The organism is Rhizobium sp. 768_B6_N1_8 (assembly GCF_051811225.1).
Taxonomy (GTDB): Bacteria; Pseudomonadota; Alphaproteobacteria; order Rhizobiales; family Rhizobiaceae; genus Rhizobium.
The window spans coordinates 1902229-2009982 of the sequence record NZ_JBPWPV010000001.1 but is presented as its reverse complement, the minus strand read 5'-3'; the positions used below and the strand labels follow the sequence as shown (position 1 = coordinate 2009982).

Here is a 107754-nt window from a genome sequence, read left to right as displayed (position 1 = left end):
GCGACATGCGCCACATAGTGGCTCTCGTCGATTGGCGAGAGGCGAACATGCCGAAGCGTCATCTCCTTGGTGCCGATGGAGCGATAGTGCTCATAGCCCTGTGTCATCATCCGCTTGAGCTCTTCATCATTCTTGCCGGAAATGACCCCGGCAGGCGTGGCGGCGATGACATCAGAGGCATAGAGGGAGGCGACCTCATCCATATCGGCTTTGCCTGCGAGAGCCTGCCGGAAAAGGCGTTCATAGCGCTCGAACAGTTTACTTACCGCTGCTTCCATCGGCTGCTTTCCAGAGTAAGGACCGGGCGCCTGGTGCAGTAGTTATGGTGCTGGCTTGAGATGCCAATAGGTCCGAAAGCAACGACCAGCATTTGCCGGATCACCAGAGCTCAATCGGCAATCAGTTGCGACGCTACGGCCGGGTCGGCGTGCCCTGGTGGAAGAGCAGCTGCCATCGCCGTCCATCATGTTTCCAGATGGAGCTGCGCAGCACATGCCGCTCGGAGCCATCCGCCTGCCTGCGCCAGGTACGATAGGTCAGCAGGGCAGCATCGGCCGAAATCGGCGTCAAGGCATAGTCGCCGGAATGCAGTTCGTCGTTATCGGCGCTGTCGTCTTCCCGCAGCAGAAGCCCGATCATGACGTCGCGGCGATAAACCGTTCCCGATGCGCCGAATTCGCCAAAGCCATCTGCCAGCAAGTCTTCCAAGGCTTCGCGGGAGCGACGTATCTCCGGCCGATGCAGGGCTTCTTCAAGCGTGCGGAGATCTTCTATGCGGATCTCGGGTGGGGTCATAGGGGTCTGTGCCTCTCGAAGTTTGCCGGAAAGCTAGAGCAGGCCGGCTCATGGCAACAGCTCTTGTGTGCTGGGATACGTTTTAATCCTGCGGTGTGGAGATACCTCTCTAACGAGTGCGAACGCTCGCGATCAGTCAATCTCCACACGTAAAGCTTTCATTCACCGTTTTTAATTAAATTTGAATCGAGGTTTTCCGATCACAGGCCGCATGCGGAAGCGATAAGTATGGCGTTTCTTTCCCTTCTCCGGCGTACCGCCCTGCCAATCCTGCTTTCCACGGCGTTGACGACCTGTTCGATCAGCGATGGGTTGGTGCCGCCTGAGAATGTCGATAGCAGCACGCGTGTCAGCTCCATTTCGCCGGTGCGGGGCGGGGCGATGCGCATGGCTCCGGTCCAGAGCCAGCAACCCTATCCCGTCGCCAGCGCGCCCGTCGGCAATACGCAGGGGCAGATCGATTATCTCGATACGCCAAACCTTGCCGGAACGGGCCAGCAGATGCGCGCGCCGGCACAGCAATCGGCGCCTATGGCCGTGCCGCAGCGGGGGCAGCGACGCTTGCCTATGATCGATAGCGATGAAGCCTTGGCGCAACAGAGTCAGCAACAGGCATCCAACGGCAACTGGGGCGGCGTGCAGCCGCTCGCCGTTCCCCAGGGCGGCGTCAACATGGATGAGGAGCTCGGCGCAGGGCCGGGCAATCAGCCGGTCGTCGGCCTGGCGCAAGAGCAACAGCAGCAGATCGCCGAGGGCAATGCCACCGAACCTGTTGTCGACGGCATCGGCACGGAAAATCCCACGCAGATCAATCAGCGGAACATGCCGCAACCGGTCGCGGCTGCGCAGATGAGCCGCGCGCCGGTACGTGTCGCTCGGGGCAATGGTGCCCAGACCTGGAGCGACGGCAGCCCAGTTCTGGCGCCGACGCGCGTGCCCGAGGAGGATGAGCCGGAAGAGGTCGCCATGCTGCGGCCGAACAACCCCATGATGAGCGAGCCGGCAGCCCCCATCGATCCCGGCGCCATGCCGGCCTCGGAACTCTCCTGCCGGCGCGAGCTGAAACGCATGGGGGTGATCTTCGAGGATCGCCCGCCGATCTCCAACGGGCCGGCCTGCCAGGTGCCATACCCGGTGTCGCTGAAGGGCCTCTCCGGCAATATCGGCGTCAAGCCGGCGGTGATCCTGAATTGCCAGGTGACGCTCGCCTTCGCCAAATGGGTGAAGAACGAGCTCGCACCATCGGCCCGCTTCCGTTACTGGACCGGCATTCAGACAATCGAGCCGCTCGGCGGCTATTCCTGCCGGCGCATGAACAACAGCCGCCAGAGATACAATCCGATTTCGGAACATGCGAAGGGCAATGCCATCGATGTCGGCAAGTTCGTGCTGAAGAACGGCCACAAGATCGATGTGCGCAAGAAGGGGCTGTTCTCCTTCCGCGAAGGGCGCCTATTGAAGGCCGTGCGCAGCGACAGTTGCAATTATTTCACGACGGTACTTGGCCCGGGCTATAATCCGGAGCACTGGAACCATTTCCATTTTGATCTGATGTCGCGCAGGGGCGGAAGAGCCGTCTGCAAATAGGCGGAGATTACCGGAAGATCTGCGTCACTGCGATGGTCCCGACGATGGCGGCGTTGAAGCTGTCCATCTTTTCGGTCGGTATCCAGTATTCGAAATGCGCCCGGCCGCCGGCTTCCCGATGCCTTATGGCATCTTCGTGGTGGCGGTCGTTTGCGGTCCCCGCGACATCGAAAATTGGCTCGACTGACAACAAGCCCTTCGAAATTGAAGCGCTCGCTCAAGCCCCTTGCAGACGGTGGTGCAAGCGGTCAGATTGCCGGCATAGCTTAAGCAATATTATCGAAGTTGTGCTCTCATGACCGGCATTTTCCTCCTGCTCATCGGCTTTCCCGGTACCGGCAAGCTCACCATCGCCAAGCGGCTGAGCCCGCTCATTTCGGCAAAAATCATCGACAATCACTGGGTCAACAATCCGGTCCTCGGCGTTCTCGATCACGATCTGACAAAGCCGCTGCCAGAGGCTATCTGGGAGCAGACGGGAAGGGTGCGGCAGGCGGTGCTGGATACGATCGTCGCTTTCAGCACACCGTCAGCCAATTTCATCTTCACCCATGCCGGCATTCAGGGCGATGAGCGCAGCCACCGAACCTTCCGGCAGATTGCCGAAGCTGCCGAAGGGCGGGGCGCATTGCTGGTGCCGGTGCGATTGCTTTGCGAGGCGGAGGAGTTGGCGCGGCGGGTGGCGATACCGGAGCGGCGAGAGCGGCTGAAATCGGTCAATGCCGAGGCCTCGCTGGAGCGCAGCCGGACGCTGCAGGTGCTCGATCCCGAGCATGCGAATACGCTCAACCTGGATGTTACCTCGCTCTCAGCAGAGGAGGGTGCGGATGCCATTCATCGGCACGTGCAGGATCTCCTGAGTCTGCTGTGCGGCTGAAAGCGCGGGGCCCGAGGCTTCGGGTCAATGTCAGGTCCGGAAGGCCCGGCTGGAAACCTGGATCGAGTTCTGACACGGGTCTTTTGCATTGGCGTAGACATAGCCGTCCGCCTTGTGGATCGGCCCGAATGTCAGGCCGTTGCCGGCGCATTCGGCACAGAAGGATTCGACGTTCTCGACATCGAAGACCAGCTTGACGATGGACTGGCCGCGGCGCTGCCCCTTGGCGGCCTGATGCAGCATGATATTGGCGCCGCCATCCTGCCCGACCAGCTCGACGATGCGGTCGCCGGGCAGCCGCATGCGCTTGAAGCCGAAATATGTCTCGTAGAATGCGGCGGTTTCCTCGACATCGCCGGCGTAGATCACCAATCGGTTCAGTGGCAAGACAGCCTCCAGTGACGTCATGTTCGATGCGCCTGCACCGGCACTTGCGGTGGAGTTTGCCATGGGCCATCCTGCCGGAACAGACTGCTTTTGTCTGCTCTGCCGCATGCCGGCCAGATATTTGCGCAGAAGACCATTGCCGCGGTGCGCAGGCAGGGTCACTCAGCCTGATGGTTTCGGCCTTCCCATCCGTTCCCCAGCTCCGAATTGGGGAGCCGATTGACTTGCTTCCGCGAAAGATTAAGCTTTGAGACGTAGCAACCACCATCTGCGCACGAATGTGAGCGGAAGGTGTGAGTGGCTGGGCGACCTTGAGGAGGATGAGGTTTGCCGTGGATTACCGTGTTGTTCTGCTGATCGCTGCATCCGTGTTTGCCCTTTCCCCTGGTAAGTCAGGGGCGCAGGAGGGCGATGCCAATGCGGGTGCCGTTGTTTTCAAGAAATGCGCGACCTGTCATATCGTCGATTCCGATACGAACAAGGTCGGTCCGTCACTGAACGGGGTGCTCGGCAGGAAGGCCGGGACGCATCCCGATTTCGCTTATTCAGCTTCGATGAAGGCGGCCGGCGATGGCGGGCTCGTCTGGGACGAGGCGACGCTGCGCGATTATCTGCACAATCCGAGAGTGAAGGTGAAGGGCACGAAAATGGCCTTCGTCGGCCTCAAGGATGATCAGGAAATCACCGATCTCATCGCCTATCTCAAGCAATATTCCAAATGACGGGCAAGATTCCAGATGACGGCAATACTCCGAATGGCGGGTCGCGGACCATGTGGCCCCTGCCTAAATCGCCGTAATTGCCGATATTTTCTATCTGTGCGATAATAAATACGGACTTTTGCGGAATACGGTTTCACGGTCGACTGCTCAGGGAGGAGCGGAAATGGCTGTCGTGCTGATCCTCGTCCTTGTTGTCGTCGGCTCCGTGCTGTTTCATGTGCTGAGCCCGTGGTGGTGGACGCCGATCGCGTCCAACTGGAGCTATATCGACAGCACGCTCGTCATCACCTTCTGGATCACCGGTATCGTCTTCGTGGCGGTGATTTCCTTCATGGCCTATTGCGTGTTCCGCTTCCGGCACAAGCCAGGCAACCGGGCGCATTACGAGCCCGAGAACCGCAGGCTGGAAGTCTTGCTCGCCTCGGGAACGGCGGTCGGCGTCGCCGCCATGCTGGCGCCCGGCCTCATCGTGTGGAAACAGTTCATCACGGTGCCCCCAGATGCCGCATCGGTGGAGGTCGTCAGCCAGCAATGGCTGTGGAGCTTCCGCCTGCCGGGCGCTGACGGAAAGCTCGGCCGCGCCGAGACGCGCGATGTCACCGCCGAAAATTCACTCGGCCTCGACAAGAACGACGCAAGCGGCCTCGACGACGTCATCATCGAGGGCGGCGAGCTGCACCTGCCGATCGACAAGCCGGTGCACATATTGCTGCGCTCCGTCGATGTGCTCCACGATTTCTACGTGCCGGAATTCCGCGCCAAGATGGACATGATCCCCGGCATGGTCACCTATTTCTGGCTTACGCCGACACGGACGGGAACCTTCGAAATTCTCTGTGCCGAACTTTGCGGCGTCGGCCATCCGCAGATGCGCGGGACCGTCGTGGTCGACAACGCCGCAGACTATCAGACCTGGCTCGATCAGCAGCAGACATTCACCCAGCTTACGGCATCATCGGGAGATCCACCGCCGGCAAACTGAGCCGGCGAAGAGGGTTGGATGCCGCCGGCCGGTTAACCGGCGGAAGACGGCCGGAGGCCGCATCGGGAAGGAAAGGGAAGAGAGATCATGGTCGAGATTCCATCCGGCAGCATCCCCTCCGCCGAAGTCGAGGATGTCGAGCTTTATCATCCGCACAGCTGGTGGACCAAATATGTGTTCAGCCAGGATGCGAAGATCATCGCCGTGCAATATTCGATCACCGCCATCTCGATCGGCCTGGTGGCGCTGGTGCTCTCCTGGCTGATGCGGATTCAGCTCGCCTTTCCCGGCGCTCTCTCCTTCATCGATGCCGATCATTATTACCAGTTCATCACCATGCACGGCATGATCATGGTGATCTATCTCCTGACCGCGCTCTTCCTCGGCGGTTTTGGCAACTATCTCATTCCGCTGATGGTCGGCGCGCGCGACATGGTCTTCCCCTACGCGAACATGCTGAGCTACTGGATCTATCTGCTTGCGGTGCTGATCCTGGTCGCGGGCTTTTTCGTCCCCGGCGGCCCGACAGGGGCCGGCTGGACGCTTTATCCGCCGCAGTCGGTTCTGTCAGGCACGCCAGGCGGCAAGGACTGGGGCATCCTCCTGATGCTCAGCTCACTGATCGTCTTCATCATCGGTTTCACCATGGGCGGCCTGAACTATGTGGTGACGGTGCTGCAGGGACGGGCGCGCGGCATGACGCTGATGCGGATGCCACTCACCGTCTGGGGCATCTTCACCGCGACCGTGATGGCGCTGCTCGCCTTTCCAGCGCTCTTCGTCGCCTGCGTCATGATGCTCTTCGACCGCGTGCTTGGCACCAGCTTCTTCATGCCCGCCATCGTCGAGATGGGCACGCAGCTCCAGCATGGCGGCGGTAGCCCGATCCTCTTCCAGCACCTGTTCTGGTTCTTCGGCCATCCCGAGGTCTATATCGTGGCGCTGCCTGCCTTCGGCATCGTTTCGGACCTGATCAGCACGCATGCGCGCAAGAACATTTTCGGCTACCGCATGATGGTGTGGGCGATCGTCATCATCGGCGCGCTGAGTTTCGTCGTCTGGGCCCACCATATGTATGTCAGCGGCATGAACCCGGCCTTCGGCTTCTTCTTCGCCACCACGACGCTGATCATCGCCGTCCCAACGGCGATCAAGGTCTATAACTGGGTGCTGACGCTGTGGCGCGGCGACATCCACCTGACGCTGCCGATGCTCTTTGCGCTCGCCTTCATCGTCACCTTCGTCAATGGCGGGCTCACCGGTCTCTTCCTCGGCAACGTCGTCGTCGACGTGCCGCTGTCGGATACGATGTTCGTCGTCGCGCATTTCCACATGGTCATGGGGGTCGCGCCGATCCTCGTCATCTTCGGGGCGATCTATCACTGGTATCCGAAGGTGACGGGACGCATGCTGGACGAGACGCTCGGCCAGATCCACTTCTGGATCACCTTCCTCGGCACCTATGCCATCTTCTTTCCGATGCATTATCTCGGCCTGCTCGGCGTGCCGCGCCGCTATTTCGAGATGGGGGAGACGGCCTTCGTTCCGCCTTCGGCCCATACGCTGAACATCTTCATCACCGTCATGGCGCTGATCGTCGGGGCGGCACAGATCGTCTTCCTGTTCAATCTGGTCTGGAGCCTTTTCCGCGGCAGTGAGGCAGGCGGCAATCCGTGGCGGGCAACGACGCTCGAATGGCAGACGCCGCAGACGCCGCCTGCGCACGGCAACTGGGGCAAGGATCTGCCTGTCGTCTATCGCTGGGCCTATGACTATAGCGTGCCGGGCGCGGCGGAAGATTTCATCCCGCAGAATGTGCCGGCAAGCGATGGCGTCACCCGCGAGGTTCCGGCATGAACGTCATCCTGCTTTTCCTCGCCGCCATCGCCGCCATCATCATCTGGTGGCTGGCCGGGCAGCGGCTGACCTCGAAGCCGTGGCTCGAAACCGGCTCGGTGCAACTGCCGGATCGTCATGGCGTCGACCGGCCGCCGGTGCCGGCGGTGAAGATCGGCCTCTTCGTGTTTCTCGGCGTCGTCGGCGCGATCTTCAGCCTTGCCGTCAGCGCCTATTTCATGCGCATGGCCTCTGCCGACTGGTGGGGGATGCCGGTTCCCCGCCTGCTCTGGGTAAACACCGCAGCACTCGCCTTGAGCAGTGCCGCGCTGCAATGGGCCAAACGCGAAGCCCGGCACGGCCGCCTGGAAAGCCTGCGGCCGGCGCTTGTGACAGGCCTTGCGCTTGCGGTCTTCTTTCTCGTCGGGCAGATCCAGGCATGGCGGGAGCTTACGGCAGCCGGCTATGTGCTTGCCGACAATCCCGCCAACAGCTTCTTCTACATGCTGACCGGCCTGCACGGCCTGCATATTCTGGGCGGGCTTGCCGTGCTCACGCACACGACGGTCAGGGCATTTTCAGCCGACGTTCAACCGGAAAGGCTGCGGCTCAGCGTCGACCTCTCGGCCATCTATTCGCATTTCATGCTCGCCGTCTGGCTCCTGCTCTTCGCGCTCTTTGCCGGCTGGGCGAATGATTTCGTCGATCTCTGCCGCACATTACTGAACTAGGAGATTTGCAGATGGCACATCCTGTCCAGACACACGGCGAGCCCGGCCTCAGGCCGGCGGGTCTTCGCGGTGTCGCGGCCGATTTCAGTTCGGATCAGCGCGCCTTCAAGACCGCCTCCTGGGGCAAGGCGATGATGTGGATCTTTCTGCTCAGCGACACTTTCGTCTTCGGCTGCTTCCTGATCGCCTATATGACCGCCCGCATGTCGACGCCGGTCCCGTGGCCCAATCCGAGCGAGGTCTTTGCGCTGCATATCGGCGGCCAGGACGTTCCGCTGATCCTGATCGCGATCATGACCTTCGTGCTGATCTCGAGCAGCGGCACCATGGCGATGGCGGTCAATTTCGGCTATCGCCGCGACCGCCGCACGACCGCGATCCTGATGCTGCTGACGGCGGTTCTGGGCGCATGCTTCGTCGGCATGCAGGCCTTCGAATGGACGAAGCTGATCACCGAAGGCGTGCGCCCCTGGGAAAACCCGTGGGGGGCGGCGCAATTCGGCTCGACCTTCTTCATGATCACGGGCTTTCACGGCACGCACGTGACGATCGGCGTCATCTTCCTCCTCATCGTCGCCCGCAAGGTTTGGCGCGGCGATTTCGACGTGGAACGGCGTGGCTTCTTCACCAGCCGCAAAGGCCGCTACGAGGCCGTCGAGATCATGGGCCTCTACTGGCACTTCGTCGACCTTGTCTGGGTCTTCATCTTCGCATTTTTCTATCTGTGGTGAGGTCGTCATGAGCGAGACAACGGCGCATGCACAAGTCCAAACGGCGCATGCACAGGCACATACCGGACAGCAGCACCCGATCCGGCTCTATCTCCTCGTCTGGGGCCTGCTCTTCGTGCTCAGCGCGGCCTCCTACATGGTCGATTATCTCGGCATCCAGGGCTATCTGAGGTGGACGCTGATCCTGGTGTTCATGATGCTGAAGGCCGGCTTGATCGTCGCCGTCTTCATGCACATGGCCTGGGAGCGGCTGGCGCTCGTCTACGCCATCCTGCTGCCGCCGCTGCTGGTGCTGGTTTTCGTGGCGCTCATGGTATCGGAAGCGGACTATACGATCTTCACCCGGCTCGCCTTTTTTGGCGCCGGGCCGTAGAACACGCGGGTCCGAACTGCCGTCCTGACAGCAATGGCGAAATGCATTTGTTTTCCGTTCAAGGCGACGGCAGGGTCGCTTGCAGGCCCTGAAACGGGGCATAATGACAGGCTCCCAGGAAAATTTTTGCGTCCTGTATTTTGTGTGGAACTCTCTGCCTCTCTGCGCGTTTGGCAGCATCTTTATGGAGCGATCAGGAGGAGATCATGCAACCGAAGATCGGGGCGGATGCGCCTGCGGACCGCTGGATTGGTGCTGTGGAGCTTGCGATCGTGCAGAAGGCTTTCGACAAGCTTTGCGCGGAGCGCGGCTGGTCACGCGACTGCGCAGAGGCGCGCGAACTCGCTCGTATAACAATCGACCTTTACCGGCAGGGTGCTGACAGCGAATACAAGCTGCACACCATGCTGTCAGGCTCCGATTTCAAGACACCGGCCCTGTGAGGGGGCCATGAGCAATGTCGTAACATTCCCGCGCCGCAACCTCCGACCGCAGCGGCCATCCTATGTCGGCTCGGCAAGGCAGGTGGAGGGAAGGATCGCCATTCTGGAGACGATCGCGAAGATCACCGTTCGCGACAGCGCCTTCACGCCCTATGAACAGGCTGCCCTGCTGGCGAAGCTGAGAACCGCCATCCGGGCGGAATGCGTTGCGCACAAGCTGTCGCCGGAAGAACAGTTCGAGACGATGCGCTATGCCGAGCGGCTTCTCGACGATATCCTCGAAAGCGTCAACGACTGAACCGGCTGCCTTCACGTCATCTTGTTCCGCCGCACCCTTCCAGGCACCATGCCGCAGTTGCAGAGCGCCATCTCCTCATGCCAACATTCGATCATGCTGATCCGACCTGCCAGAGCGGAAGACCGCAGCGCCATCTGGATTATCCTGGAGCCTGTCATCCGGGCGGGTGAAACCTATACGCTCGACCGCGACATGAGCGAGGCCGATGCGCTCGGCTACTGGCTCGGTTCCGAGAAGGAAACATTCGTCGCCGATGACGGCGGCAGCATCATCGGCACCTATTATATCAAGGCCAATCAGGCAGGCGGCGGCAATCACGTCTGCAATTGCGGCTATATGACCGCGCCGGAGGCCGCGGGCCAGGGTGTGGCGCGCATCATGCACCAGCACTCGCTTGCCCATGCGCGCCAGCGCGGCTTCCGGGCCATGCAGTTCAATTTCGTCGTCAGTTCGAACGAGCGGGCAGTGCGGCTGTGGCAGTCGCTCGATTTTCAGGTGGTCGGCCGGCTTCCGGGTGCGTTTCGCCATCCCACACTTGGGTTTGTCGATGCGCTTGTCATGTACAGGGATCTCTGAGGGCGGGAGCCCTTTGTTACAGCGACGATATCGATCATGGAAGCGTCTGTCCGCCGCGTTGCGACGCATTGCGCCCAATGATCGCGGCGATCACCACGAAGAGCACTGCCGTGCCGAGGTTCCAGCCGAGCACCATCACGGTCGCGTCCAGCGGATGAAACATCGAGAGTGCCGAGGAGGTGATGCCCGAGACGGCGAGGCTGCCGATGAGTGCGACGGAGACCGGCCGCAGGAAGGCGACGTAGCGCAGCATGATCAGCATCAGCAGAGAGAGTGGAATGCTGGTGACGATGAGCGTCAGCAGGCAGCTCGTGGCGGCCTCGACGGTGACGGCGGCCGGCGGTAGCGCCACCCAACCGGCAAAGCACTGATAGCCGATATTGGCCATCCAGATGACGAGCGTGGGAAGCGGAAGCAGCATCCACAGACGGGATTTGTCGGGCAGGCTCATCATGAATGTGGCGATTGCCGCGAGAATGCCGGTCGCGAGCGAGGACAGCATGCCCGTCAGGAAGACGGGATCGGCCATGCGTTCGGCAAATTGCGGGCGCAGGCCATGGATCATCGTCAGGATGCCCATCAGCGCGAAGGCGAGCGCCAGCCAGAGGGCGGCGCGCAGCAGCGGCGGCCGCAGCCGCCTGACGGGTGTGACATTGTCCGCGAGAGACCGGATGAGATCGGAGGTCTCCATCACGGCTCACCATGATCGAGAAGGATCTTGCGAAGGCTTTTCAGCGCCCTATGAGTGGCTACCTTCAGCGACGTGACGGACATCCCGCTCTCTCTGGCAGCCTCCTTTAGCGACATTTCCTTCAGTTTCAGCATGTTGATCGCCTGCTGTTGCGCCGGCGGCAGGTCGCTGATTGCGCCTTCGAGATGAACCCGGTTGGCAGCTTCCTCGATATCGTTACTGGTTGCAACCGCGTCATGTTCGCTCGACAGCGGAAATTCATGGGCGCGCTGGCGTCCCTGCCGGCGCAGCCGGTCGAAGGCGCGCCGGTTTGCAATGCCGACGAGCCAGGGGCCGAAGGGCCGGGTCGGGTCGTAGGTTTCGCGGATCGAATGAATGGTCAGCAGGATATCCTGAACCGTGTCCTCCACGTCTCTCGGGTCGCGGTGATAGCGCACCGCCAGCGAGCGCAAATAGGGCGTGATCTCCTGCAGCAGGCGAAGATACGCGGCAGCATCGCCATCCTGGGCGCGGGCCATCAGGATCGTCCAGTCGAGCTCGCGATGGCGTGCGCGCCTGATGTCAGAGCCCGCCGGCCGGGAGGAGACGAGTTTCAGTCGGTCGCCGCGCTCCTCGCTCATGCGGGCGCGCTCCTTTTCCGCGGGCGGGCAAACAGGCGTGACATGAGATAGTCGAGCGACAGCGGGCCGGGGCCGAGCGCCATGACGGCGAGCGCAAGGGCAGCCCAGTAGAGGTGAAAATTCACCCAGCCGTCTGGAAAGACCAGCTGGATGATGCCGCTCATGATCAGCAGAGCAAGGCCGACAAGGCGCGTGGCAAAGCCTGCCAGCAGCAGGACCGGCAGCGCGATCTCCGCACAGCCGACGAGAAGGGCGACCGTATCGGGGGCGGGGAAACCGTAGAGATTGCCGAATATATGCAGCTTGAACTGGTCTTCGAACAGGAATTGCGTGCCGACCGAGAGCTGCAGGAAGCCGTCCCAGCGGGTCAGCCCCGAGCGCAGGAAGGGCAGCGCAAGCGCAATGCGCACGACCGGCGGGGCGACGGCGAGGCCGATCAGGCTGACGATGTCGAGAAGCCGCAGATAAAGTGCGGCAGGCGTAAAGCGGGTGTCCGTCATTTGCTGCCGCTCCCGAATGCGGTGAAAGCGCGTGCCGTCATCAAGCCAGAGAGGCAGGCAGGCAGGTCGAAACGGGGACTGTCCTCCAGCGCCTGTTTCATCGCGTCGATCATCGTCCGCCCCTTGCCGAGTGCGATGATGAAGGCGGCCGCACCCGGCGGCAGCGCGCGCGCTTCGACATCTGCGCCGGGGCGCAGCAGCAATATGTCTTCGCCGCCGGCGGATATATCCACTTCGGCCGGCTGCCCGTCCGCAAGGTTCATCCGCCAGATTGTCAGCGCCGGGAAGGGCGAGCGCACGATGCGCAGCGAGGGATGCAGCACGACGCTGAGATGCGGCAGGTCATCGGCCTTGATTGCGGCAAAGGCCCCGGACGCGATCGGCTCTGCCTCGGCGGCATGGTAAGCCTCCACCCAGGCCCGTTCGATGCGCGCCACGTCGGCGAGATAGGGAAGGCTTGCCGCGGGTTCGAAAGTCTCGATGAAATCGGCAAAGCCCCGGCCATAATCGAGCATGATCGGGGAGGTGGGCGGATCGAGCGCGACATAGATCCGCCCCATGGCAAGGAAGAACTCGTCGCCAACGATGCGCGCCACGGCCGGAAACGCATCCTTCAACGTCGCCGTCAGTCCGGCGATGACGTTGTTGCGGTAAACGTTGAAGCGCCTCAGGCTGGGCCGGCCATCCGGCCCGACCAGACCTTCGGGCAAGGGTTGCGCGGGGTCCAGAAGGGCTTTGGCGAAATCATGCTGGCGTTTGGCGGTCGAAGGTGCCGTCGGCATCAGCCGATCCCCCGTGTGACGACATTGCGCCAGAACCGGCGCAGACTATCGAGACCGCCGGCGGTCGAACTCCAGAGTGTGGCAACGCTGCCCATCGGGGCGGCAATTTCCCGCGATCGATCCCAGGCATAGTAGATGGCAACTCTGTGGCCGGTCATCTGGGGCTCCTCATTCGGCGGCCGCGCGTGGATGGTGCAAGGCCGCCTCGCGCATCAGCCTTTCGGCGCGCGCCGCTTCCTCGGCCAGAACAGGCCATTCCGGAAGATCGGCATCCCATTCGATCAGCGTCGCCACCGGTCCGGCACGGGAGAGCGCATGGGCGTAGAGATCCCAGACGATGGCATCGACCGGGCGATCATGCGTGTCGATGAGCAGCGGCCGGTCTCCCTCGTCAGCTTCGCCCGCGTGGCCGGCCAGATGGATTTCGCGGACATACTCCAGCGGATAGGCGTCGATATAGGCGACGGCGTCCCAGCGCTGGTTGGTGGAGGCGACGTAGACATTGTTGACATCGAGCAGCAGGCCGCAGTCGGTGCGCTGCACGATCTCGGCGATGAAGTCGATCTCAGACCAAGTGCTTTCGGAGAAGGCCAGATAGGTCGAGGGGTTTTCGAGCAGCATCTGCCGGCAGAGCGCCTGCTGCACCTCGTCTACGTGATCGGCGACGCGAGACAGCGTCTCGTCTGTGTATGGCAGCGGCAGGAGATCGTTGAAGAAACCGGCATCATGCGACGACCAGGCGAGATGTTCGGAAAAGAGTGCGGGCCGGTAGCGCTCGTTCAGCGCCTTCAGCCGGGAAAGATGCTGCCTGTCGAGCGGCCGGTCGGCGCCGATCGACAGGCCGACGCCATGCAGCGACAGCGGATAATGTTCGCGCACGGCGGCGAGATAACGATGCGGCGGGCCGCCTTCGCCCATGTAATTTTCCGCATGCACCTCGAAGAAACCGATATCCGGCAGGGTCTCGATGATGTGGCTGTAATGCTCCGCCTTGAGGCCGACACCGGCGCGGGCCGGCATGTCTTGATCAGTGAAGGCAATGTCTGGATTTTGCATGGGGCACCTGGCATCGGTCGGGTGGGACCGGCCCGCGCAGGAGCGGGCCGGTCTTTTCGGGAGGCAAGTCTTCGGAGGATGTCGGTCCTCGGGGCAGTCTTCCGGCGGGCGGTCATCCGGTTCTGCCCGGAGCAAGCCTCCCGAATCGGCGTCGGATCAGGCCTTGGGAGTGAGGCTGCCGGTGCCCTTTGGCGTGGACATGGTGGTGCAGGTGCCCGTCGGAACGAGCTTGAAGGCATTGCCCTGGTAATCGACGGTGCTCGTGCCTGCGCAGGTCGTGCCGGCGCCGGCATAGCAATCGTTCTGGCCCTTCAGCGCCGTGCCGAAGCAGGGCTCGACCTTGCCGGATTTCACCAGGGCCGTATGTTCCGCCTGGATCTTCTTCTGCGCGTCGGTGAATTCTTCCGCACCGGCCGGCAGGGCCGTGAGGGCACCGATGGCGCTGGCGAAGGCTCCGACGACAAGCGTGGACAAGATGCGATTGGACATTGTTATTCTCCGGTTTTCGATGATGGCCAGAAGACTGTTCAGTCGCCTGGGGCGGTGCGATCCGCCTGTCTTGAAGTTCGCTGCAGCGGTCGAAAGGTTACCTGCTCCTGCTGCCTCTTTTGTTCTGCGCAGGACGCTCACATCCTGCCTTTGCCGGGCGCGGGTTTGCGCGTAACGATCGTTGCGGGATGGATGGAGGGCGGCTCGGCGAGCAGCGGCGGAACACTCCCAAAGATCAGCTTTGCCGCTTCGCCGCTCATATGCGCATTGCGGCTTTCGTGATCGGTGAAGAGATCGATGAGGAAGATCAGGTCGGGATCGGCTTCAGAGCGCAGCACGAGCCAGGTCGTCGTGCCGGCCTCGCTTTCGACGTGCGGCAGCGCGCCTGCAATCAGGCGCGCGACATCCTCTCCGTTTCCGGTCCTGGCGCGGAACGGAATGACGGCGACAAGTTCGTTCATCATAAATTGCCCTCAATGGTCTGTCCGAGCCATTAAGGGTGAAAAATCCGGGCCAGTATTGAAGGGTGTTGCGGCTCTTGGTACCGCCTTGCTACCGCCCGACGTTCAGCTCAGGCGGGAATCCCGTAAACCGGTATTTCGCCGCTGAGCCCCCGCAGGAAGGCCGTGGTGCCGTGCAGGCTGCGGCCGCGCGCGGCAAGCAGCGCACGCGCGTCCTCGTCCTCGACCACTGGTGTCGTTGCAAAGATCATGTCCGGGGTGGCGATCGTCTGCAAGCGCGAGGCGACATTGACCGTCTGGCCGAAATAATCCTGCCGCTCGTTCATCAGCACAGCAAGGCAGGGGCCGCTATGCAGGCCGACCTTCAGGAACAGGTCGTCGCGGCTGTCGCGCCGGTTGAGTTCATCGATCACCTTGCGAATGTCGAGCGCGGCGGCCACGCCCTGCGCCGGGCTCGGAAAGGTTGCCATGATCGCATCGCCGATCGTCTTGACCACTGCGCCGCCATGGGCGGAAACGACCTGATGCATGAGCTGGAAATGCGAGCGCACCAGATCGAAGGCCGCAAGGTCGCCGATCCGCTCGTAGAGTTCGGTCGATCCCTTCAGGTCCGTGAACAGGAAGGTCAGGCTGGTGATCCTGAAGCGCTGATTGATATCGAGAACATTGGTGCGGTAGATATCCCGGAAGGTCTGGTGGGTGAGCAGCCGCTTGGCGGTCAGGACAGGCACGCGCCGCGTAAGGATCGCCTCCAGCGCCTCGCCGGCGATCCAGAGGATCGGTATTATCCTGCGGTTCGTCCGATTTTCCAGATCGAGCGTCAGAAGGCCGGGCGCCACCTGCAACGTTTCGCCGGCCTGGTGCGCGTCATCGATCTCGATCGACAGGCGCTGGCCGTCGGTTGGTTCGCCGGTCACCTCCAGGAAACGCGAGCTGTGCGTCACGGGATCGAAGAGGATGGCCACACCCTCACTCATCTGAACCTGCCGGCCCATGCGCGCACCCGGCGCAATCTCGAACGCGTCGAGAACGACCTCGCCGACGATGGGCGCAAGATGTTCGGGCAGATCGCTGCCGGAAGACCAGAAGATCTGGCGCGTATAATCCCAGAGCGGCAGGCTGTCGGGATCGTGGGCGGCGATGTGCCGAATGCGCGGGTCGACCGTGAAGGTGATCTCTACCGTTTCGTCGAGCGTCGGTTCGCAATCGAGCGAACAGAAAGAGCAATTATAGAGATGCTGGTCGATGCCCTGCAGCGATTCCGCCTGATAGAGCACCCCGCCGCAGCTTTCGCAGACAACGTTCCAGGAGAGTTCGAAAAGGCCGAGCTGGGTGGCATGCAGGAAGGCTGCAATACTCTCCTGTTCGCCGAGCCCGTTCGCCCGCGCAAAGGCCAGCGGATTGACGCGGTTCAGGCGAAAATCCGGCGCGTCTTCAATAAGATGCGCCATCGCGCTGGCAACGGTTTCGTCGACATGCTGGCGCACGGCCATGACGCGGTTGGTTATATCGGGCATCGCTCATCCCATCAGATAGGGCTCAAAAACAGGGCCGAGAGGAACAAAATAGGGCGGTGGCGGCAGGCAGGCGAGCCGTTTATTTTTTCGCCTTAAAGTAACCTTTTGCGTACCGGAGCGAAACAGCTGATCGCTCCGTGCAGGCGGCCGCTTGCTTCGCGCAAAACCTGGCCCTAATTCGGCGGGCGCCGCCGCAGCCGACGTCCGTGCTCGCGTGCAAAAGCGGCGGGTGTGCCACCCGTCAGGCGGTGGAAACGCCGGGTGAAATGGCTCTGGTCCGAATAGCCGGTCGCAAGGGCCACTTCGGCCAGCGACGTATCGGTTTCGGCAATCAGCACCCGGGCGCGCTCGATCCGGCGCTGTTCGACGAAATTGATCGGGCTTACGCCGGCGCTCTGCTTGAAAAGCCGGGCGAAATGAAAGCGGCTGACATTGACGAGGGCGGCGAGTTCCGCAAGCCCGATCATCCGGTCGAGATTGTCCTCGATATAGTCGGTAATGCGCTCGATCTCGGCCTTGCCGAGGCCGGGCAGTGTGCTGCGCTCCGCAACGCCAAAGGCGTTATAGGCCCTCAGCAGATGCGCGGCGAGGGCGGCAGAGACCTGGTCGACGATCAGCGCCTGGGCGGGATGGGCCTGCTGCTCCAGTTCAGCGAGCAGCACGAGCGCCATATTCTCGATCAGCCTGTCGCGGGTTTCGAATATATTCCTGATTTCGATGCTTGCCGCGCGCGACCCAAGCTCTTCGCCGGCGGCTGCCAGCAGCCGGGCCGGAACACGCAGCCGCGCCGATGTCGGCGTGCGGCCCTCCCACGTCGATACGCAGCCCGCCGGCATCAGAAGCGACATGCCGGCCGAAATCGTGCCCTCGTGGACGACCCCGTCGCGCCGTTGGATCAGGCGGGCGCGGCCGGAGGGGCAATAAGAAATCAGGTGGTGATCGAGGGCCGGATAGGTCTGCGAACAATCGAGCCGCGGCCGATAAAGATCGACAGTCACTCCGCTCCATCCCCGATCCCGCGTCGTCGCCATCGGCCGTCGCGGCTTGATGTCGACGATCTCTTCGATGGAGACGAGCTTTTGTCCTGACGGCGAAATGGAGTGCAACTCGTTCATGACAGTTCGGCCAATCCAGGTTGTGCTGATGTCAGGGTAGAGGTTTCTGGCGGCGGGTTGAAGTGTTCCGGTGGTTGAAATGAGGCTGCTGCAGGCAGAATGCTGCACGCTGGAGACCTTGTTTCGTTCTATCGGTTCTCGTCTGCAGGGCAAAAAGAAAGCCGGCACAGGGCCGGCTTAGACGAACGCGGCTGAACAGGGGATACTGGGCCGGTTCCTTGCATTTCGTGACTGACAATAAATTTCACTACAATGCCGAGGTCAGCAGAGAAGGCGTAACGAGATCGCCATGAGGGCGGCTCCGCAAAGGGGTGGGCGGCGGGCGGAGACCGGTGCTGTCCTCAGGTGTGTTTATGAGGGAGGAACATCACCGATTGATGACATCGCAAACAGGGCGGTGATTTTCTTTTCATAGGCCCGATCTGTCCTGTGGATGGACGTCCGAGCCTGACATTTTAGGCGGATACCCGGATCGTGTGAATGCTGTGTTCAGGCCCTTGCGGATGTCAAAGCTTCACAAAGGGGCTATATAGCGGGCGAATTCGATCTGATATCCGCAAAGAGCCCCATGGCACCGATCATTTCCATCCAAAATCTCACCAAGACCTATGCAAATGGCTTCCAGGCGCTGAAGGGCATCAACCTCGAAATCGAACGCGGCGAAATCCTGGCGCTGCTTGGGCCGAACGGGGCGGGCAAGACGACGTTGATCTCGATCATCTGTGGCATCGCCAATCCGAGCGGCGGCGCCGTCATCGTCGACGGGCATGACGTGGTCAAGGATTTCCGCGCCACGCGCACGCTGATCGGCCTCGTGCCGCAGGAGCTGACCACCGACCAGTTCGAGACGGTGTGGAATACGGTAAGCTTTTCGCGCGGCCTGCACGGCAAGAAGGCGAACCCCGCCCATATCGAGAAGGTGCTGCGCGACCTGTCGCTCTGGGACAAGAAGGACAACACGCTGCGCCAGCTCTCCGGCGGCATGAAGCGGCGCGTGCTGATCGCCAAGGCGCTGTCGCACGAGCCCTCGATCCTCTTCCTCGACGAGCCTACGGCGGGCGTGGACGTGACGCTGCGCAAGGACATGTGGCATGTCGTCGAGCGGCTGCGGGCCTCCGGCGTCACCATTATCCTGACGACGCACTACATCGAAGAGGCCGAAGAGATCGCCGACCGCGTCGGCGTCATCAATGGCGGCGAACTGCTGCTCGTCGAAGACAAGCAAGCGCTGATGGCCAAGCTCGGCCGCAAGCAGCTTATCCTCGAACTCAACGAACCGCTGGAGAAGCTTCCGGACTGCTTTGCCGGCAACGGCCTGTCGGTCGAGGCCGAGGGCAACCGCCTCGTCTATGAATTCGATACGCACAACGAGCACGAGAGCGTTGCATCGCTTCTGACGCGGCTTGGCGAAAACAATATCCATTTCCGGGATCTCTCGACGCGCCAGAGCTCGCTGGAAGATATCTTCGTATCGCTGGTAGGAGGCGCAAGATGAACTTCGAAGCGATCAAGTCGATCTATTACTTCGAGATGGCGCGCACCCGGCGAACGCTGCTTCAGAGCGTCATTTCGCCCGTCATTTCCACCTCGCTCTATTTCATCGTCTTCGGGGCGGCCGTCGGCTCGCGCATCCAGCAGGTGGAGGGCGTTTCCTACGGCGCCTTCATCACGCCCGGCCTCATCATGCTGACGCTGCTCGGCCAGTGCATCGGCAACGGCTCCTTCGGCATCTATTTTCCGAAATTCACCGGCACGATCTACGAGATCCTGTCGGCCCCCGTCGCCATGACGGAAATCCTGATCGGCTATGTGGGGGCGGCCGCAACCAAGGGGCTGCTCATCGGCGTCATCATCCTGGTAACGGCCAATATCTTCGTCGATGTTCGGATCGAGCATCCCTTCATGATGGTGCTGTTCTTCCTGCTGACGGCGATCAGCTTCAGCCTGTTCGGCTTCATGATCGGCATCTGGGCGACGAATTTCGAGCAACTGAATCTCATCCCCATGCTGGTCGTGCCGCCGCTGACCTTCCTCGGCGGCAGCTTCTACTCGATCAACATGCTGCCGCCCTTCTGGCAGGCGGTCAGCCATTTCAACCCGGTGCTCTATCTGGTCAGCGGCTTCCGCTGGAGCTTCTACGGGATTGCCGACGTCAACCCGCTGGTCAGCCTCGGGATGATCTCGCTGTTTCTGGTGATTTGCCTCAGCACGCTCGGCTGGATCTTCAAGACGGGGTATCGGCTGCGCAACTGATGAGTGGCCGCCGCCACCGGCAAAATCCGAGTAGGCGGCCACAAAAATCGTTCACATTTTGTTCGCAATTGCTAGTCTGGCCTCGCTGTCATTTGCGGAGGAGGAGAGTCGTGGCGGAGCAACAGGCGAAGTTCGAGCGGTTTAAGGCATTGCATCAGCGGGATGCGGCATTCGTCATACCGAACCCGTGGGATGCCGGCTCGGCCCGGATTTTGACGAGCCTCGGTTTCGAGGCCTTGGCGACCACTAGCGCCGGCTATGCCTTTTCCAAGGGCAAGCGGGATTCCTTTGCGAGCCTGAAGCGCGGCGAGATCCTCGACAATGCCGCCGAGATCGTCGGAGCGACCGATCTTCCCGTATCGGCCGATCTCGAGGACGGGTTTGGTGCGGCGCCCGAGATCTGCGCCGAAACGATCCGGCTGGCCTCTGCGATTGGGCTGGTCGGCGGATCGATCGAAGATGCCACCGGCGATCCGGCAAGGCCGATCTATGATCTCTCGCAGGCCGTCGAGCGCGTACAGGCCGCGGTGGAGGCGGCGCGGAAGCTGCCTTTCCTGCTGACGGCGAGGGCGGAGAATTTTCTCTGGGAGCGGCCCGATCTCGATGACACGATCAAGCGGCTGCAGGCTTTCTCGGCAGCCGGTGCCGATGTGCTCTATGCGCCCGGTCTGCCTGATATCGACGCCATCCGAACCGTCTGCACCACCGTCGACAAGCCCGTCAATGTGGTGATGGGCCTGAAGGGGCCGCGCTATAGCGTTGCCGAACTCTCGGCGGCAGGCGTGCGCCGGGTGAGTGGGGGCGGGTCCTTTGCGCGCGCTGCACTTGGCGCACTGCTGCGGGCGGCCGAGGAGGTAAAATCATCGGGGACCTTCACCTACGCCGCCGATGCAATGCCGGCAGCCACGCTCAGCCAGCTCATGTCGCAGGAGAAACGGGGCGACCGGCAGTAAGGCAGGAAGCCGGTGGGGGGCGGGTTCGATATAGCCTGCGGTCTGTGCTCCTCACTTCCCCGCCGGCTGCGGTTCCGGAAATGTCCAGCTTCCATCGAGGATCGGCTGGCGTGGGCGGTAGAGGCGGACGGTGTAATTCCAGCCCTTCATTACGGGCAAGCAATTGGCGATCTTGCCGTCGCAGCCGCCGAATTGCACCTTGACCGCGCCGTCTGCTTCCTTGTCAGCGGTGATATTGTTTAGCGTATAGGCATTGAGCTTGTTCTTCTCGTAGTAGCCTTTGCCATTGTAGACGCTGACCGACCAGAAGCCGTCGACGGGAACATCCTTGACGGAGAGCCGGTAGACCATCTTGCCGTCGTTCTTCGGTGGTGTCTCGTTCAGGTAGATCGCGTCCTTCTCGGGATTTCCGCCCCAGCCGACGGCGCTGCCGATGAGATGGCGGATCGGGTCGACCTGATCTTTCGCCCCGAAGGCGCCCTTGAAATCCGGAATGGTCGTGCCCAGCACGATCAGCGCGTCACGGACCTTCTTCTGGCTCGCCTTGTCCCAGTCCGGGATCTCGAACGTTCCCGCATTTGCCTGGCTGATGGTGAGAGCGTTCTGGAGATTATGGACCTGCTTGACATCATCGGGGTCGTTGGGATCGACGAGGGTCCTGATGCCGACGAGGATGTAGCGCGTGCCGGCCGCTGCCCGATCATAGGTGTAACTGCCGGCGTCATATTTCACATCGCCGACTACGTAATGGTCTTCGTTGATGATCTGCATCGAGCGGAAGCGTTTGCCGGCGTCCGGAAGCGTGATGGTGACCGGCCCGGCATCGAGATCGATGACAGCGGATGAATAGAGCGTATCGCGGTTGGCCCGGATCACGGACTGATGATCGATGTCCATCGGTTCGCGATGATGGTTGAAGATACCGGTCTTGCCGCCGCCGTCCTTCACGGCATTGCTGAAATAGAGATCGGATTCGGCGCGGGCGAAATTGTCGACGGTGACCGGCTTGGCCGTCTGCGCCCCGGCCTGTGAGGCGAGCGCAAGTGCCAGCGTGGCGATGGCGGCACGGTAGGCAATGCGGACAGGCACTAATGCAGGTGCAGGCTTTGACCACCTCATAGCTCTCTCCCGTTTCGGTCAATTTTCCGAGGAAAAGCCTTTCACAGGCCCGATTTCGGGAGAAGTACGTTACCGTAAACCACGCCGTAAATGGCGGGCAGCAACACCTGCGGCTCAGGCCTTTTTCCTGCGCTGCCGCTTGCCGTGCCGCGGGTGAAAATCGACGAGCAGGGATTTCAATTCGAGTTCGCGCACGCGCCGTGCCGCTTCGTCGGGGCTCACCCAATCCAGCATGCGTTGGCCGGTTTCGCGGAACTGCCCTTGCGTATGCTCCACTTCGATCTGGAAGATATCGACGATGCAGGGCGCGACGTCGCCGTCATCCAGCTCCTTCAGATAGGTGTAGCGGCCGACCGGCTGCTTGCTCACCGTTCCGCGCACGCCGGCTTCCTCCCAGGCCTCGATGGCGGCTGCCTCATGCGGCTTCTTCTTTTTCATCGGCCAGCCCTTGGGAATGATCCAGCGGCCGCTGTCGCGCGTGGTGACGACGAGGACTTCGATTTCGGGGTGATCAGTCTCGGGACCGCCGTTTCGGTAACGGAAGCAGAGCGCGCCATATTGCTGGCGAAAGGCGCCTGAGAAAAGCTTCTCGGGTCTTTCTGCAAGCTGCTTCAGCAGGGGCTTTGAGGGTCCGGCGTAGGATTTTGCGCCTTTTTTGCGGGATTTCATGACATCTAGCATTGTCAAATTTTACTTTTTCGATCAATTGCCTGCGACGCTTTATGACAGATTTATGACAGTCTTCTACGACAGTCCCCGGTTCAGGAAGGATCGCCCGAGATGATGAGCGTGTTTCGCAAGATGATGCCGCGGGAGGACCGCTTCTTCGATATGTTCTGCAGGCATTCGGAAACGGTCGTCGCAGCCGCCCATGCTATGGAAAAGCTGTTGAAGGGCGAGGCGGTTCAGGAGAATTGCGACAAGATCATCGCACTGGAAGACCAGGCTGACGACATCACCCGCGAAGTGCTGGTTGCTGTCCGGCGCAGCTTCATCACGCCCTTTGACCGCGGCGACATCAAGGATCTGATCCAGTCCATGGATGATGCGATCGACATGATGCACAAGACGGTGAAGATCATCCGCCTGTTCGAGCAGACGAGTTTCGACCCGCTGATGCAGGAGATGGGCGGGGAGATCGTCAAGGCGGCGGCCCTGATGGAGGAAGCAATCCCGCTTCTCAACAAGATGGGTGCGAATGCGCAGCGGCTGGCTGTCATCGCCGAAGAGATCACCCGGGTCGAAGGCCGCTCCGACGAACTGCATGACGAGGGGCTCAAGGACCTCTATCGCCGGCATGGCGCCAGCGGCAATGCCATGGCCTATATGATCGGCAGCGAGATCTACTCCAATCTGGAAAAGATCGTCGACCGTTTCGAGGACGTGGCCAACGAAATCAGCGGCGTCGTCATCGAGAACGTCTGATGGAAGCCTCTCTCTCCCTTCCGCTGCTGATCGGGCTGATCGGTGTGGCGCTGTTCTTCGATTTCCTCAACGGGCTGCATGATGCGGCAAACTCGATTGCGACCATCGTTTCCACCCGGGTGCTGAGGCCGCAATATGCCGTCGGCTGGGCGGCTTTCTTCAATTTCATCGCCTTCCTGTTTTTTGGCCTGCACGTCGCCGAAACGCTCGGCACCGGCATCATCGATCCGGCAATCGTCTCGCCGCAGGTGATCTTTGCGGCACTGATGGGGGCGATCGTCTGGAACATCGTCACCTGGCTGTTCGGCATTCCCTCTTCGTCGTCGCATGCGCTGGTCGGCGGGCTCGTCGGCGCCGGCTGGGCGAAGGTTGGCTTCAGTTCCATCGTCTGGGGCGGCTTGTTGAAGACGGTCGGTGCGATCTTTATGTCGCCGGCAATCGGCTTCCTGCTCGCGCTGTTCTTCGTCCTCGTCGTCTCCTGGCTCTTCGTGCGCCAGACGCCCTTTGCCGTCGACCGCACCTTCCGCTTCATGCAGTTCATCTCGGCCTCACTCTATTCGCTCGGCCATGGCGGCAACGACGCGCAGAAGACCATGGGCATCATCGCCGTTCTTCTCTTCAGCCAGGGGCAGCTCGGCCCCAGTTTCCATGTGCCTCTCTGGGTAGTCATCTCCTGCCAGTCGGCCATGGCGCTCGGCACGCTCTTCGGCGGCTGGCGGATCGTTCACACGATGGGCTCGAAAATCACCAGGCTCAACCCGATGCAGGGGTTCTGCGCCGAGACCGGCGGGGCGCTGACGCTGTTTGCCGCGACCTGGCTCGGCATTCCCGTGTCGACGACACACACGATCACCGGAGCGATCATCGGTGTCGGCGCCGCGCGACGCCTGTCGGCCGTGCGCTGGGGTGTTGCGGGCAACATCGTCATCGCCTGGGTGATCACCATGTCGGCTGCCGCTGCCATCGCGGCCGCCTGCTATGGGATTGCAAGCCTGTTTGCCTAAGGGCAGGGGTCCGCTCGATGTATCGAATACCCTAATTTTAGGGGGCACTATTTTCGATCGGATGTTGCGCTCTATTCTCCATGCAAGGAGAAGGAGACAACGAGCGGACCATGCATCTATCCAGGCATTTATCTGAATTGAATGAGGAAACCCCGGCAAAGACAGGCCGCCGCGAGATCGATCAGTACGGCGCCATCTGCTGCCGCGTCGAGCGAGGCGGAAGGCTGAGCGTACTGCTCGTCACCAGCCGCGATACCGGACGATGGGTGATCCCGAAGGGCACTCTCGGAAGAAAGGAAAGGCCATATCGCTGCGCCCAGCGCGAGGCTTTCGAAGAGGCTGGCATCATCGGCAGGGTCAGGAAGAAGCCGCTCGGCTTTTACACCTATCTGAAGGATCACGAGACGCCGCTGACGGTTTCTGTTCATCTGCTGCGGCTGGAGAGCGAGGCCGCGCATTTTCGCGAATATGCCGAGAGGCAGAAGATCTGGATTTCTCCGGCGGAAGCAGCGTTACTTGTCGAAGAGCCGGAGCTGCAGGCACTCTTCCGGTCCATCGATGCGGATAATCCCCTGACATCGCAGGACCGGCTGAAGCCACGCCGGATTGCCGGACGGCGGTCGGTGCATGAGGCGGCGGTATCGCTCGCCACATCGCCGGCATCGCACTGACGACCTTCAGTTGCGCGGAATGGACTTTGAAATGACGAAGGCCCGGTATACGGGCCTTCGCGTTACAGGCTATCGGGGACTGCCGGTCGCCAGGGGCCCCCAGGAGAGCTCGCGATCCGCGATGGTCGCAAGATCGATCACCACTTCGATGCCGGTCCTGATACGCCGCCGCAGGATGTCGGCGCGATCGGAATTCGTCCGGAGCAGACCTTTCTCGTGCAGTGTCTGGAGCCGCGTGCGCGAAAGCTTGAACTCGGACGCCAGCAGACGGTCGAGGCGTGTGCCCGCAGGCAAGGGCACCGCCAGTTCGATCTCCAGCCGCGTCCAGCCGATGGCCTCGCGCAGCACCTGCTTGCCGATCTCGAATTCAGGGAATTCGTCGACGCGCTGCGACTTGCGTTTCAATGCGTCGAGGTTGAAGCTTTCGGCGTGGATCCATTTGACATCGTTGGACTGGAGTGCGTCGAGCGTTGCCGGATCGATGTCGCGGACATTCTTGCGCTCGAAGAGCGGCCGGTTCCAGGTCTTGTCGCAGGCGAGGCATTTATAGATCAGCCAGGCATCCAGCTTGCGGCCATTGGCGTTCAGCCGGATCTTGCCGCTCGATTGAAAGGCTCTCAATCCGCCGCATCCGCCACAGGCAATCCAGGGCTGGGGGGCGGTTTTCGGGGTAATGGTCCATCGGACCCGAAGTGCACAGCACATAGTATCTTGGTCTTCCGTTCGGAAGTCCACCAAGATGGCGCGTGAGAAAACCCATGAGGGCGCGGCGTGGCGATGCTTTCGGGTGGGTGAAGAGCAGAGACAGCGGAGCTGCACTGGCGTTCGGAACAATGCCAAACCGGTCTCTTGCCGCCACCCGATGAACGTGTTCAACCGCCGATAGCCCGCGGCTATCCGGCGATAGGGGTGAAACTGGATTGAGACCGGTACTTACTTAGGCAAAGTCTACCTCGATACGCCTATGCTCTTCGCGGATACGGATAGCAAATGATCGGCGCAAAGGGGAGAGCGACGCCGCAGCCCGATGATATCGGCTGCGGCATTGCGGCATTTATGCAACTTTGTGCTGAAGGTTGCTTCGTCTGCCGTCAGAGTTCCTGCGCCGTCGGCCGGAACAGGATCTCGTTGATATCGACATCGTCAGGCTGGGCGATCGCGAAGGCGACCACCCTTGCGAAGCTCTCGGCCGGGATGGCGTAGCGTTCGTAGAAATCGGCAATGCCGGCCGCGACATCGGCCTCGGTAATGCTCTGCGGCAGTTCGGACTCAACGGCACCGGGCGAGACGATCGTCGTGCGGATATTGTAGGGCTTCACCTCCTGGCGCAGGCCTTCTGAGATGACGCGGACGGCAGTCTTGGTCGCCGCGTAAACGGCGCTGCCGGGCCGGACCTTGTGGCCGGCGACCGAGGAGACGTTGATGATATGGCCGCTCTTCTGTTCCTTCATGTGGGGAAGGGCGGCGGCAATGCCGTAGAGCACGCCTTTGAGGTTCACGTCGATCATCCGGTCCCAGTCGTCGATCTTGCCGCGCTCCAGGGGAGAGTGCGGCATGAGGCCGGCATTGTTGACGATAACGTCGATGCGACCATGCAGGCGGACGGCCTGATCGACGAGGTGCTTGACCTGATCAGCCTGCGTCACGTCGGTTTCGATGGCGGAACCATCAGGCAGACCGAGTTCAGCTGAGAGAGCCTTCAACCTGTCGATCCGGCGGGCGCCAAGCACGACCTTGGCGCCGGCATTGGCAAGATGACGGGCGGTCGCTTCGCCGAGGCCGCTGCTTGCGCCTGTGATGACAACCGTCTTTCCCTTGATATTGTCGGTCATGACAACTCCTTTCTGGGCCGGCAACTTACCGGCCGACGCGGGCCTGCAGGTGCGCCGGATAGCGATCTCCCTGCACGGTGACATCAGATAGGGCGGTCTCGATCTCCCGCAGGTCGTCAGCGGTGAGTTCGATTGCCGCGCCCCCGATATTCTCCTCCAGCCGGTGCAGCTTGGTGGTTCCGGGGATCGGGGCGATCCACGGTTTCTGGGCGAGCAGCCAGGCGAGGGCGATCTGCGCCGCGGTGGCCTGTTTGCTCGCGGCGATCCCGCTCAGCACCGCGACGAGGCCTTGATTGGCCTTACGGTTTTCCTCAGAAAAGCGCGGCACGACATTACGGAAATCCGTCTTGTCGAAACTGGTGCTCTCGGTGATGGCGCCTGTCAGGAACCCCTTGCCGAGTGGGCTGAAGGGCACGAAGCCGATGCCGAGTTCTTCGAGCAGCGGCAGGATTTCCTTCTCGGGCTCGCGCCACCAGAGAGAATATTCGCTCTGCAGGGCGGCAACGGGCTGCACCGCATGCGCCCGGCGGATCGAGCCGGCGCCGGCCTCGGACATGCCGAAGTGCTTGACCTTGCCTGCGGCGATCAGATCCTTCACCGCGCCCGCGACATCCTCCATCGGCACTTCGGTATCGACGCGGTGCTGGTAGAAGAGATCGATGCAATCCGTGCGCAGCCGCTTGAGGGCAGCATCGGCGACCTCACGGATGCGCTCGGGGCGGCTGTCCTGGCCCTTGCTGACATCACCGTCGCGAAAGCCGAATTTGGTGGCGATCACCACCTGATCGCGAAAGGGTTCGAGCGCTTCGCCGAGCAGTTCCTCATTGGCGCCCTGGGCATAGGCCTCCGCCGTATCGAAGAAGGTCACGCCGCGGTCGAAAGCGGTGCGGATGAGGGTGATGGCGGCCTGCTTTTCCGTTGCCGGGCCGTAGCCATAGCTCAGCCCCATGCAGCCGAGGCCGAGGGCCGAGACTTCGGGGCCGTGCGTTCCGAGTTTGCGCTTCTGCATTATCGTGTCTCCATCAGGTGATATTGTTCGTCCGTGACCTTCTCCATCCAGTCGACCGGACTGCCGTTGAGCTTTTCAGCGATGGCGATATGGCTCATGGCCGTGCTTGCCGTGGCGCCGTGCCAGTGTTTTTCGCCGGGTGCGAACCAGACGATGTCGCCCGGCCGGATTTCTTCGATCGGGCCGCCCTCGCGCTGCGCCCAGCCGAGGCCGGAGGTGATGATCAGCGTCTGGCCGAGCGGATGGGTGTGCCAGGCGGTGCGCGCGCCCGGCTCGAACGTCACCGTGGCGCCGCCGACGCGGTCGGGATCATCGCTGTCGAAACGGGAGTCGAGACGCACGGTTCCGGTGAAATAGGCTTCCGGACCGGGAACGGAGGGTGCGAAGCCGCTTCGCTTGATCTGCATGTCTGATGTCCTTGCCTGCGGATAATTTCTGCCGATCTTCATTTAGCGGCTACGCAGTTCTGCGATTAGACGCTAAAACCGGCATGAACCTATTAGGGCAACTTATGAATGAGCCGGACCAACCTTGACGATATTGCCGCCTTCCTGACCGTCGCGCGCGAGGGAAGTTTTACACGGGCTGCCGCCATGCTCGGTGTGTCCCAGTCGGCGCTCAGCCAGACGGTGCGCGGCCTCGAGGAGCGGATGGGGCTGCGTCTGCTCACGCGCACAACACGCAAGGTTTCGCCGACCGATGCCGGCGAGCGTTTGATCCAGTCGGTCGGGCCGCGGCTGGATGAGATCAACGCGGAGATCGCGCAACTATCGGCGCTGCGCGACAAGCCCTCGGGCACAGTGCGCATTTCGGCAGGCGAGCAGGCAGCAGAGCTGATCCTCCTGCCGGCCGTGGAGAGGCTGCTGCCGCAGTATCCCGATATCGCCATCGAAATCCTCGTTGACAACGGCCTGACCGATATCGTCGCCGAACGCCTCGATGCCGGCGTGCGGCTTGGCGAGCAGGTTGCGAAGGACATGGTGGCCGTCCGCATCGGCCCGGATGTCAGGATGGCTGTCGTCGGCTCCCCCGGTTATTTCGTGGGGCGAGATCGCCCGCACACGCCGCATGACCTGACGGAGCATAATTGCATCAATCTGCGGCTGCCGACGGCTGGCGGTTTCTATGCTTGGGAATTCGAGCAGGGTGGCCGAGAGCTGCGCGTGCGGGTGGAGGGTCAGCTCGCGGTCAATACCGGTGCGCTGGCCGTCAAGGCGGCTCTTGCCGGCGCGGGTCTTGCCTTCGTGCTGGAAGACCGCATTGGCGACGATCTCGAGGCGGGCCGGCTGACTCGCGTGCTCTCGGACTGGTGCCCGCCTTTTTCAGGTTTCCATCTCTATTATCCCAGCCGGCGCCAACCGACGCCGGCCTTCGCTGTTGTGGTGGATGCGCTGCGCTATCGCGGCTGAGTTCAGAAGCCCAAGCGCTTGAGATCTTCGGGCAGGAAATTCTGGCCACTGCGGTTCCTGACGGCGGGCAGACCAGCCATGCGTGCCTGCCACTGTGCCAGCGCGTCGAGGCCTGACGGGACGATGCCGGCAACTTCGGCAAAGGCGAGGCCGGCGAGCAACGTGATGTCGGCCATCGAATAGGTCTCGCCTGTCAGGAAGGGCTGCCTGGTGAGGATCTCGTTGAAATAGCGCAGACCCTCCTTTGCCTTCTCGCCCTCGCGCTCGCCCATTTCGGTGCGGCCCGGCCATTGCGGGCTCTTGAAGGCCTGCAATGCCGCGCCGAGGCCGGGTGTGGCGTGATGGAAGTAGATGCCGACGGGATCGAGCACATAGGCCTCGGCGCGGCGCTGCATCATGTGGATGAGCGCCTTTTCCCGCGGAGTGCGGCCGGTGAGCTCCGGCTTGCCATCGAGATTGTCGAGATATTCGGTAATCGCCGTGCTTTCGGAAATCAGCGTGCCGTCATCCAGCTCCAGCACCGGCAGGACGCCCGACGGGTTCTTCGCAAGGAAGGCGGGCTGCTTGTGCTCGGCGGCGATCAGGTCGACCGGCACGAATTCGATTTCGGAATCCAGGCCCTTTTGCGCCAGCACGATGCGGATGCGCATGGGGTTGGGGAAGCCCGGTCTGTCGTAGATTTTCATGGAATTCTCTTTCTTTTGGGCAGGCGTGAAGGCGCGCCTCTTCGATCGAGAGGACACCGAGCCCGAGGGATTGCCGATCAAGGTTTGGAAGGGCGGAGAGCTGTTGGCCGCGCTTCTTGCCAAGATATGGCATGCAGCCTATTGTTTGATAATAATCCCCTATCTGATCACGCTGTAAAGTGAAGCTACACAATGGATCGAGCGGAACTGGATGGCCTTGCGATATTTCTGGCGGTGGCCGAGCAGAACGGGTTTCGCGCAGCCGCACGCCAGCTGGGTCTGACCCCATCGGCAATCAGCCAGGGCATACAGACGCTGGAACGGCGGGTGGGCGCTGCACTGTTTGCGCGAACGACCCGCAGCGTGCGGCTGACGGAAGCGGGCCAGAAGCTGCTTGCGCATGCCAAGCCGGCAGCGGCGATGTTTCAGGCCGGCGTGAACGCCGCCCGCGATCTCGGCGAACAGCCGAGTGGCAATTTACGCATCAATGCGCCGCGCCCGGCGGTTTCGCTGCTGATCAACAGCCTCCTGCCTGACTTCCACGAGGCCTATCCCGGTATCACCCTGGAGCTTGTCGGCGACGACGAGTTCACCAACATCGTCGAGCAAGGGTTCGACGCCGGTATCCGGCTCGGGCATACGATCGAGCTCGACATGGTCTCGACCTGGCTGACGCCGCCGGACAAGTTCGTTGTCGTCGGTGCGCCGAGCCTGCTCAAGAAATATCCACGGCCCGGCCATCCACGAGAGTTGCAGGGGTTGCCCGCTCTCTTGACCCGGAGAGGCGGGCAGGTGTCGCGGACCTGGGAATTCGTCGATGGCGGCGAGAGCCTGAAGGTTGCCGTCGATGGTCCGCTCATTCTCAACGATTACGAGGCCTCGATCCGTGCTGCCCTTCGCGGCGTCGGCTTCCTCTACACGGTCGGCTCTGTTGTCAGGCACTATATCGAGCAGGGAAGCCTCATTCCGGTGCTGGAGGATCACGCCCGCGACGTGCCGGGGCTCTGCCTCTACTACCCGAGCCGCAGCCAGTCGCTGCCCAAGCTCAGGGCCTTCGTCGATTTCGCGACGAAGCGCATGCGGCAGGGAATGACGTCGGACGCGTTCTCGGTGCAGCCGCAGCGGCCGCCAGAAAGCTGAGGGCCGGCGCCCAATCGACACCGGCCCTGGCTTTACGATTTAAGCCACGTGCTGAAGCTGGACTTCCCGATTGTGGAGAAAGCAGGCTTTGCTGAACAGCGTGAGGTCAAGCCGGTTGGGCAGGCGCACATCCGACAGATCCGGCAAGCCCTTGCCATCAGCCTCGAAGGATCGGTCGATCTGCGAGATGAAGGCCAGCACGATACCGGTTTCGCGAGCGAAGGTCTGGAGTGCAGACACTTGCTCCAAAAGGCCGGGCTTGCTGCGCTGCTGATCGAGGATCTGCAGATAGTCGATGACAGCCACCGTTCCGCGCGGAGCGCCCGCGAGATGCCGCATGACATAATCGGCGCTGATCTCGTCCGAGGTTACGATCTCGATCTTCTCGCCAAGCGCTTCACCTTCCGGCAGGGCATGAATACGCTTCATGGTCTGCTGTTCGGTATATTCGAGCGTGAAGAAGGTGGCCTTACGGCTTTCCCTAACGGCATCGAGCAGAAGCTGGAGGCCGAGCAGGGTCTTGCCGTGCCCAGGACGGGCGGCGATCAAAAGCAGATCACCTTCGGCAAGCTGCGACAGCATGGGTGTGGCCGGTAGCAGCGTTTCATGCTGGGAAGCAAGCAGGCTCCAGGCCGTAAAACCTTCTTCCTGCGCGATACGGTCCAATGCCTGGTGAAGCGGGATCGTATCCGTACGCGCCAGCAATTTCGCACGGCGCTTCAGCTGATAGATGGGTGCAGACAGTTTCATTCAAACCTCCATTGCGAGCCGGAAACGCAACCCCTCCTTATGCGGTGCTCGAACAGATGGTTCGATGGTGGATAAACCCCGCATGGACAATGCTTTCCCGGCTGGAGGGAGGAGGCCTGGGTCGGGCCTTGTCCAAGAGGTAGCGGGCGTTGCGATTCGCGACAAGTGGGAAGTTGTGGGGTCGTTCGGATCACGCCAGGCCCGCAACCAACTTAACCTGCTGAACAGGTGCGAGCGTCCGGTAATCCCTTGATGAAGGCGAACTCTTGAAGAGTTGCGGCTGTGTCTTGCTCATTATCTCGCTGTCCTCTTGCCGCCCTAACAGCGTGTAGTGTCGAGCAATAAATAACGGAGGACAGGCATGCTGATCAGACGCTATAATCCGCATAAACTTAGAAATGGGATTTATGAATGAGAAAAGGTGATTTCAGCGAGCTGGCGGCATTTATTATGGTTGTGGAGGAGGGAAGTTTCACGCGCGCGGCCGCGAAGCTTGGCCTCTCCCAGTCTGCACTGAGCTATGCTGTTCGAATGCTCGAGCGACGTCTGGATGTGCGGTTGATTTCACGGACGACGCGCAGCCTTTCGACGACAGAGGCCGGAGAACGGCTGTTTCACAGCCTGCGTCCGGCATTTGATCATATCGACAGTGAAATCGCCGCGCTCACTGCCCTTCGGGATAAGCCCGCAGGCACGATTCGTATCACTACCTTTCGGCACGCCGCACGAATGGTGCTCTGGCCCGCGCTGCTGAAGCTCGTGCCTGATTATCCGGACATCGTCGTTGAGATCAATGTCGACGAAGGGCTTACCGATATCGTCGCCGGCCGATTTGACGCTGGCATACGCCTCGGCGAGCAGGTCGAGAAGGACATGGTAGCAGTGCGGGTGAGCCCTGATGTTCGAATGGCAGTTGTTGGGTCGCCCGCTTACTTTGCCAACCGTAAGCGCCCGGAAACGCCACGTGACCTGCACAACCACGCTTGCGTAAGCTATAGGCAGAGCAGGGGAGGTGGTCTCTATGCCTGGGAGTTCGAACGTGACGGCGTTGAGCTGGAGGCGCGCGTCAGCGGATCGCTCATCCTCAATGATAACGAGATGCTGGAAAACGCAGCCCTCGATGGATTCGGGCTGGTTTATGTCTTCGAAAGCCAGGTTTCCCATCATGTGGCCGAGGGACGGTTGATCCGGGTTCTGGAAGACTGGTGCCCACCATTCCCAGGCTATCACCTCTACTATCCAAGCAGGCGACAACACACACCGGCCTTTTCCCTTCTGGTGGAGGCACTCCGTTACAGGGGACCGTAGCGGTCGATTTGCGTCGTAGATATGCTGGTGCGGACCACTGCCTCAAGTCGATCAGAAGTTCTAAACCTCCATTCACCGCCAGTATTTATCAATCCCATTTCTAACCCCATGCAGAAAATGGTGCCTAATCGCTCATTGCTGCGCTGCTTATCTCCCTCCACGAGGACGGGCATCAAACCATTGTGCCGTCGGAGTGATCCAGCTCGCGTGAGCGCAAGGTGAACTAACACGGATCGTCCTCCTTAAATGAAACGACGGCTTCGCCGCCAAATTTCAGGAGACAAGGCATGGACAAAAACAATCAAAAGGCGCCCCCAAATGCTGCCAAGCACTTCGGCCTTGATCGCCGTGATTTTTTGATTAACGCCGCGCTCGCCGGTGCGGTGTTGCCCGCCGTATCGGTGGCCTGGGCGGCCTCACCGGATCAACCGCAGGGATACCAAAGCGCTCTCCACACAGGACAGGGGCAGATGAAAACGCGAAAACTCGGAACGCTGGAAGTCTCGGAAATAGGAGCTGGGTGCATGAGCATCAGCGCCAACTATGGCCCACCCGCCGATAGAGCCCAGGGTATCAACACTATTCGCACCGCCCACGAAAACGGCGTCACATTCTTTGATACCGCCGAAGTCTATGGGCCGTATACGAGCGAAGATCTCGTTGGAGAAGCGTTGGCACCCATTCGCGACCAGGTGAAAATCGCCACCAAGTTCGGCTTTGCAATTGACGGCACGATAGGCCTAAACAGCCGCCCAGAGCGGATCAAGCAGGTGGCGGAAGCCTCGCTCAAACGTCTGAAGACCGATCGCATCGACCTCTTTTACCAACACCGCGTCGACCCCAAGGTGCCGATCGAAGATGTGGCTGGTGCGGTCAAAGACCTGATCCAGGAAGGCAAGGTTCTGCATTTCGGTCTATCGGAGCCAAGCGCCGGGACAATTCGCAGGGCACATGCTGTCCAGCCTGTAACGGCGGTCCAGACCGAATATTCCGTGATGGAGAGAAGCCCGGAACGCAATGGCGTTCTTGCCGCATGTGAAGAGCTTGGCATCGGCTTCGTCCCTTGGGGTCCCGTAGGAATGGGTTACCTCACAGGGAAAATGGACGCGAGCGCCAGGTTCGACGCGAAAACCGATCTCCGAAGGACATTCGATCGTTTCAGCCCGGACAACCTGGCGGCCAATATGCCGTTCGTCGAGTTGCTGAAGCAGTTCGCCGAAAAGAAGGGTTCAACACCCTCGCAGATCGCCTTGGCGTGGCTGCTGGCGCAGAAGCCGTTCATCGTTCCCATCCCAGGCACGCGCAACATCGATCACCTGAGTGAGAATCTGGGTGCGCTTCGGGTTGAGCTGACGCCTGAGGACCTTCGCGAGCTCGGAACTGCCCTCTCCGCACTGGCCGTGCACGGGGGGCGCATGAATGAAATGCAAATGGGGCTCGTTGACCAGACAGCCTAAGCACCAAAGCGATCGTGGCCGTAGTTCCTTGGCTCTGCAGCCCCGCTGCCAGCTTTGCGCTCGGGTTGCTCTGCTGGTGGATGGTGGTTTTACAGCGCACTGAGGCTTTGCCACGTTCGACATCGGAACGGGGATACTTCGCTCCGATGCCTCACAGAAATTGCGCGAAATCTATGGCTACCCAAAGCTGATCTGAGACCGCTCAAGCACTCTGCTGGCGCTCTTCGATGATTGCCGGATTTAGAAGTCCGCTTTCTAAGCCCATGCAAATACCCCCACCTACTCTGATCGGGTTCGCCAGAATACGGTGATCTCGATTACGTGTGCCAAATCCTGCCCGGCGGGCAAACGAAGGGAATCCTAAATGGCCAAGGCCAGACCCGAAAAGACTAATGTACCATCCGCTTCGATCGTGCGTCTTGTGTTTATCGTGGCCGCTTTCGTCTCTTTCGCCTGCCTGTTCGGCTCTTCGGCAATGGCGCAAGCAACCGGAAATCGGGCCACGTTCCCTAAAAACTTCGACGAGTATGTGCTCTATGCGACCTACGACCGCGGCTCTTCCAAGGAGGAAGCGTTTGCAACCCGCGAAACCCTGGAGATCGCGAAATCTGGCCGACCGCTTCCACCTGGTACGCAATTGGTCCTGGGCATCTGGGCGGACTACAAACTCACTGGCTATTTCGTTATGGAGAAAGGTGTGGACTGGGGTCTCAGCGTCCCTCAGGAGCAGCGCACCGGCGACTGGCATTTTCAGCAGTTCGATACCAACATGCAGGTCAAGCGGACGGCGTTCGCTGAGCGGTGCCAATCGTGCCACGGATCCCAGGCAGACAATGACTTCATGTTCACAACCGACAGAATGCGGGCTTACATCCCTTGAAGCCGCTGTTTTTCTTGCGGTTGATCCTCGATTTCTTGGCGGCCGGCTTCTTGCTGGCCGCCTTGGCTTACGACTGGCTCGGCAATGCGGTGCACGAGATCATCGGCACGGGCATGTTCCTGCTGTTGATCAGCCATAACATTTTCAACCGCCGTTGGTACGGCATGATCACGAAGGGTTGGCGCGAGCCGCGCAGCTTTATCACCAAGATGATCAATCTCCCGCTTCTAGTCACCATGCTGTCTCTGCTGGTGACCAGCGTAATCATCTCGCAGACCGTCTTCAGCTTCCTGCCGTTGACCAGCACCTTCACCGTGCGCCAGATCCACGCTCTGACGGCTTATCTGGCGCTGCTGATAGCAGCCATCCATCTCGGTCTGCACTGGTCGATGATCATGGATGTGGTGCGCGGCAGGTTCGGCATCACGACCAAGAGCAGACTGCGTACCTTTGTCTTACGAACGGCAGCTATCGTGATCGCTGCCTGCGGCGTTCGGAGCCTGTTCGTGGTCAATATCGGGCCAAAGCTGTTCATGCAAACGAGCTTGGAATTCTGGGATTTCCAGAAGGCGACGCTAGCCTTCTTCCTGCATCACACCGCGATCATCGGACTGGGCGTGTTTCTCGCTCACTACGGCTTGAGATTGATCAGAGACCTGAGGCACCGGGCAGCATAGCCCCGGCCGCAAATCCGGCGTCTATTTAGAAATGCGCTTTCTAGCTTCATGCAAATTATGCATTCTAATCAAATAGACTGAGCCAGCCTATCTTCCTGTCTGTCGAAACAGGAAGTTCAGCATGAGCAAGGCTTGGTGCGAGCAGCGGCATCGAAAACTGCCCCAGCGGCATACGAGCCCATAGCGAACTGTCCAGATCGACGGATCGGCTCTCCAATCCATCTCAACTCAAAACCAAAGGACCTCAGACAATGAAGAAATTCATTTTCGGCGCGGCCGCTGTCATGGCGCTGGCTCTCGCCTCAACCGGTCATGCCCAGGATTCCCAGGCTCCCGGCTACATGATCGCCAACTACACGATCAAGGATCAGGCCGGCTATAGCAAATACATGGAAGAGGCCGGTCCGCTCGCGCCGAAATTCGGCGGCAGGATCATCGTATTCAACCTGAATGCCACCGCGGTGGAAGGCGAGCCGAAAAAGGTCATGGCCATAGCCGAGTTCCCAAGCATGGCCGACGCGCAACGCTTCTACAATTCTCCGGAGTACACGGCCGCCCGGAAGTTCCGCGTCGCCTCTACCGAAGGCTCGGTCATCATCACCGAAGGTTTTGTTCCTCCCAAGCAGTGAAGACCGGATGGGGCGAGGCGCGATGATATGTGCGTCTCGCCCCCGAATTCCAGCTGAAATCAACGTCCCAACATCTCCCAAGGAGCCTGACATGGGCAATCAGCATGACACTACCGTTCAGCATGAAGGTGCCGCCTCAAATAGCCGGCGCCAACTTCTGAAAGCCGGCGCGGCACTCGCCGCTCTCCCGATCATGGCGGCCACCTCCGCGAGCGTACAGGCCGCGGACAACCAAACAACAACAGGTGCGATTGTGACCGACGCGAAAACCGAAGAATTCATCAACGGCATGGCCGACCTGATGGCACACTCTACCCGCACGCCTATCTTGCGGTGGCCGAACGAATACGGCATGGAATACGAAGAGATCTTCTTTCCCGCGATGGACGGCGTGACGATCGAGGGCTGGTTCATTCCCGCCGATTCTGACAGGTTGCTCATCTTCAACCACCCCATGCCCTGCAACCGCTATGGTTATCCCGGCCATCTTGATCCTTGGAAGAATTTCGGTGGCTTCGAGGCGAACTTCCTGCCGGAATACAAGATCCTGCATGACGCGGGCTACAACATCATTACCTACGACATGCGCAACCATGGCCGCAGCGGCACCGGCAGCGGTGGCGTCAACGCGCATGGTACGCTGGAATATCGCGACGTCATCGGTTCTTTGCGTTACGCCAAGTCGCGGCCCGACACCAAGGACATGAAGACCGCCCTTTACAGCCGTTGCCTGGGCGCCAACGCCACGATCGTTGGTATGTACAAGCACCCGGCGGAATTCACCCACATCAAGGCGATGATTGCACTGCAGCCCGTGACGCCGGCGGTCTTCGTCCAAACAGCGATGGAAAATCAGAAAATCGCAAATGGCGTCGAATTGTTCGACGCCGCTTACTGGAAGCGGACCGGCTATCACCTCGCGGACGTCTGGCCGATGGAATATGCCAAAGCCGTGACGGTTCCGACACTGGTGGCGCAGGTCCGCAATGATTTCCTGACCAAGCCGTCCAATGTGCAGGAGATCTACGACACCCTTTCCTCAAAGGACAAGAAACTCTTCTGGATCGAAGGCACTGACCAGCGTTTCGAGGGATACAACTACTTCGGACGAAATCCGCAGCTGGTGCTCGACTGGTTCGCCACGCACATCAATGTTGCCTAGCCAAAGAAGTCGCACGCCATAAACACGGACTTGAAGATCCAATCCTCCTGATAAAGGAGGATTGGATCTGGTGCGATTTACACTCAGCGACAGGAAGGTGACGGCCGGCGCATTCATAAATCCCATTTCTAAGTTCATGCAGATAGTATCATCTAATACTGCCCTGGCAGGTGATCTATCTTCGGTTCATCAAGAACAGGAGTTAGACATGAGCAAGGTTTGGTTTATCACAGGTGCAGGCAGCGGTATCGGCGCTGCAAGTGCCAGAGCGGCCCTGAAGGCTGGCGACCGCGTCGTCGCGACCGGCCGCAACCTCGGCAAGGTAACGAAGGCCCTCAGCGATATCGCGAGCGAGAACCTCGCGTTCGTGCAGCTGGATGTCACCAACGAGGCCGAAGCGAAAGCCGCCGCCGCCGAGGCAGCGAAAGCCTTCGGCCGCATCGACGTTCTATTGAACAATGCAGGCTATAGTCTGCTTGGTAACTTCGAGGAGCTGACCACGGCCGAAATCGACGGACTGATTGCCACCAATCTTTACGGCGTGGTCCACGTCATGCGCGCGGTGCTTCCCGTCATGCGCAAGCAACGTTCGGGCCGGATCATCAATATCAGCTCGCTTGCCGGCGTCATTGGTTTCAAGCATTGCAGTGCCTACAGCGCTGCCAAGTTCGCGGTCGAAGGACTGTCACAGGCTGTGGCCCAGGAAGTCGAACAATTCGGGATAAAGGTCACGGCCGTCGCGCCCGGCTTTTTCCGGACGGACCTGCTCGATGCGCAGAACGCCAAATACGCGACCAGCTCGATTGAGGACTATGCCGCCGAAGGCACGGCGGAAGCCATGTGGTCTGGCTATGACGGCAAGCAGCAGGGCGATCCGGCCAAGCTTGGCGATGCTCTCGTCAAGATCGCCGCCGTGGACAATCCCCCAAGACAGTTCCTGGCGGGAAGCGACGCCTTTGAGGCATACAAGCCCGCCCTCGAGGGCCAGCTCGAAGAGCTGCGCGCGTATGAGGCCTTGTCCAGGTCGACAGATGGTGCCTTCTGAAAATCGACCGGGCGACTTCGAGCCATGAGCTGAACGGCGCGCTGCAACAATATGCTGGCGCGACCGATAGGCGGGCTTGCTTCCGGCACGACCGGCTGGGCGGCGCGCTCGGTCGTGCTGGATGTTCCGGCCGACGCGGCCAGCATCCATTACGGTTTCCTGTTGAGGGGACACGGAAAGATACATGCACGGGGCTTCCGGCTCGAGAGGATTGCCGATAGTGTAGGCACGACCGAGGTCGCGCCCGATGTCACCGAACGGAAACATTTGCCGAAGCAGCCGGTCAATCTGGATTTCAGGCCTGTCGTGGGCTGAGGCTACAGGATCGGCCCGAAAATCGGAATCGATTTTCGGAAAGCCTGATGAGTAGAATCAAAAAGTTAAAACGTCTTTTGTGCGTCCGAACGGACGCACGGCTCTCGAACCCCCAGGGAGCCGATGTCGCTGTGTCGGCTCCCAACCCCGGACAAAAGCCATGTTTCACCTCAATCAATGCGCCCCTGACCGTCTTGCTGAATGAACTTGATCAGCATGAGACCAGCGCATTGGCTGAGCAGCCTGTCGCGCTCATCGCCAAGATCGTCTTGGAAGCGCCGACAAAGACGCTCATAGCTCTGATGGAACGGGGAGCCGGACAAGTATTTGGCTTCCATGCGCAAGCACGTTTCCTGCAACTCCCTGAGATCCGGCGATGTGTGCATGGCCGGCATCCTCTGCATGCGTTACTGGAATGAGAAGGACATTCACGATGTCAAATACACCGGTTACATGCGAGGTGCGCTATCGCCTCGATCCGCAAAAGCTCGCGGAATTCGAAGCCTATGCGCAGATCTGGATGGGGCTGATCGAGCGCTGCGGCGGGACGCATCACGGCTATTTCCTGCCGCGCGAAAGGCCCGATGGCACCGGAATGAGCTTTCCCGCTGCCGGGTCGGATGGAGCAGGCGATATTGCGATCGCGCTCTTCACCTTTCCGGATGAGGAGAGCTATCTCAACTACCGCAGCAGCGTCGCCGCCGATCCTGAGGGTATCGCGGCCAATGCGCGCTTCGGGGACAATCCGCCGTTCAAGAGCTATGAACGCCTGTTTCTTCGGCCGCTGCCGCGCGAAGATTAGGCAAACTGAAGCTACCGTCGCCGACAGCAAACAGACAGCTTCGCCGCGCTACCCGATTGTTCGTCGCCCGCAAGGGGCAACAGCAAAAGGGTAAAATCATGAAGCTGAAACTGATCGCCGCTCTCGCAATCCTGTCATTGACGCCGGCTTTGGCGCTTGCAAGTCCAAGCTGCACCGGCGACCCGAAATCCAAATGGCTGCCCGAGGCGGCCATGAAGGCGAAGATCGAAGCCATGGGCTACAAGATCAAGACCTTCGAAATCACCGGCAATTGCTACGAAATCTACGGCCGCGACAAGAACGGCGAACGCGCCGAAGTTTATTTCAATCCGGTCTCCGGCGACATCGTCCAGAAGGGCGATTGAGCGATGGCGGCCATCTCGTCGAAGAAGGAGGGCGCTGCGCCCTCCGATACCGCCCGCCAGACGATCCGGGTCTGGGACCCGGTCGTCAGGCTGTTTCACTGGACCATCGTGACCGCCTGCACGCTCAACCTCTTCTTTCTCGAAGAGGGCAAATACTGGCACCGCTTCACGGGTTATGTCGTTGCTGCGGCAATCGTCATTCGTATTCTCTGGGGTTTCGTCGGTACAAAACACGCTCGCTTTTCCGATTTCCTGCCGACGCCGCGCAGGGTCATGGAGCAGATCCTCGATATGATCGATGGCAATGATAAACGTTACCTTGGTCACAATCCGCTGGCATCGGTTATGATGCTGCTCCTGATGGCATTGCTGGCGGCAACGGCGCTGACCGGCTGGATGACGACGCTCGACGCCTTCTGGGGCGAAAAGTGGCTGGAGAAACTGCACGGCACCATCGCAAACGGCATCATGGTGCTTGCCTTCGTCCATGCCGGTGCGGCCATCGTCGAAAGCTGGAGGCACAGGGAAAATCTCGTCTGGTCGATGGTCACGGGTCGAAAGAAGGCATGAGGATACTGCTGATCGAGGATAGTCCCAGGCTTCGCGAACTGCTTTGCGAGGCCATCCGCGATGCCGGCTGGAAGATCGATGCCTTCGCGCTCGCGCAGGAGGGGCGGCTTGCGTTGCAGGAAGCGGAGTACGACCTGCTGCTTCTCGATCTCGGCCTGCCTGATGAGGACGGGATCGCCTTCCTGAGGTCGCTCCGGGCGACAAGGGTGCAGATGCCGGTTCTGGTGCTGACTGCGCGCGGGGCGATCGACGAACGCATTGCCGGGCTCGATGCCGGCGCTGATGACTATCTCGTAAAACCGTTTCACAATGGCGAGCTGATCGCCCGCATCCGCGCGCTGACGCGGCGCGCGCCGGCAACCATTATGCCGGTCCTGGAATATGCCGCACTTCAATATGATGTCGCCTCGCGCCGGGTGATCTGTGCCGGCGCCGAGATCGCGCTCGCGCCCTCGGAAAAGGGGCTGCTCGAACTGCTGATGCGCAATGGTGGCAGGGTGGTGCCAAAGCCGAAGATCGAGCACGCCTTCTCGGAGTTCGGCGACGAGCGCAGCAGCAATGCCGTCGAGCTTGCCGTTTCGAGACTGCGCAAGAAGCTGGAGGGGCACCCGACGAAGGCGCTGATCGAGACCGTCAGGGGTGTCGGCTACATGATGCGGGAGGCGCGCGCGTGAAGCAGATATCGCCGACACTGGGCGCGATCCTGGCGCGGCGGATCGCCTTCTTTGCGGTGCTGGCCATGGTGCTGCAACTCGCCGTGATCTTTTCCGACTATTACTGGAATGTCGGGGAGCTCTCGCGGCTCTTCGTGGAGCAGGAAACCGAGCGGCTCGCCTCCGGCATTGCTGTGGAGGATGGCACAATCCACTACCGGCTTCCCGAAAGTGTCGAGGGGCGCTACAGCGAGGCGCAGACCGGCTATGTGGCCCGCATCCGCGAGGCCGATGGCGGGCTGGTTTTCCAATCCTGCGATGCCGCCTGCGAGAGCCGCTTCCTGCCGCCTGATGTCAATCCTCCTGATTTCTGGCTGCGGTCGCTCAAGCCCGGCAAGCCGTTGACGCTGGTGGGCGGGCGGGCCTTTACAGTCGGCGGGCGGCGCTTCGTCGTCGATGTCGCGACGACGGGCGATCCGCAGGACGTGCTGTCGGACGTCTTCTGGAATGAGGTGATCGAACACATGATCGTGCCGATGAGCATTCTGCTGGTGCTCGTGCTCGGCGCCACCCTGCTTTCCGTGCGCCAGGCGCTGAAGCCGGTACGGATTGCGGCCGAGGCGGCCGAACGGATCGACCCGATGGATTCCCGCTCGCATCTGCAATTTCAGGAAATGCCGCGGGAAATCGCTCATCTTGCCGTGGCCATCAACCGGGCCTTCGAGCGTGTCGGCGAGCTGATGAAATCCCAGAAGATCCTGACATCGGGCATCGCGCACGAGGTGCGCACGCCGCTTGCGGCAATCAAGCTGGAGCTCGGCCATATCGACCATCCACGGGCGCGAAAGGCTGAAGCCGATCTCGACGATCTCGTGCGCTTCGTCGGCCAGATCACCGCGCTCGCAAGGCTCGATACGTTCGATCACGGCATGTTCGAGGAGGTCGACCTCGTGGCGCTCGCATCCAGCGTGGTGGAGCAGCTGGCGCCGTGGGTCTACGAGAACGATCACTCGCTGGAATTCTCCGCGCAGGTGGATGCCGCCATCGTGCAGGGTGTGCCGGCCCTGCTGAAGGATGCCGTGCGCAACCTGATCGACAATGCCGTTCGCCACAGCCCCGCGCATACCGATATCGTCGTGCGGGTCAGCCGCAATCTGATCCGCGTCGAGGATCGGCATCTCGCCGATATCCGGCAAGCGTGCGATGTCACAGCCCATACGGACGGCCTTGGAATTGGCCTGAAGATCGTGGAGCGCATTGCCGCGATCCACCGGGGTTCGCTTCGCCGCTCTGCCGGCAGGCAGGGCCACATCTTCGATCTGGAAGTCGGCACATAGCCGCATCTGCACCACGCTTCCTTTACATCATCTGTTTTTCGAGGGTTCCATGATCAAATCCGTCGTTATTTCCGGCTGTTCGGGTGGCGGGAAATCAACATTGCTCGAAGAGCTTTCCCGGCGCGGTTATGCCACCGTCGAAGAGCCCGGACGCCGGATCGTGAAAGATGAACTGGCCGGGCAGGGCGCAGCCTTGCCCTGGGTCGATCCGGTGGCTTTTGCCCGGCGGGCGATCGCGATGGCGCTCGAGGATCAGAAACTGGCGGAGGCGCAGGCGGGCTGGACGTTTTTCGATCGCGGCCTGATCGATGCCGCCGCCGCGCTCCAGGCCGCTACCGGAGAACCGGTGCTGGAGACGCTGCGGGACCGGCATCGTTATCACCGGACGGTGTTCCTGACGCCACCGTGGCCGGAGATCTATGTCAATGACCCGGAGCGACGGCACGGTTTTGAAGAGGCCGTTGCCGAATACGAACGGCTGAGTTCGGCCTATCCTGAAATCGCCTATGAACTCGTCATCCTGCCGAAGCTTGACGTTGTATCCCGCGCGGATTTTCTGCTGAGCCAGCTGCGGGCCTGATAATTTTCTCGGAACCGAGCTCGATCCCGCCCGTTCTTGATGCAACGCGGCAGCCTTATTCCCATCAATATCGTCTTGATATTCGCGTTGTTAACGTTTCGCCGGTTTTGGTTTGGGCAGCCCAGCGTTTCCGGCGACCTTGTCGTGTATCAGCTTCACAGCGTCCGAAATGGTGGGGCATTTTTCGGCCTCCGCGTCGCTGATGGAAACATTGAACTCCTCTTCGAACGCCATCACCAATTCCACAACGTCCAAGGAATCTCCGCCGAGATCCTCAACGAACCTCGCATTCGGAGACACCGCCGAACGATCGATGCCGAGGTGCTCGGTGACAACCTTCACAATTCGTCCGCAGATATTAGCAGCATCGGGTGCGGGGGCCGTCACCCCAACACACCAAGCCGGGGCGTTGGCAGATGACGCAGGCTCATCAGCAAATGCCAGGTCGGTGTTTGATGCCCACAATATCCCGAAGCAAGACACTGAAAGTGCTGTGGTCGCGCGCAAACGTCGTTTCGTCATTTTAGCCTCCATCGTGTAGCTATCGTTGCTCACAAATCGACGTCGGAGCACGATCCGGTGCGGCGGGAGATCAGGGTATTTGTCAGGCGCGGCTTAGAGCCGCCTTCCACGTGCTTGTGACCGAGTTTTAGTTGGGGGTCTCAAGAGCCTGTCTGGCTTGTCTCAGCCAGATCATCCGTCCCGGCAAATCACTTGACAAGGAGCTTCCACGGAAACGGCGCGCCGCGCCCGCCATGTCGCCCTCGTCAGCTGCAATATTGACCTGACGATCCTTCCAGATCGCACCTGCAATCGCCAGTCCTGTTTCGAGATCGTTCGCCAGATCCGGGGAATTTTCCAAGTCCGCGCCGATTTCCTGCCCGTAACGACGATAGTTTCCTCGCCCGGTGATGAAGAACAGGCTCCGTCCGCGATAACGCCAGCCGTCGCCGCTTTCGGCGGATCCGTTACCAAAGCGATTCGCGTAGACGAAATTCGCTATTGCTTCCGGCTTCCCGGCCAACTGTCGTGCGAGTTCATCGGAAGTGATCCTGCTTGTGAATATGCGGCGCAGGGCTGTCGCGCTGTATCCGAATTTCTCGACCTGCTGCTGAAAGCCGCCAGTTTCAAACGCGATCGACGCGATGAAGAACGCCAACCTGTTCGGCGTATTAATCTCGTATTTTTCAAGAATGTCGCGGCGTTTTAGAAGCACGTCGACAAACGACACATTACCGTGTGTGAAGGTTATCAGCTTGTCGCGATCAAGGCTTTGAAGAAACGCGGCAATACTGACATTGGCGACTGCGGGCCGCGGGGTTTCAGCAACCTGGTCCAGCGAGGCGCTGGAAAAAGCCCAACGTCCGGCGCGCACCAGGCCGTTGACATACATTGGGAGCTGGGCGGTATCCGTGTCGGCATAGACACGTGTTTGGACATCGTCAAATATCAGTGAGACCGGTTCGGATGCTTGCTTTTGCAGCGCCTCGATTAGGCGATTTGAGAATGGGCTGCTCGTGAGACCAGGGCCTTCGTCGGCTGTAGTACCGCTTCTGGTGGCATAGGCGATGAAAACACTGCCATGCAGCCCCATGTCATGGAGCCCCTTGGGGACTTTGGGGTCCTTGTCGTCTTCGAACCAATCACGACATGCGTCCAATACAAGGATGTTAACGTCGTTGTTGGCATCCTCCATGGCTTTGAAGAGTGACGCAATCTGCACGCCTCCGGTCCGCACCATATCCGCCGTAGCGGGGTCAAGGTCGATCGGCAGCATATAGTTGATACCGAATGCGTCTTGGGCGGCGTGACCGGAATAGTAGATGAACGAAACGACATTGGGGCCAGAGGCGCGCAGCTCTCCTTCGAAATCGTTGATCGCCTTGTCCAATCGGCGTTGATCGAGATCCTGCGTGGACGGGAATATCTGAAATCCCAGACTACTGAGAGTTTGTCTCAGCCTTTCAGCATCGCTAACGGCATTTGGCAGTGGGTCTGCATAGCTGTAAGCGCCGTTGCCGATCACGAGCGCAATACGCTTTGGAGGCGGCGTCGCAGCGCCCGAGCAAACCAAGACAGCCGCCAATACTATGAGTTTGCGCTTTAACATTGGTCGATGAACTCGCTTTTGCCCCTATCGGAAATTCAACCCGGAGAGCGACGTCCTTTTTCGAACAGGATCGCTTCAGCATCGCGGCGTATGAGAAGCCCGCGGGCGTTGGGATCGTTTTTCCATAAGCGCTTCATCGATCGGATACGGTCGGGAATATCGTCAAACGTCCTGTTTTTCATCATCTGCTGAATTTCGTACATCTCGACCCGGCGCTTGCTATTTCGAGAGACCGACGACCCCCTGTTATAGACGAGCGAGACCAAGGCGCCGAAGGACAAGTCAGATAATTCTCCGCAATTTGGAAAGACTTTCTCCGTCTCGTCAGTTGGATAGGGAAGGAAATTTAAAAACTGTTCTTCTGCCATGTTCCAGTGTATTTCGACGTCGCGGACGGACGTAAGCGAGCGATTTGCTTTAGATCCTCCGAATCCGGCTACAGAGTAGAGCAAATTCCGATCGGCCTGTGACAGCTTTGGCCAATCTCGATCTATGTAGTGCTTGTTTGCGAACCTGAGATCGTAACCCACGCCAATTGTCACTCCAGACTCGCCCTTGGGCCAAATGGGTCGACGATAGCGTGCCTCATAGACGGTAGGGCTTGCGACTTCGAACGCTATAATCATATCGGTCACGGGCTTTATGAGTTTTCGTTTGGAAGGCGTTCCGTGCCCGACACCTCTCGATACCGAAGGTTCTCGGTAGAGCCAGCTATTCTCTACAAGTGAGGGGTCAGAACTGAGCTCGCTGAGAAGTTTATTTAGCGGATCTTCTTGCGCAAAAGCCCTCTCGGAGCCCAGAATCATAGTAGTAGTCGCAGCAGTAATACCAGCAAGAAAGTCTCGCCTGTCCATGACAGCTCTCCGATTTTGCAATGACCGCGTTATACGAAATCTCTCAATTGAAGTCACGCGCTATCAGTGTATTTTTACCTATCTTAAATAATTATAAAATCATAAATATGTATTGTTCTGTGACAACGCACGTTTTTCTATACATCTGTCGCCATTCCATCCCATGATGACGTACGAACTGAGGCGAACATTATGAATGCTCCGTCTTTGTTCTTATCAAGCAGCTTGGACGAGTAATGCAGATGCGCCGTGCCGAGGCGCGCAAGCGATCCGGTCTCCCGCTTCATTGCGACACGCTTCAGCTGCCTTCCGATGCGGTTTTGAGATAGCCGATGACCGCGCGTTTGACGCGTAGCGCCAGCCCGTTCCTGTCCTCCTCGCCATGCTCGCCGGCGGCATCGATCATGCCCTTGATGATCGCCACCACATCGCGCGCAGCGACATCGATATCGGGCTGCGGCGGCATATCCGGCCGCAGCAGGGTATCGCGGGTGAGCTCGAAGAAGCGTTGCTTGATCTGCTCGGTCTCGGCATCGAGCGGCAGGCGCGCCTCTTCATAGTCCAGCAAGCGGGCAAGGGCAGGGCGTTCAAGCTGGAGGTGGACGCATGGGTTGATGAGGGCAGAGAGCGCCTCTTGGCCCGTCGGCCGATCGGCAGCACTTTCCGCATCTCCGACCAGTAACATCGTCTGCCGCAGGATCAGGGCGCCGATCAGCGCATCCTTGCGCGGGAAATATTGGTAGAGCGAACCGACGCTGACGCCAGCCTTTTCCGCGACCGCGTTGGTGGAAAAACCCTCGTGGCCGCGCTCCTCCAGAATGCGAGCTGCGGCCTCGACGATCGCGCTTACCGTGACAAGCGAGCGAGCCTGTTTGGGCGCTTTTCTGGGCGAGGAGCGGCTCTCGTATGGGCTTTCGGACATTGCTGGAAACGGGGCCTGAAATGCGAGTAGCGGGAAAGCGAATTATCGCTCACATTACCGGCGTCAGATCAAGCGCACAAGCGATCGGGCAACACAGCAGGATCTGAGATCTTCGAGCGCCTTACCGGGACCGGTGACGCGCATGCGACTTGCTGTGCCTGCGATCACTCGCGCTGCAGGAACAGGAGAGTCACACATGTCAAACGAGATCAAGACCGCCATCGTCACCGGCGCATCCAGAGGCATCGGTGCGGCGATTGCCAGGCAGCTCGCAACCGATGGCTTCCAGACCGTTGTCAATTATGCGACAAATGCCGCGCAGGCCGAAGAGGTGGTTGCGGCCATCGCAGCGGCCGGCGGCCGGGCGCTGGCGCTCCGCGCCGATGTCTCCGACCCACAGGCAGTCGTCGACCTCTTCGAGCGCACCGAAGCGGAATTCGGAACCGTCGACGTGCTCGTCAACAATGCCGGCGTCACCACCTTCGGCCCGCTCTCCGACGCGAGCGACGAAGACTACCAGCGGCTGGTCGCCGTGAACCTGACCGGCACCTTCAACGGCATGCGCGAGGGCGCAAGGCGGGTGCGCGACGGCGGCCGTATCATCAATCTCTCCACCAGCATCATCGGCCATTATTCGCCGGGCAATGCCGTCTACACGGCGACCAAGGCGGCTGTGGAAGCGATGACGCATATCCTCGCAAAGGAGCTCGGCTCCCGCCGTATCACCGTCAATGCCGTGGCGCCGGGGCCGGTTGCGACCGAACTGCTGCTCGCCGGCCGCTCCCCGGAACTGATCCAGCGCCTGACCAACGAGATCCCGCTCGGCCGGCTCGGGCAGCCGGAGGACATTGCCCGGATCGTGTCGTTTCTGGCGAGCGCTGAGAGCGGTTGGGTCAACGGGCAGGTGATCCGTGCGAATGGCGGGCGAAACTGATGTACGCTAGGCCTTTCTGAAGCGCGCGATTTCGGCGCGCATCCAGCTCGAATCTCCCCAGGTCGACAGCCAGATCATGAGATCGGTGAGCGCGCCGATAACGGGCAGAAGCAGCGCGTGGCTGAGCCCGCGCGCCGTCTGCTTTTCCTCGGCCTCGCGCAGATGCGCCAGCTCCTCATCCTGGATCGAGGCGATGAGGGCATGAAGCTCCGGGTCTCTGGTCCGCAGGATGGCCAGTTGATCTTCCAGATGGCGATGAACGGTGCTTTCCACCGCCTCAGTGCAGATCCAGACCATGTTACGCCCGCCAAGCGCCGTCAGAAAACCGAGCACAAAACCGCCGAGGCTCCAGAAGGCCATCACACGGCAGGGCTTGGCGCCCCTTGTGGGCATGGCCTCGCGAAACAGGCGGCAATGCCTGATCTCGTCTTCCCGCATGTCCTGAAGCGCCGGCACGATATCAGGAAACAGGCGGCGGGCCATCCAGATCTGCGCCCCGTAGATCCGGATTGCGCCGAACTCGCCGGCGTGATTGACCTTGAGGATACGCCTGACGGTAACGGCCGGATCACGCTTGCTGACGATATCAGGCAGATTGTCCATGATCCGCGCGGCCCCGGCTTCCCTGTCTGCAATAGGCAATACTACCGCCGCGATCGTCAATGGCAGGACACAGTCTATGAGCCGTATTTTTTCGACCTTATCGCCGATGGCCGGCAGCACAACATCACATAAAAGAGATGATCCTCCTGCTGCTTGACACGAAAAACGGCGGCGCGCATAAAAACTGTATGGGGTTGCGATCACCCCACGAGGCGACATGCCGAAGAATCGCGTCCATCGAAACCGAACAACGGAGGGACGCGTCATGCCTTCATTTCTCGAAATATCTTCAGATAAGCTCGCCCGTATCGTCGGCACACCCAATGCGCCTGTCATCGTCGATGTGCGCACCGAGGAGGATTTTGCCCGCGATCCGCGGCTCGTGCCGGGCTCGATCCGGAAATCTCACACCGATGTCACTGAATGGGCGGCTGGCTTCACCGGCCCGGTCATCGTCGTCTGCCAGGCGGGCGGCAAGCTCAGCCATGGGGTGGCCGCCCATATCAGGCATGCCGGGGGTGCTGCAGAGGTGCTGGAAGGCGGCTTCGAAGCCTGGATAGGCTCCGGCGGCGTGGCTGTGCCCATCGACAAGCTGCCGCCGCGCGATCGGCAGGGACGGACTGTCTGGGTCACGCGCGCGCGTCCGAAGATCGACCGCATCGCCTGTCCTTGGCTTATCCGGCGTTTCGTCGATCCCTCGGCGGTCTTTCTTTTCGTGCCGACATCAGACGTCGCCCTGGTTGCCGACCGCTTCGGCGCCATGCCGTTCGATATCGAGGAGGTTTTCTGGAGCCATCGCGGCGAGCTCTGTACCTTCGATGTGATGATCGAGGAATTCGGCCTTGCTTCGGGGCCGATGTCGAGGCTCGCAACGATCGTCCGCGGCGCCGATACCGCCCGGCCGGACCTTGCCCCTGAAGTGGCCGGCCTGCTGGCCGCATCGCTCGGCCTGTCGCGCATGTTTGTTGACGATCTCAAGCAGCTGGATGCCGGCATGCTGCTCTATGATGCCTTCTACCGCTGGTGCCGCGATGCCACGGACGAAACGCACAACTGGCCTTCCGCGAAAAAGGGAGGCTAACGTGACCAGTGCCGTCACCCATGCGACGCCCGATACAGGCGCGTCGCCAAACCAGCATGGCGTTACCTTCGGCGAGGCCTTTCGCGTCTGGCTGCGCGTTGCAGCCCTCAGCTTCGGCGGACCGGCCGGGCAGATCGCCGTCATGCATCGCATCATCGTCGATGAGAAGAAGTGGATCGGCGAACAGCGCTTCCTGCATGCGCTGAACTATTGCATGCTGCTTCCGGGACCGGAGGCGCAGCAGCTTGCCATTTATATCGGCTGGCTGATGCACCGGACTGCCGGCGGTCTGGTTGCGGGTATCCTGTTCGTGCTTCCCGGCTTCCTGTCCATTCTGGCCCTGAGCTACCTCTACGTGACCCTCGGCAGCGTCGATGCCGTCGAGGGGCTGTTCTTCGGCCTGAAGGCGGCCGTGCTTGCCGTCGTCATTCAGGCGGTCGTCAGGGTTGGCGGCCGCGCGCTGAAGAACAGGGCGATGATCGGGATAGCGGCCGCCGCCTTCCTGGCGATCTTCGTCCTCCATGTGCCTTTTCCGGTTATCATCCTTTCAGCCGCCATCATCGGCTTCCTGGGATCGAAGTCGGGCTCCCGCCTGTTCCAGAGCGGCGGCGGGCACAGGTCGGCGGGCGGCGCGGTTCTGTCCGACGCCGACGCGCTGCTCGGAGAGGAGATACCTGATCACGCGCGACCGAACCTCCGCTGGTCGCTGAGGATCTCGTCGGTGCTGCTGGTGCTCTGGCTGCTGCCGCTGCTGCTGCTCTATCTCTTCCTCGGACCCGACGATATCTTTACGCAGATCGGCGTTTTCTTCAGCAAGATGGCGATGGTGACTTTCGGCGGCGCCTACGCCGTGCTTGCCTATGTCGCGCAGGAAGCCGTCCAGCATTTCGGATGGCTGAAGCCCACCGAGATGCTCGATGGTCTGGGCATGGCGGAAACGACGCCCGGGCCGCTGATCATGGTTCTCCAGTTCGTCGGCTTCATGGGGGCCTATCGTGATCCCGGCAGCCTGAATCCGATGACCGCAGCCACGATCGCCGCCGTCCTGACGACATGGGTAACCTTCGTTCCCTGCTTTCTCTGGATCTTCCTCGGCGCTCCCTTCATCGAGAAGCTGCGCGGCAATGCCGCGCTGGCAGGCGCAATGTCGGCCATCACGGCGGCCGTGGTCGGCGTCATCCTCAATCTCGCGATCTGGTTCGGCCTGCACTTCCTGTTCCGGAGCGCCGAAGTTCACAGCCTTGGACCTTTCTCGATCGAGCTGCCCGTCTGGGCGTCGCTGTCGCTGCCATCGCTGCTACTGAGCCTTGCGGCAGCGATCGCGATTTTCAGGTTCAAGCTGGCGGTCATTCCGGTCCTGCTAGGCTGCGCAGTGGCCGGGATGGTCTGGCCGGCCTGAGGCATCGCCGGCTTGCCGGCAGCCGCATCATCGGAAGAACCGATGGCACCATCGGTTTCTTCCGTTTTTCTTCTGGTCCGGCGCAAGGCATCTGCTCTCCCAGCCAAGAAGGAGATGCAGATGACGGACATCAAAATAGAAGGCGCAGAGATTATCGTCGTGGGCGGCAGTTCCGGCATGGGGCTGGCGCTGGCGCAGCGGCTGCTGGCCGAAGGGGCGCGGGTGACGATTGCCGGGCGCAGTGCCGAGAGGCTTGAGGCGGCGCGGCGGGAGCTCGGCGATCCTGCTGATCTTAAGACCACGGTCCTCGACCTCACGCGGGAGGAGGAGGTTGCCGTCTTCTTCCGCGATTGCGGGCCGGTCGATCATATCGTCAGCACGGCGGCGGATATCGAGGGGGCTTACCAGCTTCTGCCGGATCTGCAGCTTTCGGCGGCTCAGCGGGTTGTCGAGAGCAAGTTCTACGGGCCGCTGTTGCTTGCCAAATACGGCGCGCCGTGCCTGCCGCCGTCTGGCTCGATCACCTATACGTCAGGCGTGGCGGCCTACCGGCCGGCGGCGCGGGGTTCGGTTGTTGCAGCCGTCAATGCGGCGCTGGAAGGGCTGGTGCGGGCGCTTGCCGTGGAGCTTGCGCCTCTGCGCATCAACGCGGTATCGCCAGGATGGGTGGATACGCCGATCTGGAGTTTCGTTGCCGGTGACGCCAAGCAGGCGACGTTGGACGCGATGGCGAAGCGCTTGCCGGCGGGCCGTGTCGGCCGTCCAAAGGATATCGCCGATGCGATCCGCTTCCTGATCGGCAACGGCTTTACGACAGGCACTATCCTGCACGTCGAAGGTGGGCATCGGCTGGCCTGACCGGCCGGAAATCCTCGCTCGCCGATGCGAGTAATAGGGAAAGCGCCGGCGGCTGCACCCGCCGGCGCCGCCACAGCATAATGAGCGAGGCGGTGGGCGTGTCGCCCGGCCAGGGCAGTTCCGCGACATCGCCGCGCTCGACGGCCGGATTGGCGGCCAGACGCAGGACAAGACCGTAACCAGCGCCGGAGGCAACGAGGCGGATGATCGTCCGGATGCTGTCGGCCTGGGTGACGATATCGGGCGCGGCAATGCCTGCTTCGGTAAAGGCCGTATCGAACAGGCGGCGATAGACACAACCGGTTTCCGTGGCGATGAAGGGTAGCTGGCTCAGGTCCGCAAGGTTCCCGGGCGGCATCGCCCCGGCATTGCGGCTTGCAATCAGCATCAGCGGTTCGCGCGAGAGGAGGCGGGTCACGAACCGCTCGTCCTGCTCTCCGCGATCGAAGGTGAAGGCGATGTCGATCGAGCCGTCTTCCAGCCGTCGTTGTAATTCACCGCTGCCAGCGATCTTCAGCGTCAGGCCGACATCGGCATGGACCGCGCGAAAGTGCGTCAGGAAGGGCGCGAGCTTCTCCGCCGCGATGGTTTCTAGCGTGCCGATCACAAGTGTCTGTCCGCCAAGACCGGCGGCGGCACGGATCGCCGCTTTCGCCTCGTCGTTCAGCGCCAGGATCTCCTCGGCATAGGCTTTCAGCGTGTCACCGGCCGGTGTCAGCGTCACCCCCTGTCGGGAGCGCTCGAAAAGCTGTACGCCCAATTCCTCTTCGAGCACCTGTATCTGGTCGCTGAGGCTCGACTGGGCGAGGTTCGCGTCGCCGGCGGCACGGGTGAAATTGCCGTGCCTTGCGACCGCAAGGAAGGTTTTCAATTGTCGTGGGTTCATCTCGGGCTCCGTGCTCCCCAGCAAGGATGGGCACTCCCTGCCTATATCAGGCGGTGGTGCGAAGAGGGAGTCTCTCCGCCTGGCCGTCACCTCCGCGCCGGGTCCAGCAATGTTGACGGCAGCCGTCGGTTTGGCCAAGCTGCGGCGGTATTTGCAAGCAAAAGGGAGCCTTGCCGATGCCGCCCTCAGAGACATCCGTGATTGACTGGTTGCTCGCCTCCGACCCGGCCATCCGCTGGCAGGTGCTGCGCGATCTGCTGGATGCGCCCGAACCCGTCTGGTCCGCCGAACGGCAGAAGGTGGAGCGGGAAGGGTGGGGTGCCAGACTATTGTCCTTTCAGGATGCCGATGGGCAATGGGCGGGCGGCTCGTTCCTGCCCAGCGATTTCACGCGCGAGGAATGGCAGGCGACCGGCCAGCCCTGGACGGCGACGAATTTTTCGCTGACGCAGCTTCGTGAATTCGGGCTCGATCCGCGCTCCGAGAGCGCAAGGAGAACTGTCGCGCTCATCGGCGCCAATTGCCGCTGGGACGAAGGCGGGCAGCCCTTCTGGGAGGGCGAGGTGGAGGAATGCATCAATGGCCGCACGGTTGGCGACGGCGCCTATTTCGGTGTCGATGTTTCGCCCATCGTAGAAAGATTGCTCGGCGAGCGGCAGTCGGATGGCGGCTGGAACTGCGAGCGGGCGAATGGCTCGATGCGCTCGTCCTTCCACACAACGATCAATGTGCTGGAAGGGTTACTGGAACATGAGCGGGCAACCGGCGGCACGGAGCAATCGCGCGAGGCAAGACGGTCGGGAGAGGATTATCTGTTGGCGCGGCACCTGATGCGGCGGCTCAGCACCGGCGAACCGGTCGACGAGAAGTTCATGCAGTTCCTGCACCCGAACCGCTGGCGCTTCGATGTGCTGCGGGCGCTCGATTACTTTCGCGCCTCAAGCCTGCTGACAGGGGCTGCGCCCGATATGCGGCTGAAGGAGGCAATTGAATACCTCCGCCTGCGGCGACTGGAGGATGGACGCTGGCCGCTCGACTGGCGTGTGTCCGGCAGGGCCTGGTTCGTGATGGATGACGGAGAGGGAGAGCCCTCACGCTGGGTGACGCTCAGGGCGCTCAGGGTGTTGAAATGGTGGGATTGCCGGCAGGCTGAACATGCCGTAGCGTGAAGCCGTTGCGACATCCGGCATTGTCTTGGGCAATCCGTGGTTTAGGCCGGTGTGCTGAAGGCCGAAAGCCTGGCCTCGAACTCTTCCATCGTATCGAGAAACCAGCAGGTCGTGCCGCGATTGGCTTCAAGGACGAAGCTTTGCAGGGCGTTGCTACCGGCAAGCTCCGCATCGATCCTGCCGATGATGGCAATACGAACCTTGTAGTTGACGAATTTCTGGATCGCAGCACCTGCAATGCCTGAGCGGAGCGTCAGGAAACCCTCGGGCAGGCGGGCGACCGGCAGCACCACCCAATCGACGGCTTCGCCAAGTGCGTGGCCGATCAGATCGTTGATGCCGCTTTCAGCCGATAACGGCTTGCCATCGGGATTGCGGAGGAGCACGCGAAAGCCGTGCGAGAGCCTGATATCATTGCTCACGGAATGTCCTTTCTGGTCAGCGGAGCGCCTTCAGATAAGCGTCCAGGCTGTTCAACAGTTCCGCCGTATCCGACGCCGTGCCGATCAGGATGAATTTCTGGAGCTGCCGTTCCGCATCATAGGCGGCGTTGAACTGCATGGCGTGCGGACGGCGATGCCGCGAGATCAGCATGGCCTGCATCAGCACCGTCAGGCGGTTTGACATTTCGGCGGAGAGATCGGGCACCTCGACGACACTGGTGACATAGACCTCGGCCTGCGGGGCCGGGGCGCCGTTGCTGACACCGGCGAAGGCTTCGAGGTCGGAGCGCAGGATGCGGTAGGATTTGCCGATGCGGGTGGCGCGCAAACGCTCCTCGCGGATGAGCCGCAGCACGGTCTTCGGGTGCAGTTTCAGGCGCTCGGCCGCCTGTTCAGCAGTGTAGAACTCTTCCGACATGATCCATATTATTCTCTATCGTGATTTTCATTTCAGATAATAAGGAATATTTCGGAATAATCCAGATCGATTATCGCCTTGATGCGGATCAATGCGGAATACCCTACAGCCGCACATGCTTCAGCGATCAAACCGAACGGAGCGAGCCATGGACGAGGCGATCAGGAAAACGATCCAGGCGATATTGGATGGGCAACGGATCATGAGCGTTGCAACGCTCCGGCCAGACGGCTGGCCGCAGGCGACAACGGTCGGCTACGTGAATGACGGGCTGACCCTCTATTTCCTCTGCGGCCGGGACAGCCAGAAGGCCGCCAATCTGGCGCAGGACAACAGGTTGTCGCTGACGATCAACCCGGATGCCGGCCAGCTGATGCAGATCACCGGCCTTTCGATGGCCGCGCATGCCGAGAAGGTGGAAAACCCTGACGAGGCCGACAGGGTGCTCCAATTGATGCCGGCGAAATATCCGGTTCAGGAGGGTCTGGAGATCGCCATGCCGACGCGGGATCAGATCCGCATCTTCCGCGTCGTGCCGAAGGTGATTTCGGTGCTCGATTATTCCAAGGGGTTCGGGCACACCGATCTCGTCACGCTCTGATGCGGCCTGCCGCGCAGAAGCGGCAGCCTGGTGTTGACGGCGTGAAGGTCAGGCGCCCTTGGCGACTTTGGCAGCGCCCCAGAGCGAGCCGGGATTGGCACGGTTGGGATGGAGCGCCAGCATGGCGTCGAACAGTTCTCGCGCCGTCGTCGTTTCCAGCTCAAGCCTGTTGAAATCGCGCAGATATTGCTGGGTCTCGTCGATGATATGAGGATCGTCGTCATTTTCGGGGATCTTGTGGCCGGCGACGACGGCCTTCGGCTTCAGCTCTTTCAGCCGATCCAGCGTTTCGATCCAGTGCAGCCGGCTCTCGCGCGTGGTTTCGCCGAGGTAGCAGTGGATACCGTTATAGACGACGTCGCCGCCGACGATCAGCCCAATCGAGGGAACGTGGAGCGCGGTCGAGTGCGACATGTCGGTATGGCCGGCGTCGATCGGGATCAGCTTGTGGCCTTCGAGATCCAGGTCCGGTGCTTCGAGAACATCGGCGATAGCCATATTCTCGGCGATCTCGCCGGGGAAGAGTTTGCGCCAGAAGCCGTCGAGCATGTCGGGTGCGCTCTGGCGGCGCATCGCCTCCACCACATCCGATATGGCGTAGGCCTTCGCGTCCGGGAAGCGTTTCAGCAAGGCACCGATGCCGAAGAAATGGTCGCCGTGACCATGGGTGATGTAGATCGCTTTCAGCCGCTTGCCACTCGCTTCCACCCAGTCGGCGAGGGTCTTTGTCTGCGGTTCGGTCAGGAAGGTATCGACGAGCACGGCATCGCGTTCGCCCGAGATCAGCGTGGCGGAATTGGCGACCCACTGAAGGGATGGATCTCCAGCCGGCACATCGCGGCTGAGGCCGGGGCGGCGGATTGTCAGGACATCATAGCGCAAGTTGGGAGTGGGGCTTGAGGTCATGGTGGCAGTTCCTTGAAAAAGTTGGAGTTAAGGCGGCTGAGCGGGCGGAAAGACCCTTGATTTTTGCGGTCAGGCAATAAATATATGACCGGTCGTCTCTAATTGTTCAAGGGGAAAACGAGCATGGAAAAGCCGGCCCGCCGCGGCCCCAAGCCGAATATGCAAATGCGGGACAAACTCATCGAGGCGGGTCTGAAGGAGATCCATGCCAACGGGTTTGCCGCGACCGGCATCCAGAAGATCGTCGATGACATCAAGGTTCCGAAGGGCTCCTTTTACAATTATTTCGACAGCAAGGAGGCTTTCGGCGCAGAGGTTTCCGATCGCTATTCCGAGCAGGCACTTGCCCGGCTCGTGGGCTTTCTTGCCGATGCCGACAAACCGCCCCTTCGCCGCCTCAAGGCCTATTTCGACGATCGCGTCGCATCCTTCACCTTGAGAGGTCATACGCAGGGCTGCGTGCTCGGCAATTTCAGCGCCGAGACGGTCGACCATAGCGAGTTGATCCGCCAGCACGTGGCAGCGCATTTCAGCCGCTGGAGCGAGGTGATTGCGGCCTGCCTGGCCGAAGCGCAGAGAGACGGCACACTGACCAGCGAGCTGCCGGCCGGGACACTTGCCGATTTCATTCTGAACAGCTGGGAAGGGGCGCTTCTGCGCATGCGCGCCGAACGCAGCGGGGCGCCGCTCGAGAATTTCAAGCAGATGGTCTTTGACGTGCTGCTCCACAGCAAGGCGCATTGAAGCGCATTTACGTCGGTTAAGGAGAAATTTCCCTTCCGGTTCGGGCATTTACCATCTTTGCCGACGTCACAGATCGGCAATAGTTCCAGCTTAATTCCGACATGTTCGGGCTGAAGTTTCCGGCATCGATACGCAGGCGAGGGATCAGATGCCGGGCATTCTCATTGCAACCCTGTTGGCGACTGTTTCGGCCAAGGCGCCGATGGAATATGCCAGCGGCGATCTTCTCTTTTCGGATTGTGGCGGTTCGCGGCAGTTCGTCACCGGCTATGTTTCCGGCTGGCTCGACAAGTGGAACAGGGACGATTTTCTTGCGCGCCGCGCGCTCGCCGATGCAATCCACCGTCCGGAGGCAATGGTCAACTTCGCGCGTTTGGGCAATGGGATCGGCATGAATATCTGCCTGCCGCCGGGCACGACGGCCATCGTCATAGGCGACATGCTCTGCCGCTTCCTGCAGGACAATCCCGACGTCCGCGGGGGCGAGGGCGACGAGCTGCTGATGACCGTCATCTCCCGCCGCTACAATTGCCGGGCGCAATAGGCGTCAGGCATTGCTGACAAGGATGGCGCCGCCGATGATAAGCAGGGTGCCGGCAGAAAGTTTCATGAGATCGACCTCGGCAGCCTCTCCCAGAAACACCGCGCCGACGGCCAGCGTCACCAGCACGTTGCAGCTCCAGATCGGCGCGAGTTTGGAGACCGGCACGCCGTAGGCAAAGAGCGCGAAGCTGATGAGGCCGGTGCCGAGGGCGAAACAGAGGCCGGCGATGGCGGCAAAGCCGATGCCTTCTGCCGTCCAGGGCGCGGGCCGCCAGATCAGAGCGGAGATACCGCCCGCAACTGCAAGCGTCAGGCCGAAGGCGATGAGATAGGCGGAGGAGCCGGCGCCCGATACGGCGCTCTGCTTCTGGAAAATAGCGGTAATGCCCCAGAGAATGGCGGGGGCCACGCCGCCGACGAACAAGGGCCAGAATGCAGTCATGATAAAACTCCTGTCGCACCGGACACGCTGAGGCCTTCAGGGAAGGCGATCGGGATGTGGTGCCACCAGACTAGGAGTTTCTTCTTGTTCTTTGTGGTCTTGTTGTTTTGCTGAAAGTTGGCAGATTCACGCGCCGTCAGCAAGCAGCCGGATGGCTGTCATGCTCTCTTTTCTGCCTGGGCGGTGGCCATGGCGATCTCGCCGACCTCGGCCAGCGTCACCTTCTGGAATTCCCTCTGCAGCGCCTGCTCGGCGCTTTGATAGGCAAGCTGCAGCTTGGCATTGGCGGCGCGTTCGACCGGGCAGGAAGGGTGATCGTTGGAGAGCGGCGCATCCAGAATGGTTTCGCCCTGCAGGGCGCGCTGCACATCCAGAATGGTGATCTCGGAAAGCGGTCTCGTCAGCGACCAGCCGCCGCCGCGGCCGCCCTCGGATTCGACGATGCCGTGCTGGCGCAGCGACGCCATGGTACGACGAACGACGACGGGATTGGTGTTGAGCATCTGGGCGATGCGCTCGCTTGTTTCCCGGCCGCCAAGCAGCCCCATATGGACGAGGACATGGATCATCCGCGCCAGTCTTCCGTCTTGCCGCATCTGCGCTTCCCTCCACAGCGTAACAAATAGTGTTACGGTATATTGACTCCTGTTTTCTGTAACGTAAAAAGATACGGAATTAAAGATTCGATGTCGCCCGGAAGCGATTTTTCCGAAGGCGACGGGCTTATTATCGAGGAGGCAGCGATGCAGCAGCGCATGATTGAAACCGCAACCTTGAGAATGAACATTGCCGAAGCCGGCGAGGGGCCGCTGGTGCTGCTCTGCCATGGGTTTCCGGAGACCTCGCATGCCTGGCGCCATCAGATTACTGCACTTGCCGGGGCGGGCTTCCGTGCCGTGGCGCCCGATATGCGCGGTTATGGCCGAACGGAAAGCCCTGATGAGACCGGCGCCTATACAGTCTTCGATCTCGTGGCCGACATGGTTGCGCTCATCGATGCGCTTGGTGAGGAAAAGGCTGTTATCGTCGGCAACGACTGGGGTGCGACGGTTGCCTGGCAGGCCGCACTGATGCGGCCGGACAGGTTCCGGGGCATTGTCGCGATGAGCGTGCCTCTCATGGGCCAGCCGCCCGTGACGCCGACGAAGATTTTTCCGGCGACAGGGGATCACCTGCTCTATGTGCTCTATTTCCAGAAGCCGGGATTGGCGGAAGCCGAGTTCGAGCGGAATGTGGATGTCACGCTGCGCAAGATCTATGGCGCCGCCTGCGGCGAGGCGGGTCCAAGACTGCCAGGCGACGGAACGCCCAATCCGTTCGGCATGGTCTCGCGCGCATCCGGTCTGCTTGCTGATCTGCCCAACGGGGAAACGCTGCCTGAATGGCTGCCGCAAGCCAACCTCGATGTCTTTGCCGATGCATTCAAGGCGTCAGGCTTTCGCGGCGGGTTGAATTATTACAGGAACCTCGACCGGAACTGGGAATTGCAGAAAGCTTTGTCGGGGCTGAAAGTCGTGGTTCCCGCGCTGTTCATGGCCGGCGAACGCGACACGGGCCTTGCCATCCCCGGTATGCGGGAGATTATCGATGCGATGCCAGCGCTCGCGCCCGGTCTCAGGGCGACGCAGTTCGTGCCCGGTGCTGGCCATTGGCTGCCGCAGGAGCGGCCGGAGATCGTCAGCCGCGCGATTATCGATTTCGTGCAGGCTTTGTGACCGATTTAATGCCCGCCATCCAGCATCGCCTCGAGCGTGGCGATCAGTTCGTGGCTGCCATCCCGGTCATCGGCAATGGTCTGGAAGACGCCGGCCATGCCCTTGAAGATGAGGGCAGCGGGATCGTCGGCTCCGAGGAACTCGGAGATTTCTTCCATTTCCGCCACCCAGCGATAGGCCTTCGGAAACATGTCCGGGATGGAATGGCGCAGCCGCTTCAGATGCTCGGCCTGGCTTTCGGCCAGTTCCACCTTCAATGCCTCGCTGGCACCGGAGCGCGCGGCGGCAAGCAGCATGGCGGCGGAGAGGCCGGTGATGCCCTTGTTGATGCCGGCATAACACATCTTCAAGGCGGAGGCTGCTCCAAAAGGGCCTTTCACGCGGCGGATCTTCAGGCCGAAGCGGGAGAGGAGATCGGGTTCGCCTGCGAGATCACCACTGAGGCAGACGACCGGGCCGGCCTTGCCGGGAACCGGCGGGCCGCCGATGATCGAGCCGTCGAGGACCTTGACGCCTGTGGAAGCAAGGCCTGCGGCCAGCTTTTCCATGGTCTTCGGGCTGATGGCATTGAGATCGACGAAGGGTGGTTTTTTGCCGCTGTCGCGAAGCACCGGAGCAATGAGATCCGCGACCTTCTGCGCTTCGGCCGGCGGAACGATGGAGAGGATGATATCGGCCTCGGCGAATGCCGAAATCGGAGCGGCGATGAGGCCCGTTGCGCGGGCGCGTTCGATCGTCGCTTCACTGCGGCCATCGAGAAAAGTGATGACCTTGGCGCCGGACTCGGCGAGGCGACGGCCAACGGCGCTGCCCATGGCGCCGGCGCCGAACAATGCAATGGTAATGGACATTGACGGATGTGACCTCTTTGGCGGGGATGCGGAGAGACTAGGGCGGGATAGTCCATGCCGCAAGGCAGGTGCGGCCTTCAGTCCGCAGCTTCGAGGCCAATCAGATTTCGAGTTCACCCTGAGTTCAAGCGTTTCGGCACTGTGAATCTCAGGATGTCGGAGAAGGGGTAGCGCTCATTTCCGTACTATCGCGCAAGTAATTCGCACGTTCAAGCATTCATAATCCGGCTCGGTCGCCTTAGCTTGGCATTCCGTCGATTGGCGGTTTCGCACGGACATCGCATCGAGAGAGAAGTTTCATGACATTGAGCAGACGAAAACTTGGCAGTCAGGGACTGGAAGTCGGAGCAATCGGCCTCGGTTGCATGGGCATGAGCCAATCCTACGGGCCAGCCGACGAGGCGGAATCGATCGCGACCCTGCACCGCGCCATCGAGCTTGGTTGCGATTTCTTCGACACGGCCGAAAACTACGGCCCATTCAAGAACGAGGCTCTTCTTGGCAAGGCGTTCAGGGATCGGCGCGAGAAGGTGGTGATCGCGACCAAATTCGGCTCACGCTTCGACGGCGACAGGATCGTCGGCACAGATAGCAGGCCGGAGAACATCATCCGGGTTGTCGAGGGCTGCCTCAGCCGGCTACAGACCGATCATATCGACCTGCTTTACCAGCACCGCCTCGACAGGAGCGTGCCGATCGAGGACGTGGCCGGCACGGTCAGGGATCTGGTCATTGCGGGCAAGGTGCGCTTCTTCGGGCTTTCGGAGGTCGGTATCGCCAATCTTCGTCGCGCCCATGCCGTCCATCCTGTTTCGGCGTTGCAAAGCGAATATTCGCTCTGGGAGCGGAATCTGGAGCCTGAGATCATTCCGGTTCTGCGCGAGCTTGGGATCGGTCTTGTGCCGTTCTGCCCTCTGGGACGCGGTTTCCTCGCCGGTGGCGTGAAGCGGGCAGAGGACTATCCGGAAGGCGATACGCGGCGGATCGATCCGCGTTACCAAGGTGCAAATTACGATGCCAACATGCAGGCGGCGCAGATCGTCTTCGACATAGCGGCGAGCAAGGCCGTGAAGCCCGGACAGATCGCGCTCGCCTGGCTGCTGCACAAGGGCGACGATATCGTGCCGATCCCCGGCACCAAGCGCAGATCCTATCTGGAAGAGAATGTTGCTGCTGCCTCTATCCGCCTGGATGCTGAGGAGATGCAGAGGCTTGATGCAGCGCAGGTGACCGGGACGATATCCGGGAACCGCTATGCGGACTGGATCATGGCGACCATTGACCGTTAATCCCGCATCCTGAGCTCATCCGTCTGCATCTGCAGGGAGCCGAGTGTCTCAAGGAAACTCATGCCGAGCAGGCTCTGGTCGAGCCTGCCGTCTTCGGCAACGGACGCGGCGACATTGCTGCGCACGATCGGGCCGATCGCGACCTGATCGAGGGTAACAGGGGCGGCGCGGGCGCGACCGTTGGCGGTCATCACTGTCATGGAATAGGTGAGCTGCTTCGGATCGATGCCGATGCGCAGCGCGTCGGCATGCGAGAGCGCCACCATGCTGGCGCCGGTATCGACCAGCATCGGTACTGACTGGCCGTTGACCGAGACCTCGGCCTCGAAATGGCCATTCAGCATCTTGTGGACGATGACTTCCTGCCCGCCTTCGCTGGTCGTAACCACCACGGCGCGACCGGGCACGAGGCCGGCGAGCAGGCGGTTGCCGACGGCCATTGCGTCCTGGCGGTAGAGGTAGGCGGTGGCGAGCGCCAGGATGATGATGAGCCAGATCATCAGCTGGCGCAGGGTCTGGCCAATATTCTGGCGGCTGCCCCAGATGCCGGCTGCCAGCATGAGAGCGATTGGCAACAGGTAGACGAAGCGGCCGAAATCGTCGCTTTCGAGGCCCATGATGCGACTCTGGTCATTGTTGAGGAGCAGGACGGCAAGGCCGATGACAATGACGGCAAGCAGGAGGATGAGGCGCATCAGCCGATGGCCTCCAGCAGTTTGGTCGATTCGGGAGCGAGTGCCGTGAGCCGCGCGGGCAGGTCTTCCATGATGGTTTCGCGTTCTTCATCGGAAAAGCGCATCCAGCCGGCGATCTCATCCGTTGTGCGGCCGCATCCGGCGCAGAGACCGGTGAGAGGATCCAGGGAGCATACGCGGATGCAGGGTGTTCGCATGGGCGATATATCGGGATTTCAGAGGGCCATGGCAAGAGCGCAGAAGCCTGCGACCTCGCAAATCTGCTGGTTGGCGCCGAGCGTGTCGCCGGTGTGGCCGCCAAGCCTGCGGCGGATGAACCAGGTGAAGGCAAGCGTCGCGAGACCGGCGGCGAGAAGGGCCGAGACGAAGGGCAACAGACCGAGTGTCGGCCAGACGAGGATGGCGGTGATAAAGCCCGCGGTGACGAGGGCGATCTGCATCGTCACCTCGGCGGGGCTGCCGGCCGAGGCTGCGAGCCCATCCGGCTTTGCAGCGGGAAGACGCTGCCAGTGCCAGGCAATGGCCCCGCGGCTGAGTGCGGCGACGGCTGGAATGGCAAGTGCTGCGGCAAAAGGCGATGCTTCACGCGCAATGGCGGCAAGTGCCGAGGCCCGCAGGGCGAAAGAGAGGATGAGGGCGATCGCGCCGTAACTGCCGATGCGGCTGTCCTTCATGATGAGCAGGCTCTGCTCGCGGGATTTGCCGCCGCCGATACCGTCAGCCGTATCGGCAAGCCCGTCCTCATGCAGCGCGCCGGTCAGGATCGTCTGCACAGCGAGCGCTACCAGTGCGGCCATCAGCCGGTCGGCGCGAAATGCCAGCATCAGCAGGAAGACGAGAGCGGGCAGGGCGCCGATGACGAGCCCGGCCAATGGGAAGACACGGACCAGCCGGCCAAGCTTGCCGTTATAGCCGGTAAAGAGCCATGGCGGCACGGGAATGCGGCTCAAGAAAGCCACCGCGCGCGCGGCATCGACCACGATGTCCTTTATCATTCCTGGGATCATTCTCTGCTGCCCCCGCCTCTCCGCAGCGTCTTTGTCTCCCTGCGGCTTTTGGCGCCGTGTGCTTTTTCACATTGTTCGCCTGGGCCGCTCGCTTTAAGAGAGTCGCCACGCAAAGAACCCGATTTGCCGGGAAAAGACAAGAATACAAGGAAAGCCATTCAGATGAGCGTTTCAGGCCTGCCGTTCGACGATTTTCGCGCCCTTCTTCGTGACCTGCCGGGACCGGATGCCCGCGCGTTGGTCGCCGCCCGCGAACGCGACGCGCAGCTGACGAAGCCGCCAGGCGCGCTTGGACGACTGGAAGAGATCGCTTTCTGGCTCGCCGCCTGGACGGGCAAGTCGCCTGCCGTCAACCGGCCTCTGGTGGCGATCTTCGCCGGCAATCATGGGGTCGTACGGCAGGGCATCACGCCTTTTCCGCCTGAAGTCACGCAGCAGATGGTGGAGAATTTCGCCGCTGGCGGGGCGGCGATCAACCAGATCTGCGTCGCCTATGATCTCGGCCTGAAAGTCTTCGACCTGGCGCTCGATTACCCGACCGGCGACATCACCCAGGAAGCAGCGCTGACCGAGCGCGACTGCGCCGCCACCATGGCCTTCGGCATGGAAGCGATTGCCGGCGGCACGGATCTGCTCTGCATCGGCGAAATGGGCATCGGCAACACGACGATCGCGGCTGCCATCAATTATGCGCTTTATGGCGGCACGGCGCGCGACTGGGTCGGCCCCGGCACCGGTTCGGAAGGCGAGATGCTGGAGCGCAAGATCGATGCCGTCGAGCGCGCCGTGGAACTGCACAGCGATCACCTCGACGATCCCCTGGAAATCATGCGCCGGCTCGGCGGTCGCGAGATTGCGGCGATGGCGGGCGCGATCCTTGCGGCACGCATGGAGCGTATTCCGGTGCTGATCGACGGTTATACGGCAACCGCTGCCGGCGCGATCCTGCGGGCGGCCAACCCTTCCGCGCTCGATCACTGCCTGATCGGCCACGTTTCTGCCGAGCCGGGCCATCTGCGGGCCATCGAACAACTCGGCAAGACGCCGCTTCTGGCGCTCGGCATGCGGCTTGGCGAGGGCACGGGTGCAGCGCTCGCTGCCGGCATCGTCAAGGCGGCTGCAGCCTGCCATTCCGGCATGGCGACCTTCAGTCAGGCCGGCGTTTCCGGCAAGCATTGATGCGGTCGGAGCCGCAACCCGACCAGCGCATTGCTTGCGCTGGGATCGGGGAAACGGTATCTGCGTATCCGCTCATAAATGGAAGCGTCGGCAAAAAGACCGGCGTGGAGGAAACGAGGCGCCTTTGACGAAACCTGCCGTGACCAAGGAAACGGGATTTCGCCATTTCGTGGCAGCGGCCAGCTATTCCTGGGCTGGCTTCCTGCGGGTCTTCAGGGAAGCGGCTTTCCGGCAGGAGCTCGGCTTCTTCGCCGTGGCGCTGATTGCGCTTTTTCTCGTCAGTGCGGATGCCGCGGAATTCGTCGTCACAACGGTGCTTTTCCTCGGGCTGTTTTCCATCGAGGCGATGAATACGGCGGTCGAGGAAGTGATCGACCGGATTTCACCCGAGATCTCCATCGTCGGCAAACATGCGAAGGATCTCGGCTCCTTCGCCGTCACCTGCATGATCGCCGCCTGTTGCCTTTATCTCGGCTTCGTCGTCGTCAGGCATCTTTTCTTTTAATTTATGGGGGATGACTAGGCGAAGCTGCGGCGCTTCTTGATGACCGGCTGGGCTTCTTCTACCGCCGGGATGCTCTGCAGCACGCGCTTGGCAGGCAGGATGGCTATGACTTCGGTGCCTTCGCGCAGCCTGGATTTCAGGATGAATTGGCCGTCATGCTTGGCGAGGATCGCCTGGACGATCGGCAGGCCGAGGCCGGTGCCTTGTTCGGCGCTCTTGATGGCGATAGAGCCCTGGCCGAAAGCGGAGAGCACGACCGGGATTTCGTCTTCGGGAATGCCGGGGCCATTATCCCTGATGGAGATGTACTGGCCGCCGCCGGCCGTCCAGCCAACCTTGACGTTGATTTCTCCACCCTGAGGCGTGAATTTCACAGCATTGGAAAGAAGATTAAGCACGACCTGGCGCATGGATTTTTCGTCCGCCCAGATCGCCGGAAGCTGGCGCTCGACCTGATCGTGGATGGAGATGTTCTTAGCGCGGGCGCGAAGTTGCACCATGCCGATGCAGTCCTCTGTTATATCGAGCAGAGAAATCGCCTCTTCGCTCAACTCATACTTGCCGGCTTCGATGCGCGAGAGATCGAGGATTTCGTTGATTAGATCGAGCAGATGCTGGCCGGAGCGATGGATATCGCCGGCATATTCCTTATAGGTCGGATTTGCGAGCGGACCCATGACCTCCGCCGACATGACCTCGGAGAAGCCGAGGATGGCATTCAGCGGCGTGCGCAGCTCATGCGACATGGAGGCGAGGAAGCGCGACTTGGCGAGGTTTGCTTCCTCAGCACGGCGGCGAGCCTCGTCCGACATGGATTTGGCGACTTCCAGCTCGGCGATCAGATCATCCTTTTCCGACTGGAAGGACAGGATCCTCAGGCTGAACTGGAAAAGCCGGTCGCTGATGTAATTGAAGAAGACCACCGTCATGGTGAAGACGCCGGTCAGGCAGAGTTCCAGAATATCGCGCGACAGGCCGCTTTTTGCGGCAAGCGCGACGACAGCCGGCGCAAAGCCGACGAGCACGGCGCGCGTCAGCATGAAATTCGACATGGTCGTGATCGACAGCGCGATCAGCAGGGTAGCACCCTTATAGAGCGTGAAGCTCGAAGGTTCGCAGGCCGAACAGCCCTGCAGGGCAAAGACCGCCCAGCAGCAGCCGCTCAGGAACTGGCCTGCCAGCAACAGGTTGCGCCAGCGGCGTACGGTCTCTGCGGTAATTTCCTGCTTCCTGGCGCGGCGGGCGAGAAGAATATTGGCGGCATGGCATGTCAGCGTCAGCAACGCCCAGAAGAACAGGCTCGCATCCTCGGTGAAATAGGTGCCGAGTGCTGCAACGATGATGACGAAAAGCGGCATGATCGCCGCGCCCTGCAGCACGGCAGTGATATACATCTGCAGTACGTCACGATCGAAGGCGGAGCTGGAGGCATGGCCGGACTGCAGGCGTTCACGCGTCTGCCGCACGGCCTTTGAAACCGCCTTATTGCGGTGGCCGCGCGATTTATCGACAATGATCTTGTCGGTTGATGTGCTGACGCCGGTACTCATGTGCACGTTGAAATTTGTCCCGCAGATGAATAAGAGCTTAACCGGAAAGTCTTAAGAAGATGTTTGCCATCTTTGCCAAGGGTTTGTTTTGCAAGGAGGCAAAAGCGTGGCAAGGCTTCTTGTGTTGACCCGAGACGGTGCAACCGCCCTCGCTTTTCTTGTTCTCGTTGCATTAATTGCGGCCAAGCTCAACGACAGGCCCGACATCCAGCACCAGGGCGCTTTTCACGCCGCCGATGGCGATAGTCTCGTTCTCGATGGCGAGCGCATGCGGCTGAAGGGTATCGATGCACCGGAACTGTCGCAGACTTGCGAGCGGCAGGAGCAGGGCTGGGCCTGCGGCAGGCAGGCGCAACAGGCGCTGCAGCAGCTGGTTTCGGACAACGCTACGCAATGCGGCGGAAACGAGCGTGATCGCTACGACCGACTGCTGGTCACTTGCCGAAATAGTGCCGGCAATATTAATGCGCGCATGGTGGCTTCCGGGATGGCGGTTTCCTATGGCGGCTATCAGCAGGAAGAAAGGCAGGCGAGGGCGCAAAAGCTCGGGCTCTGGGCCGGCCATTTCGAAATGCCGCGCGATGTCAGGGATCAGGCCCGGCATGAAAGCTCCGGCCTGAGGCGGCTGATCGGCGGATGGACGGGATGGTAATGAATAGTGCGTTGAGCGAGGACCGACTGGATGGGCTGCGGGCCGAGATTGCCGCCTGCCGAATCTGTCGCGATGCGCCGCTGCGCGGCATCGAGGATCAACTGCCGCACGAGCCGCGGCCGGTTGCCGTGCTCTCGTCGCGCGCCCGTGTGCTGATCGGGGGCCAGGCGCCGGGGCTGCGCGTGCATGAAAGCGGTCTGCCATTCGACGATGCTTCTGGCGACCGGCTGCGGCAGTGGCTGCAGGTGGACCGGCCGACCTTCTACGACCGGGATCGATTCGCGATCGTGCCGATGGGCTTCTGTTTTCCCGGCTATGATGCCAAGGGCAGCGACCTGCCGCCGCGGCGTGAATGCGCGCCGATCTGGCGGGATCGCGTGCTTTCGGCCATGCCGCAGATCGAGCTGGTGCTTGCCGTCGGCGGTTATGCGCAGGCCTGGCATATGGGAGCCATGAGGCGCGAGAACATGACCGAGACGGTGCGGGCATGGCATGACAGCCTAGCAGCGCCGGGCAAGCCCTTGATTCTTCCGTTGCCGCATCCGAGTTGGCGCAATACCGGCTGGATCAAGCGGCACCAGTGGTTCGAAGAAGAACTGCTTCCCGAGCTGCGCCGGCGAATCAAAATGCTTGCCTTCTGAAACAAAATTCTTTTCGTCGGCCGGAATCGCGCTATACAAAGAAAATAATTCGAAAAGGACTTAGTTTCGCATGGATCGCCTCGACCGAAAGATACTGCGCCTGCTCCAGGAAGATTCGACGCTCGCCGTTGCCGACCTCGCCAAAAAGGTCGGGCTTTCGACGACGCCATGCTGGCGGCGTATCCAGAAGATGGAGGAAGACGGCGTCATCAAGCGCCGGGTGGCGATCCTCGATCCCGAAAAGGTCAACACCAAGGTTACGGTCTTCGTGTCGATCCGCACTGCAACCCATTCCATCGAGTGGCTGCGCCGTTTCTCCGAGGTCGTGGCGGAATTCCCCGAAGTGGTCGAATTCTACCGGATGAGCGGCGATGTGGACTATCTGCTGCGCGTCGTCGTGCCCGATATCGCCGCCTATGACGCCTTCTACAAGCGGATGATCGCCAAGATCGAGATTCGCGACGTCTCGTCTGCCTTCGCGATGGAGCAGATCAAGTATTCGACGCAGCTGCCGCTCGACTACATGCTTCTCGAAAACGCCAAGTCCAACGAGGACTGAGTCGGGCAGGCGCTTTCAAGACAGCGCATACGATTTAAGGCAGGCGCGAACGCATCGCGCCCGCTGGTGAGGAAGCAGAAGCTCCTCTGGAGACTGCTCAGGCAAGCTGGGCGGGGAGAATCAGGAGTTCATCTGTGACTTCTGAGGGTGTTCGTCGAACACCAGCCACTTGACGGCGGCGCGAAACCTTTCCAAATTGTAATCTTCCTGTCATGGAACTATGCGAAGCCACGCAAGCCATGAATTGGCCCAGGCGTTGGGAGGCACGGGGGCCGATTCAGAAGGGTGGTCCGGGGGTATCTGGAACACTTTTATAATGTCCGTGCAGCGCAATATCGCGCTTTGCACGATTTTTTATGTTGTTGGCGAAACGTTTAAGCGACGCCAAAAATGCGTGCCTATGGTTGCTTCTGCAACAAAAAGTAGGCCTCAAATCGATTGATGGTTCGCTTTCTGCACCATTAGGTTCGATTTCAGGACACTATGTCCTAATCTCCCATCTTTATATAGTCCTTAGCCGGCGCTAAAGTCCGGCTGCTTCGCGAAAACGTTCGAGCTCTGCTCCATTTTTGCGGTGCCTTGGGAGGAGCATTTCAGCCGCTTGCGGTAGCCACTGGTTACCGCGGCGGAATTTGTGCGTTGGCTATTTATCCACTTGAAATTGTTGTATAAAAACCACGCTTGGTGCAGAAAGCATGCTCAGGCTGTGGGTTGGCGCCCTTCACGAATTGCTACAGTCAGATGTCTGTGGGATGAACGTTCGGCGGTTCGATCGATCCGCACGCCGTGAGGCTGTTCAAACGGGTCGGCTTTGGATCTTCGGAGACAGGGTAAAGCCCCGATCGACAAAGGAGTGGAATTCTACAATGAACATCAAGATGGTATTGCTTGCGTCGGCAGCAGCATTTGCTGCATCGACCCCGGTACTCGCAGCAGACGCAATCGTTGCTGCCGAGCCGGAGCCGGTTGAGTACGTTCGCGTCTGCGACGCTTACGGCACCGGCTACTTCTACATCCCGGGCACGGAAACCTGCCTGAAGATCGAAGGCTACATTCGTTTCCAGGTTAACGTTGGCCCGAACGCTGGCGGCGACAGCTCCACCAACGACTCGAGCTGGGATGCTGTAACCCGTGGTCAGGTTCAGTTCACGGCCAAGAGCGACACCGAATACGGTCCGCTCACCGGCGTTATCGTTCTCCAGGCCAATGCTGACAACGCATCCAGCCAGGAAACGATCCTTGACTCCGCTTACCTCGACGTCGCGGGCTTCCGCGCTGGTCTCTTCTACTCCTGGTGGGACGATGGTCTCTCCGGCGAAACGGACGATATCGGTTCTGTCGTAACGCTGCATAATTCCATCCGTTATCAGTACGAAACCGGTTCCTTCTACGCTGGCCTCAGCGTTGACGAACTGGAAGACGGCGTCTTCAAGGCTGACGAAGCTCCGAACAATGTCGGCGTTGCCTTCGGCATCGGCGGCACGGCTGGCGCCTTCAGCTACCAGGTTACTGGCGGCTGGGACTTCGACAACGAAGACGGCGCAATCCGCGCAATGGGTACGGCTGAAATTGGTCCGGGCACGCTCGGCCTCGCTGCTGTCTACTCCAGCGGCCCGAACTCCTACTACTCGTCTGCTGAATGGGCAGTTGCTGCCGAATACGCCATCAAGGCAACGGACAAGCTGAAGATCACCCCTGGTGTTCAGTACTACGGCAACTACTTCGGCGGCAGCAAGGCTGTTCCGGATGACTTCGACGGTCTCGGCGATGCTTGGAAGGCCGGTCTGACGGTCGACTACCAGATCGTCGACAACTTCTACGCCAAGGCTTCCGTCCAGTACCTGGATCCGGAAGATGGCGACGACGTAACCACCGGTTACTTCCGTCTGCAGCGCTCGTTCTAATCTGAACGACGGAACCCCCGGCTTAGCGCCGGGGGTCTCCTAACCCACGAGTTTCTGATCAGAATGACCTCCGATCAGTAACGAGGGACTGGTCCGGTTTTCCCTGCTGGGCCAGTCCTTTGCAGTTGAAAGCGGTCATGAAGCCAGGAGCGCCGCCACGCTTACCGGTTTCACCTTGCCGGAAGGCTTTCCTCCGGATTTTTCCCGACGTCGAGCACATTTAAAAACTATCAGTGTATTCGCTGCCCTTGATCAATCGCGCTCTATTTTGTTGCGCGATATGCACCTTTTGGTTGAAAAAATTCATCCGATGAACTACGCGTCTGGACAGGTTCTATTCCTCGGGAATCGATGCCAATAATGTGACTGTAACGTGACAGGTGAGGCGCTATAAGCATTTCAGAGGCTGGCATTCACTACTACTCTCGGGTAGGTTTCGATAATGGACGATCTTAACGACTACTTCTATTTTGCTGCCGTCGTCTCCAGCGGTGGTTTTGCATCCGCAAGTCGAACATTGAAAATACCCCGCTCCAAGTTGAGCAGGCGGGTCAGCCGTCTGGAGGATTGCCTCGGCGCCAGGCTGATCGAGCGCTCCACACGTCACTTCCGGGTGACGGAGATCGGGCAGGCCTTCTATGAGCAATGCCAGACGATTCTGAGAGAAGCCGATCGCGCCAAGTCAATCGTCACGGAGGCCCAGTCCGATCCGCAGGGGATCGTGCGCATGGGCTGCCCGCTCGGTCTCATCGATATTTCACTCGGAGCCGTGCTGCCGGAATTCCTGGAGCGCTACCCCAAGATCAAGCTGCAGATCATCGGTTCCGACCGGCGCACGGACCTCATCAACGAGCGCATCGACGTCGAAGTCCGCGCGGCGAGCGAGCCGGAAACACAGACGAGCCTGATGATGCGCAAGCTCGACCGGGCACGGCGCATCCTGGTCGCCAGCCCCTCGCTTGTCGAGCGCATGGGCGAACTCGGCGGCGTTGACGACCTCGGCAATGCGCCGACGCTTGCCATGACCACCTGGATGTCCTTCCACACCTGGGAGCTGGTTGGGCCTGATGGCGAGAAGAAGGTCGTACGCCATCAACCGCGGCTCACCTGCCGCAGCATGACGGCTATTCTCGATGCTGCTCGGGCAGGTGTGGGCTACGGGCTCATTCTGGAAAATGCCTGCGCGTCGGATCTCCAGTCCGGCCGGCTGGTTCGCGTGCTGCCGGAGTGGCAGACGGTGGAGAGCCAGTTCTATCTGGTCTTCACGACAACCAAGGGCATGCCGCCGGCGGTGCGGGCGCTGATCGATTTCCTCGTCGAGAAATCCAAGCAGCATCAGATCGTTACGACAGGGGCTGCGATCGCAGCACAGTAAAGCTCTGTTCCATGCAAGTGTTATCGCGAAACCGCGGCACAATTTTGCTGAAATTGCTCCGGGCGCTTTAGCCCAGCCGAGCCAACAGCTTTTCGCTCGTTAGTTCCCGGACCGCGTCCTTGCCGATCCATCGAGCCGTCTTGTCCATGCTTGCGGCGAGGCGTTCGGCGAGGGCGAGCGCCTGACCATGGCAGGCGCGGCTGCGCTTGCCGATGTTGCGGAGTGCCCAGTTGGCAGCCTTGCGGACGAAGTTTCTGTTATCGGTGGAATGCGCTGCGATCAGCGGCAGGTAGGCAAGCAGGCTTTCATCCGGGTCCTTTTTCCGGTGTACGGCCGCACCGGCGATCATGGCGAAGGCGGTTCGCCTGATGAATTCACGCTCATCGGCGGCAAAGTCCGGGATCAGTGCGTCGAGTTTCGCCTCGATGAAGAGGTCGGCGGCGCAATCGACGATTTCCCAGGAGTTGAAGTCGGCGGCAAGTATGCAGGCCTCGGCTTCCGTAAGACTTTTCGGATCGAACGTGTAGAGCGCCAGCAAACGCGCTTCGCGGATGCCGCTTGCCCAGAGCGCTTTCGCTCTGGTGTGATCCTTCTTTGCGAGCCGGGCGATCCTCTGCAGATCAGGATTAGAAATGCCGATGGCCGTCTCGGTAACGATGCCGAAACGCGCCATGCCGGCGATATTGTCTTCAGAGCGCAGCGTCTGAAGATGCGCGATCAGTTCTGCTGCACTCGAAGATGGGGAGATCATTGACAGGGCGTGGTCATTTTTCGAGGCGGGCGAGCAGAGAAGACGTATCCCACCTGTTACCGCCGAGCGCCTGGACATCGCCGTAGAACTGGTCGACGAGGGCCGTCAGCGGCAGCTTGGCGCCATTGTTGCGAGCTTCGGTCAGCACAATGCCGAGATCCTTGCGCATCCAGTCGACGGCAAAGCCGAAATCGTATTTGCCCTGGTTCATGGTCTTGTGACGGTTTTCCATCTGCCAGGAGCCGGCCGCCCCCTTGGAGATGACGTCGACCACCTTTTCGATATCGAGACCGGCGCGCTTGCCGAAATGCACGGCTTCGGCAAGGCCCTGGACGATGCCGGCGATGCAGATCTGGTTCATCATCTTGGTCAGTTGGCCGGAGCCGGCTGGCCCCATCAGGCCGACCATGCGGGCATAGGCGTCGATAACAGGTTTTGCCTTTTCGAAGACGGCCTCGTCGCCGCCGCACATGACGGTCAGCACGCCATTCTCAGCACCCGCCTGACCGCCGGAGACGGGAGCGTCGATGAAATCGACGCCCTTTGCCTTGGCGGCTTCATAGAGTTCGCGGGCGACTTCGGCGCTGGCCGTGGTGTTGTCGATCAGCACCGCGCCGCGCTTCATGGTCTTCAGCACGCCGTTTTCACCTGTAGTCACCTGGCGGAGATCGTCGTCATTGCCGACGCAGACGAAGACGAAATCGCAGCCGTCGGCAGCTTCGGCAGGGGTAGGGGCGGACTTGCCCGAGAACTTCTCCGCCCAGGCGGCGGCTTTTTCGGCCGTGCGGTTATAGACGGTGACATCGTGGCCGCCCTTTGTCTTCAGATGTCCCGCCATCGGGAAACCCATGACGCCGAGACCGATGAAAGCGACTTTCGCCATATGCTGTTCTCCATGACCGCTTGCAAACTGGTTTCGAGAATTAGCGGAAACGGGGGGCGGCGGAAAGCCAAGAGGACGGGTTAGAATGCCTACCTTGGAACAAAATTTCTCCGAGCCTGACAAAACGGGGTCGGGAAAGTTTCAGATATCGCGAATATGATAAATTTCTTTGTCGATCTAATTTATAGACTAAATCATCATCACTCCATCGAAACAGGCAAGCTAGCGCAGCAGAGGCGCAGGCCTGCCAGAAAAAGGGGATAGAGATGATCACACGTCGACAAACGCTCGGGCTTTTCGGAGCTGCCGCAGCCACGGCCATTCTACCGTCCGTCAAGCCGGCCCGTGCTGCCGCAACGGAATTTCGCATCGGCTGGCAGAAGAACGGTGTGCTGGCGCTCGCCAAGCGTCGCGGCGCCTTGGAAAAGCGGCTTGCCGATCAGGGGATCACGGTGAGCTGGTCGGAATTCACTTCGGGCCCGCCGCTGCTCGAAGCGCTTGGCGCCGGCGCGCTTGATTTCGGTGCGACGGGCGACGTGCCGCCGCTCTTTGCGCAGGCGGCCGGTGGTGCGCTCTATTATGTCGGCGTCTACCGCGGCAGCCCCGCGGGCTCGGCCATCCTCGTTCGCAAGGATTCGCCGATCAAGACGCTGGAAGACCTAAAGGGCAGGAAGGTTGCCTTCAAGCGCGGTTCAAGCGCTCATAACGTAACGGTCAAAGCCTTGCGTAAGGCGGGGCTGGCGCCGCAAGATGTGCAGCAGATCGATCTCGCGCCGCCGGATGCGGCAGCTGCCTTCAAGAATGGCAGCATCGATGCCTGGTCGATCTGGGATCCCTATCTCGCCATCGCGGAAGCCGATCCCGATACGCGCATCCTGACGACGGCGGAAGGGATCGTCGATTCCTACAGCTTCTTCCTCGCCAACAAGGATTTCACAGACGAGAACGGCACGGTCATCGTCAACGTGCTGGACGAGCTCGCCAAGGTCGGCCGCTCGGCGCAGGACAATCTCGATGCGACGATCAAGGAGCTCTCGGAAATAACAGGTGTTCCCGCCGAAGTGACGCGGGTGACGCTGCAGCGCCCCGGCGCCGATCTCGGCAGCGTGACGACGGTGAGCGATGCGGCAGCGGCCTATCAGCAGGCGCTGGCCGACGAGTTCTACAATCTCGGTATCGTGCCGAAGAAGCTGACCACCGGCGATATCGTCTGGCGCCCGAAGGCGAGCTGATAGCCGCCGGACGGAGGATCTCTCCTGCAGTTTGGAGTGGGCGCTGGGGCAGGGTCCTGCGACCGCGGCATGGGAGCGTACCTATGCCGCGGAACTGGGGAAAATTATTCTCCTGACCGAGTTAGAATAGCAAATTGATATTGTCGATCTAATTGGTCGTCTATGTCAGTATCTCCGCATGATCAGGCGCGACCGGTTCGCGACATCGGTTCGCAGCAGGGAACGGCCGAAAGCCACCAGAACGGAGAAGAGATTTCATGTTCACTCGCAGACAGACGCTCGGCCTTTTCGGCGCTGCGGCCGCCGCCACCATCCTGCCGCAGGTTCGCTCCGCAAAGGCTGCGGCCACGACGCTTCGCATCGGCTGGCAGAAGTTCGGCGTGCTGCCACTCGCCAAGGCCTCGGGCGCGCTGGAAAAGCGGCTTGAGGCCAAGGGCGTCAGCGTCGAGTGGAATGAGTTCACGTCAGGCCCGCCGCTGCTCGAGGCTGTCGGCGCCGGCGCACTGGATTTCGGCGTCTCTGGCGATGTGCCGCCGCTCTTTGCTCAGGCGGCCGGTGGCGATCTTCTCTATGTGGGCGCCTATCGGGGACCTGCCGCCTTCCACGGGCTTCTCGTCCAGAAGGATTCGCCGATCCAGAAACTCGAGGATCTGAAGGGTAAGAAAATTGCCTATAAGCGTGGCTCCAGCGCTCATAATTTTGCGCTCAAGGTGCTCGCCAAGGCCGGGCTTTCGCTTGCCGATATTACCGAAGTCGATCTGCCGCCGCCGGATGCGGGCGCAGCCTTCAAGACCGGCAGCATCGATGCCTGGGCGATATGGGATCCTTTCTTCGCGGTTGCCGAAGCCGATCCGCAGACGCGGGTGCTGACGACGTCGGAGGGCCTGCTGGACAACTGGGGCTATTTCCTCGGCAACGGCACCTATACGAGCGCTAATCCGGAAGTGATCGTCGACGTGATCGATGAACTTGCCAAGGTCGGTGCGGCCGCCCAGGCCAATCTCGACGGCACCGTGAAGGCGCTGGCGCAGATCACCGGCGTACCCGCCGATATCACCCGCGTCACGCTCACCCGCAGCCAGGCCGACCTCGGCAAGATCTCTCTCGTGCCGGATGCCGCGCTCACCTATCAGCAGGCGCTCGCCGATGATTTCTACAAGCTCAAGATCGTGCCGAAGCAGCTCAAGGTCAGCGATATCGTCTGGCACCCGAAGGCGAGCTGACAGCCGCACCGCCGATTTCAGACAGTTATAAGAAAGGAATGCGCTCATGACCGCTTCATCCGACCCGATCAATTTCCTCTGGTTCATCCCGACTTCAGGTGACGGCACCTATCTCGGTTCCACCGATCTCAACCGCGCACCGGAGATCGGCTATCTGACGCAAATCGCACAGGCGGTCGACCGTCTCGGCTATTCCGGCGTGCTGCTGCCGACCGGTGTCGCCTGCGAGGAATCCTTCGTCATGGCCTCGGCGCTGGCAGCGCGGACCGAGAAGCTGCAGTTCCTGGTGGCGATCCGCCCGGGTACTGCGTCACCCGCCTATTATGCCCGCCTTGCCACCACGCTCGACCGCATCTCCAACGGCCGCCTGCTGCTCAATATCGTCGTTGGCGGCAGCCCCGCCGAGCTTGCCGGCGACGGCATCCATCTGGAGCACGACGAGCGCTACGCCCATGCCGACGAGTTCTTTCATGTCTTCGAAGAACTGCTCGAAAAGGGTGTCGCCAGCTATGACGGCAAGTACATCAAGGCGACCGATGCCCGCCTCGGCTTCCCCTCGGTGCAGTCGCCGCGCCCGCCACTCTATTTCGGCGGTTCTTCGGATGCCGGCATCGATTTCGCCGTCGGCCGCGTCGACAAGTATCTGACCTGGGGTGAACCGCCGGCACAGGTTGCCGAAAAGGTTCAGAAGGTGCGCGCTGCCGCTGCCGGCAAGGGCCGCGACGTCTCCTTCGGCATCCGCCTGCACTTCATCGTTCGCGAGACGGACGAAGAGGCATGGGAAGCCGCTGACCGCCTGATCCGCCATCTCGATGACGAGACGATCGCCGAAGCGCAGGAGCGTTTCGTCAAGGAATCCGACTCCGTCGGCCAGAAGCGCATGGCAGCCCTCCATGGCGGCCGCCGCGACAAGCTTGAAGTGTCACCGAACCTCTGGGCCGGTATCGGCCTGGTGCGCGCCGGTGCGGGTACTGCGCTCGTCGGCTCGCCGAAGACAGTGGCTGCTCGTCTCAGGGAATATCAGGACGTTGGCATCGATACGGTCATCGGCTCCGGCTATCCGCACCTGGAAGAGGCCTATCGCGTCGCCGAACTGCTCTTCCCGGAACTCGGCATCAGCAGGGACGAACAGCGCCTGAGCTTCAACAACGAGTTCGGCCGCAAGAAGGTTTTTGCCGGCGGTAGCCATGGCGGCAACCTGAAGGTTGTTTCCGGCTCCTGATAGGGGCCGCTTTTCCCAACGCAGTTCCGGACACGAAGCCCCGCACAGCTTTGCCGGAATTGTTCAGAACCGAAGCGCGAGGAAGATATCCATGTCGACTTTCGATACGCCGTTTGCGCGGGCTGCCGCCGAGACGCGCAAGGGTAGGGCGGGTTTCCGCCTGCCGCTGCCCGGCCGCGACAAGCTGCTGCCCTATCTGTTGCCGGTTGCGATCATCGCACTCTGGCAGCTCGGCTGTTCGGTCGGCTGGATTTCCTCGCGCATCATGCCGTCTCCGGCCGATGTCGCCTCTGCCTTCTGGACGACGACGATCTCGGGGCAATTGCCTGAAGATGTTCTGGTCAGCGCGGCGCGGGCCTTTGCCGGCCTTCTGGTCGGCGGCTCGATCGGCTTCCTGCTCGGCATTGCCAATGGCGTGTCGAAGCTTTCGGAGCAACTGACGGATACGACGCTGCAGATGCTACGCACTATTCCGCATCTGGCGATGATCCCGCTCGTCATTCTCTGGTTCGGTATCGGCGAGGAATCGAAGCTGTTCCTCACCTCGCTCGGCGTGCTCTTTCCCGTCTATCTCAACACCTATCATGGCGTGCGCAATGTCGATCGCGACCTGATCGAGATGGGCAAGGTCTATGGCATGAGCGGCTGGACGCTGTTCCGCAAGGTGATCTTCCCCGGCGCGCTGCCGTCGATCTTCGTCGGGCTGCGTTATGCCCTCGGCATCATGTGGCTGACGCTGATCGTCTCGGAATCGATTGCCGCATCCTCGGGCATCGGCCACATGGCCAACAACGCCCGCGAATTCATGATGACCGATGTCGTGGTGCTGGCGCTCGTTATCTATGCCGTGCTCGGCAAGCTCGCCGATGTCGTCGCCCGCGCGCTGGAGCGTCAGACGCTCAAGTGGAACCCGGCTTACGCCAAGTAGGAGTTGAAGCCATGACCGTTGTCACGCACGAACGTTTTCATGCCGCCGAAGCTGTAGAATTCTCCGAGAACCATCCGGTTGCCGCCGGTGAAGGCGCTGCTGCCATCACACTTTCCGGTCTCGAAAAGAGCTTTGGCGCCAACCGGGTGCTGCGCAGCATCAATCTGCATATTCCGGCCGGCCAGTTCGTCGCCGTTATCGGCAAGAGCGGCTGTGGCAAGAGCACGCTGCTGCGCATCCTGATGGGCCTCGATGAACCTACGTCGGGCGATCTACACTTCGAAGGTGCTGATGGCAGCGAGACGCATCCGAATGCTCGCATTGTCTTCCAGGAACCGCGGCTCTTGCCCTGGCTCAGCGTCGCCGACAATGTCGTCGTCGGCCTCGGCGAAGGCGTCGAGAAGAAACGCGCGCTTATGGAGGCGAAGGCCGTGCTCGACGAAGTGCAGCTTGCCGAAAAGGCCAGCGAATGGCCGGCGCGTCTTTCGGGCGGCCAGCGTCAGCGCGTGGCGCTCGCCCGTGCGCTCGTCAGCAAGCCGGGCATTCTGGCGCTCGATGAACCGCTCGGCGCGCTGGATGCGCTCACTCGCATCAGCATGCAGCAATTGCTGAACCGCGTCTGGCGCGAACTCGGATGCACCACTGTGCTCGTCACCCATGATGTCAGCGAAGCCGTGCATCTCGCCGACCGGGTGATCGTACTGGAAGAGGGCCGCATCGCGCTTGATCTCGCCATTCCCTATCCGCACCCGCGCCGCCACGGCAATCCGGCGTTGGCGGAGCTCGAAGGGCGGCTGCTGTCGGCGATCCTCGGTAGCGATGGCGGGCATTAGGCTCGCCATTCGTCGCCTTCCGGAAGGCAGGCAGCTGAATGCCGGCAAGTGACATTGCGTCGCTGCGATGGCGCGAGGGCGGATCATCCGCTAGATAAGAGCAGGTTCGCATCATCGCGAGACCTGGCATTCAATCAGAGCGGATCACTCCCATGACCATTCAACTCTACGGCTTCTGGCGCTCAAACGCGGCTTTTCGTGTCCGCGTCGCGCTTGCCCTGAAGAAACTGCCTTTCGAGGAAATCGAAGTCGATATTCTCTCCGGGCGTCAGTTCGATGACGCTTATGCCGAAGTGAACGCCGAACATGTCGTGCCCACCCTGGTTCACGATGGCCATCGCTTCTTTCAATCGCTGGCGATCATGGAATATCTCGACGATATCCATCCGCAGCCGCGCCTGATGCCCGAGGATGCCAGGGAGAAAGCCTATGCTCGGTCGCTGGCGCTGGTCGCCGTCGCCGATGCCCACCCGCTGATCGTGCCGCGCGTGCGCAAACATCTCGGCCAGGCATTCGGCGCAGATGCATCCGCGATCGAGACATGGTGCCGGCATTGGACGACGGAGGGACTTGCGACCTACGAGCGCCTGCTCACCCGGCGCCCGCCGGCACCGTTTGCGCTCGGAGAGGCCCCCGGCATTGCCGATATCTGCATCGCCGGCCAGATCGTCATGGCCGATCTCAACAAGATCGACCTCTCGGCCTTTCCGTCCCTGGCGGCTCTCGGGAGGCGCTGTTTCGACCTTCCGGAATTTGCGCAGGCCCATCCTTCTCGGCAGGCCGGCTACTCGAACGCTCACTAGCAAGGCGGGCGCCCGCTATTCCAGCGGCCTGAACTCGTCCGGCAGGTTTTCCTTGTAGGGGTAGAACTTGAAATAGGGCAGCGCCTCCTTCAGCACGCGGGCGAAGGAGGGGCGCTCCAGCAGGCGGCGGTAATAGGCTTCGATGCCCGGGCGCTTCTCGGTGAAGGGCACCAGCGTGCGGGCGTAGAAGAGGGCGGGTGCCGCGGCGCAGTCGGCCATGGTGAAGGCGTCGCCGGTGATCCAGGCTTTGCCGTCGATCTGCTTTTCCACCATGTCATAGGCGAGAGACAGCATGGCGCGTGCTTCGTTGACACCATGCGGATCGGCCGAGCCTTCCGGGCGTATCCGGTCTATGACGATCTTCTGCATCGGCACCTGCACATAGAGATCGAAGAAACGGTCCCAGAGGCGGACCTGCAGGCCGGCATTGGTTTCCTCCGGCACGAGTGAAACAGGGCCGGGATAGTGCCGGTCCAGATACTCGATGATGATGCTGGTTTCAGGAATCGTGCTGTCGAGCGTCTCATCACGCAGGATGGGGATCTTGCCGACGGGCCAGAAACGCAGAAGGTCGGCGCTCGATTGCTCGTCGGCGAGATCGACGAAGCGGTTTTCGAAGGGCGTCCCGTTCTCGTAAAGCGCGATCAGCACCTTGTGGCAGAAGGAGGCAAGCGGATGCTGGTAGAGTACGAGCGCCATGCATTGACCTTTCCTGAAGAGATCAGGTCAAGAAGTTAGCAAGGCGCCCGCAAAATGCCAGATGGCACGTTCAGCCGTTATAACGCGCCGTCACCAGATGGCCGGGGCTCGGCCGCCCCTCCTGCATGCGCACGTTGATCTCCATCATCTCGATGAGCTCGAAGCCTGTGGCGGCCAGGCGCTCGCGGATATAGGTCTCGGTGTGGATGAAGCGCTGGTGCGGGCCGACCATATAGGGGCGGCCGTCTGCCAGCCTTTCGGGCAGGGTTTCCGAGGAGAAGATGAAGATGCCGCCGGCATTCATATTCTCGGCAGCGCCGAAGAACAGCGGCTCCAGCGCGCCGAGATAGGGCAGCACGTCAGTCGCGGTGATCAGATCGAAAGGATCCTCTTCATTGTCGTCGAGGAAATCCTCGACCTCGGCAACGAAGAGCGTCTCATAGACTTCCTTCTCATCGGCGATGACGACCATATTCTCGGAGATATCGATGCCGATCATCTCCTCGCAGAGGTCATTCAGCGCGCTGCCGGTCAGGCCCGTGCCGCAACCAAGATCAAGCATGCGCTTGAAAGGGCCGAGCTTCAGGTCCTGCAGGCGCTGGCGCACGAGCATCGGCACATGGTAGCCGAGCTGTTCCACCAGCACATCCTCGAAGACTTCGGCATGCTGATCGAAGAGAGTTTCGACATAGGCGTCCGGCGCTCGAACAGGCGTTTCGCCGCGGCCCATGGAGGCAATACGCACAGCCGCACCGCCGTGATCGTCGGGATCGATGGCCAGGACTTCCTGATAGGCTTCCACGGCCGCATCGATGTCACCGGCTTTTTCAAGCGCAAGAGCGCGGTTATAGGCTTCCGCGAGAGCCTCTTCGTCGATCTTCTTTTTGTTCATGCGGGCGTTTTAGAGCCCACAGCTTACCATCGCAACTGCAATTTCAGTGCAATATGAATTCGCCCTTAAGGGAGCGCCACTCCGTTGCCGAAATGAGCCTGCGGTGAATGTAACGCACCGAATGCAGCGGCCCATCCAGTTTCTCCTGCCAGAACTTCAGGAAACCATGCATTTCCGGAAAGTCCGGTGCGAGGTCGTAGTCCTGCCAGATATAGGTCTGAAGAAAGGCCGGATGATCCGGTATGCGGTAGAGGATCTGGGCCGTCGTCAGCCCGTAACCCTTAAGCTGCTTTTCCATGTCCTTGTGCATATTGTCTCACTTCTTCTTGTTCCCACTCTGCGCTTATTAGCGCTGCATGATATGAGATCATGCCGTGGTTAACGGAAGCTTGACAGATATCGCATAAAAGCGCTATTTGTTTTTGATTTCAATAACTTGGCAGCAGCGATAGGAGAGTGCTGCCAAGTCTCTTCAGCGCTTCAGGTGGCGCGTCAGGCGGCGCTCGATCCAGCCCCAGAGGTGGCGCAAGGCTTCCACGATCGTGAGATAGAAGATCGCCGCCCACAGATAGGTCTGGTAGTCGAAGGTACGCGAGAAGGCATAACGCGTCTCGCCCATCAGGTCGAGCACGGTGATGATGGCAACGACCGCCGAGCCCTTGATCAGCAGGATGATCTCGTTGCCATAGGGGCGCAGCGCCACGATGAAGGCCTGCGGCAGGATGATCTTGCGGAAAGCGATGATGCGGTGGATGCCGAGTGCATCGGCCGCCTCGCGCTGGCCATATGGCACGCTTTCAATGGCGCCGCGCAGGATTTCCGCCTGATAGGCGGCGGTATTGATGGTCATGGCGAAGACGCCGCAAAACCAGGCATCGCGGAAGAACCACCAGAGACCGACCGCTTCCAACTGCGGCCGGAACGCACCGAGGCCGTAATAGACCAGGAATAGCTGGGCCAGCAGCGGCGTGCCGCGGAAGAAATAGATGTAGCCGTAGGCGAGCCAGTTCAGCACGCGATTTTTTGACATGCGCGCCATGGCGAGCGGCAGAGACAGCACGGCGCCGCAGACGACCGAAATGCCCACAATGCTGAGCGTCATCCACAGGCCGTGCAGATAACGCGGCCCGTAGCGGGTGAACTTCTCCGGATCCCAGCCATTGATGACGGTGTAGATCAGGAGTGCGGCAAGCAGCGCCCAGAAGGCCACGAATATATTGCCGGCGAGGCGTGAGGCCGTCATCGGCTTGGCCACGGCGCGGGGTGCCGGCTGCGGGGGGATCAATGTTTCAGCGTAGCTCATCGACGGACCTCCGAGCGCTTGGCCCAGCGGTCGACATAGACGAGCAGGAAGGAGGAAAGGATGGCCAGCGCCAGATAGAGACAGCAGGCCAGGCCATAGAAGAAGAAGGGCTCCTTGGTCACGCGCACGGCGACACTCGTCTGGCGCAGGATATCGGCAAGGCTGATGATCGACACATAGGACGTGTCCTTCAGCAGCACCATCCAGAGATTCGTCAGGCCCGGCAGGGCGATGCGAACGAGCTGCGGCAGGACGATGAGGCGCAGCGTGCGGCCACGATGCAGGCCGAGCGCGTCTCCCGCTTCATACTGCCCCTTGGGAATGGCGCGGAAGGCCGAGAGCAGCACTTCCGAGCAATAGGCGGAAAAGACGACCGACAGCGCGATGACGCCAGCAAAGAAGGCGTTGATTTCGACCGGCGGGCCATTATAGCCGGCGAGATCCAGCAGATACTGGATGAGGATCTGCATGCCGTAGTAGATGATGAAGAGCGTCAGAAGCTCCGGCAGGCCGCGGAAGATCGTGGTGTAGACGCCGGCGGCGAGCCGCAGCGATTTCTCTTCCGATTGCTGGCCGAGCGCGACCAGAAAACCGATGACGAGACCGATCGGCAAGGTGACGACCGCCACCGAAACGGTGACCTGCAGGCCGAGTGCGATCTCGTCGCCCCAGCCGGTATCGCCACAGGCAAGAATCGTCGACGGCGCTAACCAGGTGAAGATGCCAACGGGCCCGCACAGTGGATCGACGATGTGCACAATCAGGCTCCAGAAGGAGCCAAGCGCGGAAAATAATCCGCCCATGCCAGAATTCCCCTCACGGCTTTTGCCGTTTTGATATTGCCACCTTTGTCAAACAAAAATGGCGGAAGAGCAAGCCTTCCGCCATCATCTTCATCGGCCAGATAGCGAATTTATCATTCGCCGTAAACGTCGAAATCGAAGTACTTTTCCTGGATCTTCTTGTACTCGCCGCTGGCGCGGATCGCGGCGATCGCGGTGTTCAGCTTTTCCTTCAGCGGATCGCCCTTGCGGATGGCGATACCTGCACCGTTGCCGTTGATTTCCTTGTCGACCGGCAGGGTCGTCAGGATCTTGCAGCAGGAGCCGGCATCGGACTTGACCCATTCGGAGAGAACGACGACGTCGTCGATGACGGCATCAACGCGGCCGCTGGAGACGTCGAGCTTGTACTCGTCAGCCGTCGGGTAGAGCTTCAGTTCGGTGTCGGCGAGATGCTTCTCGGCGTAGTTGGCATGGGTCGTGGAGGTCTGCGCGCCGATCACCTTGCCCTTGAGGCCGGCAACATCAGTGATCGTGGAGTCCTTCGGCACGGCGATTGCCGGCGGGGTGTTGTAATACTTGTTGGAGAAGTCGACGAGCTTGAGGCGCTCAGGCGTGATCGACATGGAAGAGACGATCATGTCGAACTTCTTGGCGTTCAGAGCCGGGATAATGCCGTCCCAGTCAGTGGACACGAAGGAGCATTCGGCCTTCATCTGGGCGCAGAGTGCCTTGGCGACATCGATGTCGAAGCCCTGAATGGTGCCACTGGCGTCGACGAATTCGAAAGGCGGATAGGTCGAGTCCGTGCCGATCACATATTTTTCGCCGTCGGCAAGCGCCGCGCCGGCGAAGAGAGACATTGCCGCCATCGAGGCAGCAGCAAGGAGCTTGGTGGAAATGCGCATGAGGATCCTCTCTGTTGGTGGCTCCGGGCCTTTTTGTTGTTCGCCGGAGGCCGCACACTTCGACGGTGCCACCACCGTCTTGCGGCGATAATCAAACCTTTTCTCACAAAATTGCAACAGGAATCCCGCCGCAATTGTGCGCTGCAACCGGTAGCCAGCGTGCGAGCCCATATGAACGGGGACCGACCGCCACGTTCAGGCGAGGTTAATGCGTGCCTTCCTAGCTTCCGGAACAAATCGGCATTTTAGCGCTTTGAGTTTCGCCTGGTGCACAAAAAGCCGTGATTGCGGGGCAGTGAGCCCCGGTCGAAGTCAAAACAAAGGACGAGGAAACCCCATATGGGCATGAAATCCAGACTGTTTGCGAGTGCGGCCTTTCCGCTGCTTTCCCTTGCCTTCGTGGTGCCGCCGGTAGGCGCTTACGCCGCAGTCGGCGGGGTTCAGCATGGCGCTGCCGGCACTGTTGCCAATACCATCGTCGGGGGCAGCTACGAGGTGGCGCAGGACGCACCTTCTGAAGAGGAGCTCCTGAAAAAGAAGAAGCAGGCAGAAGAGCAGCAACAGCAGCAGGAGGCCCCCGCCGAGAAGCCGCAAAAGCGCGAAGCGCCCGCCGAAAGCGCTCCGAAACCGGAACAGAAGCCCAAGCGCCAGCGCGAGCCCGAACCGCAGGCAGAGCCGCAAGCCCAGGCACCCGCGGCTGCGGAACCCGCCCGTCCGCGCCGCCAGCGCGAAGCTCAGCCCGAACAGGCTGCACCTCAAGAGCCGGCGCCGGCCGCCGAAGAACCGCAGCGCCCACGCCGCCAGAAGCAGGCACAGCCGGAACAGCAGGCCGCGCCGCAGGCTGAACAGCCGCAAGCAGAGCAGCCCCAGCCGGAGCAGCCGAAGCGCCAGCGCGATCGCAACAAGCAGAATAGCGAACAGGCCGCTCCCGAGGCCCAGCAGCCGGCCGAACAGGCGCCTGGCGCCGGCGAAGCGAATCAGCCCGCCGAAAAGCCGCGCCCGCAGCGCCAGAAGCCAGAAACGTCAGAGCAGCCGGCCGAGCAGACCACGGAACAGCCCGCAGAACAGCAGGGCGGCAAGCGTCCGGCTGGCGGCAAGCGTCCCGCTACCGCCGAAGAGCAGGCGGCACCCTCTGGCGAAGCGCCTGTGCCGGCTGAAAAACCAGCCGCTGCCGAAAAGCCTGCCGCTGAAAAGCCCGCAGCTGAAAAGCCTGTCCAGGCCGAGACTCCTGCTGTCGAAAAGCCAGTGACGGCTGAGAAGCCAGCTCCGGCGGAAAAGCCGGCCACCGCAGGAGAGCCCGCCAGTGGTCAGCAGGCCGAGCAGCCTGCACCCGGTCAGCAGCCAGCACAGCCTGCCGCCAATGCGCCGCAGCCCGGCGAACAGCCGGCAGCCGGTGCGCCGCAGCAGGCCGAACAGGCCATTCCGGCGCCTGAAAAGGTCACCCCGCAGGAGCTGGAGCGCCGCAAGGAAATCGCCCAGGACCCGGCCAAGAGCAACGAGACGATCGTCCTGCCGGTTGAGAATGGTGCCGCCGTTCTCGACAGCGACAAGGATGCCGACCGCAGCCAGGGCCGACAGGGTCGTCGCGACCGCGACCGCCAGCGCGCCGACAGCCAGGATTTCAAGCTGCCAACCTCGGATGCCGAGGCCCAGTCGCTGAGCCGCGGCCAGCAGCGCGCGCCGGTCGAGATGGAAGCCGTGACCCGCGAGCAGGGCCGCCGCATGGACCGCCGCCCGCAGTTCGACCGGCAGGAAGGTGCAAACTACGGCGAGAGCACGGACGACAGCCGTATCATCATTCAGTTCGGCGACCGCACCGTGGTGCGCAGCAATGACGACCGCCGGTTCCTGCGTGACGGCGAACGGCCGAGCTACGAGGAGCTTTCGGGCGACCGCTACCGCGAGACGATCATGCGGCCAGAGGGCTATCGCATCGTGACGATCCGCAACCGGTACGGCGACATCATCCAGCGCTCGCGCGTCGATGCCCGCGGCCGGGAAGAAGTGCTCTATTATTCTCCCGAGCTCTATGAGGATCCGGACCGCGATTACTTCGAGGATGCGGGTGCCGACCTGCCGCCGATGCGCCTGCGCGTGCCGCTGAACGACTATATCATCGACACCAGCACCGATCCGGACCGTGACTATTACGAGTTCCTGAGCGAGCCGCCTGTCGAGCCGGTCGAACGCGTATATTCGCTGAACGAGGTGAAATATTCCGCCCGTATCCGCGACAAGGTGCGCCGCATCGACCTGGATACGGTGACCTTTACGACCGGCAGTGCGGAAATCCCGATGACCCAGGCCCGCACGCTGCGCAAGGTGGCCGATGCGATCAACGAAGTGCTCGACAAGAACAAGAGCGAGACCTTCCTGATCGAAGGCCACACGGATGCGGTGGGTTCTGACCAGAGCAACCTGATTCTGTCTGACCAGCGCGCGGAATCGGTCGCCAACGTACTGACGGATGTCTATGGCATCCCGCCGGAGAACCTTGCGACTCAGGGTTATGGCGAGCGCTATCTGAAGGTGAATACAGCAGGACCGAACCAGGAGAACCGGCGCGTGACCATTCGCCGTGTGACGCCGCTCGTGCGGCCGGTGGCACAGAACAGGTAAGCGAATACCTGGAATCTTATGAGGAGGGCGGGGTCCGTGAGGGCCTCGCCCTTTTTATTTTGTGATGGCGATGATGGGAGGAGGTGGCCCGAAGGGTCGGATGAGGGGTCGCAGGTAAAACAAATGCGGTCTTCGCTATCCGCTCAGACGTTCGCTCACGCCGGTTGGGGAGACGGAGGAGCCCCAAGATCAACCGTGCGCGCAACAAAATCCGCAATCGCGATCGTATCATTGAGATCAAACACGGCGAGCCCTGCAGCATCATCGACCTCGTGATCCGCCGCAATCGCCACGATATGCCGATCCTCGGGCGCCAGCGGATCGCGCCTTGCAGCCTCCAGCCGCCGCGCCTCGATCTTCGGGATCGGCTCGCGCTTGTAGCCCTCGATCAGCACCAGATCGCAAGGCGCAAGCCGCGCCAATATCTCCTCGAATGTCGGCTCCGGGGCGCCGCGCAACTCGTGCATGATGGCGTAGCGGGTGCCCGAGACGATCGTCACCTCATGCGCGCCGGCCTGGCGGTGGCGGTAGCTGTCGGCGCCGACCTTGTCGATGTCGAAATCGTGGTGGGCGTGTTTGATGGTGGATATGCGGTATCCGCGGCGGGTGAATTCCTCGACGAGGCGCACCGCAAGGCCCGTCTTGCCGGAATTCTTCCAGCCGGCGATGCCGAAGATTTTCTGTGTCATCCGCCCATCTTCTTTCATGTGCCCATCTTTTTCATGCACGAAGTGCCTCCAGCCAGCGTTCGGCCTCCATTAAATCATCCGGCGTGTTGATGTTAAAGAAGGGATCGAGAACGCTGGCGCGGGTCGGATGCAGCGGGAAGGAGACTTCCGCTACGTCATGACGCAAGAGGAAGTCGCGAACACGGCGCCTCTCGTCCATCCTGACCCATTCTTCCAGATCGCCCGCGAGCGCCGTCGGCCAAAGGCCGAAGACCGGATGGCTGCGGCCTTCCGAGGTAGCTATGGCGATCTGTTCGGGATGGCTTACCGCACCCGCAAGCCGGCTAACAAGATCGGCCGGAAGGAAGGGACAATCGACGGAGACGGTGACGACATGGGTGGAAGGCAGGCCGGCGCCATAGACCATGGCCGCATGAATGCCGGCCATCGGCCCCGCCTTGCCGGGAATACGGTCGGAAACAACGGGCAGGTCGTGTCCGTCGGCCGCATCGGCATTGACGGCGATCTGTGCCGTCTGCGGCGAGAGGCGGCCCAGAACATGGGAGAGCAGGCTGCGGCCGCCGAGCGTGACGCCCGCCTTGTCGCGGCCCATGCGCGATGAGCGCCCGCCGGCCAGCACGACGCCGGGAATGGTCGATTGGTCGAGCACGAAGTCAGTCATGGCGATACCTCGGACTATCACACGGGCGATCGGGGCGCCGATTCCTGCGCGACCGGCGGCACGTGGCGCTTGGCCTCACGATAGAACGTATAGAGGCCGGAGGCGATAACGATGGCGGCACCCACCAGCGTCCAGAAATCAGGCACTTCGGCAAAGAAGAAGAAGCCGAGCAAAGAAGAGAAGATCAGGCTCGTACAACGGAAGGGTGCCACGAAGGAGATCTCGCCGGTACGCATGGCGAGGATGACCGACTGGTAGCCGACGAGCACCAGCACGGAGGCAAGCAGCAGATGCGTGAGCGAGGTGACGCTGACCGGTTCCCAACCGCCGAGGAAGGGGATCATCAGCGCGCCGAAGATTGCTACCGAAACCGCCGTCACCGTCGTGATCATCAGCGAGGGAATATCCTTGCTGATGCTGCGGGTGGCGAGATCGCGGCCGGCGGTGGAGGCGACGCTGCCGACGCAGAGGAGGGCGGCCGCGGTAAAGCCTTCCGGGCCGGGGCGGATGATGATCATCACGCCGATGAGGCCGACAAGGATCGCCATCCAGCGCCGCCAGCCGACCGGCTCCTTGAAGAAGAGTGCCGCGCCGAAGGTGACGACCAGCGGCAGAGACTGCAGGATCGCCGAGGCATTGGCGATCGGCATCATGCCGAGAGCGGTAATGTAGGTGACGGCGGCGATGATCTCACAGGCAATGCGCAGAGCGATAACGGGTTTGAGCATGACCCGCCAGGGCCGCAGCGCGCCCAGCTTCCAGGCGATCAGATAGACGAGGATGCTGGTGAAGAGGCCACGCAGGAACATGATCTCGCCGGCATTCATGTAGGAAATGACCGATTTGGAGAGTGCGTCGCTTGAGGAAAAGCCCGCCATCGCCATGCTCATATAGATGGCGCCTTCGGTATTGCGTGATCGCGGCATGCTGGAGATTCCCTTACCTTACAAGCCCTTTTAGAAGGGAACCGACAGCAAGGGAATCGGAGGAATGCCACACCTGCAATAATTCGATGCTGCAGCGCAGCGCAACATAACGTTAGGGAAGGCAAATCCTTGTGCAGTTGCGGCAAATATTAGAAATATAAGGATAATTCCCAAATCTTCCGGTTGCGGATTAAGGTTGTATCAACCGATTCAGCGAAATATGCGACCACTCTTCATGATGGAGGAGGCCGCCGAACCATCCGGAATGATTGCGGAGTGGACGGTACCATCAGTTTCAAGGCGCCGCGTCCATGCACTTCATCGACCGACTTCTGCAAAGCCGTCGTATCGTCACCAAGGTCCTGCTGTTCGTCATCCCGCTCGTCGTGCTGATCGCCGGTGTCGGCATCCTCGGTTACCACACGGCCAATATCCTGAACGGCCACATGACGGTCACGCGCGCGACGATCGAAAATATCTCCGATTTCGAGAACCTTCAGGCGGCACTCCAGGAGTTCGTCTCAGACCCTTCGGATGCGAGCAAAGCCGGTTTCGGCAAGGCGATCGATGCGCAGGAGAGCGGCGTCGCGCGCCTGAACGGCTTGCTGAAGACCGGCGACCAGCGCAGCCAGCTGACCGAAGTCAGCGGCCTGGCGTCAGCCATGCGCAAGCAGCAGGAGACGTTGTGGGGCCTGCGCCAGACGGAAGATGCGAGCGTCGCGGCCATCAACAAGACGGTGCAGGCGATCCGGGCTGCGGCGGATGAAGCCGGCAGCCAGACCGATCTCGTGCGCAAGGATTTCACCGACAAGGAAGTCTTCGCCAAGGCGCTGCTCTACAATTCTGCCGCCTTCAAGTCGCTGACCGATATCATGGGCGCGATGCGCGTCGACATCCAGATGGGCTTTACGCCCGAGGAGCAGATTGAGGCCGCCCAGCAGCATATTGCCGAGATCCTGAAGCAACTCGATGTCGCCAAGGCCATGGTGTCCCAGGATGGCCAGCCATTGATCGGACAGGTCGCCGAGACAGCCGGCAAGCTCGATGCGCTCCTGAAGGGCAGCGGCACACCGGATGAGAAAGCCTCCGGCATGGCGCCGCTACTGACCGGCTTCGTCAATACCGAGGGTCAGATGACGCTGCAGTCGGCCAAGAACAGCGACACGGCATCCGCCCGTTTCGTCAGCCTCGACAAGAGCATTGCCGAACAGCGCGAGCTTTTGACCTCGGTCGACCAGGTGCGCGACAGCGCCGACCGGTTGCAGGTGCATGTGAGCCAGATGCTGAGCGCGCGCGATGCCGCCGCGCGGGACGTGGTTCTTGCCGACCTCAAGGTGCTGACCGAAACCGCCAAGAAGATCTCTGCGCTCGGCGCCAATGATGCCGTCATGAAGGCTTTCGCAGACAAGGTCGCCCCGGCTGCCGTTTCGCTGACCGCTGCTTCTGCAGACATGCTGAAGGCGGCTGCAGATTGGAAGGCGGCACGCCAGCAGTCATCCGAAATCCTCTCCGGCGCAATGGCCTCGCTTCGCCAGTTCGTCAGCCAGGCTCAGGAACTCGGCAAGGAAGACAGCGAACGTTCGGCCAATGTTTCTGTCTTTGCGATGATCCTCGGGACGCTGCTGGCGATCATCGGCGGGCTGATGCTGGTCGAAACCCTGCGTGGCCCGCTGAAGCGCGTTTCAGACGTGATGACCCGGCTTGCTAATGGCGATCTCGAAGTTGCCATCGAAGGCCGTAACCGCGGCGACGAGATTGGCGACATGGTTCGCTCGGTCGCTGTCTTCCGTGATGCGGCTGTCGAAAACGTCCGGCTCGAGAAGGAGGCCGAAAGCGCGCGGGCGCTCTCAGCCGACGAGGCGAGCCGCCGCACCGCCGAGCGCGCTCGCATCGAGGCCGAACAGAAGCAGGCGCTGAATGCTCTCTCCGACGTGCTGCAGCAGCTGGCACAAGGCAATCTGGAAATCGGCATGCGTCGCGATCTCGCCAGCGATTTCGTCGACATGGCCGATACCTACAATCATGCCGTCGAGGCACTCCGCCAGACACTGGCCGATGTGCGCGGCGCCACCGTCGAAATCAAGGGCGGCACGGGCAACCTCGCATCCTCGGCCGACGACCTCGCGCGCCGGACCGAACAGCAGGCGGCCGCACTCGAGGAGAGCTCGCGGGCGCTGCGGCACCTGAGCGATGTCGTGCGCTCCACCGCCGACCGCGCCAAGCAGACGGCACAATCCGTCAACGAGACACAGGTTTTCGCGACCCGTTCCGGCGAAGTCGTCGCCAAGGCCGTCGATGCGATGGGCGAAATCAACCGGTCGTCCGAAAAGATCGCCACCATCATCGGCGTGATCGACGAGATCGCCTTCCAGACCAACCTCCTGGCGCTGAATGCGGGCGTCGAAGCAGCACGAGCAGGTGAGGCGGGCCGCGGCTTTGCGGTCGTGGCGCAGGAAGTGCGCGAACTTGCCCAGCGCTGCGCCAAGGCCGCCCGCGAGATCAAGGAGCTGATCTCGGCGAGTTCCGGCCAGGTGCAGAGCGGCGTAGAGCTTGTCGAGGAAACCGGCCAGGCGCTCGCCGAAATCATCGCCCATGTCGGCGGCGTGCAGCGCCTCGTCGCCGAGATTTCGGCTGCGACAGGCGAACAGTCGACAGGCCTCCACGAGGTCAGCAAGGCGGTGCATGACGTGGAGCTCATCACCCAGCAGAATGCGGCGATGGTGGAAGAGAACAATGCCGAAATCCAGGGCCTGCGCCAGCGCGTCGACATGCTCTCGGACAAGGTCAACCGCTTCCGCACCGGTGACGAAGGCGACGTGCATGGATATGGCCGCGCCGAGGGTCGCTGGACGGGCCGTGCTGCATAAGTCAATGCATCGGCTTGAGATCAGAAAGGGCCCGCGGTTTTCCAACCGCGGGTTTTTCTTTTGAACAATTTGGCGCCTGCGTCGTTTTCCAACCATGTCCAACAAAGGAGAACCGTGATGGATTGGAACCGTGTTGAAGGTAACTGGAAGCAGGTGAAGGGCAAGGTCAAGGAACAGTGGGGCAAGCTCACCGACGACGACCTCGACCAGATCAACGGCCGCCGCGAACAGCTTGAAGGCAAGCTGCAGGAACGCTACGGCCTCGCCAAGGACCGCATCCGCAGCGACGTCGATACCTGGTACAACGGCCAGACCTGGCACTGATAACAATCCGACATCAGAGTATTCCACTCAGAAAGACTTGGCCCCGCTGATGCGGGGCTTTTTTCGTGCTGGTTATCAGCCGCGGCAAAGCGGGTTGAGTCGATAGCCGAATCCTGATCTCCATTGGACATCTTGAAACGGCGCACAACGGATAGACGAGACATGAGTACCGCGGAAAAATCGGACCACTCGAACCCCGAACTGCCCATGGGATATTCTCCGGTTCCCAGGGGCAAGCTTGCAAACGCCGTCACCTGTCTGGAAATGACCGAGAAGCCGCTGCCGAGGGAGATCGGCAACACTGCGGGGCTTTCCCTGGAGAGGATGCTGGCGCCCGATCCGCAGACTTATCGGCAGCTCTTCCGGGCGATCGGTGAGGACTGGCTGTGGGTTTCCCGGCTTGTCATGGCCGATGAGGCGCTGAAAGCCATCATCGGCGACCCCTTGGTGGAAATCTACGTGCTGCTCTCGGATGGGCAGCAAGCCGGAATGCTGGAACTTGATTTCCGGCAGCCCGGCCAATGTGAACTGGTCTTCTTCGGCGTCGGCAAGAGCGCCATCGGAACAGGGGCGGGGCGCTATCTCATGAATCATGCTTTGTCCATCGCATGGGCGCATCCGATCGAGCGACTCTGGGTCCACACCTGCCATTTCGACCACCCGAACGCGCTACCCTTCTATCAGCGGTCCGGCTTCAGGCCCTATGCCTTCATGGTCGAGGTCACGGATGATCCGCGGCTGACCGGAGTCTTGCCGCGGTCGGCGGCGCCGCATGTGCCCATCCTCGAGTAAGGCAATGCCAGGCGGAGAGGCTCTTCGAAAGTTTCAGGATAGAAGGCTGTAAAGGTTCGTCGGCGCACCGTGGAGCATGACCTGGCCTTCGAAGCCGAAGCCGCATTTCTCGAGAACGCGGCGAGATACGGGATTGGCCGGGCGTACCAGCCCGATAATCCGGCGGGCCCCCAGCTCTTCGAAGGCAAAGGCCAGTATGCCGCGAACGAGTTCGGTTGCGTAACCGTGCCCCCAGCTTCGGGGATCGAGATGATAGGAGAGGTTTAGACCCTCGAACTCGCTCGACACTGTGACCCCGCCAAAGCCGATCAACTCACCATTGGCGATGACTGCAAAGCGGCCGAAGCTGTGTTGTTCCCAATGCGCCATGTCCCTCGCCAGCCGCGCGGCGCTTTCTTCAGGGCTGTCCGGCAGAGGCACGGGCCGGTGCGCGACCAGTTCAGGCTTTGCGAACAGCTCCGTCAGAAAATGAAGATCCTCCATCGTCGGCGGGCGCAGCAGCAGCCTGTCGGTGCGGCGCGTCTCACTCATTGGAATATCATTGCCGTCAGTCATTCATGCTCCGCTTGGCAAAGGAAAGGCGCGGGGACAGGGAATAGCGATAACGATGTCCCGCCAGATAGCCTCTTCCTGTTCTCTCGTGCGGCGAAACATAGTCTCTCAACTCATGTAGCCGCCATCCAGCACCAGCGGACTTCCAAGCATGAAGGACGAGGCATCGGAGCAGAGCCACAGCACGCCTTCTGCAATCTCCTGCGGTGTGGCGATGCGGCCGATCGGCGTCTGGGCGATGATGGCGGCCGCAATATCGGCGCTCTTTTTCATAGAGGATTCGACGGGCGGGGTGCCGACCCAGCCGGGGCAGATCGCGGTAATGCGGATACCCTCGCGGGCATATTCGAGTGCGGCACTCTTCGTCAGCCCGATGACGCCGTGTTTTGCGGCCGCATAGGCCGCACCGCCCGGAAAGGGATAGCCGCGCAGGCCGTCAACGGAGGAGTTGTTGATGATGACACCGCCGCCGTCCTTCTGCATGGCCGGGATCTGATAGCGCATGCAGAGGAAGACCGAGGTCAGGTAGCCGTCGATGGTCTTGCGCCAGGCATCCTCGCCGAGGCTTCCAACCGGTGCGCCGCGTCCGCCGCTGCCGCCATTGTTGAAGGCGTAGTCGATCCGACCATATTGCTTGACGATGCCGGAGATCAGCCTTTCCACAGACTTGCCATTGGCCACGTCGCATTCGACCCAACTGGCGCTGCCATCCGGCAGGCTGGCAAGCGCCTGTTTTGCGCGTTTCTCGTTGCGACTGGCGATGATGACGGTGGCACCCTCGCGGGCAAAAGCCTGTGCGGTCGCAAGGCCGATGCCGGCCGATCCGCCGGTGACGAGGGCTATCTTGCCCTGCATTTCGGGATAACGTTTTGGGCTGGTGTCAGTGGGCATTCGGCGATTCCATGTTCACACAGTCATGCCATATGAGCGTGCCTTGCGGCTCACTGCAAGATCAGGTGCTCGATGGCTGAAGGGAGGGCGCCATGCATGGCTCAGGGCGTTCAACGCTGCAATCGATTGCTCGCGCTTCGCGGGACCGCATCTCAGCCCCCGGTGACACTCATATGCCGGGCAACGGCCGGGCGCTTGTGGGTGCGGTCGATGATGAAATCGTGGCCCTTGGGCTTGCGCGTGATGGCCTCGTCGATGGCCGCATGGAGCAGGCCGTCGTCTTCGGTGGCGCGCAATGCGGCGCGCAGGTCGGCGGCGTCGTTCTGGCCGAGGCACATATAGAGCGTGCCGGTGCAGGTGAGGCGCACGCGGTTGCAGCTCTCGCAAAAATTATGGGTGAGCGGCGTGATGAAGCCGAGGCGGCCGCCGGTTTCCGCGACCCGGACATAGCGGGCAGGGCCGCCGGTCTGGTAATCGATATCGGCAAGCGTGAATTGCCGTTCCAGATCGGCGCGCAGTTTTGAGAGCGGCAGGTACTGGTCGGTGCGGTCTTCTTCGATCTCGCCCATTGGCATGGTTTCGATGACGGTGAGATCCATGCCGCGGCCATGCGCGAAGCGCAGCATGTCGGGCATTTCCGCTTCGTTGAAATCCTTCAACGCCACGGCATTGAGCTTGATCTTCAGCCCGGCCTTCTGGGCGGCGTCGATGCCTTCCATGACCTTGGCGAAATCGCCCCAGCGGGTGATCTTGCGGAATTTCTCCTGATCGAGCGTATCGAGGGAAACATTGATGCGGCGCACGCCGCAGTCATAGAGCTCCTCGGCGTGGCGGGCGAGCTGCGAGCCGTTGGTGGTGATCGTCAACTCGTCGAGACCGGAGCCGACCTGGCGGCCAAGCTGGCGTACCAGGTACATGATGTTCTTGCGCACAAGCGGCTCGCCACCGGTCAGGCGAATCTTGCGCACGCCCTTAGCGATGAAGGCGGAACAGAGCCGGTCGAGCTCTTCCAGCGTCAAGAGGTCCTTCTTCGGCAGGAAGGTCATGTTTTCCGCCATGCAATAGGTGCAGCGGAAGTCGCAGCGGTCGGTGACGGAAACGCGTAGATAGGTGACGGCACGCCCGAAGGGGTCGATCATCGGCGCTGCATCCGCTACCAGCGGCGAGGCATTGCCTATCGTTCCGACTATGGTGTTCACGTCAATCTCCGTACTCTCCTTAATGTGGGCATATGCTATTGTGGCGTCAAGGGAAACAGCTTTCGGCGCCACGGCAAATTACGCTTGCGCCGAAAAAGATCAGCGCCTACTCCTCGCAGAAGAAGAGGACATAACGATGAGCGATATCTGGCCCACCGAACTCCGGGTTTCGAAAGACCGCCAGAGGCTGGTGGTAAGCTTCAATGACGGGCAGAGCTTCGATCTCTCGGCCGAGCTTCTGCGCGTGCTGTCGCCGTCGGCCGAGGTTCAGGGGCATGGGCCGGGGCAGAAGGTCACGGTGCCGGGCAAGCGCAATGTCGCCATCATCTCAATGATCCCGACGGGCAATTATGCCGTGCGCATCGGCTTCGACGACATGCACGATACCGGCATATATACCTGGACCTATCTGCGCGAACTCGGCGAGCGCGGCTTTGAGCTTTTCTCGGCCTACGAGGAGGAGCTGAAGGAAAAGGGAATGAGCCGCGACGCAGCGGAAAAACCAAGATAATCTTTAGTATCAGGCGAAGGGGCGACGAGGGGGCACATGACGGAAACGCATAAAAAGAGCTGGCTGCGAGCCCACGGGCATACCGGCAGCAGGGTTACATTCCTGGAACTCTTCTTCGATCTCGTTTTCGTCTTTTCCATTTCACAGCTGTCGCATGCGCTCTTTGCGCATTACACGCTGCTGGGCGCCGCCGAAGCCGCACTGATGATGTTTGCCGTCTGGTGGGTGTGGATCTTCACTGCCTGGGCGACGAACTGGCTCGACCCCGAGCGCATGCCGGTGCGATCCATGCTGATCGTGATGATGATGCTCGGCCTCATTCTTTCGGCCTCCATTCCCGAAGCATTCGGCGAAAAAGGCCTGCTCTTCGCCTCAGCCTACTTACTGATGCAGGTCGGCCGCTCGGCCTTCACTGCCTATGCGATGCGGGCTGCAGGCCGTTCGGCCACGCTCAACTTCGTGCGCATTACCGCCTATTTTGCCGTTTCCGGCATATTCTGGATCGCTGGCGGGCTGCTGGAGCATGAAGCACGGCTGATCTGCTGGGTCATCGCGCTCGCCATCGAATATTGCGGGCCGGCGCTCTCCTTTGTCGTGCCTGGCCTCGGCAGATCGAATGCGGCGGAGTGGGATGTTTCCGGCGCGCATATGGCGGAGCGTTGCGCGCTTTTCATCATCATCTGCCTTGGCGAAGCGATCCTCGTATCCGGCCGCACCTTCTCCGAAATGGAATTCTCCGCCATGACCGGCGTGGTCTTTCTGATCGGTTTCATCGGCACGGTCGCCATGTGGTGGCTCTATTTCCGCTTCGGCCATGAGCGCGCGGCACACCGCATCGAGCACACGGATACGCCTGGCAGTATCGCACGGCAGGCCTTCACCTATGCGCATATTCCTGTTCTCGCAGGCATCATCGTGCACGCCGTGGCGGTGGAATTCATGTTCGAACATCCACATGAGACGGGCAGCCTCGCCATTGCCGCTTCCGTGCTCGGCGGCTCCGGCCTCTTCCTGATCGGCAATCTCTGGTTCAAGGGCGCCACCAGCGGCCGTCTGCCGCTCTCCCATCTCGCCGGCATCGTCATCCTGATCCTCTGCGCCTTCTTTGCGCCGTTCATACAGGTCTATGTAATGGGCATTCTGGCGGCGCTGGTGCTGATTATCGTGGCGGCCTGGGAGTACAAGTCGCTGACGCGGGCGCCGGCCGGGCCGGTGTTGCATTAGAGAGTCCGGCATCGCAAAAGGTCATGCATCACGCAGAAACTCCTGCGGTGTAACGGCAAGCCCTTCCAGCCAGCGATTGCCGCGCTCGTATAGAGCTTCCACCTGTTTGCCCTTCAGGCCCGGCATATCGCGCTTTACACGATATCCGATCTGCTCCTGTATATAGGCGAGATGCCGATATCCTTCCGGAAATGCCTGCAGCACCTCTCGGTCGATCCCGAGTATATCGGCGGGCGAAAGAGGATCGATCCTGTCTTTCTCATAGATCGGCTGCCGGATGACGATTGCCCAGCGGTCATTTCTCTTTTCGAGGAAGTCGTAGAAGCGCCCGGTGCAAACCACGTCGCAAGGGCAACCGTGAACCGATGCCCGCTGGGAGATCGTCATCTTGGTCTGAGCTATCGCCCGATGCGCTCTGATGTCGATCGAACTGCCGCCGAGAAAATGGAGGATGCTTACGCCTTTGTTCCAGCCATCCCGGCTGACACGGATAAACTCCGTTGCAGGCCCTTGGAACCAAGTCGCCATCATCCAGGCGTCGTCGTGCCATACGGTCTGGAAACGCTCCCAATGACCGGCATCCCGCCAGATCGCCCAGTTCTGAAGAAGCTCGTTTATTGCAAGCTTGTCATCCCATGCCGGCATCGTCACTACCCCCGCTTGTGTGCTGCAAGCCTCGAAGATAGCTCCGGGCTCAATCCTCGTCACGCAGATCCTGCAGCAGCACGGTGATGATGCGCTCCATCGAGTCGGCGGTCGCCATGCATTGCTCGATCGGCTCGTCCGAGAGCACACGGTCGATGAGGCTGGTCTGGATGGCCATGGCTTCCTCGCTCAGCTTTCGCCCCTCCGGCGTCAGATAGAGGCGCAGCACGCGCTTGTCGCGCTCGTCGTCGCGGCGAAGGATCAGGCCGCGCTTTTCCATCTGTGGCAGGAGCATGCTCATATTGGAGCGGCCGACCAGCAGCTTACGGGCCAGCTCCTGCTGCGAAATGCCTTCGAAGCGGTAGAGATTGACGAGAATATCGAGATGCGGGGGCTTGATATCGAGATCGGAAAGCGAGCGCGCCAGGGATTGTTGCATGAGCTGGCAGGCGCGAGCCACCGCGATCCAGCTGCGAAAACGCGGATGATCCCAGGGTAGGGATTGATTTTTGTTCATCGTTGTACTTTATTGTTCAGTGTTGAACATTATTGGAATCCCATCATGGCAAAATTTGCGCTTGAGGTCACCCGCCTCGGATTTTCGCTCATGCAATCCGTTTCTCCGCGTCTTGCCGGCGAAGCGGCCTTCCGGCTGTTCTGCCGAACGCCATCCGTCAAGCCGAAAGGCGAGAAAGCGAAGGCGGCGCATGCGGCGGGTGTTGCCAGGCTCGCAGGCGCGGAACGCTTCCTGCTGCCGGTCGCGGGTAAGCGCCCCCATGCCTACCGGCTGAATGGCGGGGCGCTCGGCCGGCGCAAGCGTTACCTCGTCACTCATGGCTGGGGCTCCGGCATGGCCTATATGGCCGATCTGGTGACCACGCTGGCGGATACCGGCGCGGAAGTGATCGCGCTCGATTTTCCCGGCCACGGTCGCGCTGGCGGACGCTTCCTGCATATGGGGCTGGCGGTCAAGGCGATTGCAGCGGCGGAAGCGCGCTTCGGCCGCTTCGATGCCGTCATCGGCCATTCCTTCGGTGGTGCTGCGCTCGTGGTCTCGGCCTCCGCCATACTGCCGGATGTAAAACCCGTCTCGACCGAGCGCATGGTGCTGATCGGCTCGCCCAGCGAGATGCAATGGCTGTTTACCGATTTCGGCCGGATGCTGCGGCTGAAGCCGGCCGCGCAGGCAGCGCTCGAGGATGTCGTGCAGCGTGTCACCGGTCGCAGACTTGAGGATTTCGACGCGGGAAAAACGGCCGCAGGCATCGGCAAGCCGGTGCTGGTCATCCACGCCGAGGACGACAAGGAAGTCGGTGCCTCCCATGCGCGGCGTTATGCGGCCTCGGGCGGGCAGGTGCGGCTGTCCTGGGCGAACGGTTTTGGCCACCGGCGCATCATCTCGGCCGCCCCAGTTCTTGACGAAGTCGCGGCATTTCTGGCTGAGGGAGACATCAAGAAACCTGCTGAGATCATTCCGATTTTTGAGCTTCCGGCGCGCCGCGCATCGGTGTAGCGTCCGGCCGGTCGCGGGGCAGGCGGCCGCCAACAGGACGGGGTAGCGATGAAGATCATCAGCAGTATCGAAGAGCTCAACGAAATCTATGGCGCGGGCCTGTCGCAGGCATCCGTCGACAAGGTGACGAAACGGCTGACACCGCTCTATCGGCATATGATCGAGATCTCGCCCTTTACGGCGCTTGCCACAGTCGGCCCGGAAGGGCTCGACTGCTCGCCGCGCGGCGATATCGGCGGCGTGGTGCGTATCATCGACGACACGACACTGCATCTTCCCGACTGGCGCGGCAACAACCGCGTCGATTCGCTTTCCAACATCGTGCGCGATCCACGCCTGTCGCTGATGTTCCTCATTCCCGGCTCGAATACCGTGATGCGCATCAACGGCCGCGGCGTGGTGTCCAACGACGAGGCGCTGCTTTCGAGTTTCGAGATGGATGGCAAACATCCGCGCACGGTCATCGTCATCAGCATCGTCGAGGTCTATTTCCAGTGCGCGCGTGCGGTGATGCGCGCCGAGCTGTGGAATGCGGAGCACTTCGTCGACCCCGCGAATCTGCCGACGCCTGGGCAGATGCTGAAGGATGCGGTGGGGGATTTCGATCATGAGACTTATGATCGGGAATGGCCGGTGCGGGCCGCCAAGACGATGTGGTGAGGTGAGGGTAAGGCGGGGTTTTTAGAGGGTCCGAACCGGCCAAGCGATAGCACCGAATTGGGCAGCCTCTAAGCCGCCACTCTCCTCGGAAAGAGCACAGCGTCCGGCGCCGTCCTGACCCCATCGACGACAAGCGGCGTCCCGTAGACATCAGGCACCTCAATCCCAAGCCTTGAATGCAGTGCCTCCGCCGAGCGCGGCAGAAACGGCAGGAGGCAGCGCGCAACGACTGCCAACCCATAAACCTGCTCCGCGAGGCAACCACCAAGACGATCAACTGTCGCCTGCCGTTCTTCGGGCGTGATGTCACCAAGTAGCGCCTTCGCATCCGCCCATGGGGCACGCTTCGCAAAACGACGGTTCGCCTCGCCGACAAAAGCGAAGATATCAGCAAGACCGACATGCAGCTCATAGGTATCGAAAGCCGCAGCCACCTTCGCTGGAAGCCGCGCCGCCTCCTGTGTAAAATCGCTCTCCTGCAGCGGAGGAACGACCCCACCGAAGGCAGATGAGACAAGCGCCAGCACCCGGTTGGCGAGATTGCCGAGCTGGCCGCCGAGCTCTCCTGTCCAGGCGGCTTCCAGACGCTCAGCCGAGAAGTCGCCATCATCGCCCGAGCGAATATGCCGGAGCAGGTAATAGCGCAGGGCATCCGGCGTGCCATAAGCATCGATGACGCTATTGGGGTCGATGCCATTGCCGGCGGATTTGCCGATCTTTCTGCCGTCGACCGTCACATAGCCATGCACCAGGGTCGACGACGGCGGCGGCAGGCCTGCCGAGAGCAGGATGGCCGGCCAGTAGATGGTATGGAATTTCGAGATGCCCTTGCCGACGACGTGGATGCGCTCACCGCTGGCGGTCCAATAGCGATTGAAGAGCTCCTCATAGGTGCCGTAGCCGAGCCCCGTCAGGTAGTTGGCCAGCGCATCGAACCAGACATAGACGACTTCATCGCTATCAGGCACGGGAACGCCCCAACCGCGCGCCCGCTCGGCGCTGCGCGAGACGCTGATGTCGTCAAGGCCTCGACGCAGCAGCGCCAGCACCTCGTTGCGCCGGTGGGCCGGAACGATGGAGAGTTCACCGGTTTCGATCAGTTGCAGGATGCGGTCGCCATAGCGCGAGAGGCGGAAGAACCAGTTCTCTTCCCGGACGAGTTCAAGCGGGACGCCGTGCTCAGGGCAGCGGCCGTCAACGAGGTCCGAGGGCTCGTAGAACTGCTCGCAGCCGACGCAATAGAGGCCTTCGTAGGCTTTGCGATAGAGGTCGCCATTGTCGGCGCAGGCGTTCCACAAGGCATGCACGCAGGCGACATGCCTCGGGTCGCGCGAGGTACGCACGAACTCGTCGTTGGAAATATCGAGGCGTGTCCCGAGCCGCTCGAAGCGGTCGGCGTTGGCGTTGACGAAATCCGCCACGGGCAGACCGGCGGCTTCGGCCGAGCGGACATTCTTCAGGCTGTTGTCATCGGTGCCGCACTGGAAGCGCACATTGCGGCCGAGCAGGCGGAAATGGCGCGCATAGGCATCGGCCTGCACGAGTTCGAGCGCAAAGCCCACATGCGGGGCGGCGTTCACATAAGGGATCGAGGTGGTGATATAGGTGTCCGGCTTGTTCATCGGTTGATCCTTTCGAGGCTGTTTGCCCGCGAGACGGATCGCCAAATGAAAAGACCGCCTCAAGGGCGGTCGCTGGTGCATTCTGGACGCACGAAACCCGCCACGCTATGAGCGCGGCATCATCATCGCTGAGGTGCTGATTGCGGTTCTGTCCATGGAGAAGTGGTATCATTTGGGGCCGGTTTGGACAAGCGGGCTGTTTTCGGCGCGTTGTCAGCTATGCTGCGCTGGCTTGATGGGATTGCGTAGAGGACGCGATGGCGATGGAAAGCGTGAGAACCGGTGGCTGCGCGTGTGGCGCAGTCAGGTACGAAGTCGAAGGCGAGCCGTATCAGTCCGGGCTCTGCCACTGCACAAAATGCCGGAAGCTGACCGGTTCCATCTTTTCGGCAACGGCGAACTGGCATGGCTCGAAGTTCAAGATGGACGGCGAGATCAGCATCTACGACAAACGGTCGTTCTGCCCGATCTGCGGCTCGCGGCTGTTCTTCATGCTCGATGACGCCGTCGAAGTCTTTATCGGCACCCTGGATCAGGCACCGAACGACATCCACCCCATGGTCGAGGTCTGGACCATCCGCCGCGAACCCTGGCTGCCACAGGTTCCAGGTGTCCGGCTTTATGATGAAGACGAGCACGCGGCGTCAGATTGGTAGGCACGCTGGTCGTCAGTAAAACGTCGATTTGAAGGGAACGATCGCCGAGCCCATCGCAGCGGCGTCGCCTGATATGTCTGACACGATGAGCTTGGGGTGTGGGCGGGCGACGCCGTAGCGCGGGCGGCCGAAAAGTTCGGTGCGTTCGCTCAACATCTGCGCCAGTCCCGGTGGTACCTGGCCGCCGAAGACGATCGCCTGCGGGTCGTAGATCGCCCAAATGGCGTTGACGAGACGGTTATAGGCGGGCGTGATCTCGTCGACCCATTCCACCACGCCCGGCCATTTCGGATCGAAATTCCTGCGCAGATACGGGATCGACGGCACGTCAATATTGTGGCGCTTGAGCCTCTCCAGAAGCAGCTGCAGGGCGGGGCGGCGGCCAGTCTCTTCGTCGTCAAACATCCCCGAGAATTCCCCGGCATTGCCATTGCCGCCGAGTAGCAGTTCGCCGTCATGTATCAAGCCGCCGCCGAAACCGTAATTGAAGCTCAGATAGGCGAAGTGCTTGATGAAGCGACCGGCGCCGAACATCGCCTCGGCGACAGCGCCGGCGCTGCCGCCGTTCAACAGCCAGACGGGCTTTTTGAAGCGATCGCTCAGAAGCGGCCCAAGCTCGATCAGCGACCATTCATGCAGCGGCATCGAGGCATTGTATTTTGTCCCGGAGATCAGAGCGCCGGCAATACCGAAGCCGATGCCGAAGAAAGTCTCGTCATCGAGGCCGTTCAGCTGCTGCAGTTCGGCAATGCGTGCTTGCACGCGATCCAGCGCCTGGTTCATGCCCAGCTCCCTCAGCGAGATGTCGCTTTCGCCGAGCACATTGCCTGACAGGTCCACCAGGCAGATGTCGACCACGTCGGAATTGACGGAAATGCCGATCGAATAGGCGTGGCGGCCGTTGAGCCTGAGCATCGGGCTCGGCTGGCCGCGGCCGAGGCCGGGCTTCGGGGACCCCAGAGAAACGATGCCGCGCTCGACGAGCTGGTCGATGATGCGATGGACCGATTGCTGGGTCAGATCCGTATGGCCGGTGATCTCGGATCGTGACAGGCCGGGATTGCGCCAGATGAGCTTCAGCAGGCTGCGTTCATTCGCGGAAACGACAATTTCCTCTCCCGGACGCCGGAATCGGGATGCAATCAACGGTTCTGGGAAATAAGGCATGACGCACCTCGAATATACCACAAAAGTGTAACTGTAACGCAGATGGCAACCGCAGGTGCTTGCATAAAGGGCTTCTCGCCCTCAATCAAGTCGGACCACGTCATCGATTTGTTACACATAAAGTGTATTAATCCGGCCGTTCACGATCCGGACGCTGATCCGGCGGGTCTCAAATTCAGGCGAGGGCAAAATGAAGATTTCCATTCTGGTGGCTGCGGCCGCCCTGATGACGGCTGCGTGTTCTCCTGCGCAGGCTGCCAATTTCGAATTCTGGTACGGCAATACGGGAAGCGTCGAGAAGGCGATTCTGGCACAATGCGACGCCTTCAATGCGTCGCAGTCGGCCAATCACGTCACCTGCGTCGGGCAGGGCAGCTACGAGGTTTCCATGCAGAAGGCGATTGCCGCCTACCGTTCCAACAAGCATCCGGTGCTGATCCAGTTCTTCGATGCCGGCACGCTCGACCTGCTGCTGTCCGACGCCGTCGTTCCGGTTCAGGACGTGCTGCCCGATGTCGACTGGAACAATTACATCAAGGGCGCGCGCTCCTATTACGAAACGTCAGGTGGCAAGCTCTATTCGCAGCCCTACAATTCCTCGACGCTGCTCTTCTACGTCAACAAGACCGAACTCGAAAAAGCCGGCGTCACCGAGATGCCGAAGACCTGGGAAGACATTATCGAGGCTGCCGGCAAGCTGAAAGCTGCCGGCAACGAGTGCCCCTATGTCACCAATGGCGAGCCGTGGTCGATGTTCGAGCAGTTCTCCGCCCGTCACGGCCTGCCGATCGCTTCCAAACACAATGGCTATGACGGTCTCGATGCCGAATATGTCTTCAACACCACTTTCTTTGCCAAGCACCTGCAGAACCTGATCGACTGGCGCAAGGAAGGCCTGGTGAAGATCGCCAGCGATACCAAGGCCGGCAATTACACCGCCGCCTTCAATTCCGGCGAATGCGCCATGATGGAAAATTCCTCCGGCTCCTACACGGACTCGTCCAAGGCCTTTGCCGGCAAGTATGAACTCTCCGTCAGCCTGACGCCGATGTACAAGGGTTACGAGCGCCACAACACCTTCGTCGGCGGCGCCTCCATCTACATCATGAAGGGCCATGACCAGGCCGAGATCGATGGCGCCAAGGCCTTCCTCGATTTCCTGCGCAAGCCCGAACAGCAGATGTTCATGACGGCTTCGACCGGCTACGTACCGGTCACCAACGACGTGCTCGATGCCATCGCCAAGAGCCCTGATGCCGGCACCACCAAATATGCGACGGCGGGCGTCGGCATCGAATCCATGAACGAGCCCGGCACCCCCGACACCCGCGGCATCCGCCTCGGCTTCTACGTGCAGTTCCGCTCGATCCTAATCGAAGAAACGCAGAAGGCGTTTGCCGGCACGCAGACCGCACAGGCATCGCTCGACAGTGCCAAGAAGCGTGGCGACGAGCTGCTGCGCCGCTTCGAGCAGACCTACAAGACGGCAAAGCTGCCCTGATCTATCTCCGGTGCGGCGCTCCCCCGTCGCCGCACCGGCTTTTCTCGAAATGGACATGCGTGATGTCGTCGGAATCCTCGCTTTTCAGCCATCGCTGGCTGCCGCTGCTGCTTGCCGCACCCTTGCTGCTGCTGATCCTCATCTTCTTCTACGCGCCGATCATCCAGGCCTTCTACTGGTCCTTCTTCCTGGAAAGGCCGTTCGGCGGCGGGTCGGAGTTCGTCGGCTGGGATAATTTCCGCCGGGTGCTTGCCGATCCGGAATTCTGGGATGCCGGCTGGCGCACGATCCTCTTCATGGTCTTCGCCTCGTCGCTGGCGGTCGCTCTGCCGCTGATCCTGGCGGTGGCGGCCGACCGGAAAATCCGCCTGTCGCTGACGGCCCGCAACGTGCTGGTCTGGCCGAAGGGTGTGGCGGGCGCCTCGATCGGCGTCGTCTTCGCCTTCATCTTCAATCCCTTCGTCGGCATTCTGGCGCCGATCAACCATTTCTTTCCGGGCGCCTGGGCGCCGGGCCTCAATGGCACCGATGCTTTCATCACGCTGATCGTCGCCCACGTGTGGGGCGGCATTCCCTTTAATTTCGTCATCCTGCTCGCCGGGCTGCAATCCATTCCGCGCACCATGTTTCAGGCAGCCGCCATGGATGGCGCTGGGCCATGGCGGCGCATCTTCGATGTGCAGCTGCCGCTGATCATGCCGCAGCTCTTTCTGACGCTGGTGCTGGAATTCACAGAGAGCGTCACCTCGGCCTTCGCGCTGATCGACACGATTACCAAGGGCGGACCGGGCGGCTCCACCAATCTGCTCGTCTACAAGATCTATACCGACGGCTTCAGCGGTTACGATCTCTCCGGCGCGTCCACCCAGACGGCCATCCTGATGGTCTTCGTCGTCATCCTCACCGCCGCGCAGTTCCTGCTTCTCGGCCGCAGCATCAATTACGAACGGTAAGGGCCAGCCATGATCGAAAACGCTCGCTCGCTCAATTTCGCCGCCAGCGCCATCCTGGCTGTCGGTATCATCTTCATTCTCGGGCCGCTCTACCTGACGCTCGCCAATGCATCGCAACCTTATGAATTCCTGCTGCGCAACGGGCTTGCCTGGTATCCGGGCGACCAGTTCATCGCCAATGTGATGCGCGTCTTCACCGAGACCCGCATCCCGATCCAGATGCTGAACAGCATGCTGGTGGCCTTTTACGATGCCTTCTTTACCTGCGCGCTTTCCTTTCTCGCTGCCTATGCGCTCGTCTATTTCCGCATCCGCTGGGCAGGTATCGCCTTCGCGGTGATCCTCGCGACGATCATGCTGCCGATCGATATCCGCGTCATCACCACCTATCAGGTGGCGGCGAACATCTTCTCGCCACTGAATGCGCTGCTCGATCTCACCGGCGCCAATGCGCTGATCGAAAGCCTGTTCGGCGCACCTGTTCATCTCGAACTCAGCGTGCTCGACACGCATTTCGGGCTCGTGGCACCACTGGTTGCACATGGAACCGGCACCTTTCTGTTCCGGCAGTTCTTCCGCACGCTGCCAGCCGATCTCTTCAAGGCGGCGCGCATGGATGGGGCAGGGCCGATCCGCTTCCTCTTCCATATCCTGCTGCCGATCTCGCTCAGCAGCTTTGCAGCGCTCTTCGTGCTGACCTTCCTCAGCGGCTGGACACAATATCTCTGGCCGCTCGTTGCCGCCTCCAAGCCCGAGATGACAACGGCAGTCGTCGGTCTGGCGCGGCTCGCACCCGACATGGAAGGCGAAATCCCTGATTTTCCGATGATCATGGCTGGTGTCGTGGTCGTCTCGGTCATTCCCCTTGCGATGATTGCGCTGCTGCAG

At 61.0% G+C, this 107754-nt stretch carries 125 protein-coding genes (2 of these 125 cut by a window edge); 69 read left to right on the top strand and 56 right to left on the bottom strand.

All coding sequences use genetic code 11. The annotated features are described in order from the left end of the window. Both AB8B33_RS10310 and AB8B33_RS10305 read right to left on the bottom strand, forming a co-directional pair. Nucleotides 1–278 carry the 5' portion of a nuclear transport factor 2 family protein gene (locus AB8B33_RS10310; protein ID WP_439015281.1) on the bottom strand. 154 nt of this gene lie to the left of the window's left edge, so only the first 278 of its 432 coding nucleotides appear in the window; its start codon is at nt 276–278; its stop codon lies beyond the left edge, outside the window. 133 nt (nt 279–411) lie between these two features. Further along, entirely contained in the window at nt 412–795 is a 384-nt protein-coding gene (locus tag AB8B33_RS10305) for a DUF4440 domain-containing protein (RefSeq protein WP_439015280.1), read from the bottom strand. Between the two features lie 228 nt (nt 796–1023). Between AB8B33_RS10305 and AB8B33_RS10300 the strand changes: the two genes are divergently transcribed. Beyond that, a complete protein-coding gene (locus AB8B33_RS10300; RefSeq protein WP_439015279.1) occupies nt 1024–2382 on the top strand; it encodes an extensin-like domain-containing protein in 1359 nt (452 codons plus the stop codon). A 7-nt stretch (nt 2383–2389) separates the two neighbouring features. Here AB8B33_RS10300 and AB8B33_RS10295 read toward each other — a convergent pair whose 3' ends face one another. Beyond that, complete coding sequence (locus AB8B33_RS10295; RefSeq protein WP_439015278.1) at nt 2390–2572, bottom strand: hypothetical protein; 183 nt, start codon at nt 2570–2572, stop codon at nt 2390–2392. A 105-nt stretch (nt 2573–2677) separates the two neighbouring features. On the opposite strand from AB8B33_RS10295, the gene AB8B33_RS10290 reads away from it, so the two are divergent. Then, complete coding sequence (locus AB8B33_RS10290) at nt 2678–3259, top strand: chloramphenicol phosphotransferase (protein ID WP_439015277.1); 582 nt, start codon at nt 2678–2680, stop codon at nt 3257–3259. Between the two features lie 30 nt (nt 3260–3289). On the opposite strand, the gene AB8B33_RS10285 is transcribed toward AB8B33_RS10290, so the two are convergent. Then, entirely contained in the window at nt 3290–3646 is a 357-nt protein-coding gene (locus tag AB8B33_RS10285) for a VOC family protein (protein ID WP_439017224.1), read from the bottom strand. A 332-nt stretch (nt 3647–3978) separates the two neighbouring features. Between AB8B33_RS10285 and AB8B33_RS10280 the strand changes: the two genes are divergently transcribed. The 9 genes from AB8B33_RS10280 to AB8B33_RS10240 all read left to right on the top strand — a co-directional run bounded on the left by AB8B33_RS10280 (nt 3979) and on the right by AB8B33_RS10240 (nt 10338). Continuing rightward, nucleotides 3979–4368 (top strand): c-type cytochrome, encoded by a 390-nt coding sequence (locus AB8B33_RS10280; RefSeq protein ID WP_113186269.1) that lies wholly within the window; start codon nt 3979–3981, stop codon nt 4366–4368. A gap of 163 nt (nt 4369–4531) precedes the next feature. Then, complete coding sequence (locus AB8B33_RS10275; protein ID WP_439015276.1) at nt 4532–5350, top strand: cytochrome c oxidase subunit II; 819 nt, start codon at nt 4532–4534, stop codon at nt 5348–5350. A gap of 87 nt (nt 5351–5437) precedes the next feature. Further along, nucleotides 5438–7207 carry a cytochrome c oxidase subunit I gene (ctaD, locus tag AB8B33_RS10270; RefSeq protein ID WP_439015275.1) on the top strand — a complete coding sequence of 590 codons (1770 nt, stop codon included), beginning with the start codon at nt 5438–5440 and terminating at the stop codon, nt 7205–7207. Next, entirely contained in the window at nt 7204–7917 is a 714-nt protein-coding gene (locus tag AB8B33_RS10265; RefSeq protein WP_310387917.1) for a cytochrome c oxidase subunit 3, read from the top strand. Before ctaD ends, AB8B33_RS10265 begins: the two co-directional genes overlap by 4 nt. Nucleotides 7918–7928: 11 nt before the next feature. Beyond that, a complete protein-coding gene (locus AB8B33_RS10260; protein WP_113321567.1) occupies nt 7929–8648 on the top strand; it encodes a heme-copper oxidase subunit III family protein in 720 nt (239 codons plus the stop codon). A gap of 7 nt (nt 8649–8655) precedes the next feature. Further along, nucleotides 8656–9021 carry a cytochrome C oxidase subunit IV family protein gene (locus tag AB8B33_RS10255; RefSeq protein WP_439015274.1) on the top strand — a complete coding sequence of 122 codons (366 nt, stop codon included), beginning with the start codon at nt 8656–8658 and terminating at the stop codon, nt 9019–9021. 206 nt (nt 9022–9227) lie between these two features. Beyond that, nucleotides 9228–9464: a hypothetical protein gene (locus AB8B33_RS10250; protein WP_037103012.1), complete on the top strand. Its 237-nt coding sequence runs from the start codon at nt 9228–9230 to the stop codon at nt 9462–9464. 7 nt (nt 9465–9471) lie between these two features. After that, complete coding sequence (locus AB8B33_RS10245; protein WP_113321565.1) at nt 9472–9762, top strand: hypothetical protein; 291 nt, start codon at nt 9472–9474, stop codon at nt 9760–9762. A 93-nt stretch (nt 9763–9855) separates the two neighbouring features. Further along, the gene (locus AB8B33_RS10240) at nt 9856–10338 is read left to right on the top strand and encodes a GNAT family N-acetyltransferase (protein WP_439015271.1); all 483 of its coding nucleotides are present in this window, start codon (nt 9856–9858) and stop codon (nt 10336–10338) included. A gap of 34 nt (nt 10339–10372) precedes the next feature. Here AB8B33_RS10240 and AB8B33_RS10235 read toward each other — a convergent pair whose 3' ends face one another. The 10 genes from AB8B33_RS10235 to AB8B33_RS10190 all read right to left on the bottom strand — a co-directional run bounded on the left by AB8B33_RS10235 (nt 10373) and on the right by AB8B33_RS10190 (nt 17569). Further along, complete coding sequence (locus AB8B33_RS10235) at nt 10373–11029, bottom strand: NrsF family protein (RefSeq protein ID WP_439015269.1); 657 nt, start codon at nt 11027–11029, stop codon at nt 10373–10375. Next, the gene (locus AB8B33_RS10230; RefSeq protein WP_113321563.1) at nt 11029–11649 is read right to left on the bottom strand and encodes a sigma-70 family RNA polymerase sigma factor; all 621 of its coding nucleotides are present in this window, start codon (nt 11647–11649) and stop codon (nt 11029–11031) included. Before AB8B33_RS10230 ends, AB8B33_RS10235 begins: the two co-directional genes overlap by 1 nt. Then, nucleotides 11646–12149, bottom strand: a complete 504-nt coding sequence (locus tag AB8B33_RS10225; protein WP_439015266.1) for a DoxX family protein — start codon at nt 12147–12149, stop codon at nt 11646–11648. Before AB8B33_RS10225 ends, AB8B33_RS10230 begins: the two co-directional genes overlap by 4 nt. Then, complete coding sequence (locus tag AB8B33_RS10220; RefSeq protein WP_439015265.1) at nt 12146–12931, bottom strand: HvfC/BufC N-terminal domain-containing protein; 786 nt, start codon at nt 12929–12931, stop codon at nt 12146–12148. Before AB8B33_RS10220 ends, AB8B33_RS10225 begins: the two co-directional genes overlap by 4 nt. After that, entirely contained in the window at nt 12931–13089 is a 159-nt protein-coding gene (locus tag AB8B33_RS10215) for a hypothetical protein (protein WP_439015264.1), read from the bottom strand. Before AB8B33_RS10215 ends, AB8B33_RS10220 begins: the two co-directional genes overlap by 1 nt. 10 nt (nt 13090–13099) lie before the next feature. Continuing rightward, nucleotides 13100–13987, bottom strand: a complete 888-nt coding sequence (bufB, locus tag AB8B33_RS10210) for an MNIO family bufferin maturase (RefSeq protein WP_439015262.1) — start codon at nt 13985–13987, stop codon at nt 13100–13102. 156 nt (nt 13988–14143) lie between these two features. Continuing rightward, nucleotides 14144–14476, bottom strand: a complete 333-nt coding sequence (locus AB8B33_RS10205; RefSeq protein ID WP_439015260.1) for a BufA1 family periplasmic bufferin-type metallophore — start codon at nt 14474–14476, stop codon at nt 14144–14146. A gap of 137 nt (nt 14477–14613) precedes the next feature. Beyond that, nucleotides 14614–14937 carry a putative quinol monooxygenase gene (locus tag AB8B33_RS10200; protein ID WP_439015258.1) on the bottom strand — a complete coding sequence of 108 codons (324 nt, stop codon included), beginning with the start codon at nt 14935–14937 and terminating at the stop codon, nt 14614–14616. 110 nt (nt 14938–15047) lie between these two features. Next, nucleotides 15048–16454, bottom strand: coding sequence for a DUF5939 domain-containing protein (locus AB8B33_RS10195; protein ID WP_439015256.1), 1407 nt, complete (start codon nt 16452–16454; stop codon nt 15048–15050). Between the two features lie 173 nt (nt 16455–16627). Then, complete coding sequence (locus AB8B33_RS10190) at nt 16628–17569, bottom strand: helix-turn-helix domain-containing protein (protein WP_439015254.1); 942 nt, start codon at nt 17567–17569, stop codon at nt 16628–16630. A gap of 568 nt (nt 17570–18137) precedes the next feature. Between AB8B33_RS10190 and AB8B33_RS10185 the strand changes: the two genes are divergently transcribed. From AB8B33_RS10185 to AB8B33_RS10175, 3 genes are all read left to right on the top strand, one after another. Continuing rightward, nucleotides 18138–19064 carry an ABC transporter ATP-binding protein gene (locus AB8B33_RS10185; RefSeq protein WP_113321555.1) on the top strand — a complete coding sequence of 309 codons (927 nt, stop codon included), beginning with the start codon at nt 18138–18140 and terminating at the stop codon, nt 19062–19064. Next, the gene (locus tag AB8B33_RS10180) at nt 19061–19822 is read left to right on the top strand and encodes an ABC transporter permease (protein ID WP_113321554.1); all 762 of its coding nucleotides are present in this window, start codon (nt 19061–19063) and stop codon (nt 19820–19822) included. The genes AB8B33_RS10185 and AB8B33_RS10180 overlap by 4 nt, the downstream gene beginning before the upstream one ends. 110 nt (nt 19823–19932) lie before the next feature. Next, the gene (locus AB8B33_RS10175; RefSeq protein WP_439015251.1) at nt 19933–20775 is read left to right on the top strand and encodes an isocitrate lyase/PEP mutase family protein; all 843 of its coding nucleotides are present in this window, start codon (nt 19933–19935) and stop codon (nt 20773–20775) included. Between the two features lie 51 nt (nt 20776–20826). On the opposite strand, the gene AB8B33_RS10170 is transcribed toward AB8B33_RS10175, so the two are convergent. Then, complete coding sequence (locus AB8B33_RS10170) at nt 20827–21825, bottom strand: DUF1254 domain-containing protein (protein WP_439017223.1); 999 nt, start codon at nt 21823–21825, stop codon at nt 20827–20829. Nucleotides 21826–22008: 183 nt separating this feature from the next. Beyond that, entirely contained in the window at nt 22009–22563 is a 555-nt protein-coding gene (locus tag AB8B33_RS10165) for an NUDIX hydrolase (RefSeq protein WP_439015249.1), read from the bottom strand. Nucleotides 22564–22674: 111 nt separating this feature from the next. Between AB8B33_RS10165 and AB8B33_RS10160 the strand changes: the two genes are divergently transcribed. The 3 genes from AB8B33_RS10160 to AB8B33_RS10150 all read left to right on the top strand — a co-directional run bounded on the left by AB8B33_RS10160 (nt 22675) and on the right by AB8B33_RS10150 (nt 24994). Next, on the top strand, nt 22675–23319 hold the full coding sequence (locus AB8B33_RS10160) for a DUF47 domain-containing protein (RefSeq protein ID WP_113321550.1): 645 nt from the start codon (nt 22675–22677) through the stop codon (nt 23317–23319). Next, nucleotides 23319–24323 (top strand): inorganic phosphate transporter, encoded by a 1005-nt coding sequence (locus AB8B33_RS10155; protein ID WP_439015248.1) that lies wholly within the window; start codon nt 23319–23321, stop codon nt 24321–24323. Before AB8B33_RS10160 ends, AB8B33_RS10155 begins: the two co-directional genes overlap by 1 nt. Before the next feature lie 137 nt (nt 24324–24460). Beyond that, on the top strand, nt 24461–24994 hold the full coding sequence (locus tag AB8B33_RS10150; protein ID WP_310387878.1) for an NUDIX hydrolase: 534 nt from the start codon (nt 24461–24463) through the stop codon (nt 24992–24994). Between the two features lie 69 nt (nt 24995–25063). Here the strand turns inward: AB8B33_RS10150 and AB8B33_RS10145 are convergent, their stop codons facing one another. The 4 genes from AB8B33_RS10145 to AB8B33_RS10130 form a co-directional block, all read right to left on the bottom strand. Beyond that, complete coding sequence (locus AB8B33_RS10145) at nt 25064–25699, bottom strand: DUF1062 domain-containing protein (RefSeq protein WP_439015246.1); 636 nt, start codon at nt 25697–25699, stop codon at nt 25064–25066. Nucleotides 25700–26085: 386 nt separating this feature from the next. Beyond that, on the bottom strand, nt 26086–26826 hold the full coding sequence (locus tag AB8B33_RS10140; RefSeq protein WP_439015245.1) for an SDR family oxidoreductase: 741 nt from the start codon (nt 26824–26826) through the stop codon (nt 26086–26088). A gap of 25 nt (nt 26827–26851) precedes the next feature. Further along, nucleotides 26852–27835 carry an aldo/keto reductase gene (locus AB8B33_RS10135; RefSeq protein WP_439015244.1) on the bottom strand — a complete coding sequence of 328 codons (984 nt, stop codon included), beginning with the start codon at nt 27833–27835 and terminating at the stop codon, nt 26852–26854. Then, complete coding sequence (locus tag AB8B33_RS10130; protein ID WP_439015243.1) at nt 27835–28242, bottom strand: (R)-mandelonitrile lyase; 408 nt, start codon at nt 28240–28242, stop codon at nt 27835–27837. The genes AB8B33_RS10135 and AB8B33_RS10130 overlap by 1 nt, the downstream gene beginning before the upstream one ends. A 108-nt stretch (nt 28243–28350) precedes the next feature. Between AB8B33_RS10130 and AB8B33_RS10125 the strand changes: the two genes are divergently transcribed. Next, entirely contained in the window at nt 28351–29244 is an 894-nt protein-coding gene (locus tag AB8B33_RS10125) for a LysR family transcriptional regulator (RefSeq protein WP_439015242.1), read from the top strand. A gap of 2 nt (nt 29245–29246) precedes the next feature. On the opposite strand, the gene AB8B33_RS10120 is transcribed toward AB8B33_RS10125, so the two are convergent. Next, complete coding sequence (locus tag AB8B33_RS10120; protein ID WP_113321543.1) at nt 29247–29930, bottom strand: glutathione S-transferase family protein; 684 nt, start codon at nt 29928–29930, stop codon at nt 29247–29249. Nucleotides 29931–30122: 192 nt separating this feature from the next. Here AB8B33_RS10120 and AB8B33_RS10115 point away from each other — a divergent pair, with 192 nt between their 5' ends. Further along, nucleotides 30123–31070 carry a LysR family transcriptional regulator gene (locus tag AB8B33_RS10115; RefSeq protein WP_439015241.1) on the top strand — a complete coding sequence of 316 codons (948 nt, stop codon included), beginning with the start codon at nt 30123–30125 and terminating at the stop codon, nt 31068–31070. A 39-nt stretch (nt 31071–31109) separates the two neighbouring features. Here the strand turns inward: AB8B33_RS10115 and AB8B33_RS10110 are convergent, their stop codons facing one another. Next, nucleotides 31110–31820, bottom strand: coding sequence for a DNA helicase (locus AB8B33_RS10110; protein ID WP_439015240.1), 711 nt, complete (start codon nt 31818–31820; stop codon nt 31110–31112). A 411-nt stretch (nt 31821–32231) separates the two neighbouring features. Between AB8B33_RS10110 and AB8B33_RS10105 the strand changes: the two genes are divergently transcribed. From AB8B33_RS10105 to AB8B33_RS10035, 15 genes are all read left to right on the top strand, one after another. Then, on the top strand, nt 32232–33128 hold the full coding sequence (locus tag AB8B33_RS10105) for a LysR substrate-binding domain-containing protein (protein WP_439015239.1): 897 nt from the start codon (nt 32232–32234) through the stop codon (nt 33126–33128). A 287-nt stretch (nt 33129–33415) separates the two neighbouring features. After that, entirely contained in the window at nt 33416–34585 is a 1170-nt protein-coding gene (locus AB8B33_RS10100) for an aldo/keto reductase (RefSeq protein WP_439015238.1), read from the top strand. A 364-nt stretch (nt 34586–34949) separates the two neighbouring features. Continuing rightward, a complete protein-coding gene (locus AB8B33_RS10095) occupies nt 34950–35465 on the top strand; it encodes a cytochrome P460 family protein (protein WP_439015237.1) in 516 nt (171 codons plus the stop codon). Then, a complete protein-coding gene (locus AB8B33_RS10090; RefSeq protein ID WP_439015236.1) occupies nt 35462–36142 on the top strand; it encodes a DUF4405 domain-containing protein in 681 nt (226 codons plus the stop codon). The genes AB8B33_RS10095 and AB8B33_RS10090 overlap by 4 nt, the downstream gene beginning before the upstream one ends. A gap of 251 nt (nt 36143–36393) precedes the next feature. Beyond that, nucleotides 36394–36771, top strand: a complete 378-nt coding sequence (locus AB8B33_RS10085) for a DUF1330 domain-containing protein (protein WP_439015235.1) — start codon at nt 36394–36396, stop codon at nt 36769–36771. A 7-nt stretch (nt 36772–36778) separates the two neighbouring features. Next, nucleotides 36779–37933 (top strand): alpha/beta hydrolase family protein, encoded by a 1155-nt coding sequence (locus AB8B33_RS10080; protein ID WP_439015234.1) that lies wholly within the window; start codon nt 36779–36781, stop codon nt 37931–37933. Between the two features lie 208 nt (nt 37934–38141). Beyond that, nucleotides 38142–38978, top strand: a complete 837-nt coding sequence (locus AB8B33_RS10075) for an SDR family NAD(P)-dependent oxidoreductase (RefSeq protein ID WP_439015233.1) — start codon at nt 38142–38144, stop codon at nt 38976–38978. Between the two features lie 51 nt (nt 38979–39029). After that, nucleotides 39030–39293 carry a hypothetical protein gene (locus AB8B33_RS10070; protein WP_439015232.1) on the top strand — a complete coding sequence of 88 codons (264 nt, stop codon included), beginning with the start codon at nt 39030–39032 and terminating at the stop codon, nt 39291–39293. Between the two features lie 47 nt (nt 39294–39340). After that, nucleotides 39341–39712, top strand: a complete 372-nt coding sequence (locus AB8B33_RS10065) for a hypothetical protein (RefSeq protein WP_439015231.1) — start codon at nt 39341–39343, stop codon at nt 39710–39712. Between the two features lie 14 nt (nt 39713–39726). Further along, nucleotides 39727–40095 (top strand): NIPSNAP family protein, encoded by a 369-nt coding sequence (locus tag AB8B33_RS10060; RefSeq protein ID WP_439015230.1) that lies wholly within the window; start codon nt 39727–39729, stop codon nt 40093–40095. A 98-nt stretch (nt 40096–40193) separates the two neighbouring features. Then, on the top strand, nt 40194–40460 hold the full coding sequence (locus AB8B33_RS10055) for a PepSY domain-containing protein (RefSeq protein WP_113321539.1): 267 nt from the start codon (nt 40194–40196) through the stop codon (nt 40458–40460). A 3-nt stretch (nt 40461–40463) separates the two neighbouring features. Then, entirely contained in the window at nt 40464–41030 is a 567-nt protein-coding gene (locus AB8B33_RS10050; protein WP_113321538.1) for a cytochrome b/b6 domain-containing protein, read from the top strand. Continuing rightward, nucleotides 41027–41704, top strand: a complete 678-nt coding sequence (locus AB8B33_RS10045) for a response regulator transcription factor (RefSeq protein WP_025669134.1) — start codon at nt 41027–41029, stop codon at nt 41702–41704. Before AB8B33_RS10050 ends, AB8B33_RS10045 begins: the two co-directional genes overlap by 4 nt. Further along, on the top strand, nt 41701–43020 hold the full coding sequence (locus AB8B33_RS10040) for a sensor histidine kinase (protein ID WP_439015229.1): 1320 nt from the start codon (nt 41701–41703) through the stop codon (nt 43018–43020). The genes AB8B33_RS10045 and AB8B33_RS10040 overlap by 4 nt, the downstream gene beginning before the upstream one ends. A 49-nt stretch (nt 43021–43069) precedes the next feature. Further along, entirely contained in the window at nt 43070–43600 is a 531-nt protein-coding gene (locus tag AB8B33_RS10035) for an AAA family ATPase (protein ID WP_439015228.1), read from the top strand. Between the two features lie 90 nt (nt 43601–43690). Here AB8B33_RS10035 and AB8B33_RS10030 read toward each other — a convergent pair whose 3' ends face one another. From AB8B33_RS10030 to AB8B33_RS10015, 4 genes are all read right to left on the bottom strand, one after another. After that, the gene (locus AB8B33_RS10030) at nt 43691–43987 is read right to left on the bottom strand and encodes an acyl carrier protein (protein WP_439017222.1); all 297 of its coding nucleotides are present in this window, start codon (nt 43985–43987) and stop codon (nt 43691–43693) included. 262 nt (nt 43988–44249) lie between these two features. Beyond that, nucleotides 44250–45710 carry a caspase family protein gene (locus AB8B33_RS10025; RefSeq protein WP_439015227.1) on the bottom strand — a complete coding sequence of 487 codons (1461 nt, stop codon included), beginning with the start codon at nt 45708–45710 and terminating at the stop codon, nt 44250–44252. 35 nt (nt 45711–45745) lie between these two features. Next, nucleotides 45746–46564, bottom strand: coding sequence for a hypothetical protein (locus tag AB8B33_RS10020; RefSeq protein ID WP_439015226.1), 819 nt, complete (start codon nt 46562–46564; stop codon nt 45746–45748). Between the two features lie 298 nt (nt 46565–46862). Continuing rightward, nucleotides 46863–47486 (bottom strand): TetR/AcrR family transcriptional regulator, encoded by a 624-nt coding sequence (locus AB8B33_RS10015; RefSeq protein ID WP_439015225.1) that lies wholly within the window; start codon nt 47484–47486, stop codon nt 46863–46865. 196 nt (nt 47487–47682) lie between these two features. Between AB8B33_RS10015 and AB8B33_RS10010 the strand changes: the two genes are divergently transcribed. Then, nucleotides 47683–48420, top strand: a complete 738-nt coding sequence (locus AB8B33_RS10010; RefSeq protein ID WP_439015224.1) for an SDR family oxidoreductase — start codon at nt 47683–47685, stop codon at nt 48418–48420. Between the two features lie 6 nt (nt 48421–48426). On the opposite strand, the gene AB8B33_RS10005 is transcribed toward AB8B33_RS10010, so the two are convergent. Next, nucleotides 48427–49023, bottom strand: coding sequence for a demethoxyubiquinone hydroxylase family protein (locus AB8B33_RS10005; RefSeq protein ID WP_439017221.1), 597 nt, complete (start codon nt 49021–49023; stop codon nt 48427–48429). Nucleotides 49024–49288: 265 nt separating this feature from the next. Here AB8B33_RS10005 and AB8B33_RS10000 point away from each other — a divergent pair, with 265 nt between their 5' ends. The 3 genes from AB8B33_RS10000 (at nt 49289) to AB8B33_RS09990 (ending at nt 52361) form a co-directional block, all read left to right on the top strand. After that, complete coding sequence (locus AB8B33_RS10000; RefSeq protein WP_439015223.1) at nt 49289–50104, top strand: chromate resistance protein ChrB domain-containing protein; 816 nt, start codon at nt 49289–49291, stop codon at nt 50102–50104. A gap of 1 nt (nt 50105) precedes the next feature. Further along, nucleotides 50106–51503 (top strand): chromate efflux transporter, encoded by a 1398-nt coding sequence (chrA, locus tag AB8B33_RS09995; RefSeq protein ID WP_439015222.1) that lies wholly within the window; start codon nt 50106–50108, stop codon nt 51501–51503. A 120-nt stretch (nt 51504–51623) separates the two neighbouring features. Beyond that, nucleotides 51624–52361, top strand: a complete 738-nt coding sequence (locus tag AB8B33_RS09990; protein ID WP_439015221.1) for an SDR family oxidoreductase — start codon at nt 51624–51626, stop codon at nt 52359–52361. Here AB8B33_RS09990 and AB8B33_RS09985 read toward each other — a convergent pair. Next, nucleotides 52324–53247 carry a LysR family transcriptional regulator gene (locus tag AB8B33_RS09985; RefSeq protein WP_439015220.1) on the bottom strand — a complete coding sequence of 308 codons (924 nt, stop codon included), beginning with the start codon at nt 53245–53247 and terminating at the stop codon, nt 52324–52326. The two genes, AB8B33_RS09990 and AB8B33_RS09985, sit on opposite strands and share 38 nt — an antisense overlap. A 176-nt stretch (nt 53248–53423) precedes the next feature. On the opposite strand from AB8B33_RS09985, the gene AB8B33_RS09980 reads away from it, so the two are divergent. Then, on the top strand, nt 53424–54416 hold the full coding sequence (locus AB8B33_RS09980; RefSeq protein WP_439015219.1) for a squalene cyclase: 993 nt from the start codon (nt 53424–53426) through the stop codon (nt 54414–54416). A gap of 41 nt (nt 54417–54457) precedes the next feature. Here the strand turns inward: AB8B33_RS09980 and AB8B33_RS09975 are convergent, their stop codons facing one another. Together AB8B33_RS09975 and AB8B33_RS09970 are read right to left on the bottom strand one after the other, a co-directional pair. After that, nucleotides 54458–54838: a DUF4180 domain-containing protein gene (locus AB8B33_RS09975; RefSeq protein WP_113321529.1), complete on the bottom strand. Its 381-nt coding sequence runs from the start codon at nt 54836–54838 to the stop codon at nt 54458–54460. Nucleotides 54839–54854: 16 nt separating this feature from the next. After that, nucleotides 54855–55277 (bottom strand): helix-turn-helix domain-containing protein, encoded by a 423-nt coding sequence (locus tag AB8B33_RS09970; RefSeq protein ID WP_439015218.1) that lies wholly within the window; start codon nt 55275–55277, stop codon nt 54855–54857. 148 nt (nt 55278–55425) lie between these two features. Between AB8B33_RS09970 and AB8B33_RS09965 the strand changes: the two genes are divergently transcribed. Then, nucleotides 55426–55878 carry a pyridoxamine 5'-phosphate oxidase family protein gene (locus tag AB8B33_RS09965; RefSeq protein WP_439015217.1) on the top strand — a complete coding sequence of 151 codons (453 nt, stop codon included), beginning with the start codon at nt 55426–55428 and terminating at the stop codon, nt 55876–55878. Between the two features lie 48 nt (nt 55879–55926). Here the strand turns inward: AB8B33_RS09965 and AB8B33_RS09960 are convergent, their stop codons facing one another. Beyond that, nucleotides 55927–56784 carry an MBL fold metallo-hydrolase gene (locus AB8B33_RS09960; protein ID WP_439015216.1) on the bottom strand — a complete coding sequence of 286 codons (858 nt, stop codon included), beginning with the start codon at nt 56782–56784 and terminating at the stop codon, nt 55927–55929. A gap of 123 nt (nt 56785–56907) precedes the next feature. Here AB8B33_RS09960 and AB8B33_RS09955 point away from each other — a divergent pair, with 123 nt between their 5' ends. Then, nucleotides 56908–57528, top strand: coding sequence for a TetR family transcriptional regulator C-terminal domain-containing protein (locus tag AB8B33_RS09955; RefSeq protein WP_439015215.1), 621 nt, complete (start codon nt 56908–56910; stop codon nt 57526–57528). 148 nt (nt 57529–57676) lie between these two features. Further along, the gene (locus tag AB8B33_RS09950; RefSeq protein ID WP_113307680.1) at nt 57677–58072 is read left to right on the top strand and encodes a Rap1a/Tai family immunity protein; all 396 of its coding nucleotides are present in this window, start codon (nt 57677–57679) and stop codon (nt 58070–58072) included. Nucleotides 58073–58075: 3 nt separating this feature from the next. On the opposite strand, the gene AB8B33_RS09945 is transcribed toward AB8B33_RS09950, so the two are convergent. Beyond that, nucleotides 58076–58513, bottom strand: coding sequence for a hypothetical protein (locus AB8B33_RS09945; RefSeq protein ID WP_439015214.1), 438 nt, complete (start codon nt 58511–58513; stop codon nt 58076–58078). A 158-nt stretch (nt 58514–58671) separates the two neighbouring features. Continuing rightward, nucleotides 58672–59109, bottom strand: a complete 438-nt coding sequence (locus AB8B33_RS09940; RefSeq protein WP_037102938.1) for an Rrf2 family transcriptional regulator — start codon at nt 59107–59109, stop codon at nt 58672–58674. 147 nt (nt 59110–59256) lie between these two features. Here AB8B33_RS09940 and AB8B33_RS09935 point away from each other — a divergent pair, with 147 nt between their 5' ends. After that, nucleotides 59257–60228: an alpha/beta fold hydrolase gene (locus AB8B33_RS09935; protein WP_439015213.1), complete on the top strand. Its 972-nt coding sequence runs from the start codon at nt 59257–59259 to the stop codon at nt 60226–60228. A gap of 5 nt (nt 60229–60233) precedes the next feature. Here AB8B33_RS09935 and AB8B33_RS09930 read toward each other — a convergent pair whose 3' ends face one another. Then, a complete protein-coding gene (locus tag AB8B33_RS09930; protein WP_439015212.1) occupies nt 60234–61079 on the bottom strand; it encodes a DUF1932 domain-containing protein in 846 nt (281 codons plus the stop codon). Between the two features lie 299 nt (nt 61080–61378). Here AB8B33_RS09930 and AB8B33_RS09925 point away from each other — a divergent pair, with 299 nt between their 5' ends. Then, nucleotides 61379–62368, top strand: coding sequence for an aldo/keto reductase (locus AB8B33_RS09925; RefSeq protein ID WP_439015211.1), 990 nt, complete (start codon nt 61379–61381; stop codon nt 62366–62368). On the opposite strand, the gene AB8B33_RS09920 is transcribed toward AB8B33_RS09925, so the two are convergent. From AB8B33_RS09920 to AB8B33_RS09910, 3 genes are read right to left on the bottom strand one after another with little or no spacing between them, the layout of a single operon-like run. Beyond that, entirely contained in the window at nt 62365–63063 is a 699-nt protein-coding gene (locus tag AB8B33_RS09920) for a TIGR02281 family clan AA aspartic protease (RefSeq protein WP_439015210.1), read from the bottom strand. The two genes, AB8B33_RS09925 and AB8B33_RS09920, sit on opposite strands and share 4 nt — an antisense overlap. Further along, nucleotides 63063–63260 (bottom strand): DUF1289 domain-containing protein, encoded by a 198-nt coding sequence (locus tag AB8B33_RS09915; protein WP_439015209.1) that lies wholly within the window; start codon nt 63258–63260, stop codon nt 63063–63065. Before AB8B33_RS09915 ends, AB8B33_RS09920 begins: the two co-directional genes overlap by 1 nt. 18 nt (nt 63261–63278) lie before the next feature. Continuing rightward, nucleotides 63279–64058 carry an adenosylcobinamide-GDP ribazoletransferase gene (locus AB8B33_RS09910; protein ID WP_439015208.1) on the bottom strand — a complete coding sequence of 260 codons (780 nt, stop codon included), beginning with the start codon at nt 64056–64058 and terminating at the stop codon, nt 63279–63281. Between the two features lie 174 nt (nt 64059–64232). Here AB8B33_RS09910 and cobT point away from each other — a divergent pair, with 174 nt between their 5' ends. Together cobT and AB8B33_RS09900 are read left to right on the top strand one after the other, a co-directional pair. Next, nucleotides 64233–65249 (top strand): nicotinate-nucleotide--dimethylbenzimidazole phosphoribosyltransferase, encoded by a 1017-nt coding sequence (cobT, locus tag AB8B33_RS09905; RefSeq protein ID WP_439015207.1) that lies wholly within the window; start codon nt 64233–64235, stop codon nt 65247–65249. A gap of 124 nt (nt 65250–65373) precedes the next feature. After that, nucleotides 65374–65754 (top strand): diacylglycerol kinase, encoded by a 381-nt coding sequence (locus tag AB8B33_RS09900; protein WP_113325380.1) that lies wholly within the window; start codon nt 65374–65376, stop codon nt 65752–65754. A 14-nt stretch (nt 65755–65768) separates the two neighbouring features. Here AB8B33_RS09900 and AB8B33_RS09895 read toward each other — a convergent pair whose 3' ends face one another. Next, nucleotides 65769–67304: a sensor histidine kinase gene (locus AB8B33_RS09895; protein WP_439017220.1), complete on the bottom strand. Its 1536-nt coding sequence runs from the start codon at nt 67302–67304 to the stop codon at nt 65769–65771. A gap of 106 nt (nt 67305–67410) precedes the next feature. Here AB8B33_RS09895 and AB8B33_RS09890 point away from each other — a divergent pair, with 106 nt between their 5' ends. The 5 genes from AB8B33_RS09890 to AB8B33_RS09870 all read left to right on the top strand — a co-directional run bounded on the left by AB8B33_RS09890 (nt 67411) and on the right by AB8B33_RS09870 (nt 72435). Continuing rightward, entirely contained in the window at nt 67411–67956 is a 546-nt protein-coding gene (locus tag AB8B33_RS09890; RefSeq protein ID WP_439015206.1) for a thermonuclease family protein, read from the top strand. Next, a complete protein-coding gene (locus AB8B33_RS09885; protein ID WP_439017219.1) occupies nt 67956–68597 on the top strand; it encodes a uracil-DNA glycosylase family protein in 642 nt (213 codons plus the stop codon). Before AB8B33_RS09890 ends, AB8B33_RS09885 begins: the two co-directional genes overlap by 1 nt. Before the next feature lie 70 nt (nt 68598–68667). Then, nucleotides 68668–69156 carry an Lrp/AsnC family transcriptional regulator gene (locus AB8B33_RS09880; protein ID WP_007816294.1) on the top strand — a complete coding sequence of 163 codons (489 nt, stop codon included), beginning with the start codon at nt 68668–68670 and terminating at the stop codon, nt 69154–69156. Nucleotides 69157–70022: 866 nt separating this feature from the next. Further along, nucleotides 70023–71060, top strand: coding sequence for a porin (locus tag AB8B33_RS09875; RefSeq protein ID WP_183884997.1), 1038 nt, complete (start codon nt 70023–70025; stop codon nt 71058–71060). 442 nt (nt 71061–71502) lie between these two features. Beyond that, nucleotides 71503–72435 carry a LysR substrate-binding domain-containing protein gene (locus AB8B33_RS09870; protein WP_113321587.1) on the top strand — a complete coding sequence of 311 codons (933 nt, stop codon included), beginning with the start codon at nt 71503–71505 and terminating at the stop codon, nt 72433–72435. Nucleotides 72436–72502: 67 nt separating this feature from the next. Here the strand turns inward: AB8B33_RS09870 and AB8B33_RS09865 are convergent, their stop codons facing one another. Together AB8B33_RS09865 and AB8B33_RS09860 are read right to left on the bottom strand one after the other, a co-directional pair. Continuing rightward, nucleotides 72503–73186, bottom strand: a complete 684-nt coding sequence (locus AB8B33_RS09865) for a DNA alkylation repair protein (RefSeq protein ID WP_439015205.1) — start codon at nt 73184–73186, stop codon at nt 72503–72505. 13 nt (nt 73187–73199) lie between these two features. Beyond that, on the bottom strand, nt 73200–74069 hold the full coding sequence (locus AB8B33_RS09860) for an NAD(P)-dependent oxidoreductase (RefSeq protein WP_439015204.1): 870 nt from the start codon (nt 74067–74069) through the stop codon (nt 73200–73202). Nucleotides 74070–74335: 266 nt separating this feature from the next. Here AB8B33_RS09860 and AB8B33_RS09855 point away from each other — a divergent pair, with 266 nt between their 5' ends. The 6 genes from AB8B33_RS09855 to maiA all read left to right on the top strand — a co-directional run bounded on the left by AB8B33_RS09855 (nt 74336) and on the right by maiA (nt 80310). After that, on the top strand, nt 74336–75301 hold the full coding sequence (locus AB8B33_RS09855; RefSeq protein WP_439015203.1) for an aliphatic sulfonate ABC transporter substrate-binding protein: 966 nt from the start codon (nt 74336–74338) through the stop codon (nt 75299–75301). 257 nt (nt 75302–75558) lie between these two features. Further along, nucleotides 75559–76524 (top strand): aliphatic sulfonate ABC transporter substrate-binding protein, encoded by a 966-nt coding sequence (locus tag AB8B33_RS09850; protein WP_439015202.1) that lies wholly within the window; start codon nt 75559–75561, stop codon nt 76522–76524. 46 nt (nt 76525–76570) lie between these two features. Next, on the top strand, nt 76571–77746 hold the full coding sequence (gene ssuD / locus AB8B33_RS09845) for an FMNH2-dependent alkanesulfonate monooxygenase (RefSeq protein ID WP_310387792.1): 1176 nt from the start codon (nt 76571–76573) through the stop codon (nt 77744–77746). Nucleotides 77747–77837: 91 nt separating this feature from the next. Next, nucleotides 77838–78674, top strand: coding sequence for an aliphatic sulfonate ABC transporter permease SsuC (gene ssuC, locus AB8B33_RS09840; RefSeq protein WP_439015201.1), 837 nt, complete (start codon nt 77838–77840; stop codon nt 78672–78674). An 11-nt stretch (nt 78675–78685) separates the two neighbouring features. Further along, nucleotides 78686–79507, top strand: coding sequence for an ABC transporter ATP-binding protein (locus AB8B33_RS09835; protein WP_439015200.1), 822 nt, complete (start codon nt 78686–78688; stop codon nt 79505–79507). A gap of 152 nt (nt 79508–79659) precedes the next feature. After that, complete coding sequence (gene maiA / locus AB8B33_RS09830; protein WP_439015199.1) at nt 79660–80310, top strand: maleylacetoacetate isomerase; 651 nt, start codon at nt 79660–79662, stop codon at nt 80308–80310. Nucleotides 80311–80325: 15 nt separating this feature from the next. Here maiA and AB8B33_RS09825 read toward each other — a convergent pair whose 3' ends face one another. From AB8B33_RS09825 to AB8B33_RS09800, 6 genes are all read right to left on the bottom strand, one after another. Continuing rightward, complete coding sequence (locus AB8B33_RS09825; RefSeq protein ID WP_439015198.1) at nt 80326–81009, bottom strand: glutathione S-transferase family protein; 684 nt, start codon at nt 81007–81009, stop codon at nt 80326–80328. Between the two features lie 70 nt (nt 81010–81079). Then, nucleotides 81080–81901, bottom strand: coding sequence for a methyltransferase (locus AB8B33_RS09820; protein WP_439015197.1), 822 nt, complete (start codon nt 81899–81901; stop codon nt 81080–81082). A gap of 43 nt (nt 81902–81944) precedes the next feature. After that, nucleotides 81945–82211, bottom strand: coding sequence for an usg protein (locus AB8B33_RS09815; protein ID WP_439015196.1), 267 nt, complete (start codon nt 82209–82211; stop codon nt 81945–81947). 162 nt (nt 82212–82373) lie between these two features. Next, the gene (locus tag AB8B33_RS09810) at nt 82374–83204 is read right to left on the bottom strand and encodes an ABC transporter permease (RefSeq protein WP_113321598.1); all 831 of its coding nucleotides are present in this window, start codon (nt 83202–83204) and stop codon (nt 82374–82376) included. Next, complete coding sequence (locus AB8B33_RS09805) at nt 83201–84007, bottom strand: ABC transporter permease (protein WP_113321599.1); 807 nt, start codon at nt 84005–84007, stop codon at nt 83201–83203. Before AB8B33_RS09805 ends, AB8B33_RS09810 begins: the two co-directional genes overlap by 4 nt. A gap of 113 nt (nt 84008–84120) precedes the next feature. Further along, nucleotides 84121–84894: a transporter substrate-binding domain-containing protein gene (locus AB8B33_RS09800; RefSeq protein WP_007819184.1), complete on the bottom strand. Its 774-nt coding sequence runs from the start codon at nt 84892–84894 to the stop codon at nt 84121–84123. Nucleotides 84895–85233: 339 nt separating this feature from the next. On the opposite strand from AB8B33_RS09800, the gene AB8B33_RS09795 reads away from it, so the two are divergent. Next, on the top strand, nt 85234–87513 hold the full coding sequence (locus AB8B33_RS09795; protein WP_439015195.1) for an OmpA family protein: 2280 nt from the start codon (nt 85234–85236) through the stop codon (nt 87511–87513). A gap of 155 nt (nt 87514–87668) precedes the next feature. On the opposite strand, the gene mobB is transcribed toward AB8B33_RS09795, so the two are convergent. From mobB to AB8B33_RS09780, 3 genes are read right to left on the bottom strand one after another with little or no spacing between them, the layout of a single operon-like run. Continuing rightward, nucleotides 87669–88202, bottom strand: coding sequence for a molybdopterin-guanine dinucleotide biosynthesis protein B (gene mobB, locus AB8B33_RS09790; RefSeq protein ID WP_439015194.1), 534 nt, complete (start codon nt 88200–88202; stop codon nt 87669–87671). Nucleotides 88203–88233: 31 nt separating this feature from the next. After that, on the bottom strand, nt 88234–88863 hold the full coding sequence (gene mobA / locus AB8B33_RS09785) for a molybdenum cofactor guanylyltransferase MobA (RefSeq protein WP_439015193.1): 630 nt from the start codon (nt 88861–88863) through the stop codon (nt 88234–88236). 17 nt (nt 88864–88880) lie between these two features. Next, nucleotides 88881–89789: a DMT family transporter gene (locus AB8B33_RS09780; protein ID WP_439015192.1), complete on the bottom strand. Its 909-nt coding sequence runs from the start codon at nt 89787–89789 to the stop codon at nt 88881–88883. Nucleotides 89790–90100: 311 nt separating this feature from the next. Here AB8B33_RS09780 and AB8B33_RS09775 point away from each other — a divergent pair, with 311 nt between their 5' ends. The 3 genes from AB8B33_RS09775 (at nt 90101) to AB8B33_RS09765 (ending at nt 93772) form a co-directional block, all read left to right on the top strand. Further along, complete coding sequence (locus AB8B33_RS09775; RefSeq protein ID WP_439015191.1) at nt 90101–92656, top strand: methyl-accepting chemotaxis protein; 2556 nt, start codon at nt 90101–90103, stop codon at nt 92654–92656. A gap of 117 nt (nt 92657–92773) precedes the next feature. Then, nucleotides 92774–92980 carry a CsbD family protein gene (locus AB8B33_RS09770; RefSeq protein ID WP_113321602.1) on the top strand — a complete coding sequence of 69 codons (207 nt, stop codon included), beginning with the start codon at nt 92774–92776 and terminating at the stop codon, nt 92978–92980. A gap of 162 nt (nt 92981–93142) precedes the next feature. Then, nucleotides 93143–93772, top strand: a complete 630-nt coding sequence (locus AB8B33_RS09765; protein WP_439015190.1) for a GNAT family N-acetyltransferase — start codon at nt 93143–93145, stop codon at nt 93770–93772. Nucleotides 93773–93805: 33 nt separating this feature from the next. Here the strand turns inward: AB8B33_RS09765 and AB8B33_RS09760 are convergent, their stop codons facing one another. The 3 genes from AB8B33_RS09760 to moaA form a co-directional block, all read right to left on the bottom strand. Continuing rightward, on the bottom strand, nt 93806–94327 hold the full coding sequence (locus AB8B33_RS09760) for a GNAT family N-acetyltransferase (protein ID WP_439015189.1): 522 nt from the start codon (nt 94325–94327) through the stop codon (nt 93806–93808). Nucleotides 94328–94432: 105 nt separating this feature from the next. After that, nucleotides 94433–95215 (bottom strand): SDR family NAD(P)-dependent oxidoreductase, encoded by a 783-nt coding sequence (locus AB8B33_RS09755; RefSeq protein ID WP_439015188.1) that lies wholly within the window; start codon nt 95213–95215, stop codon nt 94433–94435. A 152-nt stretch (nt 95216–95367) separates the two neighbouring features. Continuing rightward, the gene (moaA, locus tag AB8B33_RS09750) at nt 95368–96414 is read right to left on the bottom strand and encodes a GTP 3',8-cyclase MoaA (protein WP_439015187.1); all 1047 of its coding nucleotides are present in this window, start codon (nt 96412–96414) and stop codon (nt 95368–95370) included. 136 nt (nt 96415–96550) lie between these two features. On the opposite strand from moaA, the gene AB8B33_RS09745 reads away from it, so the two are divergent. Together AB8B33_RS09745 and AB8B33_RS09740 are read left to right on the top strand one after the other, a co-directional pair. Continuing rightward, nucleotides 96551–96925 (top strand): gamma-butyrobetaine hydroxylase-like domain-containing protein, encoded by a 375-nt coding sequence (locus tag AB8B33_RS09745; protein WP_439015186.1) that lies wholly within the window; start codon nt 96551–96553, stop codon nt 96923–96925. Between the two features lie 36 nt (nt 96926–96961). Then, entirely contained in the window at nt 96962–98149 is a 1188-nt protein-coding gene (locus tag AB8B33_RS09740; RefSeq protein ID WP_439015185.1) for a low temperature requirement protein A, read from the top strand. A gap of 21 nt (nt 98150–98170) precedes the next feature. Here the strand turns inward: AB8B33_RS09740 and AB8B33_RS09735 are convergent, their stop codons facing one another. Together AB8B33_RS09735 and AB8B33_RS09730 are read right to left on the bottom strand one after the other, a co-directional pair. Next, nucleotides 98171–98794 (bottom strand): nuclear transport factor 2 family protein, encoded by a 624-nt coding sequence (locus AB8B33_RS09735; protein WP_113321608.1) that lies wholly within the window; start codon nt 98792–98794, stop codon nt 98171–98173. A gap of 49 nt (nt 98795–98843) precedes the next feature. After that, nucleotides 98844–99311: a MarR family winged helix-turn-helix transcriptional regulator gene (locus AB8B33_RS09730; RefSeq protein ID WP_439015184.1), complete on the bottom strand. Its 468-nt coding sequence runs from the start codon at nt 99309–99311 to the stop codon at nt 98844–98846. Between the two features lie 45 nt (nt 99312–99356). On the opposite strand from AB8B33_RS09730, the gene AB8B33_RS09725 reads away from it, so the two are divergent. Both AB8B33_RS09725 and AB8B33_RS09720 read left to right on the top strand, forming a co-directional pair. Further along, the gene (locus AB8B33_RS09725; RefSeq protein ID WP_439015183.1) at nt 99357–100307 is read left to right on the top strand and encodes an alpha/beta hydrolase; all 951 of its coding nucleotides are present in this window, start codon (nt 99357–99359) and stop codon (nt 100305–100307) included. 48 nt (nt 100308–100355) lie between these two features. Next, entirely contained in the window at nt 100356–100967 is a 612-nt protein-coding gene (locus AB8B33_RS09720; RefSeq protein ID WP_439015182.1) for a pyridoxamine 5'-phosphate oxidase family protein, read from the top strand. Between the two features lie 68 nt (nt 100968–101035). Here AB8B33_RS09720 and metG read toward each other — a convergent pair whose 3' ends face one another. Continuing rightward, on the bottom strand, nt 101036–102589 hold the full coding sequence (gene metG / locus AB8B33_RS09715; protein ID WP_439015181.1) for a methionine--tRNA ligase: 1554 nt from the start codon (nt 102587–102589) through the stop codon (nt 101036–101038). Nucleotides 102590–102846: 257 nt separating this feature from the next. Here metG and AB8B33_RS09710 point away from each other — a divergent pair, with 257 nt between their 5' ends. Further along, a complete protein-coding gene (locus AB8B33_RS09710; protein ID WP_439015180.1) occupies nt 102847–103245 on the top strand; it encodes a GFA family protein in 399 nt (132 codons plus the stop codon). A 12-nt stretch (nt 103246–103257) separates the two neighbouring features. Here AB8B33_RS09710 and AB8B33_RS09705 read toward each other — a convergent pair whose 3' ends face one another. Then, nucleotides 103258–104412 carry an ROK family protein gene (locus tag AB8B33_RS09705; protein WP_439015179.1) on the bottom strand — a complete coding sequence of 385 codons (1155 nt, stop codon included), beginning with the start codon at nt 104410–104412 and terminating at the stop codon, nt 103258–103260. A gap of 190 nt (nt 104413–104602) precedes the next feature. On the opposite strand from AB8B33_RS09705, the gene AB8B33_RS09700 reads away from it, so the two are divergent. The 3 genes from AB8B33_RS09700 to AB8B33_RS09690 all read left to right on the top strand — a co-directional run. Beyond that, on the top strand, nt 104603–105913 hold the full coding sequence (locus tag AB8B33_RS09700; RefSeq protein ID WP_439015178.1) for an extracellular solute-binding protein: 1311 nt from the start codon (nt 104603–104605) through the stop codon (nt 105911–105913). A gap of 62 nt (nt 105914–105975) precedes the next feature. Beyond that, the gene (locus AB8B33_RS09695) at nt 105976–106866 is read left to right on the top strand and encodes a carbohydrate ABC transporter permease (RefSeq protein WP_439015177.1); all 891 of its coding nucleotides are present in this window, start codon (nt 105976–105978) and stop codon (nt 106864–106866) included. A 9-nt stretch (nt 106867–106875) separates the two neighbouring features. Further along, nucleotides 106876–107754, top strand: partial view of a carbohydrate ABC transporter permease gene (locus tag AB8B33_RS09690; protein ID WP_439015176.1) — the 5' portion only. 39 nt of this gene lie beyond the right edge of the window; the window shows 879 of its 918 coding nt (coding positions 1–879); its start codon is at nt 106876–106878; the stop codon falls past the right edge of the window.

What these genes read in the sequence shown, in the direction of transcription:
- AB8B33_RS09710 (WP_439015180.1), top strand. Translation starts at nt 102,847, where the DNA reads ATGGCGATGGAAAGCGTGAGAACCGGTGGCTGCGCGTGTGGCGCAGTC.
- AB8B33_RS10160 (WP_113321550.1), top strand. Translation starts at nt 22,675, where the DNA reads ATGATGAGCGTGTTTCGCAAGATGATGCCGCGGGAGGACCGCTTCTTC.
- AB8B33_RS09755 (WP_439015188.1), bottom strand. Translation starts at nt 95,215, where the DNA reads ATGCCCACTGACACCAGCCCAAAACGTTATCCCGAAATGCAGGGCAAG.
- AB8B33_RS10135 (WP_439015244.1), bottom strand. Translation starts at nt 27,835, where the DNA reads ATGCAGAAGCGCAAACTCGGAACGCACGGCCCCGAAGTCTCGGCCCTC.
- AB8B33_RS10075 (WP_439015233.1), top strand. Translation starts at nt 38,142, where the DNA reads ATGAGCAAGGTTTGGTTTATCACAGGTGCAGGCAGCGGTATCGGCGCT.
- AB8B33_RS09910 (WP_439015208.1), bottom strand. Translation starts at nt 64,058, where the DNA reads ATGATAAAGGACATCGTGGTCGATGCCGCGCGCGCGGTGGCTTTCTTG.
- AB8B33_RS10120 (WP_113321543.1), bottom strand. Translation starts at nt 29,930, where the DNA reads ATGAAAATCTACGACAGACCGGGCTTCCCCAACCCCATGCGCATCCGC.
- AB8B33_RS10245 (WP_113321565.1), top strand. Translation starts at nt 9,472, where the DNA reads ATGAGCAATGTCGTAACATTCCCGCGCCGCAACCTCCGACCGCAGCGG.
- AB8B33_RS09950 (WP_113307680.1), top strand. Translation starts at nt 57,677, where the DNA reads ATGCCGGGCATTCTCATTGCAACCCTGTTGGCGACTGTTTCGGCCAAG.
- AB8B33_RS10215 (WP_439015264.1), bottom strand. Translation starts at nt 13,089, where the DNA reads ATGACCGGCCACAGAGTTGCCATCTACTATGCCTGGGATCGATCGCGG.
- AB8B33_RS10070 (WP_439015232.1), top strand. Translation starts at nt 39,030, where the DNA reads ATGCTGGCGCGACCGATAGGCGGGCTTGCTTCCGGCACGACCGGCTGG.
- maiA (WP_439015199.1), top strand. Translation starts at nt 79,660, where the DNA reads ATGACCATTCAACTCTACGGCTTCTGGCGCTCAAACGCGGCTTTTCGT.
- AB8B33_RS09730 (WP_439015184.1), bottom strand. Translation starts at nt 99,311, where the DNA reads ATGAACAAAAATCAATCCCTACCCTGGGATCATCCGCGTTTTCGCAGC.
- AB8B33_RS10020 (WP_439015226.1), bottom strand. Translation starts at nt 46,564, where the DNA reads ATGGACAGGCGAGACTTTCTTGCTGGTATTACTGCTGCGACTACTACT.
- AB8B33_RS10230 (WP_113321563.1), bottom strand. Translation starts at nt 11,649, where the DNA reads ATGAGCGAGGAGCGCGGCGACCGACTGAAACTCGTCTCCTCCCGGCCG.
- AB8B33_RS10080 (WP_439015234.1), top strand. Translation starts at nt 36,779, where the DNA reads ATGGGGCGAGGCGCGATGATATGTGCGTCTCGCCCCCGAATTCCAGCT.
- AB8B33_RS09740 (WP_439015185.1), top strand. Translation starts at nt 96,962, where the DNA reads ATGACGGAAACGCATAAAAAGAGCTGGCTGCGAGCCCACGGGCATACC.
- AB8B33_RS09695 (WP_439015177.1), top strand. Translation starts at nt 105,976, where the DNA reads ATGTCGTCGGAATCCTCGCTTTTCAGCCATCGCTGGCTGCCGCTGCTG.
- AB8B33_RS09990 (WP_439015221.1), top strand. Translation starts at nt 51,624, where the DNA reads ATGACGGACATCAAAATAGAAGGCGCAGAGATTATCGTCGTGGGCGGC.
- AB8B33_RS09865 (WP_439015205.1), bottom strand. Translation starts at nt 73,186, where the DNA reads ATGATCTCCCCATCTTCGAGTGCAGCAGAACTGATCGCGCATCTTCAG.
- AB8B33_RS09795 (WP_439015195.1), top strand. Translation starts at nt 85,234, where the DNA reads ATGGGCATGAAATCCAGACTGTTTGCGAGTGCGGCCTTTCCGCTGCTT.
- AB8B33_RS09895 (WP_439017220.1), bottom strand. Translation starts at nt 67,304, where the DNA reads ATGAGTACCGGCGTCAGCACATCAACCGACAAGATCATTGTCGATAAA.
- AB8B33_RS09850 (WP_439015202.1), top strand. Translation starts at nt 75,559, where the DNA reads ATGTTCACTCGCAGACAGACGCTCGGCCTTTTCGGCGCTGCGGCCGCC.
- AB8B33_RS10115 (WP_439015241.1), top strand. Translation starts at nt 30,123, where the DNA reads ATGGATCGAGCGGAACTGGATGGCCTTGCGATATTTCTGGCGGTGGCC.
- AB8B33_RS10000 (WP_439015223.1), top strand. Translation starts at nt 49,289, where the DNA reads ATGCCTTCATTTCTCGAAATATCTTCAGATAAGCTCGCCCGTATCGTC.
- metG (WP_439015181.1), bottom strand. Translation starts at nt 102,589, where the DNA reads ATGAACAAGCCGGACACCTATATCACCACCTCGATCCCTTATGTGAAC.
- AB8B33_RS10105 (WP_439015239.1), top strand. Translation starts at nt 32,232, where the DNA reads ATGAGAAAAGGTGATTTCAGCGAGCTGGCGGCATTTATTATGGTTGTG.
- AB8B33_RS10025 (WP_439015227.1), bottom strand. Translation starts at nt 45,710, where the DNA reads ATGTTAAAGCGCAAACTCATAGTATTGGCGGCTGTCTTGGTTTGCTCG.
- AB8B33_RS09880 (WP_007816294.1), top strand. Translation starts at nt 68,668, where the DNA reads ATGGATCGCCTCGACCGAAAGATACTGCGCCTGCTCCAGGAAGATTCG.
- AB8B33_RS10145 (WP_439015246.1), bottom strand. Translation starts at nt 25,699, where the DNA reads ATGTGCTGTGCACTTCGGGTCCGATGGACCATTACCCCGAAAACCGCC.
- AB8B33_RS10265 (WP_310387917.1), top strand. Translation starts at nt 7,204, where the DNA reads ATGAACGTCATCCTGCTTTTCCTCGCCGCCATCGCCGCCATCATCATC.
- ctaD (WP_439015275.1), top strand. Translation starts at nt 5,438, where the DNA reads ATGGTCGAGATTCCATCCGGCAGCATCCCCTCCGCCGAAGTCGAGGAT.
- AB8B33_RS10195 (WP_439015256.1), bottom strand. Translation starts at nt 16,454, where the DNA reads ATGCCCGATATAACCAACCGCGTCATGGCCGTGCGCCAGCATGTCGAC.
- AB8B33_RS09765 (WP_439015190.1), top strand. Translation starts at nt 93,143, where the DNA reads ATGAGTACCGCGGAAAAATCGGACCACTCGAACCCCGAACTGCCCATG.
- AB8B33_RS10165 (WP_439015249.1), bottom strand. Translation starts at nt 22,563, where the DNA reads ATGAAATCCCGCAAAAAAGGCGCAAAATCCTACGCCGGACCCTCAAAG.
- AB8B33_RS09970 (WP_439015218.1), bottom strand. Translation starts at nt 55,277, where the DNA reads ATGTCGGAAGAGTTCTACACTGCTGAACAGGCGGCCGAGCGCCTGAAA.
- AB8B33_RS09775 (WP_439015191.1), top strand. Translation starts at nt 90,101, where the DNA reads ATGCACTTCATCGACCGACTTCTGCAAAGCCGTCGTATCGTCACCAAG.
- AB8B33_RS09955 (WP_439015215.1), top strand. Translation starts at nt 56,908, where the DNA reads ATGGAAAAGCCGGCCCGCCGCGGCCCCAAGCCGAATATGCAAATGCGG.
- AB8B33_RS09985 (WP_439015220.1), bottom strand. Translation starts at nt 53,247, where the DNA reads ATGAACCCACGACAATTGAAAACCTTCCTTGCGGTCGCAAGGCACGGC.
- AB8B33_RS10035 (WP_439015228.1), top strand. Translation starts at nt 43,070, where the DNA reads ATGATCAAATCCGTCGTTATTTCCGGCTGTTCGGGTGGCGGGAAATCA.
- AB8B33_RS10015 (WP_439015225.1), bottom strand. Translation starts at nt 47,486, where the DNA reads ATGTCCGAAAGCCCATACGAGAGCCGCTCCTCGCCCAGAAAAGCGCCC.
- AB8B33_RS09920 (WP_439015210.1), bottom strand. Translation starts at nt 63,063, where the DNA reads ATGCGCCTCATCCTCCTGCTTGCCGTCATTGTCATCGGCCTTGCCGTC.
- AB8B33_RS10250 (WP_037103012.1), top strand. Translation starts at nt 9,228, where the DNA reads ATGCAACCGAAGATCGGGGCGGATGCGCCTGCGGACCGCTGGATTGGT.
- AB8B33_RS10010 (WP_439015224.1), top strand. Translation starts at nt 47,683, where the DNA reads ATGTCAAACGAGATCAAGACCGCCATCGTCACCGGCGCATCCAGAGGC.
- AB8B33_RS09855 (WP_439015203.1), top strand. Translation starts at nt 74,336, where the DNA reads ATGATCACACGTCGACAAACGCTCGGGCTTTTCGGAGCTGCCGCAGCC.
- AB8B33_RS09735 (WP_113321608.1), bottom strand. Translation starts at nt 98,794, where the DNA reads ATGCCGGCATGGGATGACAAGCTTGCAATAAACGAGCTTCTTCAGAAC.
- AB8B33_RS10125 (WP_439015242.1), top strand. Translation starts at nt 28,351, where the DNA reads ATGAGCCGGACCAACCTTGACGATATTGCCGCCTTCCTGACCGTCGCG.
- AB8B33_RS09945 (WP_439015214.1), bottom strand. Translation starts at nt 58,513, where the DNA reads ATGACTGCATTCTGGCCCTTGTTCGTCGGCGGCGTGGCCCCCGCCATT.
- AB8B33_RS09960 (WP_439015216.1), bottom strand. Translation starts at nt 56,784, where the DNA reads ATGACCTCAAGCCCCACTCCCAACTTGCGCTATGATGTCCTGACAATC.
- AB8B33_RS10055 (WP_113321539.1), top strand. Translation starts at nt 40,194, where the DNA reads ATGAAGCTGAAACTGATCGCCGCTCTCGCAATCCTGTCATTGACGCCG.
- AB8B33_RS09705 (WP_439015179.1), bottom strand. Translation starts at nt 104,412, where the DNA reads ATGCCTTATTTCCCAGAACCGTTGATTGCATCCCGATTCCGGCGTCCG.
- AB8B33_RS10180 (WP_113321554.1), top strand. Translation starts at nt 19,061, where the DNA reads ATGAACTTCGAAGCGATCAAGTCGATCTATTACTTCGAGATGGCGCGC.
- AB8B33_RS09805 (WP_113321599.1), bottom strand. Translation starts at nt 84,007, where the DNA reads ATGGGCGGATTATTTTCCGCGCTTGGCTCCTTCTGGAGCCTGATTGTG.
- AB8B33_RS09815 (WP_439015196.1), bottom strand. Translation starts at nt 82,211, where the DNA reads ATGCACAAGGACATGGAAAAGCAGCTTAAGGGTTACGGGCTGACGACG.
- AB8B33_RS09875 (WP_183884997.1), top strand. Translation starts at nt 70,023, where the DNA reads ATGAACATCAAGATGGTATTGCTTGCGTCGGCAGCAGCATTTGCTGCA.
- AB8B33_RS09825 (WP_439015198.1), bottom strand. Translation starts at nt 81,009, where the DNA reads ATGGCGCTCGTACTCTACCAGCATCCGCTTGCCTCCTTCTGCCACAAG.
- AB8B33_RS09820 (WP_439015197.1), bottom strand. Translation starts at nt 81,901, where the DNA reads ATGAACAAAAAGAAGATCGACGAAGAGGCTCTCGCGGAAGCCTATAAC.
- AB8B33_RS10050 (WP_113321538.1), top strand. Translation starts at nt 40,464, where the DNA reads ATGGCGGCCATCTCGTCGAAGAAGGAGGGCGCTGCGCCCTCCGATACC.
- AB8B33_RS10190 (WP_439015254.1), bottom strand. Translation starts at nt 17,569, where the DNA reads ATGAACGAGTTGCACTCCATTTCGCCGTCAGGACAAAAGCTCGTCTCC.
- AB8B33_RS09935 (WP_439015213.1), top strand. Translation starts at nt 59,257, where the DNA reads ATGCAGCAGCGCATGATTGAAACCGCAACCTTGAGAATGAACATTGCC.
- AB8B33_RS09870 (WP_113321587.1), top strand. Translation starts at nt 71,503, where the DNA reads ATGGACGATCTTAACGACTACTTCTATTTTGCTGCCGTCGTCTCCAGC.
- AB8B33_RS09800 (WP_007819184.1), bottom strand. Translation starts at nt 84,894, where the DNA reads ATGCGCATTTCCACCAAGCTCCTTGCTGCTGCCTCGATGGCGGCAATG.
- AB8B33_RS10290 (WP_439015277.1), top strand. Translation starts at nt 2,678, where the DNA reads ATGACCGGCATTTTCCTCCTGCTCATCGGCTTTCCCGGTACCGGCAAG.
- AB8B33_RS10305 (WP_439015280.1), bottom strand. Translation starts at nt 795, where the DNA reads ATGACCCCACCCGAGATCCGCATAGAAGATCTCCGCACGCTTGAAGAA.
- AB8B33_RS10220 (WP_439015265.1), bottom strand. Translation starts at nt 12,931, where the DNA reads ATGCCGACGGCACCTTCGACCGCCAAACGCCAGCATGATTTCGCCAAA.
- AB8B33_RS10110 (WP_439015240.1), bottom strand. Translation starts at nt 31,820, where the DNA reads ATGAAACTGTCTGCACCCATCTATCAGCTGAAGCGCCGTGCGAAATTG.
- AB8B33_RS10240 (WP_439015271.1), top strand. Translation starts at nt 9,856, where the DNA reads ATGCTGATCCGACCTGCCAGAGCGGAAGACCGCAGCGCCATCTGGATT.
- AB8B33_RS10205 (WP_439015260.1), bottom strand. Translation starts at nt 14,476, where the DNA reads ATGTCCAATCGCATCTTGTCCACGCTTGTCGTCGGAGCCTTCGCCAGC.
- AB8B33_RS10275 (WP_439015276.1), top strand. Translation starts at nt 4,532, where the DNA reads ATGGCTGTCGTGCTGATCCTCGTCCTTGTTGTCGTCGGCTCCGTGCTG.
- AB8B33_RS09720 (WP_439015182.1), top strand. Translation starts at nt 100,356, where the DNA reads ATGAAGATCATCAGCAGTATCGAAGAGCTCAACGAAATCTATGGCGCG.
- AB8B33_RS10130 (WP_439015243.1), bottom strand. Translation starts at nt 28,242, where the DNA reads ATGCAGATCAAGCGAAGCGGCTTCGCACCCTCCGTTCCCGGTCCGGAA.
- mobA (WP_439015193.1), bottom strand. Translation starts at nt 88,863, where the DNA reads ATGACTGACTTCGTGCTCGACCAATCGACCATTCCCGGCGTCGTGCTG.
- AB8B33_RS09860 (WP_439015204.1), bottom strand. Translation starts at nt 74,069, where the DNA reads ATGGCGAAAGTCGCTTTCATCGGTCTCGGCGTCATGGGTTTCCCGATG.
- AB8B33_RS10300 (WP_439015279.1), top strand. Translation starts at nt 1,024, where the DNA reads ATGGCGTTTCTTTCCCTTCTCCGGCGTACCGCCCTGCCAATCCTGCTT.
- AB8B33_RS10255 (WP_439015274.1), top strand. Translation starts at nt 8,656, where the DNA reads ATGAGCGAGACAACGGCGCATGCACAAGTCCAAACGGCGCATGCACAG.
- AB8B33_RS09885 (WP_439017219.1), top strand. Translation starts at nt 67,956, where the DNA reads ATGAATAGTGCGTTGAGCGAGGACCGACTGGATGGGCTGCGGGCCGAG.
- AB8B33_RS10085 (WP_439015235.1), top strand. Translation starts at nt 36,394, where the DNA reads ATGAAGAAATTCATTTTCGGCGCGGCCGCTGTCATGGCGCTGGCTCTC.
- AB8B33_RS10155 (WP_439015248.1), top strand. Translation starts at nt 23,319, where the DNA reads ATGGAAGCCTCTCTCTCCCTTCCGCTGCTGATCGGGCTGATCGGTGTG.
- AB8B33_RS09700 (WP_439015178.1), top strand. Translation starts at nt 104,603, where the DNA reads ATGAAGATTTCCATTCTGGTGGCTGCGGCCGCCCTGATGACGGCTGCG.
- bufB (WP_439015262.1), bottom strand. Translation starts at nt 13,987, where the DNA reads ATGCAAAATCCAGACATTGCCTTCACTGATCAAGACATGCCGGCCCGC.
- AB8B33_RS10225 (WP_439015266.1), bottom strand. Translation starts at nt 12,149, where the DNA reads ATGACGGACACCCGCTTTACGCCTGCCGCACTTTATCTGCGGCTTCTC.
- AB8B33_RS10060 (WP_439015230.1), top strand. Translation starts at nt 39,727, where the DNA reads ATGTCAAATACACCGGTTACATGCGAGGTGCGCTATCGCCTCGATCCG.
- AB8B33_RS09940 (WP_037102938.1), bottom strand. Translation starts at nt 59,109, where the DNA reads ATGCGGCAAGACGGAAGACTGGCGCGGATGATCCATGTCCTCGTCCAT.
- AB8B33_RS09915 (WP_439015209.1), bottom strand. Translation starts at nt 63,260, where the DNA reads ATGCGAACACCCTGCATCCGCGTATGCTCCCTGGATCCTCTCACCGGT.
- AB8B33_RS09745 (WP_439015186.1), top strand. Translation starts at nt 96,551, where the DNA reads ATGAGCGATATCTGGCCCACCGAACTCCGGGTTTCGAAAGACCGCCAG.
- AB8B33_RS10140 (WP_439015245.1), bottom strand. Translation starts at nt 26,826, where the DNA reads ATGACCGACAATATCAAGGGAAAGACGGTTGTCATCACAGGCGCAAGC.
- ssuC (WP_439015201.1), top strand. Translation starts at nt 77,838, where the DNA reads ATGTCGACTTTCGATACGCCGTTTGCGCGGGCTGCCGCCGAGACGCGC.
- AB8B33_RS10100 (WP_439015238.1), top strand. Translation starts at nt 33,416, where the DNA reads ATGGACAAAAACAATCAAAAGGCGCCCCCAAATGCTGCCAAGCACTTC.
- AB8B33_RS10045 (WP_025669134.1), top strand. Translation starts at nt 41,027, where the DNA reads ATGAGGATACTGCTGATCGAGGATAGTCCCAGGCTTCGCGAACTGCTT.
- cobT (WP_439015207.1), top strand. Translation starts at nt 64,233, where the DNA reads ATGAGCGTTTCAGGCCTGCCGTTCGACGATTTTCGCGCCCTTCTTCGT.
- AB8B33_RS10065 (WP_439015231.1), top strand. Translation starts at nt 39,341, where the DNA reads ATGAGTAGAATCAAAAAGTTAAAACGTCTTTTGTGCGTCCGAACGGAC.
- AB8B33_RS10200 (WP_439015258.1), bottom strand. Translation starts at nt 14,937, where the DNA reads ATGAACGAACTTGTCGCCGTCATTCCGTTCCGCGCCAGGACCGGAAAC.
- AB8B33_RS10185 (WP_113321555.1), top strand. Translation starts at nt 18,138, where the DNA reads ATGGCACCGATCATTTCCATCCAAAATCTCACCAAGACCTATGCAAAT.
- AB8B33_RS09780 (WP_439015192.1), bottom strand. Translation starts at nt 89,789, where the DNA reads ATGCCGCGATCACGCAATACCGAAGGCGCCATCTATATGAGCATGGCG.
- AB8B33_RS09760 (WP_439015189.1), bottom strand. Translation starts at nt 94,327, where the DNA reads ATGACTGACGGCAATGATATTCCAATGAGTGAGACGCGCCGCACCGAC.
- AB8B33_RS09810 (WP_113321598.1), bottom strand. Translation starts at nt 83,204, where the DNA reads ATGAGCTACGCTGAAACATTGATCCCCCCGCAGCCGGCACCCCGCGCC.
- ssuD (WP_310387792.1), top strand. Translation starts at nt 76,571, where the DNA reads ATGACCGCTTCATCCGACCCGATCAATTTCCTCTGGTTCATCCCGACT.
- mobB (WP_439015194.1), bottom strand. Translation starts at nt 88,202, where the DNA reads ATGACACAGAAAATCTTCGGCATCGCCGGCTGGAAGAATTCCGGCAAG.
- AB8B33_RS10260 (WP_113321567.1), top strand. Translation starts at nt 7,929, where the DNA reads ATGGCACATCCTGTCCAGACACACGGCGAGCCCGGCCTCAGGCCGGCG.
- AB8B33_RS10235 (WP_439015269.1), bottom strand. Translation starts at nt 11,029, where the DNA reads ATGGAGACCTCCGATCTCATCCGGTCTCTCGCGGACAATGTCACACCC.
- AB8B33_RS09725 (WP_439015183.1), top strand. Translation starts at nt 99,357, where the DNA reads ATGGCAAAATTTGCGCTTGAGGTCACCCGCCTCGGATTTTCGCTCATG.
- AB8B33_RS09980 (WP_439015219.1), top strand. Translation starts at nt 53,424, where the DNA reads ATGCCGCCCTCAGAGACATCCGTGATTGACTGGTTGCTCGCCTCCGAC.
- AB8B33_RS09770 (WP_113321602.1), top strand. Translation starts at nt 92,774, where the DNA reads ATGGATTGGAACCGTGTTGAAGGTAACTGGAAGCAGGTGAAGGGCAAG.
- AB8B33_RS09965 (WP_439015217.1), top strand. Translation starts at nt 55,426, where the DNA reads ATGGACGAGGCGATCAGGAAAACGATCCAGGCGATATTGGATGGGCAA.
- AB8B33_RS09930 (WP_439015212.1), bottom strand. Translation starts at nt 61,079, where the DNA reads ATGTCCATTACCATTGCATTGTTCGGCGCCGGCGCCATGGGCAGCGCC.
- AB8B33_RS10095 (WP_439015237.1), top strand. Translation starts at nt 34,950, where the DNA reads ATGGCCAAGGCCAGACCCGAAAAGACTAATGTACCATCCGCTTCGATC.
- AB8B33_RS09925 (WP_439015211.1), top strand. Translation starts at nt 61,379, where the DNA reads ATGACATTGAGCAGACGAAAACTTGGCAGTCAGGGACTGGAAGTCGGA.
- AB8B33_RS09835 (WP_439015200.1), top strand. Translation starts at nt 78,686, where the DNA reads ATGACCGTTGTCACGCACGAACGTTTTCATGCCGCCGAAGCTGTAGAA.
- AB8B33_RS10005 (WP_439017221.1), bottom strand. Translation starts at nt 49,023, where the DNA reads ATGGACAATCTGCCTGATATCGTCAGCAAGCGTGATCCGGCCGTTACC.